Source organism: Phenylobacterium sp. GW823-FHT02A09 (assembly GCF_058797775.1).
On sequence record NZ_JBXAJZ010000004.1, the window covers coordinates 386391 to 501733 of the forward strand.

The following is a 115343-nucleotide window of genomic DNA, read 5'->3' on the forward strand; positions in this document are numbered from 1 at the left end:
ACGCTCGACCGCCTCGGCGCGGACGGCGGCCAGCACCTTGTCGGCGGTTCCCTCGCGGATCCAGGCGGTGACGATGGCCGCGCTGAGCGGAGCCGGCATCAGGGTGGTGGCGCGCAGGGCCTCGGCCAGGCGCTGGGCGGCGCCGGCGCCGGGGGCGGCGACATAGGCGATGCGCAGGCCGGGCGACAGCGCCTTGGCTGTGGTGGCCAGGCGCCAGACCAGGTCCGGGGCGAAGGCGGCGATGGCGGGCAGGGGCGTGGACGGCAGCCGGCCGTAGGCGTCGTCCTCGATGATCGGAACCCTGGCGGCGCCGGCGACGGCGGCGATCTCGCGGCGTCGGCCTTCGCCCATGGTGGCGGCGGTCGGGTTCTGGTGGGTCGGGATGCAGTAGATCGCCCGTGGCGCGTGATCGGCGCAGAGGCGGGCCAGCGACTCCGGATCGAAGCCCTCGTCGTCGACCGGGCAGGCGACCAGGCGCAGGCCGAGCAGCGCGGCGGCCGAACGGACGCCCGGAAAGGTCAGCGGCTCGACGATGACCGCATCGCCGCGGCGGGCGAGCATGGCGAGGATGGCGGTCAGCGCCGCTTGGGCGCCGGGCGTGACCACCACGCGATCCGGCGACACCTCGCCTTGCCCTGGCGCGAGCCAGGCCGCGCCGGCCGCGCGCTGGGCCAGTGAGCCGCCGGGCGGGTGATACGCCATCAGCGCCTGCGGATCGGTGCGGTCGAGCACCGCGCCGGCCGTCTCCTTCAGGAGTTTCCCGAGGTTGAGCCCCTTGGGCGGCGGCGGCAGGTTCATCGACAGATCGACGAGCCCGGCCTCGTCCTCGGCCGCGCGGCCGGCGACGAAGGTGCCGCGCCCGACCGCGCCCTCGACCAGGCCGCGGGCGCGGGCGGCGGCGTAGGCGCGGGTGACGGTGGTGAAGTCGACGCCGAGCGCGGCGGCGACCGTCCGCTGGGGCGGCAGCTGCTCGCCGGCCTGCAGCTCGCCGTCGGCGATCGCCGCCTCGAGCGCGCGCAGGATCGCCAGGTAGATCGGGCCGCCGCCGCGTTCGACGCGCCGCAGCCAAAGGGTCGCAGGACCGGCCATGCTTGCCATCCCTCTTCGAAATCCATACATTGATATTCAATTGTAGGCATCAATGCAACGATTGTATGTAGGACCTGGCCATGGCCGACGCCAACCAAACCTATGACCCGCCGCTGCCGATCATTTCGGGGCTGACCTGCCGTTGCCCGCGCTGCGGCAAGGGCAAGCTGTTCAGCGGCTTCCTGAAGATGGCTCCGAGCTGCGAAGCCTGCGGGCTCGACTTCTCGTTCGCCGACCCGGCCGATGGCCCGGCGTTCTTCGTGATGACCGCCATCGGCATGATCGTCATCGCGGTCTTCACCTGGGTCGAGGTGGTCTATCACCCGCCGATCTGGGTCCACGTCGTGACGGTGTTTCCGGCGTTGATCATCGGCTGCCTGGGCACGTTGCGGCCGGTGAAGGCCTGGCTCGTGGCCTCGCAGTTCTTCCACAAGGCCGAGGAGGCGCGGTTCTCCAGCCTGGGCGGACATGGCGAGGGCGGCTTCGGCCTGCGCGGCAAGGCGCGCGACCGGGCGGCGTAATCGGATCAAATTCGACCAGGGGTAGGGTGCTCTGGGCGCCACGTTCCCGCATTTTGTGGTGGCAGATCCGCCTGCGGAACAACTGCGACAAGAATGTTAATTGGATGGACTCATTGCGTCCGTCATAAAGACGCCATCGTTTCGACGCGGCGCCGATGACGGCGACGAGGTCCGCCTGTGGGGACAGGCTAAGAGGGCGCTTCCGGCTTCGGTCGGGAGCGCCCTTTTCTTTGCCCCGCCTCAGAAGATGACGTGCTCGTGGCCCCACCAGAGCGGCGAGCGCGCAAGGTCGATGAACCGCTTTTCGTCCTCCAGCAGCAGGGCTCCGGCCTTGCGGGCGGCCTGCGGTTCGGCGCCCGCCATGTCCTCGAAACTGTCCCACCAGAGCTGGGCGACGCCGTCGAAGCCTTCCGGCCCGCCGCGCACGTCGCGCAGGGCGGCAGAGGCGTCGAGCGGCAGGCTGTGCAACTGAACGTAGCGCCGGATGCGCAGCGTCTCGCGGACGCTGGCCACCAGCGGGGCGTGGGTGTTCAGCCAGTAGTCCTGAAACTGCTCGCGGGTCAGTTCCGGGCGGCGAACGAGGGCGAAGGTGAGCTTGAGCATGTCAGGCCAGCGCCTCGCCGAGGAAGCCGGCCATGGCGGTCCAGGCCCGGTGCGCGACAGCCTCGTGATACTCGATGCCCATGTCGGGCATGTTCGCGCCGGGGTTCATGAAGGCGTGCTTGGCGCCGCCGAATGCGTGGATCTGCCAGTCGGCCTTGGCGGCGGTCAGTTCCTGGCCGAGGGCGACGACGTCGGCCGGCGGGACCATCGGGTCGTCCCAGCCGTGATAGGCGGCGACCTTGGTCTGGATCGGCGTAACGGTGGGCAGGCCGGGCGGGGTGAACAGGCCATGGAAGCTGGCGACGCCCTTCAGCGGCGCGCCGGCGCGAGCGAGGTCGAGCACGCAGAGGCCGCCGAAACAGAAGCCGATCGCCGCCAGCCGGTCGGCGCGAAGCTCGGGCAGGGCGGCGACCACCTCGACCACGTGCAGCAGCCGCCGGCGCAGCTCGGCCCGGTCCTGGACCAGCGGGGTCATCAGCGCCTCGCACTCGGCCGGGGTCTCGCCACGCTTGCCCTTGCCGTAGAGGTCGACGCAGAAGGCGCCGTAGCCGAGGCCGGCCAGGCGCTGGGCGAACTGCTCCTGACCCTCAGAGCGGCCTTCCCAGCCGTGGAACACCAGCGCGCCCGGCAGCGGCTCGGTCGCGCCGTCGGGCAGCACCAGGGCCCCGTCGTGCAGCGCGTCGTCGCGGTGGTACTCGATCGTGCGGATGTGGCTTTCCATGCCCGGTGTCTCCCTTTGCGGCGACGCTAGGCGCTGGCCGACCGGTTCGGCAAGGCGGCCGCCACGTTACCTGGCGGGTAATCGCGGGGCCTTCGCGCAGCCGGCATGGTCGGGGCGTCAACAAGGAGCTGACCCATGACCACCGCCGCCGACATCGCCGAAATCTACATCGCCGCCTGGAACGAGACTGACGTCGCCGCCCGCCAGGCGATGATCGCCGACACCTGGACCGGAGACGCGATCTATGTCGATCCGCTGGCCGCCGTCGAAGGCCACGCCGGGGTCGACGCCCTGATCGCCGGGGTGCAGGAGCGCTTTCCCGGCTTCCGCTTCGCCCTGATCGGCGAGCCGGACGGCCATGGCGATCATGTCCGCTTCTCCTGGGGCCTCGGGCCGGACGGCGTCGCCGACGCGCCGATCAAGGGCACCGACTATGTGCGGGTCGAGGACGGCCGTCTCAAGACCGTCACCGGCTTTCTGGACCAGATTCCCGGCTGAGCCGGCGGACTTCTTCGAAGCCCTGGGCGCGGCGGGCCGGAGCACGCCGCGCCCTTGCTGCATTGGGCCTGAGGGCGCCATCGGGCATCGACCCGATCTGTGCGGCGACGGGTCGCGGCGCCAAAATGAAGGGGCTGGAGACTGCTCCGGCCACGCCTTCGAGCGCGTTTCATGAGGATGCTCAGCTCGACCCCGGCGCCCATTCGCCGGCGGCGGTCACTCCACCGGGCGCGATCTCACAACCCGAAAAACGAGAGGGGATAGTGATGTCTCTCAAACTTGTTTTGGCGGCCGCCGGCTGCGCCAGCCTGCTCGCGCCCGCTTCGGCGCTCGCCCAGGACTACGATTGGACCGGCTTCTATGTCGGCGGAAACGCCGGCGCGAGCTGGGGCGACACGTCGATCAAGACCAGGATCGAGCCGGGCAACGGGGCCGCGCCGATCGACCCGCGCGACGTCGCCGCGCTCAACGCGCCGATCTCCTCGGACGACAACGATACGGGATTCACCGGAGGGATCCAGGGCGGCTACAACTATCAGAGCGGCAACTGGGTGTTCGGCCTGGAGACCGACGTCGGCTGGATGGACATCGGGCAGAGCCGCTCGAACTCGTTCGTTTTGCCGTCGGTGGTCAATCCGCCGATCGTGGCGACCATCACTCAGGAAGCGAGCACCGACTGGGTCTGGACGTTGCGGCCGCGCATCGGCTGGGCGAGCGGGCCGTACATGCTCTACGGCACCGCGGGGCTGGCGGTGTCGCAGGTCGAGGTGAAAGCCAGTTACACCGACAACCGGGCGCTGGGGAACGTCGGCAGCTACAACAACAAGAACACCAAGACCGGTTGGGCGGCCGGGATCGGCGGCGCCTACGCCTTCAGCGACAACCTGTCGGCGCGCGGCGAGTGGCTCTACACCGACTTCGGCGACGTGCGGGCCTCCTGGGTGACGCCGAACGGCTATGCGGCGTTCACGACCCAGGCCGACGCACGGGCGAACCTGCTGCGGGTCGGGATCGACTACAAGTTCTGACCAGGGGCGGCCGGCGTAGCCGCCGGCCGCAACTTCCCCGCCAATGCGGCCGTTCCTCCCTATAGCGACAAGGGAGGCCCGCCATGGCCGACGACAATGTCTACAAGATCCTCGAACTGGCCGGTTCGTCGACGAAGAGCATCGACGACGCCGTCCAGACGGCGATTTCCAAGGCCAGCGCGACCGTGCGCAACATCCGCTGGTTCGAGGTCGAGCAGGTGCGCGGCCATGTCGAGAACGGCAAGGTCGGGCACTATCAGGTGCTGTTGAAGGTCGGCTTTACGCTCGAGTGACGGCGTCCGGCTCGGTGCCGAGCCATTGGTGCAGCACCTGCAGCACCGGTTCGGCCGGCTGGTAGCCGCGGTTGACGATGCCGTAGTGGCCTTCCTCGTTCGGGCCGCCGACCAGGGTCGGAAAACCCGTCACGCCGGCGCGCTGGGAGGTGGCGTAGTCGTTCCAGGTCTCGTGCTTGAGGTCGTCGGTCTCGAAGTCGGCGAGGAACGCTTTGCGATCGACCCCGTAATCGGCGGCCAGGTCGGCGAGGACCTCGGCCTTGGTCACGTCCAGACCCTCGGCGTAGAAGGCGTGGTGTAGGCGGGCCAGGAATAGCAGGGCCTTTTCGCCGTCTTCGCGACGGACCCGCACGATGGCCCTGGCGGCGGGATCGGTGTCGTAGAGAAAGCCCGGCCGGTCGAGCACGGCGTCGTCGAACGGGAGGCCGGTGGCCTCATGCACATGTTCCCAGTGGATCTTCAGTTCGGTCTTGGCCTGTTCGGTGGTCGGCTTGTCGTTGCCGGGGCGCAGGCCGCCCATGACCAGCTGGATGGGCAGGGCGCGGCCGAAGGTGCGCCGGATCTGGCCGATCACCGGGGAGAAGCCGTAGCACCACGAGCACATCGGGTCGGCGAAGTAGATCAGGCGGGGCGTCTGCATGGCGGCATCCTCTCGTCGCGTCTATGTAATGCGCAGCGGCCGCCTGGGCGAGCCGGATGGAGACCACGATCCTTGAAGGCCTGACGCCGCGCTCTTTGCGAACCAGCCCTCACCCGCGTCAAACCGGCGCGGCGATCCCTCCTGACCAGGCCTCCACATGATCCATATTCGCCCCGCCCGCGCCGACGAGATCGACCGCGTACGCGACATCGAACGCCTTTCAGCGACCCGCTTTCTCGATACCGACCGCGCCTGGCTGGCGCACGACGACCCGACCGACGCTGCAGCCCTGGCCGCGCGGATCGCGGCGGGCGGCCTGCTGGTCGCCGCAGATCAGGGCGAGGCGGTCGCCTTCGTGATGTTCCGGCCCGAGGAAGGCTGCGCCTATGTCGAGCAGATCGACGTGCTGCCCAGCCATGCGCGCCGCGGGATCGGCGCGGCGCTGCTGGACGCGGTGAGCGACCTGGCGCGGGCGCGCGGCTGGCCCGCCCTGACGCTGTCGACCTTCAAGGACGTGCCGTTCAACGCGCCGTACTACGCGCGGCTGGGGTTCGCCGAGGTGGCGGCGCTGACGCCGGGCATGTCCCAAATCAGGGCGGAACACGAAGCGCGCGGCCTCGACGAGACCGCGCGCGTGTTCATGCGTCGGGAAGTGTGACTGAGGGGGACCGCCCATCTGGGCCGATGCGGGCGGTCCCCCTCCGTCTCGGCGCCGAAGCGCCGATTTCGTCAGGCGCTCAGCTTGGCCAGTTCGGCGCGGCTGTCGGCCACCGCCTGGTCGCGGGCGTCGGGGCCGTAGCCGATCTTTTCGGCGCGAATGAAGCTCACGTCGGTCAGGCCCACGAAGCCGAGCAGCTGGCGCAGGTAGGGCTCCTGGAAGTCCAGCGCCTGGGCCGGACCTTCGCTGTAGAGGCCGCCGCGGCTCTCGACGACGATCACCTTCTTGCCGGTCAGCAGGCCCTCAGGACCGGCCTCGGAGTACCGGAACGTCTCGCCGGCGCGCAGCACGTGGTCGAACCACGAACGCAGGGTGGTCGGGACGCTGAAGTTGTACATCGGCGCGCCGATGACGATGACGTCGGCGGCGCGAAGCTCGGCGATCAGCTTGTCGGAGAGGGCGCGGGCTTCATGCTCGGCGGGGCTCGACGGCTGGGCGCGGACGCCGGCCACGGTGGACGGCAGCAGGTGCGGGATCGGGTCGGCGGCCAGGTCGCGGAAGACGATCTGCGCGCCCGGATCGCGGGCGGTCAGTTCGGTGACGGCGTCGGCGACCAGCAGGCGCGAGATCGAGGCCTCGCCGCTGACGCTGCTGTTGAGAACGAGAATATTGGTCAAGGCGCCCTCCAAGGCGTTGAGTGAATTCGACGCCGACAGAGGTGAGGTCTTGAATGGTGCAACAGTAGCCCGATATTCCGCACCAGATTGTTGCATGAATGGGAACGCCAGATGCTCGACCTCGAAGACATCCAGGCTTTTGCGGAAGTGGCCGAGGCGCAGAGCTTCGGGCGCGCGGGCCAGCGGCTCGGGCTGTCGAAGTCGATGATCAGCCGCCGCGTGGCGCGGCTGGAGGCGGAGCTGGGAACCCAGCTGCTGAGCCGCACTACGCGCGGGGTCTCGGTGACCGAGGCCGGCATCGAGTTCAAGGAGCGGGCCGATCGGGTGCTGGCCGAGCTGGAAGCGGCGCGCGACGACCTGGCCCAGCGCGGCGAGGAGATCGTCGGCTCGCTGCGGCTGTCGGCGCCGCTGTCGTTCGGCATGACCCACCTGTCGGCGGTGCTGGCCGAGCTGGCCGTTCGGCATCCGAAGCTGCACCTCGACGTCTCCTACAGCGACCGGTTCGTCGACCTGATCGGCGAGCGCTACGACGCGGCGGTGCGGATCGGGACGCTGGAGGACTCCAGTCTGGTGGCGCGCAAGATCGCGCCGATCCGCGCGGCGCTGGTCGCCAGCCCGGCCTTCCTGGAGGCGCACGGAACCCCGGCGCGGCCCGAGGATCTGGACGGCCTGCCGGCGGTGACCAGCGGCGCCGAGGTCTGGCGGTTCCTGGACGGCAAGCGAACGGTGACGGTGCGCCCCGAGGGCCGTTTCAAGGCCGACAACGGGCCGGCGGTACTGGCCGGGGCGGCGGCGGGGCTGGGCGTGGCGATGCTGCCGACTTTCCTGATGGGACCGTCGATCGACCGTGGCGAGGTTGTCCCGCTGCTGCTCGATTTCCCGACCCCGCCGGCTGGGCTCTATGTCGTGCGCCCGCCGCCGGCCGCGCACATGTCGGGCAAGGTGCGGGCGCTGACTGAATTGATGCTGGAGAAGTTCGGCGGCGAGCCCTTCTGGGACGCCTGCTACGCGCGGCGGGTGGCCGAAGGCCTGCCGGTCTGACGGGAAAAAAATAGGGCGGCTCCCTTAGGAGCCGCCCCAGTCAGAGTTCTCGAGGGGGAAGACCTCTAGAACTTCTTGGTGACGCCCAGCTTGTAGTACCGGCCCAGCGGGTTCGCCGTGAACGGGTCGTAGCTGAGGTCAAGACGGGCGAACGGCGGCTCTTCGTCCAGCACGTTGATGACCGAGGCCGTCAGGGTCGTGTCCCAGGGCAGGAACACGCGATAGGCCAGGTCATGCGTGATGAAAGCGTCGATCTTGCGGCCGTTCTGGTTGGTCGCGAAGGTCGAGGAGCCGCCACGGGTGTCGACCATGTTGTCGACGTACCGGACGGTCCAGCGCAGGTTGTGGTCGCCGCGGTTGTATTCGGCGAAGGCGCTGCCCTTCCACTGCGGCTGCGAGCCGTAGCCGAGGTAGTCCATGGTGCCGACGTAGTCGGTTTCCGGAGCGGTGACGATGCCTTCGATCGTGTTCTGAGCGACCACGTAGTCGATGACGTAGGTGACGTCGGCGCCGAAGTTCATGTCGCCGCCGAGGACGTCGCGAGCCGTGTAGTTGACCGAGACGTCAACACCGCTGGTCTTCACGTCCGGACCGTTCACGAAGTAGTGGCGGACCCGGTTGATGTTCGCGGCCGAGCAGGCGCCGTTGAACGAGATGCGGTTTTGCAGCGCGGCGAAGGCCGGATTGCCGCAGTTGTTCGCGCCGGCGGCGCCGTTCGGGAAGATCGCGTTGACGATCTGCGAACCGCTTTCCGACCGGATCGGGCCTTCGAAGTCGAACGACCAGTAGTCGACCGACGCGCGGAAGTCGCCGAAGTCGAACAGGGCGCCGAGGTTCAGCGTCTTGGCCTTTTCCGGCTCCAGGTTCGGGTTGCCCCACAGGTCGTAGGCGCGATAGCCGCCGGCCGCGGTGGTGTACGACAGGTTGGTGGTCGCGGTCGGAGCGATCTGGGTCTGCGGCGGGGCGCGGAAGGTCGAGCCGGCCGAGACGCGGAACGCCAGCCAGTCGGTGGCCTGCCACTTCAGAGCGACCTTCGGGTTGGTGGTCGCGCCGATGTTGCCGCCGTAGTCCTCGTAGCGGATCGCCAGGGTGCCGGTCAGGCTGTCGGTGAACGGCATCTGGGCTTCGACGAAGGCCGCGCCGACCGAGTAGTCGAGGTCGTAGTCGGCCAGGGCGCCGAAGAAGCTGAACGGGCCGTTCTGGGCGACGCAGGTCGCGCCGGGATTCACCGACGAGTCCGCGCAGGGGCTGACGGCGATGTTGGTGTCGTCGTTGTTCTGACGTTCCACGCCGCTCCAGCGGTACTGAGCGCCGGCGGCCCAGGCCAGCGGGCCGGCGCCGAAGTCGACGCTGCCCACTTCGCCGTTGAACACCAGGTCGGCGGTGAACATGCGCGAGCGTTGCTTGTAGCCGTACTCGCCGAAGATGTAGTCGAGCACTTCACGGCTGTTGGCCGTGGAGGCGACGTAGCCCGGGTTGGTGCGGCCGTCGATGACGTTGGATTCAACGCCGGTCGAGAACGGGTTGAACCACAGGCAGCCGTTGGCCCCAGCGGTCGTGCCCTGGCAGTTGGCGCCGCCGAAGCCCATCATCGCGCGCTGCAGCTTGCCGACCAGGATGTCGGAGGTCGCCACGTCGGAGTTGGAGTCCATGTAGGTGACGGCCGCGTCCCAGCCGATGCCGCCGGCGACGTCGAACTCGCCCTTCAGGCCGGCCGAGATGCGGTAAGTTTCGAAGTAACGACGGTCGTGCTTGGCGCCGCCGCCGAACAGATCGTTGCCGCCGACGCCGATCGGACGCCAGGCGATCGAGGTGAAGAGGCCGTTGGCCGCCGCCGCCGCCTGGGCCGGGGTCATCTGGCCGAGCAGAGCCTGCAGGCCTGGGTTGGCCACCGGGATGAAGAAGCCGTTGGGCTGGACCTTGCCGGTCAGCGCCGAGGTCGGGAAGTTGTTCGGCGGGTACGACGGCGACGAGTGTTCCTGCGGCACGTCGTGGGCCGCATACAGCACTTCGGCGTGGAACTTGGTCTTCTCGGTGAGGTCGAAGTTGATCTCGCCGTACAGCTGCCAGTGTTCTTCTTCTTCAATCAGGTTGTTGAAGCCGATGAACTGGAACTGGCAGCCCGGACCGGTGATGGTCGCGCAGCCCGGATCTTGCAGCGCGCTGGTGTAGGTGACGCCGCCGTTGCCGCTGGTCAGGTAGGTGCCGGGGTTGCCGAAGCTCGACCAGCCGCCTTGCGGGTTGTCGGTGAGCGAACGCATCGCGAAGTCACGCTCGGTGACCGGCAGCGCGGTGCGCTTGCGGTAGCCGGCGGTCAGCAGGATGTCGGCGTTCTCGCCTTGCCAGCCGTAGGCGGCGCTCAGGGTGTAGTCGCCGTCGGCGCCGTCGATGTACGAGTAGTTGCCCGAGACTTCCAGGCCGCTCAGGTTCTTGCGGGTGATGAAGTTCACCACGCCGGCGACGGCGTCGGAGCCGTAGGTCGCGGCCGCGCCGTCCTTCAGCACTTCCACGCGGCCGATGGCGGCCGTCGGGATCATGTTGGTGTCGACGTAGATCGCGCCCGGCGAGATCGCCATGCGGCGGCCGTTCATCAGCACCAGCGTGCGCTCGGCGCCGAGGCCGCGCAGGTTGACGTTGCCGACGCCGGTCGATTGGGCGGCGGCGTACTGGTTGGCTTCGCCAAGGACGCCGGACACGGCCGGGATCGACTTCAGCAGGTCCACAGTGCTCGGCGAGCCCTGCTTCTGCATTTCGTCTTGGCCGATCACGTTGACCGGCAGGGCCGCGTTTTCCGGCGAGCCGGCGATGAACGAGCCGGTGACCACGATCTCTTCGACCGCGACAGAACCGTCTTGCGCGCTGGCGGTGCCAGCAAGCCCGAGGACCGCCAGGAGCGCGAGGGAGGAGGCTCCTGCGAGGTACCTACAATGCAACATTCGTTTCCCCTAATATAACTACGTTATACGTCGAATTGTCGTCTTAACGTGGCGCAGGAAAAAGCGGCGGGGACCCGGAAACGCAAGTCTCTTTTCCGTCACGGAAAGAATAACGCCGCTACATCGACGTAATCGAATGGCGTTATCGCAAAAACGGCGTTCGAATTTTTGACGTAAACGCAAAATCGTACCGAGGATTCGAAATTGCGTCGAATTTCCTCATAAAAATCAGTGAGCAGTTTTGTTGTGCCCGTCGAATTGGCTCGGGCGCCCGAAAATGTCGCTTCTGCGCCACAGATGGCGAGGATTTGTCTTCAACGGTCCGGTATGCGGGGAATTAAGACGTGTAAACGCTGTTCGCCGAGAATCCTGGCAAGCGTTCGGGATTCCGTCAGGCGGATTAGTTTGACGTTTCGGTAGGTTTTGCCAACAAATCGAGCACCGAGACGAGATAGGCCTCGGCGTTGGCGCGGGCGGCGGGGACGCCGCTGACGCCGCTGGCTTCGAGCTGGTCGAAGCCGCCGCCGACCGCAAACAGTGTGCGGAAGGCTTCCTTCTCGATCAGCGGGGTGGGCAGGATCTCGATCTCGCTGGTCCGCAGCTGGGCGACCACTTCCCTCAGCGAGCGCGGGCGCAGGGCGGCCGGCACCCGGGTCAGCAGGCAGCGATGGGGCAGGGGGCGTCCGGCCCGGCGGCCGAACTGGGTGACCATCTCGGCGGCCTTGATCGCCTGGATCGCCTCGAGCTGCGAGGCGGCGAGCGGGGTGACGACAAGGTCCAGGCGCATGGTCGTGAAGGCCATGGCGCCGCGGACCGAACCCTCGGTGTCGAGGATCAGCCAGTCGGGCTGCTTGCGCTGCGCCTCGCGCAAGGCGTCGCGCATGTCTTCCATCATCGGGGCGGGATGGATGCTGATCCTGTCGGGGCGACCGGGCAGCGAGGCCCAGTGCACCAGCGGCTTGTTGGGATCGGAATCGATCATCGCCACCCGCTGGCCGCGCTCGACGAGGCCGAGGGCGAGCAGCAGCGCGGCGGTGGTTTTTCCCGCGCCACCCTTCGGATTGACAAAGGCGACTGTCGGCAAGCCGGTCTCTCTGTTGGAGCGCCCCCCGGCGGGACCTAGGCGTAAACCATAGCGGTCCGCGGCCGGACTATCGAGCGGGTATGCGGCGCTACTTTGTCCTAGGGGCGGCGAACGGATGCTCCCCCGCCGGGGGAGCGTCTGCCGGCCTAGCTGGTCGGCGCTTCGGCCGGGGGCGGGGCCTCCGGCGCGGCGGCCGCGTCCAGCCCTGCGGTCGGGTCGAAGGCGGCGCCGAGCAGCTTGGCGTTCTTCTCCAGGCGTTCGGCGGTCGGACTGCAGCGGACCGGCAGCGACCAGCTCATCCACTCCTGGGCGAGGCGGGCCTTGGTCAGGTTCGGGGCGCCGGCCCAGACGGCCTGGCCCTTCTTGATCGCCGCCGCGCCGATCGGGCCGAGCGGCCGGATGCTGGCCTTCTCGGCGGTCTCGATGGCCCGCTCGAAGGCCTTCAGGTCCTTGCGGCTCTGCTTCTGCATGTCGGCGTAGACCTTGAGGTCCTCGGCCAGCGAACGGCCCGGCGGACGATAGGCGGTCTCGATGCGGGTCACCTCCGGCATCACCTGGTCATGCAGGCTGAGATAGCCTGTCAGCGCGCCGTGGCACCAGGAGACCAGCCCATAGTCGTCGCGTGGCGCGCCGACCGGCCAGGGCAGGTCTTCGATCCCGTCAGGCGTCGCGGGCGCAGCGGCGGCCGGCTCGGCGGCCTGGTCGACGGCCAGAAGGGCGAGAGCGATGAGTAGCGCTGGCATGGAACCTCGTTGAAGACTGGATCAGGCGGCCGCCCCGAATCCCCCGCCCCCGGGGGTTTCGATCTCGATGATATCGTCAGCCGCGACTGTAAGCGAAAAACAGCCGGGCAGTTCCTTTACCGCGCCGTCGGCGGCGATCAAACGCTGGACGCCGGGCAGGGCGGCGCCGCCGCCCGCGATCCCCTGGGGCGCGTGGTCGCGGCGTGTCGAGAGCAGCGCGGCCTCCATCGGGGCCAGGAAGCGGATCCGGCGGAACGCGCCCTCGCCGCCGCGCTTGGCCCCGTCGCCGGCCGAGCCGCGGCGGATGGCGAAGGCCTCGACCCGCACCGGGAAGCGGCGCTCGAGGATCTCGGGGTCGGTCAGGCGCGAGTTGGTCATGTGGGTGTGGACGGCGCTGGTCCCGGCCTGCTGGGCCGTGGCGCCGGCCCCGCCGCAGATGGTCTCGTAATACTGGCGGGTCTCGTCGCCGAAGGTGAAGTTGTTCATCGAGCCCTGGGCGTTGGCCATCACGCCCAGCGCCGCATAGAGCGCGTCGACGACGTGCTGGCTTGTCTCGACGTTGCCGGCGACGACGGCGGCGGGGTAGCGCGGGGCCAGCATCGAGCCTTCCAGCGTCAGGATCTTCAGCGGCTCCAGGCAGCCGGCGTTGAGCGGGATGTCGTCGTCGACCAGACTGCGGAAGACGTAGAGCGCGGCGGCGTCGACGATCGCCGAGGGCGCGTTGAAGTTCGAGCCGAGCTGGGCGGCCGAGTCGCGGAAGTCGAGCACCGCCTCGCCGGCCGCCGCATCGACGGTGGTCCGCACGACGATCTCCCCGCCGCCGTCCATCGGCACGCGGGCCGTTCCGTCCTTGAGCTTGCCGACCGCACGGCGGACCGAGGCGGCGGCGTTGGCCTGGACGAAGCCCATATAGGCGGCGACCGCGTCGCCGCCGAAGGTCTCGATCATGCCGCTGACCGCCGCGGCCCCGGCCTGGCAGGCGGCGATCTGCGCCTTGAGGTCGGCGAGATTGCGGTCCGGGGCGCGGGACGGGTAGCGCCCGGCGGTCAGGGCCTGGCGCACCGCGTCCTCCAGGAAAACGCCGCCGCTCATGATCGGGAGGGCGTCGAGCAGTACGCCTTCCTCCTCCAGCGTATGGGAGAAGGGCGGCATCGAGCCGGGTTGAATGCCGCCGACGTCGGCGTGGTGGCCGCGCGCGGCGACGTAGAAGGCGGGGCGGGCTGAGCCGGCCACGAACACGGGCATGACCACGGTGATGTCGGGCAGGTGGGTGCCGCCGGCATAGGGGTTGTTCAGCGCGAAGGCGTCGCCTGGCTTCAGGGTCGGGTGGCGGTCGCGGACGGCGCGGACGCTGGCGCCCATCGAGCCGAGATGCACGGGCATGTGCGGGGCGTTGGCGACCAGGCCGCCATCCAGGTCGAACAGCGCGCAGGAGAAGTCGAGCCGCTCCTTGATGTTCACCGAATGGGCGGTGCGCTCCAGCGCCGCGCCCATGGCCTCGGCCACGCCCATGAATCGCTTGTTGAAGAGTTCGAGGGTGACGGGGTCGGGTTTGTCGAGCGCCAGCACCGCGGCCTTGCGGCGGCCGGCCTGTTCCAGGCGAACCATGCCGTCAGGGCCAGGCGTGGCGGTCCAGCCGGGGGAGAGCGCGATCTGGGTGTCGGCGCGGACGATCAGGGCCGGGCCTTCGGCGGCGGTGAGCTGGTCGGCGGCGATGATCGGCGCGTCATGCCAGGCGCCATGGAAGAACATGCGGGTGCGCTCAATTGCTCCCCCGCTGCGGGAGCTGTCGGCCGTATGGCCGACTGAGGGGGACTTTGACCCAAGCGAGAGCGAGCGGTCCCCCTCCGTCTCGCTGCTTTCCGACGATCCACCTCCCCCAGCGGGGGAGGAATTGTCGGCGGCGCCTTCGCTCACCGCTTCGGCTTCGACCGAGGCGATGACGATGGGCAGGTTCGACTCGATGAAGCCGAACATCCGCTTGTGGGCGCTTTCGAAGGCGGACGTCACCTCGGCCAGCGGGCCGAGGGGGACCGGCAATTCGGCGTCGGCGCCGTCGTAGCGCAGGCGCAGGACGAGACGGACCTCGCCGGCGTCGGCGCCCTGCTCGGCAAGGGCGGCGCGGGCGGCCGCCTCGGCCTGCGCGGCGGCGGCCTCGGCAAGGACGAGGCCGGCGGCGTCGAGGTGCGCGCCGAGACCGACCTGGCGCAGGCTGGCGAGCTGCGCCTGGCCGATGCCCCAGGCCGAGAGCACGCTGCCGTAGCGTGGACAGATAACCTGCGAAGGTCCCAGCGCCTCGGCGACCTCGCAGGCGACCTGGCCGGCGGCGCCGCCGAAGGCGGTCAGGGCGTGGTCGCGCGGGTCGAAGCCGCGCTCGGTGGAGATGCGGTCGGTGGCGCGGGCCATCTGCTCGACCGCGATGGCGACGAAGCCCTCGGCGGCCGCCTCGACGCTGGTCGCGCCCATGGCGTCGGCGAGCGACTGCAGCGCCGCGCGGGCGGCGGCGACGTCGAGCGGGGCGTCGGCGTTCGGTCCGAAGATCGCCGGGAAGAAGCGCGGATCGAGCCGGCCGAGCACGAGGTTGGCGTCGGTGACCGTCGCCGGGCCGCCGCGGCCGTAGGCGGCGGGGCCGGGATCTGCGCCGGCGCTCTGCGGGCCGACCCGGGCGCGCAAGCCGTCGAAGGCCAGGATCGAGCCGCCGCCGGCCGCGACCGTCTCCACGTCGAGCATCGGGCTGCGCAACTTGACCCCGGCGACCCTGGCGCTGTCGCGGCGCTCCAGCAGGCCGGCGTAGCGGCAGACGTCGGTCGAGGTGCCGCCCATGTCGAAGCCCAGCGCCTGCTCGGCGCCGGCGATCTGCGCCGTGCGGGCGACCCCGACCACGCCGCCGGCCGGGCCGGAGACCACCGCGTCGCGGCCGCGGAACGCCTGGGCGTGCACCAGCCCGCCGGCCGAGGTCATGAAGTAGAGCGGCGCGCCCTCGACGGCGCTCGCCACCCGCTCGACATAGGCCTGCAGGATCGGGGTGAGATAGGCGTCGGCGACGGTGGTCTCGGCCCGCGGCACGAAGCGCGGCAGGGGCGAGACCTCGTGGCTGAGGGCGACGAACGGGAAGCCGGCGTCGCGCGCCAGCTCGCCGGCCCGGCGTTCGTGGGCGGGATTGAGGTCGGCGTGCAGGAAGGCGATCGCCGCCGAGGTGAAACCTTCCGCGCGGGCCTGGCGCAGGGCGGCCATCAGCGCGGCCTCGTCGAGCGTGCGGACCGTCGCGCCGTCGGCGGCCAGCCGCTCGGCGGCCTCGACGACGCCGGAATAGAGCGGGTCGGGCCGCTCGATGTTCAGGGCGAAGAGGTCGGGCCGGGCCTGGTCGCCGATCACCAGGGCGTCGGCGAAGCCTTCGGTGACGACCAGCAGGGTCTTGGCGCCGGCGCGTTCCAGCAAGGCGTTGGTGGCCACGGTGGTGCCCATCTTGATCGCTCGGACTCGGGCGGCGGGGAAACGCTCGCCGGCTTTGGCCCCCAGCACCCGACGCATCGCCTCGACGGCGGCGTCGGCATATGCAGGCGAGGCCGAGAGCAGCTTGAGGGAGACTTCTTCGCCATCGTCGGCGCGGGCGATCACGTCGGTGAAGGTGCCGCCGCGATCGATCCAGAAGCTCCAAAGCCTGTCCAAACTGTAACCTTTCGCGGGGGCGATCTGCATTGTCAGGACCGACATCGGGCCTTACAGCTTGGATACTCCCATGAGCTTCTGGCGCAACATTGCTGGGCTCGCAGTCAAGAAGCCCGATGCGGGCGACTGCGCCGATTGTCCTGCCACCCGGCCGGGCGAGGATCCCGCCTTTTCCACCGCCGTCACCGCGCTGGGCGCGAAGCTGGCCAAGGCCGACGGCCGCGCCAGCATCGGCGAGTTCGACGCCTTTTCGCAGGTGTTCCAGCCGGACGCGGCGTCCGAGCGCAACATCCACCGACTGTACGACCTGGCCCGCCAGACGACGCGCGGCTTCGAGAGTTATGCGCGGCGGTTGGCCAAGCGCTACGCCGGCTGCCCGACCCTGCTCGAGGACGTGCTGGACGGCCTGTTCCACATCGCCGCCGCCGACGGCGTGGTGACCCAGGACGAGCTGGAATATCTGGAGCAGGTCTCGGACCTGTTCGGCTTTTCGCCGCTGGTGTTCCGCCGGCTGAAGGCGGTGCACCTGGGGATCGGCGCTGACGACCCCTATGGCGTGCTCGACGTGGCGCACGACGCGTCCGACGCCGAGGTCCGCGCGGTCTGGAAGGCCGCCCTGTCCGAGGCTCACCCGGACCGCGCCCGCGCCCGCGGCCTGCCCAGCGAATTCATCGAGGTCGCCGAGGCCAAGTCGGCGGCGATCAACGCGGCGTTTGACGAAATCATGCGCGAACGCCGGGCGATGGCGCTCGAAGGCGCGGCATGATGCGGCCACTTTGTCGTGTTCTGTCTGGTTCTCGTTGACGTCGGGGATCGTCCGACCGAATTATCCGTTTAGCCGCAACAAGCGGCGCCCTTGAGGATGCTCATGGTTCGCGAATTCGCCAGGAAGCACGGCACCACCCTTCGCGGTCTCGCCGCGGTCGGAGGGGCCCTGGCCACCGCCGCCGCCATCGCGGTCGGTGCGGTGCTCGCCGTCTTCTTTGCGGCCACGGTGGTGGTGATCGCGGTCATGGCCTCGGCGCTGCTGGCGCTGGCCGGGCTGGCCCTGCGCGCCAAGAAGGCGCGCGCCACGCGCCGCGACGACGGCGTCATCGAAGCGCGCCACCTGGGCGGCCACCACTGGGTGGCCTACGGCTGGAACGAGCGCCAGGGCCGCTAGGGCCCGATCCCATGTACATTCTGAGGCCCTTCCGCCCCGGCGACGAAGCCGGGGTGATCGCCGTGCTGGACGACACCTTCGAGAGCACCTGGGGCCCGCAGCTGCGCCCTGAGATTCTGGCCAAGCGGCGGCGCGAGCAGCCGGCCAGGGCCTATGTCGCCGAGAAGGCGCAGGCCTTCGTCGTGGCGGTCGAGGGCGAGCAGATCCTGGGCATGGTCCACTGGGACGGCGACTTCGTGCATGCGCTGCACGTGATCGGTGCGGCCCAGCGGCGCGGGGTGGGGCGGGCGCTGCTGGCCTATGCCGAACAGGCGATGGCCGCGGCGGGCCAGGCCTCGGCGCGGCTGGAGACCGACACCTTCAACACCCGCTCGCGGGCGTTCTACGCCGCGCTCGGCTATCGCGAGGTCGACAGCTATCCCGACCTCGAGTGGGAAAGCGGCCTGACGACGCTCCTGCTGGAGAAGCCGCTGGGTTGACCCTGCGTCGCCGCTTGCCCGACGGCCACGCCGCATCTAGGCTCCCATTCAAACAATCGTTGGGAGAAACGGCATGATCGGCGTGGTGGCGACCCTCAAGGTCCAGGACGGCAAGCAATCCGAGTTCGAGGCGATCTTCACCGATCTCGCCAAGCAGGTCCGGGCCAACGAGCCGGGCAACATCGCCTACCAGCTGACCAAGAGCCGCACCGACCCGACGGTCTACAAGGTGCTGGAGCTCTACAAGGACGAAGACGCCCTGAAGGCTCACGGCGGCACCGACTACTTCAAGGCCGCCGGCGCCAAGATGGGCCCCTGCATGGGCGGCCGTCCCGAGATCGAATACCTCGACGCTGTGGAGTAGTCGCCATGGACCTCGAATTCTCGAAGGAAGACCTGGCGTTCCGTGACGAGGTTCGGGCCTTTATCGCAGAGGCCTTCGACGACGACATGCGCGCCCGCTCGGCGCAGTCGAAGAACGCCCACATCGACAAGGCGGGCCAGGTCCGCTGGCTGAAGCGGCTGAACGACAAGGGGTGGATCGCCCCCGATTGGCCGAAGGAATACGGCGGCACCGGCTGGAGCCACGCCCAGAAGTACATCTTCGACATGGAGATGGCCCTGGCCGGCGCGCCCTCGACCTCGAACATGGGGCTGAAGATGTGCGCCCCGGTGGTGATGGCGTTCGGGACTCCCGAGCAGAAGGCGCAGCACCTGCCGAGGATCCTCTCCACCGACGCGTGGTGGTGCCAGGGCTACTCGGAGCCGGGCTCGGGGTCGGACCTCGCCTCGCTGTCCATGAAAGCTGAGAGGGACGGTGATTATTACGTCCTAAACGGTTCAAAAATTTGGACAACTTACGCCCAGTGGGCCGACTGGATGTTCTGTTTGGTGCGGACCTCGAACGAGGCGATCCGCCAGAAGGGCATCTCGTTCCTGCTGCTGGAGATGAACACCCCCGGCATCACCATCGTGCCGCTGCCGACCCTGGACGGCCCGCCCGAGGGCGACCAGGAGATCAACCAGGTGTTCTTCGAGAACGTCCGGGTGCCGGTCGCCAACCGCATCGGCGAGGAAGGCCAGGGCTGGACCTACGCCAAGTACCTGCTGCAGTTCGAGCGCGGCAATCCGTACGCGGCGGGCCTGACCAACCAGCTTAACAAGGTGCGCAAGATCGCCAGCCTGGAGCCGTCTGACGGCGGCGGGCGGATGATCGACGACCCCGACTTCCGCAAGAAGCTGAGCGAGATGCAGATCAAGGTGGACGTGCTCAACGCCACCGAACTGCGGATGTTCTCGGCGCGCTCCTCGGGCGAGGCGATGGGGGCGGCGTCCTCGATGCTGAAGCTGGAGGGCAGCCAGGCGCAGCAGGCGGTGACCGAGCTGGCGCTGGAGGCGGCGGGGATCTACGCCCAGCCGTTCGTGCGCGACACCTGGGCCGAGATCCGCGGCGAGCGCAACGAACCGCGGGCCGGTCCGGACTACGCGGCGACCATCGCCCCGACCTACTTCAACTACCGCAAGACCTCGATCTATGCGGGGTCGAACGAGATCCAGCACAACATCATGGCCAAGATGGTGCTGGGGCTGTAGCAGGCGACGTCGGAGGGTTGCGGTTTTGGCTGCAACCTTTTGAATATGAAGTGAAATACAGACTAGGGCCGCGCGCGCAATCCGTTCATGAGCAGATCGGTGAGCGCCGCGGCGAGCTTGGGGGCCTCCTCGGCCTGAGCGAGGTCGCCCCTCGCGACCCAGGCCGAGGCTCCGGTCAGGGCCAGCATGGTCGCGCGGGTGTCGAGCGCCCGCATCGAGCCCTCGGCCAGGCCGCCCTCGAACAGTGAAAGATAGGCGCGCTGCAGGCGCAGCGAGGCCTCGGCCGCGGCCTGCCGCTGCTCCGGGGTCAGGCTCGGCAGCCCGGAGAACACGCGCAGGGGCGCCAGGCCAGGATAGAGGCTGGCCATGATGCTGGCCTGAGTTCCGGCCGCCATCGCCTGGGCGCAGTCGCCGCCGCTCTCGGCGGCCGCAGACAGCGCAAGCTCGGCTATGGCGATGAAGATCCCGTAGCCGCGCAGCTGGGCGGCCGAAATCAACGACTGCTTGTCCTTGAAGTGGTTGAGCACGGTGCGCTTGGAGACGCCCACCGCCTGGGCGATGTCGTCGATCGAGGTGGCGTCGAGGCCCCGCTCGTTGAACAGGCGCGAGGCGGTGGCGAGCAGGGCGTCGCGCCGGGCCGCGGTCAGCGAGCGCCGGTCGAAGGCCTCGGTCATCCGCGGGGCCAGGCGCGAGAGGTCGAGCGGCGGCAGCGGTTGCGGCGGTTCCACCGCCAGACCGTTGAGCAGCATCCGCCCGGCCGCGCCGAGCAGCCGCTCATTGGGCAGATCGGCCTCTTCCGAGAGCCAGCGCGGACCAAGTTTCAGCCAGTAGACGAGGCTGAGCACGGCGCGGGCGGCGATCACATGGTCGATGTCGCGAAGCAGGCCCGCGCGTGCGCCGTCCGCAAGCACCTGGGCGAGTTTGCTTTCGACGACGCCGACCTTGCCCAGCACCGCCCAGGCGTCGTCTTCACGCAGGTAGCCGATCTCGCTGAGCGCCGTGATCGGCGGCAGCGACGGGTCGAGCACGCTGCGAACGAAGCGGTCGAGCACGTCGATGGCGTCCTGGCCGGATGCGGCCGCAGCGTCCAGGCGCTGCTCCATGATCTCGCAAGCGCGCAGGTAGCAGCGGAACACCAGGTCGGGCCGGTCCTCGGCGTAGCCGTAGATCGCCGCGCGGGTGAGGCCGAGATTCGCGGCGATCTGCTCGAGCAGGTCGCCGGTGACGCCGACCTCGTTCAGCAGGCGCGCGGCTTCGTCCAGCACGCGCTCGCGACGGCCGTCGTCGCGGACGGTCCTGGCGACTGACGCGTCGTTCGGCGGCTTCCCCATCGATCCTTTCCTAAGCGGCGCGCCGGCCGTTTGCCATCGCGCATTGACATTCACTAACAGAACGATGAAATGACTTCACCAAAATGTAAGTTTCGGGGTTAGCCCGGAACAGGGGGAAACGATGACGAGGCTCAAAGGGCTGGCGGCGGGGACCGCCGTGGCGACGGTTCTGGCCTATGGCGGAAGCGCCTGGGCGCAGGGCGGAACGATGATCGAGGAACTGATCGTCACCGCGCAGAAGCGTGAGGAATCGATCCAGGACGTGGCCGGCGCGGTGGCGGCGATCGGCGCGGCGGACATCGCCGAGCGCGGGGTGCGCACGGTCCAGGACCTGCAGTTCCAGATGCCGAACTTCCAGGCCGGCACCTCGGCGTCATCGACGATCATCTTCATTCGCGGGGTCGGGCAGAGCGTCGGCCAGCCGGGCGTGGCGACTCACGTAGACGGGATCTACTTGTCGCGGCCGCACCTGGTGGCGCTGCCGCAGTACGACCTGGAGCGGATCGAGGTGCTGCGCGGGCCGCAGGGCACGCTCTACGGCCGCAACGCGACGGCCGGGGCGGTGAACTTCATCACCCACGCGCCGGGGTCGCAGTTCGAGGGCTACGGCCAGGTCGCCTATGGCAACTATGACGAGTTGCGGCTGCAGGGCGCGGTCAACCTGCCGCTGGGCGAGCGGGTGCGCACCCGGGTCTCGATCGACTACCGCGACATGGGCGAGGGCTTTGTCGAGAACGTCGTGCCGGGCAATCCGGACATCGGCGCGGCCAAGACATTGTCGGGCCGCATCCGCACTCAGTTCGACATCGCCGAGAACGGCATGCTGGACCTGGTGATCTGGGGCGCCCAGACCGACGGGTCCGGCGACTACATCGTGTTGAACAACCAGCCGACGCCGCTGGCGGTGGCCAACAACCCGTACCTGGCGCGGGCGATCGTGCCGCTGGAGCCGAACCGCACCAGCGCCAACCGTCCCAGCGAGCGCGACTCGACCGCCTATGGCGCGACCGCGACCTTGAGCTGGGATCTCGGCGAGGCGACGCTGCGCTCGATCACCGGCTACTACTGGTTCGACTACACCAACAGCTTCGACGCCGACGGCACCAACCTCGACGCCACGCCGCTGAGCAACTGGTACAAGTCGCGGACCTTCACCCAGGAGTTCAACCTGTCGGGCGAGACGGGGCCGGTGGACTGGCTGGCCGGCCTCTACCTGATGGACGACAAGCTGAGCAATCAGGCCCGCTACAGCTTCCCGCTGGGCCTGAACGTTCCCTCGCTGCGCTCGCAGTTGCTGCCGGGCGCCTCGCTGATCACTCAGGGCGTGCCCTATCACACCGTCGCCTATGCCGGCTTCGCGGACGGCACCTACAATGTCAGCGACCGGCTGCGGATCATCGCCGGGGCGCGCTATTCGCGCGAGGAACAGGACAACTTCCAGACCAACCAGAACGGTCCGCTGAGCACGCCGATCGGGGTGTTCCCGGTGTTCACCAGCTGCCTGAACCGCTTCGTGCCGCTGGAGTTCGAGGCCTTCACCCCGCGCGGCGGCGTGCAGTACGACCTCGACGCCGACGATCGCAAGTCTGCGTACTTCACGATCTCGAAGGGCTTCAAGTCCGGGGGCCTGAATCAGTCGAGCTGCGGCAACAGCTATCAGCCCGAGAAGCTGCTGGCCTACGAGGGCGGGCTGAAGACCCGGCTGCTGGACGGGCGGCTGATACTCAACGCGACGGCCTTCTACTACGACTACCAGGATTTCCAGATCACCCAGATCACCGGGCTGTCGGCGATGATCGTCAACGCCCCCGAAGCCACCGTCGTCGGCCTGGAGCTGGAGAGCGCCTGGTCGCCGGACGAGCACTGGACCCTGAACGCCAACGCCTCGCTGCTGAAGTCGACCTATGGCGAGTTCCGCAACACCGACTCGCTGGCGCCGGCCCTCGGCATGCAGGACCTGGAAGGCAACTATCTCAACTACTCGCCCAAGGCCTCGGGCAACATCGGGGTGCAGTACCGGAGCTCGCCGCTGAGCATCGGCACGCTGACTGGGCGGGCCGAGCTCTACATGACCTCGCGGTTCTATCTGCGCGAGTTCAACCAGGACGCCGATAGCCAGCAGGGCTACGCGCGGCTGAACCTCAGCCTGATGTGGGACAGCCCCGACGAGCGGCTGAGCGCGCGGGCCTACATCACCAACGTGACCGACGAGGGCTACCTCTCGACCATGGGCGTGTCCGACAATCTCGGCGCCCGGTTCGTCAGCTGGGGCATGCCGCGCCAGTTCGGCCTCGAACTGACGGGGCGGTTCTGATGCGGCGGCGAGCAACGACGGCGCGGGGCGGCGCATGCAGATGACGAGGCGCGGTGCGATCATCGCCGGCGGCGCGAGCCTGCTGGCCGGGGCGGCGGCGGCGGGGGTGTCGAGCCCTCCGCCGGCCGCCGCCAACGACGCCTTCCCGATCTTCTCGGACGCCGAGATGGCCGGGCGGCTGACGCGGGTGCGCGCGGAGATGGGCCGGCGCGGGCTGGAGGCGGTGCTGGTCTATGGCCACACCGGCGTCGGCAACAGCCCCGGGCAGGTGAACCTGCAGTACCTGGCGCGCTATGCGGCGGTGATCGAGACCTATCTGCTGGTCCCGGCCGACGGGGCGATGACCATGTTCCTGGCCGTGCCCTACCACATCCCCAATGCGCGGGAGATCTCGTGCGTCGAGGACATCCGCTGGGGCGACGCCCTCGGCGGGGCGATCGGCGAGATCAAGGCCAAGGGCTTCAAAAGGCTGGGGCTGGTCGGACCGGGGGCGGTCGCGCACAGCGGCCCGACCCTGTTCGCCGAGGGCCGCGATCGGATGGTCGCGGGGCTGGACGGCGTGCGGCTGGAGAACGCCACGCCCTGGTTCGACGACCTGCGGCTGATCAAGAGCGACGAGGAACTGGCGGTGATGCGCTCGGCCGGCGCGCTGACCGACCGCGCCCACGAGGTGGTGTTCGCCGCGACGCGGGCCGGCGCCACGCCGCGGGCGATCCGCCGGGCGATGGACGTGCTGGCGGCGCAGAACGGGGCGACCTATCCGTTCGGCCACATCGGGGCGATCTCGATGGCCGCGCCGCAGGGCTTCTATCCGGACTTCTATCCGACCGACGCGCCCATCGCGCCCGGCTCGCTGATGATGACCGAGCTCTGCCTGGGGCATGGCAACTACTGGGCCAAGCTATGGGGCAGCTACTTCGTCGGCGAGCCGACGACGGAGTACCGGCGGCTGTTCGAGACCGCCGCCAAGGTCCACGACGACCTGGTCGCGGGCTTGAAGCCGGGGATGACCGGGCGGGAGGTCAACGCCTTCCTCGCTCCGATCACCGCGGCCGGGTTCGAGCAGCCGGCCAATGTGCTGGTCGGCGGCTGGAGCGCGATGAACCACGCGCCGCAGATGGGGGCGATGGCCAGCAGCCTGAGCGAGCCGTTCACCCGACCGTTCCTGGATGCCGCCTTGCGGCCGCGCCAGACCCTGACGGTGCAGGCCTGGGTCAGCGTTCCAGGCCAGCCCAAGGGGCTTTGGGTCGGCTCGTCAGGGGTGATCACCGAGGCCGGCTACGAGAGCTTCAATCGATATCCGGTCAGCAAGCTGCGCGTGGTGCAGCCATGAGGAGGAAGAGGATCATGAGCGAGATCGCCGCCGCGGCCGCCGCCCTGGCGATGGCGCAGAGCGCCGCGGCCCAGGCGCCGCCGGAGAATGTCCGCGGCAAGCTCGTGGAGCTGACCCAGACCTCGATCTCGGTGGAGGTCGAGCCCGGCAAGCGGCTGGACATGCGCCTGGCGCCGGAGTGGAGCGTGCAGGTGATGCGGCCGATCCGGCTGGAGGACTTGGAGCCCGGCCGCTTCGTCGGGGTGATCGAGCAGCCGCAGCCCGAGGGCTTCGGCCTAGCCCACGCGGTGCATATGTTCCTGCCGGGCGTGCGGATGGGCGAGGGGCGGCAGCCCTGGGACCGGCCGCCGGGCTCGACCATGACCCAGGGCGACATCGGTCCGCTGACCGACGCGCCGGGGGGCAAGGCTTTCGAACTGACCTATGCCGGCGGAAAACGGAAGATCGTCGCGCCCAAGGACGTTCCGGTGGTGCTGATCAACAACGAGGGCCGCGAGAACATCAAGGTCGGGGTCGAGGTGTTCATCCTCGCCTGGCCGGAGGCCGACGGTCAGCGTCGGGTCGATGCGGTGGCGACGGGAGAGGGCGGGGCGCTGCCGCCGCTCTGAGCGCAGAACTCAGCCGCGGGCGGGGCCGCAGAGGGCCTCGAACCCAGTGCTGGTGTAGGCCACCGCGTCGTCGATGGCCTGCGCCATCCGCTTGCGGTTGAGGCTCGCCTTGCCGAGCCGGATCGGGGCCAGAGCCATGTGGCCGACCGCCATGGCCAGCACCTCGTAGATCTTGCTGAGCGGCGTGTCCGGAAACAGAGGGGCCAGCGCCTCGGCGTAGCGGGTCCGCACTGGGCCGACGGCGGCGTCGAACATGTCGGTCGCCTCGTCGCGCACGGTCACCTGCACCATCGCCAGGATGCGCGCATAGTTGTAGCCGGCCGGGGTGGAGGCGACCTCCAGGTGAGGCGACAGATAGCTGTGCATCAGGGCTTCGAGCCGCGCACGGCCGGTGACCGCGGGGGGAATGTTGGCCAGCCGCTTCAGGCGCTCGGCCTGGATGGCGTCGAGGAACTGGGCGATCACCGCCTGATAGACGTCGGCCTTGCTGCCGAAGTGGTAGTGGATGGTGGCCGGATTGACGCCCAGCTCGCGCTGGATCGCCCGCAGGCTGGCGCCCTGATAGCTGTACTCGGCGAAGTGATGGGCGGCGACTTCCAGCAGCCGGGCGCGGGTGTCCGTACGGCGCAGGTCGCCGTCCGCCTGAGCTGCGCTTGCGCTGCCTTTTCTCACCCCTGATCCTTCATCTGAAGCCGCGACGAATCCGCGCCGGGCTGTCTCCACGACGAACCCCGCCGCCCGGTCGTGTGTCAACCGCTTGATGGAGTTTCGCTCAAACAAATTAATCAATCAGTTGATTGACAACCTGGGCCGCGCGGATTGGTATGCGCACAGAGCGGATGCGGGGGACCAGGTGAGGCGGGATCGAGGGTTGGTGGCCGGATGGGGCAGGGCGGTGGTGCGGCGGGGGCGCGCATGACCCGGTTGGTGGACCTGACCCGTTTTCTCGATCCCGCCGATCTGGAGCGGATCCCGGAAGCGTTCCGCGGCTGGGCCGGCAATCTGGTGCCCGACGTCGAGCCGATCCGGCCGTGGGGCGAAGGCGCCAAGATCATGTGCGCGGCGTTCGGCTGCGAGCAGCATCACCTGCCGAACGGCGAGGGCTGGGGCGACGAGCGGCTGCGGATCACGACGCACCTGGGCACGCACGTCGACGCGCCGCTGCACTATGGCTCGACCTCGGAAGGCAAGCCGGCGCGGACGATCACCGACATCGCGCTTGAGGAGCTCTATGTCGACGGCGTGGTGCTGGACATGCGCGCCAGCAAGTCGGGCGAAGGAATCACCATCGAGGCGCTGCAGCAGGCCATCGACGGCCTGGGCGCGCCGATCCCGCAGGGCGGGGCGGTGTTGATCCGCACCGGTCAGGAGGCGTTCCCGATCTCCGATCCGCGCTTCTTCCACTATCCGGGGATGACCCGCGAGGGGACGCTGTTCCTCGCCGAGCAGGGGGCCAAGCTTCTGGGCACCGACGCGCTGGGCTGGGACCGGCCGTTCCACGTCATGCGCAAGGCGTTCCTGGCGACGGGCAATCCGGGCGAGATCTGGGACGGCCACTTCGCCGGCCAGGAGCGCGAGGTGTTCATCGTGCAGCAGATGGCGAACCTCGCCGACCTGCCGTCACACGGGTTCAAGGTCGGGTTCTTCCCGCTTCGGCTCGGCGGGTGCAGCGCCGCGCCGGCGCGTGTCGTAGGGTTCGTCGAAGACTGACCAACCGCCAGGGGAGGACATGCGGTGCTGTTGGAAGGACTGAACGTCGTCGAGCTGTCGACCTGGGTCGCTGGACCCGGGTGCGCGGCGATCATGGCCGACTGGGGCGCCGCGGTGATCAAGGTCGAGAGCGCCGCCGGCGACCCGACCCGCGGCTTCTTCCCGGACACCGCCGAGAGCCCGGGAAATCCGATCTTCACGCTGGAGAACCGCGGCAAGCGCAGCATCGTCCTCAACCTGACGCAGCCCGACGACCGCGAGGCCATGCTGGACCTGCTGGCGGCGGCGGACATCTTCGTCACCAACTTGCGTCCGGGGGCCCTGGCCCGGGTCGGGCTGGACTATGAGACCGTGAAGGCGCGCGCCCCGCGGCTGATTTATTCCAGCATCACCGGCTATGGCCTGGAAGGATCGGACGCCGACCTGCCGGCCTTCGACCTGACCGCCTTCTGGACCCGCAGCGGGATCGCGGCCTCGACCATTCCGCCGGACCAGGAGCCGTTCGCCTGCCGGCCGGGGTTCGGCGACCATGCGACGGGGCTCGCGACGCTGTCGGCGATCCTGGCGGCGCTGCATGAGCGGACGCAGACGGGCCGGGGGCGGCTGGTGGAGACCAGTCTGCTGCGGACCGCCGCCTACGCGATCGGCTGGGACCTCTCGATCCTGCTGCGCTACGGCGACGTCGTCACCGCCCAACCGCGGCGCGACCGGCCAGGGCCGATCACCGGCTATTTCCGCACCGCCGACGACCAGTGGCTCTGCGTGGTGCCGCGCGGCGAGGGGTGCTTCCCGGCGATGATGCGGCTGATCGGTCGCGCCGAACTGCTGGAGGATCCGGCTTATGCGCAGCCAATCCTTGATCTCGAGCGCGTTCGCGAGGTGCGTGGCTGGGTCGACGCGGCGATCGGGGCGCTGACCCTGGAGGACGCCGGACGAGCGCTCACGGACGCCGACTTGATCTGGGCGCCGATGGCGCGGCTGCACGACCTGGCGACGGATCCGCAGGCGCAGGCCGCCGGCTGCTTCGTCGAGATCGAGGACGGCTGGCAGGGGCGGTTCCGATCGCCGGCGTCTCCGGCCCGTTTCCCGGAGGGCGCGCCGAGCGTGCGCGCGCCGGCGCCGCGTCTGGGTCAGCATACAGACGAGATCCTGCACGAGCTCAAGGGGCGAAGCTGACCTAGCGCCCGAGGGCGCGCGTGCTGGCGTGAGGCGGTCGCGGCGCGAGCTGCAGGCCGCCAAGTCGCATGCAAAAATCGTAACAGTACACTGTTATAATTAAATTTTCTGAGCCTTCGATGCGCGCAATTGACAGCCGCTTTATGTCGAGGAATCAATCAGTCGATTGATTGAGTCCGTGATGCGGACGATCGACCAACCGACCCGCGAACGGGCGGGTGAAAACAAGGACTGGGGGAAACGAATGGCACGGCTTCTGTGGTGTACGACTGCGCTTGTCCCGCTTCTCGGGTGGACGCCGCCGGCGCTGGCGCAGGGCGCGATCGAGGAGGTCGTGGTGACGGCCCAGCGGCGTGAACAGCAGATCAGCGACGTGCCGATCGCCATCTCGGTGGTCTCGGCCGCGACGCTGGAGGAAGTGGGCGCCAAGACCGGCGCCTCGCTGCAGGGCCTGGTTCCGGCGCTGAACATCAACGCCACCGCCAGCTATGGCGGCTCGCCGGTCTCGATCCGCGGCACCTCGGGGCTGGGCGGGGCGGAGGATCCGGTCGCGGTCTATATCGACGACGTCTACACCTCGTCGGGCCAGTTCTCGGTCACGGCGCTGTCGGACGTTTCGTCGGTGGAGGTGGTGCGCGGGCCGCAGGGCACGCTGCAGGGGCGCAACGCTACGGCCGGCGCGCTGATCATCCGCACCGCCGATCCGGAGCGCGAGTTCGGCGGCTATATCCGCGCCACGCTCGAAGACCCGACCGCCCACCGCGTCGAGGCGGCGGCCACCGGGCCGCTGGGCGAGACCCTGGCCGGCCGGATGTCGATGGACTGGCTGGACGAGGAGGGCTGGGCGACCAACCTGTTCGACGGCCGCAAGATGGGCGGCACGCGGATGCACAACGTCCGCACCACCTTGCTGTGGGAGCCGGTCGAGGCGGCCCGCGTGCGCTTGAGCGTCAACTACCAGGACCGCATCGTCAGCCAGCCGGCGGTGCGCTGGGCGCAGACTACGATCTATCCGGCCCCAGGGCCGGTGACGCCGGTCGGGACCCAGACCCCGCAGATCCCGCTGCCGGCCGCGGTGCAGGACCGCTACCTCGACGACAAGGTGGTCAACCTGAACATCGAGCCGCGCAACCAGCTGCGCTCGCCCAGCGTCGCGCTGAACGCGCAGTACGACTTCGGCCCGGTGACCCTGGTCTCGGTCACGGGCGCCAGCAACTACATCAACCAAGGGGTCAACGACTCCGACTCCCTGGCCATGACCGACCGCCAGGGGCGCAACGCCGCCAAGTACACCGGCTCGGCGGTCAGCCAGGAACTCCGGCTGCAGTCGAACGACGGCGAACGGCTGGACTGGATCCTCGGCTACTACTACGCCCGCTACCAGGCGACGATGAACTTCGACATCTTCAACCAGCGCCTGTCGACGCCGATCAACCAGGTGTCGAACTTCCTCTCCAACCAGACCAATCCGAACTGGGCGGTGTTCGCCGACGCCACCTGGCGGGTGACGGACCAGATCTCGCTGACCGGCGGGGTGCGCTACACCGAGGACACCAAGGACTTCGGCAACATCTGGACCTCGACCAACACCGACACCGGCGCGGTGCTGGGCCGCGTGCCGTTCGACGCGCCCAAGCGGACCTGGAACGACACCTCCTATCGCGCCAAGGCGGCCTGGGAGCCGTCCGACGACGTCATGGCCTATCTGAGCTACAGCAAGGGCTTCAAGGCCGGCGGCTACAACGCCTTCGGGGTCGGCGTTCAGCCCGGCTACAACCCCGAGATCATGAAGTCCTGGGAGGTGGGGATCAAAGCCTACCTCTGGGAGCGGCGCGCGTTCGTCGCGGCGGCGGCCTACGACAACCTCTACGACAATCTGCAGGTCACCAGCGGCGTGCCGACCGGCGGGGTGGTGATCACCAACGCCGCCGCGGCCAAGATCAAGGGCTTCGAAGTCGAGGGCGAGCTGCGCCCGACCCCGAATTGGACCTTCCTCGCCAACCTCGCCTACATCGACGGCAAGTTCAGCAGCTTCCCGCGCGCCCCGAACATCCTGGGCGTCCAGACCGACGCGTCGGGCAACCGGCTGACCAACAGCCCCGAGTGGCAGTACTTCCTGCAGGGCCAGTACCGCACCGAGCTCAACGCCGACTGGGACGTGCGGGCCACGGCCAACTGGCGCTGGCGCGACGAGATCTACTTCAACCCGACCGACCAGGAACTGGCGCATCTGCGCGGGCCGGCGAACGGCGAGCTCGGGGCGCGGGTGAGCTTCATCTACCGCCCGATGGACCTGACCTTCGCCATCTACGGCAACAACCTCAACGACAGCCGGGTGGTGGCCAACCAGGGCCTGACCTTCAGCTACCCGCAGGCCTTCTTCAACAAGCCGCGGGTGATCGGCGTGCAGCTCGAGAAGAAGTTCTGATCATGGGCCGCCGTTACCTGGACCTGTCGGTCCCCATCCAGAACGACATCGAGAGCGATCCGCCCGGCGCGCGCCCGAAGATCGAGTACATCCGCCACGAAGACAGCTGGGAGGGGCTGGCGCGCAGCTTCCCCGGCATGCGCCGCGAGGACCTGCCTGAGGGGCAGGGCTGGGCGGTCGAGCGGCTGCAGGTCTCGACCCACAACGGCACGCACATGGACGCGCCCTGGCACTATCACGCCACCCAGGACGCGGCGCTGGCGGGCGGCGCGCGGCGGGCGATCACCATCGACGAGGCGCCGCTGGACTGGTGCTATCGGCCGGGCGTGAAGCTCGACTTCCGCCGCTTCGAGGACGGCTATGTCGTCACCGCGGCCGACGTGGAGGCCGAACTGGCGCGGATCGGTTACGCGCTGGCGCCGCTGGACATCGTGGTGGTCAACACCGCGGCCGGCGGGCGCTACGGCCAGGACGGCTATGTCGCCTCGGGCTGCGGCATGGGGCGCGAGGCGACCCTCTATCTCTGCGAGCGCGGGGTGAAGGTGGTCGGCACCGACGGTTGGTCGTGGGACGCGCCGTTCGTGCACACCGCCAAACGCTGGGCCGAAACCGGCGACGCCTCGCTGATCTGGGAGGGGCACAAGGCCGGGCGGGAGATCGGCTACTTCCAGATGGAGAAGCTGGCCAATCTCGACCAGTTGCCGCCGTTCGGCTTCGAGATCAGCTGCTTCCCGGTCAAGATCAAGGACGCCAGCGCCGGATGGATCCGCGCCGTGGCGATCTTCGACGAATGAGCGCCCAAGGGTTCTCCGCAGGGGCGGAGCTGAAGCGCCATTGGCCGACCCTGGTCGGCGCGACCATTGGTGCGGCGTTCGGTTCGGCGGCGCTGCCGTTCTACACCGCTGGCCTGTTCATCGTGCAGTTGGAGCAGGCGTTCGGCTGGACGCGGACCGAGCTGACCGCCATCGGCCTGGCGACCACCCTGACCGTCGCGGTCGCCGCGCCCTTCGCCGGGGCGCTGTTCGACAAGGTCGGCATCCGCGGGCCGGCGCTGGTCGGCTTCGCCGCCCTGGCCGCCAACTTCGTCTATATGAGCCAACTGCAAGGCTCGCTGGTGCAGTACGCCGTCGTCCATCTGGCGCTGGCGGTGCTGATGATGGGCACCTCGCCGATCGCCTTCACCCGGCCGGTGAACTTCGCCTTCGACCGCATGCGCGGGCTGGCGCTGGGCATCACCATCGGCGGCATCGGGGCGATGGCCGCCGTCGCCCCGCCGATCGTCGCGCAGTTCATCGAGACGCATGGCTGGCGTGCGGCCTATCTGGGACTGGCGGGCGCGGTGGTGCTGGCCGGACCGCTGGCGCTGCTGCTGGTGGGCTGGCGGGCCCCGGACGCGCGCCGCCCGCCGGAGCCGGCCGCCGCGGCGCAGCGGCTGGCCGCGCCGATCCGCAGTTGGCTGTTCTGGCGGCTGATCGTCGCCTTCGTGCTGATCGCCGTCGCCGTGGCCGGCTTCGTCACCCACTTCGTGCCGATGCTGACCGACGGCGGAATGAGCACGCTGGAGGCCGCCCAGGTCGCCGGCCTGTTGGGCGTGGCGGTGCTGGTCGGGCGACTGGGCGTCGGCTGGCTGGTCGACCACTTCTTCGCCCCCTACGTCGCCGCCGCGATCATGGCGTTGACGGCAGGCGGCCTGGCTCTGCTGGCGTTCGGCGGCCCCGAATTCGCGGCGGTCGGCGCCATCGCGGTCGGACTGGCCATGGGCGCGGAGGTCGACCTGATCGCCTACCTGACCGCCCGCTACTACGGCATGAGCCAGTATGGCCGGATGTACGGCCTGCTCTACGGGGCCTTCGTCCTGGGCTCCGGCGCGAGCCCGTACCTGATCTCGCTGATCCAGGCGGCGACCGGCTCCTACGCCCCGGCGCTCTGGATGTCGGTGGCGGTGCTCGCGGTGGTCACGGTGCTGTTCCTGACCGCGCCGCGGTTCGAGGCGGCGGCGCCGCGCGAAGAGGAGCTTGGCGCGGCGATGATCGAATTGAAGGAGCCCTGAGCATGACCTTTCGACGCGTGGTCACCGGCCACGACAGCCAGGGGCGCTCGATCATCGCCCAGGACGCCCCGGCGGCGAACCTGTTCGGGCCGCCTGACGCGCCCTATCTGATCAACTTCTGGACGACGCGCGCGCTATCCGGGAAGGACGATCCGGCCGACGGCGATATCCCGCTGGGTCCGGGACCGGGCGGGGCGACGTTCCGCTTCTTCCGGGTGCCGCCGGAAAGCGCCAGCGCTCACCTGGACGAGGCCGAGCAGCGCCGCCGGATCGGCGCCTACTACGCGCAGGTCGGCGCCCCGCTCGCTCATGTCGAGGGCCGGCACCCAGGCTTCCACCGTACCGCCAGCGTCGACTACATCGTGCTGCTGGAGGGCGAGGTCAGCCTGCTGGTCGACGAGGGCGAGGTGGCGCTGACGCCGTTCGACGTGGTCGTCCAGCGTGGCACCAGCCATGCCTGGGTCAATCGCGGAGAGACCACCGCGCTGATGATGGCGGTGTTGGTCGACGAACCGGAACCGCAAGGCCGCTGAGACCGAAGGCGAGGGGCGTCTGCGGTCTTGATTCAATCAACTGACTGACTGATTTTGTCGCCTGACGAGTTTGACCGGGCCGCGCCGTCAGGCGGCCGGGGATTGGGAGCACCATGACCATCAACGCCACGCACGATCCGAGCCTGAAGAGCTGGGTCGCCTCCGCCAACCTGCCGGGGACCGACTTCCCGATTCAGAACCTGCCCCACGGGGTGTTCAGCCGAGACGGCGAAGCGCCGCGCGGCGGCGTGGCGATCGGCGACCAGATCCTGGACGTACGGGCCGCGGTCGCCGCCGGCCTGCTCGGTGGGGAAGCTGCGCAGGCCGCGGCCGCGTCCGATTTGCGCGGGCTGATGGCGCTGGAGGCAGGGGCGGTGTCGGCCTTGCGCGCGCAGGTCCAGGGGCTGCTGGCCGCCGGCGCCGCGCAGCAGGCCGAGGTCGCGGCGTGCCTGGTCCCGATGGCGCAGGCCCAGCTGCACATGCCGACCAAGCCCGGAGCCTTCACCGACTACATGACCTCGGCCCCGCACATCGCCGCCGCCCGCCCGGCGCGCGCCGAGGGCAAGCTGCCGCCCTGTTTCTGGACCCTGCCGATCGCCTACAATAGCCGCGCCTCGTCGGTGGTGGCGTCGGGCCGCCCGCTGGAGCGTCCGCATGGCCAGTATCGCGGGGCGGAAGGCGCCGAGTTCGGGCCGACGCGGGCGTTGGACTACGAGCTGGAGTTCGCCTGCTTCATCAGCGAGCCGAACCCGCTGGGCGCACCGATCCGGCTGGCCGACGCGCGGCGCCACATCTTCGGCTACTGCATCCTCAACGACTGGTCGGCGCGCGACGTGCAGTACTGGGAGAGCGTGCTCGGGCCGTTCCAGGGCAAGGCGTTCCGCTCGACCATCTCGCCCTGGGTGGTGACCGCCGAGGCGCTGGCGCCGTTCCGCCAGGCCATGCCGGCCAGGCCGGCTGACGCCCCGCAGGCGCCGCCGCATCTTGTCGATGCAGGCGCCGACGCCGACGGCGGCCTTTCCATCCGCTTCTTCGCCCATCTGCAGACCCCGCGGATGCGCAGCGAAGGCGCGCCGGCCGCCGTGCTGACCGACACCTGGTTCTCGGCCGGCTCGTGGAGCTTCGAGCAGATGATCACCCACCATGCGATCGGGGGCTGCAATCTCGAGACCGGGGACCTGATCTCGTCCGGAACCCTCTCGGGCGAGGAGCTGTCGAGCGCCGCCTGCCTGGTCGAGATCACCGGCGGCCGCGCGCCGATCACGCTGCCGAACGGCGAGAGCCGGCTGTGGCTGGAGGACGGTGACGAACTGGTGATGACCGCGCGCGCCGAGCGCGACGGGTACGTGTCGATCGGCTTCGGCGCGTGCGCAGGCCTCGTCGTACCGGCCTTGAGTTTCGTCCCCTAAGCCCCAAGCCCTGGAGAGCCTGTTGAGCAAGTCGATCGAGAGCGGGCCGCTGGAGGGCCTGCGGGTGGTTGAGGTCGGGGCCAGCGTCGCGGTCCGCTACTGCGGCCGGCTGTTCGCGGCCCTGGGCGCGCAGGTGCGCCGGCCGGCGGCCGCAGGGGACCGGGCCATCGGCTATGCGGGCGCGGCCGGCGAGGCGTACGGGCGCTGGCTGGACCTGGGCAAACAGACGTCGTCGGCGACGGGCGGCGCGGACCTGGTGATCGGCGGGCTGGACGACGCCTCGCTGGCGCAGGCCGAAACCTTGGCGCAGGAGGCCGGCGCGCCGCTGTTGGCGATCAGCTGGTTCGACCCGGCCGGGCCCTATGGCGGCTGGAGCGCGACCGACGAGATCATCAGCGCCCTGAACGGGGTCGCCTACGCATTCGGGGAGCGGTTCGGGCCGCCGATGCTAGCGCAGGGCCACGCACCGCAGATCACCGCCGGCGTGGTCGGCTTCAACGCGGCGCTCGGCGCGCTGCTGGGCCGGGCCGAACGCCGGCCGCGGCGGATCGAGGTCAACGTGCACGAGGCGGCGATGTGCTACGCCGAGACCGGCGCGCTGACCGCGGCCCGGACCGGCGCGCCGTCGGTGCGGCTGGGGGTCAACCGTTTCGTGCCGACCTATCCCTGCGCCCCGTATCGCGCCCTGGACGGCTGGGTCGGGATCACCTGCCTGACCCCGGCGCAGTGGCGCGCACTGTGCGGCCTGATCGAGCGGCCCGACCTGACCGCGGACCCGCGGTTCGCGACCGCCTATCAACGGCTGATGATCGGCGACGAGGTCGATGCGGCGCTGGCCCCGGCGATCGCCCAGCGGACCCAGGGGCAGTGGGTGGAGCTGGGCCTGGCGCACCGCATTCCGATCGCGCCGATGGTCCGTCCCGGTCAGTTGCCGGAGGTCGAGCACTGGCGGCGGCGCGAGGCGTTCGGGCCGTCGGGGACGGCGGAGGTGGCCGCGCCGCGGCTGCCATATCGGCTGCAGTTCGAAGGCGAAGGCGGCCACGTCTGGTCGCCGGGCGACGGCGAGGGGCCGCTGAGCGGCCTGCGGGTCGTGGACTTCAGCATGGGCTGGGCCGGACCGCTCTGCGCCCGGACCCTGGGCGACCTGGGCGCCGACGTCGTCAAGATCGAGTCCGAAGGCCATCCCGACTGGTGGCGCGGCTGGGACGCCGGGAGCGTCGATGTCGAGACCCGCGAGAGCCAGCTCAACTTCATCAACGTCAACCGCAACAAGCGGGGAGTCGACATCGATCTGACCCTGGCCGAGGGCAAGGCCGCGGCCGGAGCGCTGATCGCCGGCGCCGACGTCGTGGTCGAGAACTACGCCGCCGGCGTGCTGGCCAAGCTTGGTCTGGGGCAGGACGTGCAGCGGCGGCTTCGGCCCGGCCTGATCAGCCTGTCGATGCCGGCCTTTGGGGTCAGCGGGCCGCTGTCGGGGCTGCGGGCCTATGGGTCGACGGTCGAGCAGGCCTCGGGCCTGCCGTTCATCAACGGCGAAACGCATTGGCCGCCGGCCCAGCAGCACGTGGCGCTGGGGGACCCGATCGCCGGGCTCTATGCGGCCTCGGCGGTGCTGGCCTGCCTCTATGCGCGCGGACGGCTGGGCGGGGCGGACATCGACCTGGCTCAGGTGGCGTGCCTGTTCCAACTGGGCGCCGACGCGATCATCGCCGAACAGCTCGCCGCTGCGCCGGTGGCGCGCACCGGTGCGGTGCGGCCGCGCCTAGCGCTCTGCGAAGTGGTTCCGGCCAGGGGCGAGGACGACTGGATCGCGGTCGCGGTTCCGAAGGCGGAAGGGCTGGCCGCGCTGGCCGGCGTGGTCGGCGCAGCTGGAGACGCCGCCTTGGCGCGGTGGGCGGGGACGCGCACGGCCGCCGAGGCCTGCGCCGAATTGCAGGCGGGCGGCGTGGCCGCCGCGCCGATCCAGCCGCCGCATGCGCTGACGCGCGATCCGCAGCTGTCAGCGGTCGATTACTTCGCGACCATGGAGCGCGGCTATGTCGGCGAACACCAAGTTGGCGCCTCGCCGTTCCGGTTCGACGGGGCGCGGCCGCGGCTGCGGCGGCCCGCGCCGCTGCTCGGCGAGCACACCGACGAGGTGATGGCGGAACTTCGCGCCGCGGCGGCCCAGGCGTGAGACGCCTGCTGATCGCCAATCGCGGCGAGGTCGCGGTCCGCATCGCGCGCTCAGCGCGCGACCTGGGGATCGCCACCGTCGCGGTCTATGCCGAGGACGACGCCGGCGCCCTGCACGTGCGCGCGGCCGACGCCGCCGTCGCGCTCGGCCGGTCGGGGGCGGGGGCCTATCTCGACATCGCGCGGGTCGTCGCCGCGGGGCGTGACCAGGGCTGCGATGCGGTGCATCCCGGCTATGGCTTCCTCAGCGAAAACGCGGAGTTTGCGCGGGCCTGCGAGGCCGGAGGCCTGGCCTTCGTCGGGCCGCGGCCGGAGACGCTGGAGATCCTGGGCGACAAGGCTGCGGCCCGCGGACTGGCCGCACGCCTGGGCGCGCCGTTGCTGGCAGGTTTCGAGCGCGCCGTGACCTTGGTCGAAGCCGAGGCCTTCTTCGACGCGCAAGGCGGCGAGCCGGTGATGCTGAAGGCCCTGGCCGGCGGGGGCGGGCGCGGCATGCGGCCGGTCTGGCGGCGCGAGGAGCTGGCGCCCGCCTTTGAGCGGTGCGCGCTGGAGGCGGCCCAGGCGTTCGGCGCCGGCGAGCTTTATGTCGAGGCGATGCTGCCCCATGCGCGGCACATCGAAGTCCAGGTGATCGGCGACGGACAGGGCGGCGTCGCGCACCTGTGGGACCGCGAGTGCAGCCTGCAACGGCAGCGTCAGAAGCTGATCGAGGTCGCGCCGGCCTTCGGCCTGGATCCGCGGACGCGCGCGGGGATGCTGGAGGCGGCCGTCGCCATGGCGACGGCGCTCGGCTATCGCGGTCTCGGCACCTTCGAGTTTCTCGTCGACGCGGGGCCGGGACGCGAGGGCGACTTCGTGTTCATGGAGGCCAATCCGCGACTGCAGGTCGAGCACACGGTGACCGAGGAGGTGCTGGGGTTGGACCTCGTCGCCGCTCAGTTACGGATCGCCGCCGGCGCAAAGTTGCACGAGCTTGGCCTCGATCAGGACGAGGTTGCGTCGCCGCGGGGCGTTGCCGTGCAGTTGCGGGTCAATGCCGAGACGTTGGACGCCGATGGCGCGCCGCGGGCGGTGTCTGGCGTGATCGGCGCCTATGAGCCGCCGACCGGACCGGGGGTGCGGGTGGACGGGGCCGGGTTCGCCGGGTTGGCGATCAACCCGCGCTATGACCCGCTGCTGGCCAAGGTGATCGTCAGCGCCCCGGACCTGGCCGGCGCCGTGGCGCGCGGCCGCCGGGCGCTGGACGAGTTCAGGATCGAGGGCGCGCCGACCAATAAGACGTTCCTGCTGGCGTTGCTGAACTCGGCCGCCTTGAGCGGCGGCGAACTGCACACACGCTATGTCGAGCAGCATCTCGGCGAGTTGTCGGCGCACTGCGCCGAGCCGGACGAGCGCTCGCCGCCGGATCCTGGCGATCCGCTGGCGGTGCTGCGGGCCAGGGCCGGCGAACGGGCGACGGGCGTGCGGGCCCGTCGCGCGACATCCGCACCGCCGTTCGGAACCGAACCGGTGGGCTCCACCATACAGGGCGTGGTCGCCTCGGTGGCGGTCGCGGTCGGCGACCTTGTTCGGCGCGGCCAGTCGATCGCCGCGGTCGAGGCGCTGAAGATGGAGCACCAGGTGGCCGCGCCGCTCTCAGGCGTCGTTCGGCAAGTGGATGTGGCGGTCGGCGACGAAGTGGCTGAGGGCGAGGCGCTGGTCCATCTCGAGGCCGCCGAGATCGAGGCCGCGGAAGACATCGAGGTCGTCGCAGTCGATCCTGACGCCGTGCGCCCGGACCTGGAGCGCGTGCTGAGACTGCACGATCTGACGGGCGACGCCGCGCGCCATCAGGCGACGGCCAAGCGTCACGCGCAGGGCAAGAGGACCGCGCGGGAGAACGTGGCGGATCTCTGCGACCCGGGCAGCTTCCTGGAATACGGGCCCCTGGTGACGCCCGCCCGCCGTCGCGGCGAGACCGAGGAGCAGCTGGCGGCCCGCCTGCTCAAGGCGCCCGCCGACGGGATCGTGGCCGGCGTCGGGGCGATCAACGGCGAGTTGGTTGGGCCCGAGCGCGCGCGCTGCGTGGTGATGTCCTACGACTACTCGGTGCTGGCCGGGACCCAGGGGAGCAAGAACCACGTCAAGACCGACCGGATGCTCGAGCTGGCCGAGCGCCACCGGCTGCCGCTGGTGTTCTTCACGGAAGGCGGCGGCGGGCGGATGGGCGGCGCGCCCGGCGATCCGCCGCCGCCGCCGACCACGACCGGAGGCCTGAAGGTCGGCACCTGGCGGATGCTGGGCAAGCTGTCGGGCCAGGCGCCGATCATCGGGATCGCCAGCGGCCGCTGCTTCGCCGGCAATGCGGTGGTGCTGGCGCTCTGCGACGTCATCATCGCCACCGAGGACACCACGCTGGGCGTTGGCGGGCCGGCGATGATCGAGGGCGGCGGCCTGGGCGTCTATGCGCCCGAGGAGGTCGGGCCGGTGGCGATCCAGGAGCCCAACGGGGTGATCGACGTGGTCGTCGCCGACGAGGTCGAGGCGGTCGCTGTCGCCAAGCAGTACCTGTCCTACTTTCAGGGGCGGGTCGCGGACTGGAGCGCGCCGGACCAGCGGCCGTTGCGCCACCTGGTCCCGGAGAACCGCCGCGCGACCTATGACGTACGCCAGGTGATCTCCACCCTGGCCGACGCCGGCTCGGTGCTCGAGCTGCGGCCGCGGTTCGGCAAGGCGATGGTGACGGCGCTGGCGCGCATCGAGGGGCGGCCGGTGGGGCTTCTCGCCAACAACAACAGCTCGCCGACCGGCGGGGCGGTGGACGCCGACGCCGCCGACAAGGCCGCGCGGTTCATGCAGCTGTGCGACGGCTTCGGCATCCCGTTGGTCAGCCTGATCGACGTGCCCGGCAATATGGTCGGGCCCGAAGCGGAGAAGACCGCGACCCTGCGCCATTGCGGGCGGCTCTATGTGACCGGCGCGAACCTCAGTTCGCCGCTGTTCTCGGTGGTGCTGCGCAAGGCCTATGGGCTGGGGGCCCTGGCGATGTCCGGCGGCTCGTTCGACGCGCCGTTCTTCACGGTCTCCTGGCCGACCGGCGAGTTCGCGGGCATGGGCATCGAAGGCTCGATCAAGCTTGGCCGGCGGGCGGAGCTGGAGGCGATCGAGGACATTCCGGCCCGCAAGGCGCGCTATGAGGAGCTGGTGGCGTCGGCCTACGATTGGGCCAGCGCGGTCAATGGCGCGACGGTCTTCGAGTTCGACGACGTGATCGATCCGGCCGACACCCGTCGCTGGCTGGCGGCGGGCCTGCAGGCGACCGACACAGCCCACGCCCGCCCGCACAAGCGCCGGCCGTTTGTCGACACCTGGTAGGCGGGGCGCATCGCCGCTTGGGCGTCGCGCGCCAGGCGGTTAACTGTGGAGCCATGAGCACGGTCCCGCGGCGACCCCGCCGCACGCAGCAACAACGATCCGCCGAGACGCGCCAGGCGCTGCTGGAGGGCGCGGTCCGGGTCATCTACGAGCGGGGGTACGCCGGCGCGACGACGGCGGTGATCGCACAGGAAGCGGGCATCACCCGCGGCAGCATCATCTTCCATTTCAGCACCCGCGCGCAGTTCATGGCCGAGGTGCTGCGCGCAATCTTCGAGGAAGAGCGCGAGGAGTATGCGCGGCTCGAGCGCGACCTCAACCTCGGCTTCCAGGCCGAGGATTGGATCGAGATGTGCTGGCGTGTGCTGAGCCGCCCGTCGGGCGTCGCCTTCCTGGAAATCCAGATGGCGGCGCGCAGCGATCCCGAGCTCGCCGAGCAGGTGGCGAGCGTGAGCTCCGGACTCGAGCAGATCGGAGTCGAGTTCCTCAGCGAGAGGTTCAAGGGCGACGTCGAGGGTACGCTCGCGGCGATCCGGCTGGTCGTGTGGGCGATCCGCGGCTTCTCGATCGGCAAGATGATCCTGCCCGACTGGGATGCGCAGGACCGCCCAGTGGAGATGTTCAAGGACATGTTCCGGGCCGGCGTGAAGGCTGGCGCCTTCGGCCCGAAGCCGGCGGTGAAGACCTGACGATCCGGGACGCCGTGATTTTCGCGGCGGCGTCGTTCATTGTTGAACGCTCGGGCGATCTATGACTAAAGTTGATCGTATGTGATGCAAAATGCGCGCGGCCATCGAAGCCAGCGCCGGCGGAGGAAGTGTCGATGGTTCCGGGGCTGATGCAGCCGACGCAGCTGCAGATCGCCAGCATTCTTCGGTATGCGCAGCAGGCGCATGGCGGCCGCGAGATCGTCTCGCGCCAGATCGATGAGCCGGTCTGGCGCTATGACTATGCGCGCTTCGCCAAGCGTGTGGAGCGGGCGGCGAAGGCGTTGCAGCGCCTGGGCGTCAAGCCAGGCGACCGGGTGACGTCGCTGGCCTGGAATACCCATCGGCACCTGGAGCTGTTCTACGCCGTCACCGGCCTTGGAGCGGTGCTGCACACGGCCAACCCGCGATTGTTCGACGAGCAGATCGCCTACACCGTCAATCACGCCGAGAGCGGGGTGCTGCTGTTCGAGCGCAACCTGGCGCCGGTGGTGGAGCGGCTGGCCTCGCAGCTGACGACGATGCGGACGCGGGTCAGCTTGACGGCTGAACCGATGGCCGGCGCGCTTTGCTACGAGGACCTGATCGCGGCCGAGAGCGACGGCTTCGACTGGCCGGTGTTCGACGAGAACTCGGGCGCGTTCCTTTGCTACACCTCGGGGACGACGGGCGATCCGAAGGGCGTGCTCTATTCGCATCGCGCGGTGGTGCTGCACGCCATGGGCGCGGGCTTGAACGCGGCCTTCGGGTTCACGGCGTTCGACGTCGTGCTGCCGTGCTCTTCGCTCTATCACGCCACCGCCTGGGGGCTGCCGTTCGTGGCCCCGATGTGCGGCGCCAAGCTGGTTCTGCCGGCCGACAAGATGGACGGCGTCAGCCTGCAGGAGCTGATCGCCCAGGAAGGCGTGACCTTCACAGGCGGCGTGCCGACCATCTGGACCATGTACCTGGCGCACCTGGAGCAGACCGGCGAGACGCCCGGCGCGCTGAAGCGCGTGATGATCGGCGGTTCGGCCGTGCCGCGGGCCATGGCCGAAGCGCTGAAGAGTCGCTACGGCGTCGACACCCTGCAGATCTGGGGCATGACCGAGACCGCGCCGATGGGCGTCATCTCCTCGCCGACGCCGGCTCTGGCCGAGCTGGGCGAAGAGGAGATGCTGGAGACCATCTGGTCGCGCCAGGGCAGGCTGCAGTACGGCGTCGAACTGCGCATCGTCGACGAGGCCGGACAGGTGCTGGCCTGGGACGGCGAAACGCCCGGGGCGCTGCAGGTGCGCGGTCCCTGGGTGGTGCAGCGCTACTTCCGCCAGGAGCAGGACGCCGCCGGTCCGGAGGGCTGGTTCGACACCGGCGACGTGGCGACCATCGACGCCAACGGCTTCATGCGGATCACCGACCGGACCAAGGACGTCATCAAGTCGGGCGGCGAGTGGATCAGCTCGATCGACCTGGAAAACGTCGCGGTCGGATGTCCGGGCGTGAAGATCGCTGCGGTGGTCGGCGTGCATCATCCCAAGTGGGAGGAGCGGCCGATCCTGGTGGTCGAGCCCCATGACGGCGCCGAGGTCACCGCCGACCAGATGCGCGAGTACCTGGCGCCGCGGATCGCCAAGTGGTGGACGCCGGACGACGTGGTCTTCGCCCGGGTGCCGCTCACCGCGACCGGCAAGATCGACAAGAAGGTGCTTCGCGAAGCCTACCGCGAGCACCTGACCAGCAAGAAATCCTGACAGTTATTCGGGGGCGCTCATGAATAAGATCATCCGCCTGGGCGCCGGCGCGCTCGGGGCCGCGGCGGCGCTTTGGCCGCTCGCCCACGCGCAGGCCGCAGGTTGCGAAGACCTGGTCGGCCAGAAGGTCGGCGGCGGCGTCGTCACCTCGGCTGAACGGCTTGCGGCCGGCGCCAAGCTTTCGCTGAGCGGGGCTTGGGCGGCCGCGCCGATCGCGCCGCTGCCGGCGGCGATCTGCCGGGTGAAGGCGCAGATCTCGCCGGTGGCCGGCTCGCTGATCAATGTCGAGGTGTGGCTGCCGGAGACCTGGAACGGCAAGTTCGTCGGCTTGGGCGGGGGCGGCTACAGCGGCGGTCTCGACACCGCGGCGATCATGTTCCCGCCGCTGACGACCCAGGGCTATGCGACAGCCGCGACCGACGTGGGCCACCCGAGCAGCGACGACGCCAAGTGGTCCGACGGTCAGCCGGAGAAGCTGATCGACTGGGCGCATCGCGGCAACCACGTCACGGCGGTGTTCGCCAAGGCGCTGATCGCATCGCACTACGCCAAGGAGGCCCAGCGCTCCTACTTCCACGGCTGCTCCAACGGCGGGCGTGACGCGCTGATGCTGGCCTGGCGCTATCCGCAGGACTACGACGGCATCGTCGCCGGGGCGCCGGCGGCGCCCTGGACCCGGGCCATGACGGGCTTCGCCTGGAACATGCGGGCGCTGGACGGTCCGCCGAAGGTCAATTTCACGCCGGCCAAGCTGAAGCTGGTCACGAAGGCGGTGATGGCCCGCTGTGACGCCCTGGACGGGGTCAAGGACGGGCTGCTGGAAGATCCGCGCGCCTGCCGCTTCGATCCGGCCGAACTGGAGTGCAAGGCGGGCCAGAGCGCCGACTGCCTGAGCGGCGACGAGGTGAAGGCGCTGGCGGCGATTTACCAGGGGCCGGGCACGCGCGCCGGCAAGCAGATCTCCGCCGGCTTCGCGCCGGGCGGCGAGGCGAGCGACTGGCCGGCGTGGATCACCAACGAAAAGGCCAACCAGCGCAACTTCGCGACCGAGACCTTCCGCTGGTTCGTGCATCGCGATGGCGCCTGGACGCTCGACCGCTTCGACCTGGATCGCGACTTCGCGCTGGGTCTGAAGCGGATGGGGCCGGTCATCGACTCCGACAACCCGGACCTGCGCCCGTTCCTGAAGCAGGGCGGCAAGCTGATCCTGTACCACGGCTGGAACGACGCGGCGCTGCCGCCGGAAAACACCATCGCCTACTACGGGGCGATGACGAAGCTGGCCGGGCCGATGGGCGAGCAGGCCCGCCTGTTCATGGCGCCGGGCATGGGCCACTGCTTCGGCGGCGAGGGGCCGAACCGGTTCGACATGGTCAGCGAGCTCGACCGCTGGTTCGAGAGCGGGGCGGCGCCCGAGCGGGTGATCGCCACCAAGCCCGAGAACATGTTCGCGGCCCTGGCCGGCTGGCCGACCGAGACGCTGCAATCGCGGCCGCTGTGCGCCTGGCCCAAGCGCGCGCGCTGGAACGGGACCGGCTCGACCGACGACGCCGCGAACTTCAGCTGCGTTGCGGCGGAGTAGACCTTTGCACCTGAGAGGAAACGCCATGAAGTCCGTTTCGACCTCGCTCGCCGCGGGTCTTGCCGCTGCGATCCTGCTTTCGAGCGGGCCGGCCCAGGCGGCGACGTCGCGTTCAGGCGCCGACCTGAAGTCGGTCGAGACCATCCGCCTCTATCCGGGCGTGGCCCCGGGCTCGGAGGCCTGGAAGCAGGTCGAGCGAACGACCCCGCACATGGCCGGGCAGGGCAGCCGCCTGACCCGCAACGTCGTCTCGCCGACGCTGGAAGTGTTTCTGCCCGACCCGGCCAAGGCGACCGGCGCCGGCGTGATCATCGCGCCGGGCGGCGGCATGCGGTTCCTGTCCTACGACACAGAAGGCGTCTGGGTCGCCCAATGGCTGGCCGAGCGCGGCGTCGCCGCCTTCGTGCTGAAGTACCGGACCGTCGAGACCCCGGCCGGCGACCTGGCGTTCCTGCAGTCGCTGCAGGCGATGTTCGCCAAGCTGGGGGCCAGCCCGACCGGGGCCGGGCCGCTGGAGGGCGCGGACATCGCCACCGCCGACGGCGTGCGCGCCCTGGAACTGGCCAAGTCGCGGGCCAAGGACTGGAAGGTCGATCCGGCCCGCATCGGGATCATGGGCTTTTCGGCCGGCGCGCGGGTCACCGTCGGAGCGGTGGACGCGGGCGCCAAGCCGGCCTTCGCCGCGCCGATCTATGGCGGCGCGTTCGGCGAGCCCCTGAAGCTGGCCGATGCGCCGCCGATGTTCCTGGCCGTGGCGTCGGACGACAAGCTGGCGGCGCCCACTGTCATCGACCTGTTCACGAAACTGCAGGCGGCCGGCAAGTCGCCGGAACTGCACGTCTTCCACTCCGGCGGCCACGGCTTTGGCCTGGAAGCCAAGAACAACAGCTCGGTCCATTGGATCGACGAGTTCTACTGGTGGCTGGAGTCGGCCGGGTTTCTGAAGCCGCGCTGACGCCGAGGCCGCCTCCTGCCGGGGGCGGCCGCCTCAGTCGGCGATGATCAGCTGGACGCCGGCCTTTTCGACGATGCCGCGCTCGTCGTCGGTGACGCCGGCGTCGGTGACGACGATGTCGATCTCGTCCAGGCCGCAGACCACGTTGCCGGACGGACCGCGGAACTTGGAGCTGTCGACCAGCAGCACGATCTGCTCGGCGCGCTCGATCAGGCGGCGCTCGGCGGCGACCAGCACCACGTCGGCCTGCATGATGCCGTGCGGGCCGACGGCGGCCGCGCCCATGAACAGCTTCGGCGCATGGAAGCGCGGCATGCTCTCTTCGCCCGCCGCCGACAGGATGATGTTCTGCTCGCGGAAGACCGAGCCGGCGGGGACCAGCACCCGGGTCCCCTGCTGTGGCAGCAGGGCGTCGACGATGTGCAGCGAGTTGGTCAGCACCTGCAGGTGCAGGCCCTCGAGGTGCGGACACATCTGCAGGGTCGTCGACCCGCCGTCGAGCATCACCGCCTCGCCCGGCGCGCAGAGCGCGGCGGCGGCCTTGCCGATAGCGGCTTTTTCCTTGCGGTGATGGGCGATGTTCTCATGGAAAGGCACGCCGCTCAGCATCGGCACCGCGCCCGCGCCGCCCGGCTGGCTGGGCAACTTGGCCCCGCCGCGTACGCGCACGAGCTGGCCTTCCTGGGCCATGCGTTCGAGATCGCGCCGAATGGTGGCCGGCGAGGCGTCGAGGTTGGCGATGAACTCCTGGTAGGACGCAAAGCCTCGCGGCTGCATCAGCTCCAGAATCAGCCGCTCGCGCTCCGTGGCGTGCATTCGGTAGAATCTCCCCCTTCAGACGGGCAAGGACACTTCTTTCCGCCGGGTCCCGAACAAGCAAGCAATTTCAATCATCATGCGTCGTAATGCTCATACGATGCCGGCGCCCAGCCCGACGGCGCGCCGTTCCTGCGCCTTGCGCCCGCGCCAGCCGCTGTCGCGATAGGCGGCCAGCACGTCGACGGCGCCGCCGGCCCGGACGCGGGCCATGGCCAGGACCGGCGTGATGTCGGTGCGATAGGCGCCGCGCAGGGCCTGGAAAGCCATCATCACGTCGTCGGCTTCCTGGGCCGCGCTCAGGGCCGGGCGGTCGACCAGCAGGGCCTTGGCGTAGGCGCTGACGATCGCCTCGGCCGAGGACAGCATGCTTTCGATCGGGTCGGTGACGTTGTGCGACTGGTCGATCATGTAGGCCGGATCGAAGCCGTCGCGCGGGTTCAGTTCGGCCTGCACCAGCTCGTTGAACACCAGGAACAGCTGGTGCGGATTGATCGACCCGGAATCGAGGTCGTCGTCGCCGTACTTGCTGTCGTTGAAGTGGAAGCCGCCGAGCTTTCCGAACCGGTGCATCCGCGCGACGATCTGCTCGATGTTGACGTTCGGGGCGTGGTGGCCGAGGTCGACCAGGCACTGGGCCTTTGGGCCGAGCTGCTGGGCGGCCAGGATGCTGGAGCCCCAGTCCTGGATCACGGTCGAGTAGAAGGCCGGCTCGTACATCTTGTGCTCGAGCAGCATGCGCCAGTCGTCAGGCAGGGCCGCGTAGATGGCGGCGGCGCTGTCGAGATAGCGGTCGAGCGAGGCGCCCAGGTCCTGCTGGCCGGGGAAGTTGGTTCCGTCGCCGAGCCAGACGGTCAGGGCGGTGGAGCCGAGCTGGCGGCCGATCTCGATGCATTCGACATTGTGGGCGATGGCCTGGGCGCGGACCGCCGGATCGCGGGCCGTCAGGCTGCCGTTGCGATAGGAGTGCGGCTGGCCGGGCTGGTCCTGGAAGGTGTTGGAGTTGACCGCGTCGAAGCCGAGGCCGAGCGCGGCGGCCTCCTGGCGCAGGCCGGCATAGTCGTCGACGAAGTCCCAGGGGAAGTGCGGCGAGACCCGCGGCGTGGCGCGGCTGAGCTGGTTGACGACGGCGCAGTCCTCGAGCTTCTCGTGGATGTTGGTGGGTTCGCCCGGGATCGGGAACTTGGCGAAGCGCGTGCCGCCACGGCCCGCGCCCCAGGTCGGCAGGGCGACGGAGAACGCCTGCGCGCGGGCGGTGATCGCCTCGATATCGACGCCGCGCCGGGCAAGCGCGCGGCCCAGGCTGTCGTACTCATCCTCGAGCGCAATGCGGCGCGCGTCGTTGTGGCTCTCGATCGCGTCCTGCGAGAGGGGAAGGCCGCTCATGTCGTTTCGTCCCGGTACTGTCGTCTTTTTTGATTAGATCACGGCCGGAGCCCCCAGGGCATCGGCGACCCCGGCCGTGGCAGGCTGACGGAGGGCTCGACCTCCTCCTGGCCTAGCGGGTGAACGCCTGCGCGTTGCCGGCGTCGACGTTGAGAATGTTGCCGGTGGACTTGGCCGATGCCTCGCCGGCGAAGAACGAGACGGCTTCGGCGATGTCCTCGGGCAGGACGCTGCGCTTGAGCATGGAGCGGTTCTTGTAGAACTCCTCGAGTTCCTCGCCCGGATCGACCCCGTAGGCGCCGGCGCGCTCCTGGCGCCAGTCGCCGTCCCAGATCCGCGAGCCGCGGATCACGGCGTCGGGATTGACCACATTGACCCGCAGGCCGTCCGGCGCGCCTTCCAGCGCCAGGCAGCGGGCCAGGTGCAGCGCGGCGGCCTTGGCCGAGGCGTAGGCGGAGGCGTTGGGCGTGGCGGCCAGGGCGTTCTTGGAGCCGATGAAGACGATGCTGCCGGCCTTCTGCCGCTTCATCAACGGGAAGGCGGCGCGGGAGGTCAGGAAGTAGCCTTCCGCCAGCACGTCGTAGTTCTTGCGCCAGAGCGCGACGGTCGTCTCCTCGATCGGCGCCGAGGAGGCGATGCCGGCGTTGGCGACCAGGATGTCGAGGCCGCCGAACTCGCGGGCGCAGGCTTCGAAGGCGGCGGCGACCGCGGTCTCGTCGGTGACGTCGCAGACCGCCGTGCGCACGAGGTCGCGGCCATAGGCCTGGGTCAGGGCCTGCCCGGCGCCGTCCAGCGCCTCGGCGTGGAGATCGAGCAGCATCACGCAGGCGCCGTCGGCCAGCAGGCGCGCGGCGGTGGCGCGGCCGATGCCGCCGGCGCCGCCGGTGACGATGGCGATCTTGCCGACCAGGGGCTTCGGCTTGGGCATGCGCTGCAGCTTGGCCTCCTCCAGCGCCCAGTACTCGATGGCGAAGGCCTCCTGCTCGGGCAGGCCGATATAGTCGCCGATCGCCTCGGCGCCGCGCATCACGTTGATGGCGTTGCCGTAGAACTCTCCGGCCAGGCGGGCGGTAGTCTTGTCGGCGGCGAAGGTGAAGCGGCCGAGGCCCGGGACCAGGATCACAACCGGGTTGGGATCGCGCATCTTCGGATCGGCCGGACCGGCGCAGCGGTCGTAGTAGGCGCCGTAGTCGGCGCGATAGGCGGCGAACCGCTCGGCCAGATAGGCGTCGTCCTCCAGGCGGGCGGGGTCGAGCGTCAGCGGCGCGATCTTGGTGCGCAGGAAGTGGTCGGGGCAGGACGTGCCGATGGCCGCCAGCCGTTCGAAGTGCGCAGAGCCGACGAACTCCAGCGCCTCGGCGTCGTCCGAGAAGTGCCCGACCTTGGAGCGCTCGCCGGGCATGTTGGCGCGCAGGCGCGGCATCAGGCGGGCGGCGGCGGCGGCGCGATCGGCCAGCGGCGGGGCGATCTGGCCGCCGAACGCCGGCCGGCCGGCCATGCGGGCGTTCAGGTGGTTGGCGGCGTCGGCGATCAGGTCGATCGTGTTCTGGTAGCAGGCCTCGGCCGTCTCGCCCCAGCAGATGATCCCATGACCGGCCAGCATCACCCCGCGCAACCCCGGATGGGCCGTCACGTATTCGCGGATCTGCACGCCGAGCTCGAAGCCCGGGCGCTTCCAGGGCAGCCAGCCGATCGCTCCGCCCCAGATCTCGCGCGTCGCCGCCTCGCCGCCCGAGGAGGCGGCCAGGGCGATGATCGCGTCGGGATGGACGTGATCGATGTGCGCGAACGGCAGCAGGCCGTGCAGCGGCGTGTCGATGGAGGCCGCGCGCGGGTTGAGGTTGAAGGTGCAGTGGGGGAGGTAGCCCACCATCTCGTCCTCGAACGCCACGCCGCGGTAGAGCTTCTCGGTGGCGCGGAACTTGTCGAGATAGAGGGTCGAGAAGCCGTCCAGCTTCATGGAGCCGATGTCGCCGCCCGATCCCTTCACCCACAGGACCTCGACCTGCTCGGCGGTGAGCGGATCGGTCTCCGAGAGCTTGGCCGAGGTGTTGCCGCCGCCGAAGTTGGTGACCGTGAGGTCGGACCCCAGCAGATTCGAGCGATAGAGCAGCAGCGCCTCCGGCGACATCGCCGCCGCGGCAGCATTGTCCCACCGGCTTTCGGGAACCGCGAACGGGAGGGCCAGCGCCCGATCGGCCACCGGGCCGGCTTCACTCTTCATATACGGGGTCCTCCCGAGGACGCTGCACGTCGATCTAATTCGCTGGTCTTATATGATCATTTTCGCTAACTATCAATCAAACGAATTCAGGGAGGAGCGTTTGCAGGCGGGGCTGACCGTGGTGCTCGACGTGGGCAAGACGCTGACGAAGCTCAGCCTCTGGGGGCCGTCGGGCGAAGTGCTGGCGCGCGAGTCGCGGCCCAACCAGCGGATCGACGCCGGCCGCTACGCCGCGCTCGACGCCGAGGGGATCGAGGCCTGGGCCGCGCCCGTGCTCACGCAGTTCGCGCGGCAAGGGCGGATCGCCCGGATCGTGCCGGTGGGGCACGGAGCGGGGTTCGCGGTGCTGCGTGGCGGGGAGCTGGCCGTCCTGCCGCCCGACTATGAAGAGACGCCGCCGCATGCGGTCGCGCAGGCCTACGAGCAGGAGCGCGACGGATTTGCGCTGACCGGTTCGCCGCGACTGCCCGACGGCCTCAATCTCGGCGCGCAGCTGGCGTGGATGGAGGCGCTGCATCCGGGCCTGCTGGGCGAGGGCGCGGTCATCGTCACCTGGCCGCAGTACTGGGCCTGGGTGTTCAGCGGCGTGGCGGCGAGCGAGGTCACAAGCTTGGGCTGCCACAGCGACCTCTGGCGGCCGCTCGAGGGTCGGGCGAGCGGTTTGGCGCAGGCGCGCGGCTGGGCCTCGCGGCTGGCGCCGCTGCGCCGGGCGGGCGAGGTGCTGGGAACCTTGCGACCGGCCTGGGCCGAGCGGACCGGTCTGCCGCTGGACACCCAGGTGCACGTCGGCCTGCACGATAGCAACGCCGCGCTGATTGCGGCGCGCGGCTTTTCCGAGATCGCCGAGCACGAGTCGACCGTGCTTTCGACGGGCACCTGGTTCGTCGGCATGCGTTCGCCGGCCCCCGGCGCGGCGGTCGATATCGGCGCGTTGCCCGAAGGCCGCGACTGCCTGGTCAATGTCGACGCTTATGGCGCGCCGATCCCCTCGGCGCGGTTCATGGGCGGGCGCGAGGTCGAGCTGCTGTCGGGCATCGACACCCGGCGGATCGACATCCGGCCCGACCAGCCGCTGCTGCTCGCGGCGACGGCGGAGGTGGTGAGGGCCGGGGCGAAGGTGCTGCCGACCATGACGCCCGGCGTCGGTCCGTTTCCGAACGGCCACGGGCGCTGGATCGCCATGCCGACCGACGCGGCCGAGCGGCGGGCCGCCGTCTGTCTCTATCTGGCGATGAGCGCCCACGCCTCGCTCAGCCTGATCGACGCGCGCGAGCGCATCGTGGTGGAGGGGCGGTTCGCCGAGGCGCAGGTGTTCGTGCGGGCGCTGGCCTCATTGCGGCCGGCCGACGCGATCTATGTCTCCAACGCCGAGCACGACGTGTCCTATGGCGCGTTGCGGCTGCTCGACGCCGGCCGCAAGCCGCTGTCGTCGCTGACCCGGGTGAAGCCGCTGGAGGTCGATCTCGGCGCCTACGCCCGGGAGTGGGAGCGCGAGGCCGCGCGGATCGAGGCGGCGGCGTGAAGGCGGCGTCGGTCTCCGATTACCGTGAGCTCGCCCGGCGGCGGCTGCCGCGGTTCCTGTTCGAGTACATCGACGGCGGCGCCTACGACGAGGTGACGCTGGGCGCCAATCGCGACGATCTGCGGGGCCTGGCGCTGCGCCAGCGGGTGCTGCGCGACGTCTCGGCGATCGACACCTCGACGTCGCTGTTCGGACGCCGGCAGCGCCTGCCGGTGGCGCTGGGCCCGATCGGTCTGGCCGGCATGAACGCACGGCGCGGCGAGGTGCAAGCCGCGCGGGCGGCCGAGGCGGCCGGCGTGCCGTTCACGCTCTCGACGGTGTCGGCCTGCAGCCTCGACGAGGTCGCGGCCGGCGTCAGCGAGCCGTTCTGGTTTCAGCTCTACATGATCCGCGACCGGGGCTTCATGCAGGCGATGCTCGAGAAGGCCGCGTGGCTCGGCTGCAGCGCGCTGGTGTTCACGGTCGACATGCCGGTGCCGGGGACGCGCTACCGGGACTATCGCTCCGGCCTGGCCGGGGCCTCGGGGCTGGCGGGCGCCGCGCGGCGCGCATGGCAGGGCGCGTGCCGGCCGGCCTGGGCGCTCGACGTCGGGCTGCTGGGCGGCCCGCATCAGCTGGGCAATGTCGCGCCGGTGCTCGGGCGCGACACCGGCCTGGAGGACTTCTTCCGCTGGATGCGGGAGAACTTCGATCCGACCATCACCTGGCGCGACCTGGAGGCGGTGCGCGAGGCGTGGAAGGGGCCGCTGATCCTCAAGGGCGTGCTCGATGCGGACGACGCCCGCCACGCCGCGGCCCTGGGCGCGGACGGCGTGATCGTCTCCAATCATGGCGGCCGCCAGCTCGACGGGGCGCTGTCGACGGCGCGGGCGCTGCCGGAGATCGCCGAAGCTGTCGGCGATCAGCTGACAGTGCTGGCCGACGGCGGCGTGCGCTCGGGGCTCGACGTGGTGCGGCTGGTGGCGCTGGGCGCCAAAGGCGTGCTGCTGGGCCGGGCCTGGGCCTATGCGCTGGCGGGCGGAGGCGGCAAGGGCGTCAGCCACGTCCTGCAATTGATCGAGGCGGAAATGCGGGTGGCGATGGCGCTGACCGGCGTCACGCGAGTCGAGGATATCTGTGCCGAGATCCTGGCGGGCGCGCCGGGGGATCGCGTCGCGGCCTAGGTGCGCGGCTTGTTCGAGTTCTGGGCGGTCGCCGGGCCGCCCCACGGGGAGGGGATACAACAATGCATGGCGACAGCTTTCGAATGACGCGCCGCTCTCTGATCGCTTCCGGCGCCGCGCTGGCTCTGGCGCCCGCCGCAGCCGCGGCAGCGCCGGGCTCGAGCGACCTGCTCGCCGGCTTTCGCGTCCCGCCGCAGGCCGCGCGGCCGCGGACCTGGTGGCATTGGCTGGCCGGCAATGTCACGGCTGAGGGCGCACGCCTCGACCTGGAGTGGATGCAGCGCGTGGGCCTGGGCGGCGTGCACACCTTCTCCGGCCAGCTGATCGGTGAGCCCGCCCTGGCCGACCCGCGCGCTCCGTTCATGAGTCCGGTGTGGCGCAAGGTGTTCCGCGATTCCGCCGAGTTCGCGCATGCGGCCGGCATGGAGGTCGGCATCGCCGGTTCGCCGGGCTGGAGCCAGACCGGGGGGACCTTCGTCGCCCCGCAGGACGGCATGAAGAAATACGTCTGGAGCGTCACCGAGTTGGAGGGCGGGCGCGCCGGGACGCTGCGCGCGCCGCCGCGCGCGACAGGCCCGTTCCAGGGCATGGCCAAGGCCAGCCGGGCGCGGCAGTTGAAGGGCGACGTCTACGGCGAAGCCTTCGTCGTGGCGTTCCCGACGCCGGCCTCGGAGGCGAGCGCGGGCGACGTCGCGTATGCCGCCAGTTCCGGGGCGATCGACCTCTCGCCGCTGGCGGCCGGGGACCTGTCGGCGGCGATCAAGCTGCCGATCCAGGCGCCGGCGAAATCGGCCTGGATCGAGGCGCGCTACGCCGCGCCGACCCAGGTGATGGCGTTGACCGTCGGCTTGAAGGACGGCGCGGGCGTCGAGGTCCTGGCCAGCGACGACGGGACGACGTTCCGCAAGGTGGCTGAGGAGGTGGTCATCGCGACGTCCGGCGTGGACCATCCCGCCCCGCAGCAGACTCTGTCCTTCGAGGCGGTCGCGGCCCGCGTGTTCCGCATCGTCCTGACCGAGATCGATCCGCCCCCGCCGCTGCCCGGGCTGCCGCCGGGCTTTGGCCGACCGCGTCCGCCGCTGAAGGCGTTCGACATCGCAGCCTTCAGTCTGGAGCGGTCGGGGCGCGTTCACCGCTTCGAGGCCAAGGCCGGCTTCGACACCACCATCGGTGCGGCCGGGCCGACGCCGGCGGTGGGCGCGGACGCGTTGGTCCGGCGCGCCGACGTCGTCGACCTGACCGGCAAGCTGTCGCCCGACGGGAAGCTCGACTGGACCCCGCCGCCCGGCCGCTGGACGGTTCTGCGCTTCGGCTGGTCGCTGACCGGCGCCAGCAACGGGCCGGCCGAGCCGGAGGCGACAGGGCTGGAGGTGGACAAGCTCGATGCGGCGGCGGTGCGCCGCTACGCCGACGCCTATCTCGGGCTCTATGACGAGGCGACGGGATCGAAGGTCGGTTCGAACGCCGTCTCGACCCTGCTCACCGACAGCTGGGAGGCCGGCTTCCAGAACTGGACGCCGTCCCTGTTCGAAGAGTTTCGCCGCCGCCGCGGCTACGATCCGCTGCCCTATGCGCCGGTGCTCGCCGGCCGCGTGGTCGACAGCGCCGAGACCAGCGACCGGTTCCTGTGGGATCTGCGGCTGACGCTGAAGGAACTGCTGGCCGACGCCCACTACGGGACCCTGGCCAAGGCGCTGCACCAGCGCGGGATGACCTATTATACCGAGGCGTCGGGCGACAATCCGCGCATCCTCGGCGACGGCATGGCGATCAAAGGCCGGTCCGACATCCCGACCGCCGAATACTGGTATCGCGACTTCGCCTCCGGGCCAGGACAGCTGTCGCTGAAGGCCGACCTGGAAGAGGCCGCGTCGGCCGCCCACGTCTATGGCAAGCGCCTGGTCGCGGCCGAATCCCTGACGGTGGCGGCCGGGACGGATCCCTGGTCGTTCTCGCCGCGCATGCTCAAGCCGGTGGCCGACGAGATCTTCGCGCGCGGGATCAACCGCATCATCATCCATGACTCGCGCCAGCAGCCGCTGGTCGACGCCAAGCCCGGCATGACGTTGGCGATCTTCGGCCAGTACTTCAATCGCAACGAGACCTGGGCCGAGGACGCCGGTCCGTGGGTGGACTATCTGGCGCGGACCTCGCACCTCCTGCAGCAGGGGGACTATGTCGCCGACGTCGCCTACTTCTACGGCGAGGATCGCAATCTTTCGGAGCTGTTCCGGCGGCGGCTGAACACCGACGTGCCGGCCGGTCACCGCTACGACTACGTCAACCGCGAAGCGCTGCTGGAACTGCTGTCGGTGCGGGGCGGCCGCATCGTGACGCCGAGCGGCATGAGCTACCGCGTGCTCTACCTGCCCGATCACGTGACCCGTCACACCGAGCCGGTGCTGCGCAAGATCGGCGAGCTGCTGATGGCGGGCGCGGTGGTGGTCGGGCCCAGGCCGCTCGGCGGGCTGGGGCTGACGGCGTCGGACGAAGCGATCGAGACGCTGGCGGGCGAGATCTGGGGCCCGGCGCCTTTGGCGCCGACCGGGCGCAAGGTCGGGCGGGGCAAGCTCTATCCGAGCTTGGCCGACGCATTGGCGGGGGAGGGCGTCGCTGCGGACTTCCGCTTCGAGGGCGCGGCCGACGCTGAACTGCTGGCGCTGCATCGGCGCACGCGCGAGGCCGACATCTATTTCGTCTCCAACCAGAAGGACCGCGCTGAGCAGGTTTCGGCAGCGTTCCGGGTCGCCGGCCGCGCCCCCGAGATTTGGCGGGCCGTCGACGGCTCCACCGAGCCGCTTGGCTATGCGGCCGAAGGCGGGCTGACCAAGGTCGCGCTGCGGCTCGAACCCTACGAGGCGCTGTTCGTGGTGTTCCGCAAATCGACGCGTCAGCAGGCCTGGCAGGCGCCGGATCGGCGGACCTCGGTGGCGGCGAGCGTCGAAGGGCCCTGGAGCGTAAGCTTCGGGCCGGGGCTGGCCGCGCCGGCGCCGGCGACCTTCGAGGCGCTGACCTCGTGGGCGGAATCGAGCGATCCGCTAGTCCGCTACTACTCCGGCTCGGCCACCTATCGCGCCAGCGTGACGGTCGAGGGACCGGCGCGCGGCGAGCGCTGGCTGCTCGACCTGGGCCAAGTGCACGAGTTGGCCGCTGTCGAGGTCAACGGCAAGCCGGTCGGTACGGCCTGGCACGCGCCTTACCGGCTCGACGTCACCGACGCCCTGAGGGCCGGCCGTAACGAGATCGCCGTGCGGGTCGTGAACCTGTGGCCGAACCGGCTGATCGGCGACAAGCAGCCGGGCGCCAAGCCGGTGACCTTTGCGCCGATGTCGACCTATGGCGCGCAATCGCCGCTGCTGCCTTCGGGCTTGCTGGGGCCGGTGAAGCTGCTGGTTTCGCGGGAAACCGCGAAGTGATCACAAGCAAGCGGGGCGGCGGACTGCCCGGTCGGGCGTCCAGCCGCTGCGCGAGGGGCGGCACGATCCCTTACGTATAAGGGAATGTAGCGAGGTCGACGCGGGCGGCTCGCAGGCGGCGGTCCGACAGCGACGGCACGAAACGAAATGATCGAAAATGATCGCAATAGTTATAACTTGCCCAAAGCTGCGCGCTGACATAAAGATTCACGAAAGAACGTAAGAACAAATTCCTGGGGGGATTCCATGGGCCATCGTTCCAATCGCGCTGTTCAATTGCTTGGCGGCGCTGCGCTGAGCGCGATCCTCGCCGCGCTGGCGTCACCCGTGCTGGCGCAGGGCGCTGACGCCGAGACGGTCGAGGAAGTCGTCGTTACCGGGACGATGATCCGGGGCGTCGCACCGGTCGGCACCAACGTCATCGGCGTCAACGAAGAGCAGATCCAGAAGCTGGGCGCGGTCAGCACCCAGCAGGTGCTGGCGCAGATCCCGGCCATCAGCAGCCAGTTCAACCGTACGCCGGCGACCGTCGCCAGCATCGGGGCGACGACCCAGCGTCCGAACATCCGCAACCTCGGCGGGGCCGGCGGCAACACCACCCTCGTTCTGATCGACGGGCGCAACGTGGTCGGCGCCGGCATCCTGATGACCACGCCCGACTCCAGCATCCTGCCCCCGAGCGTGCTGCAGCGGGTCGAGGTGATGGCCGACGGCGGCTCGTCGCTCTACGGCGCGGACGCGGTGGGCGGCATCATCAACTTCATCACCAAGCGCAAGGCCGACGGCATCGAGGTTTCCGGCCACTACGGCGTGGCCGATCCGGGCTACTGGGCCGGCGACCTGAACCTGACGGCGGGCACGAGTTGGACCGGCGGCTCGGCCTACGTCGCAGCGTCGTATCGCGAGAACAGCAACCTCACCGCCTCAAAGCGCAACTATCCGCGCCAGGACCTTCGCCCGCAGGGGGGCGACGACTTCCGCGTGACCAACTGCGCTGCGCCGAACGTGACGGTCGGCGCGGCGACCTTCGCCGCGCCAGGCTTCGCGGCCGGCTCGCTGAACCGCTGCGACACGTCGCTGTTCGACGACATCGTGCCGGAAGAGCGCCAGTGGGGGCTGTTCGGCTCGTTCAGCCAGGAGCTCTCCGACAGCCTGAGCTTCCACGGCACGGCCTATTGGAGCGAGCGCAAGACCACCCAGGCCAACGCCCAGCTGACGGCGTCGGGCGTGGTGGTGCCGCAGACCAATCCGTTCTTCGTGCGCCTGGCGCCCGGGACCAGCGAGACGCTGGCCTTCAGCTTCTCGCCGGTGCTCGGCGATTATGCCTATTCGAACGCTTCCCTGAAGCAGTGGGGCGTGACGCCCGAGGTCACCGCCAAGTTGGGCGGCGACTGGCAGCTGAAGGCCATGTTCAACTACGGTCACAGCGAGACCCAGGCCTTCTCGCCGCTGGTGAACCCGGTGGCGCTGGCCTTGGCCGCGGCCGGGACGACGACCACGACGGCGCTCAACCCGTTCAATCTCTCGCAGACCAATCCGGCGGTGATCAGCGCGATCACGAACTACGGCAAGGACGCGCGGGCGGTGCAGACGCTGACCGACGTGCGGGCCATCGCCGACGGCCCGCTGTTCGCCCTGCCGGGCGGCGACGTCCGCATGGCCGTGGGAGCCGAGCACCAGATCCAGACCTCGCGCGCCAGCAGCGTCGACGGGCCGCGCGGCGCGTTCGGCGACCTGACCATCAAGGACGCCGAACGCAACGTGACCTCGGTGTTCGCCCAGGTGGTGGTGCCGGTGATCGGCGCGGATAACGCCCTGCCGCTGGTTCAGGCGTTCACGCTCGACGCCTCGATCCGTTACGACGACTACAGCGACTTCGGCGACACCACGAACCCGAAGGTCGGCTTCACCTGGGAGGTCGGCGCGGGCTTCAGCGTCCGCGGCAACTACGGCACCGCCTTCAACGCCCCGAGCCTGGCCGACACCACGGGCGCCGTCGACAGCCGCGCCCAGGTTCTGGCGGTCAGCCCGATCCGCGCGCCGACCTCGCCGATCACCGACCTGTTCCGGCCGACCATCGTGCTGGCCGGCGGCAATCCGGACCTGAAGCCGCAGACCGCCGACACCTGGTCGGTCGGCGTCGACTGGAAGCCGGAGTTCTTCCCGCTGCTCCAGGCCGGCCTGACCTACTGGAACGTGGAGCTTGAGGACGCCATCACGGTGGTGCCGCCGGGCTTCCCGGGCTCGCTGTTCACCGTGCCGGCGTTCCAGAAGTTCATCACCATCAACCCGACCCTGGCCCAGGCCCAGGCGGCGACGGCGGGCCTGTTCATCGACGGCGCGCCGAGCGTCGCGGCCCTCTACTCGCCGTTCTCCAGCCCGTACGCGATCATCGACGCGCGACGGAAGAACGTCGGCTCGCTCTACGTCTCGGGCCTGGATTTCTACGTCAACTACGCCCAGCCGGTCTCGTTCGGCACGGTGTTCGCCAGCGTCAGCGGGACCTACACCCTGAACCGCGAGAGCGAGGCCTACGACGGCGCGCCGAAGACCGACCTGCTGGACGCCAATGTCAGCCGGCTGCAGCTCGGCGCCACCCTCGGCGCGACCTGGGACAAGCTGACGGCTTCGGCGACGGTCAATCACAGCGAGGGTTACGACGTCACGGGCGCTGGGACCCAGACCCGCACCGACTCCTTCTCGCCCGTGAACCTGGCCTTCGTCTACGACTTCGGCGGCGAGACCTGGGATCGGGACCTGACCCTGACGCTGAACATCGACAACGTGTTCGACGAAGAGGTCCCGTTCCTGAACATCAGCCCGGGCATCGGCGCGCCGGTGAACGGCTCGACCCTGGGCCGGTTCGTGAACCTGGGCGTGCGCAAGCGCTTCTAGGCCGCCCGCCGCCTGAGGAGAGACTGCGAGCGCCCTTCCTGCCGACCCGCGGGGAGGGCGCGACGTTCGACAGAGCAGGGAAGACACATGGGCTCCGACCACACGTCCGCCGCGTCTGGCGCGTTCGCCGCGACCGAGACGCGCGAGGACTGGAAGAACACCATCCTGGCGGGGCTGGCGAACTACATCGACGCCGGTTCGATCGTGGCCGGCTCGGCGGCGCTGGCGCTCTGGGCGAGCGCCTACGGGCTCAGCACCACCTTCATCGGCCTGCTCGGCGCGTTCAGCGCCAATGCGATCTCGGCCGGCGTCGGGGCGCTGATCGGCGGGCGGCTCTGCGACCGGTTCGGCCGCAAGCGCATCTACCAGTACGACATGCTGTTCTACGCCTTCGGCATGCTGTGGCTGGTGTTCGCCACCGCGCCCTGGATGATCGTGGTCGGCTTCGTGTTGGTCGGGCTGGCGGTCGGCGCCGACATTCCCGCCTCGTGGTCGCTGATCGCCGAGCAGGCGCCCAAGGGCAAGCGCGGCAAGCATAGCGGCGTGGCCCAGGTGCTCTGGTACCTCGGACCGGTCGTGGTGATGGTGATGTTCTTCGTGCTCGCACCGCTCGGCCTGCTGGGCGCGCGGATCGTGTTCGCCCATCTGGCGATCCTGGCGCTGGTGCTGACCTTGTTGCGTTCGCGGATGAAGGAGTCCGAACGCTGGACCCAGGCCCAGGAGGAAGCCAAGCGCGCCAAGCTGGCCGGCGAGGCGTCGGCCGACGTCTCGCCGTGGCGCGAACTCATTCAGCCCAAGAACCTCAAGGCCATGGCGTTCCTGATCGGCATGTACGGCATGTGGAACCTGTGGGCCGGCACCAACGGCTTCTTCTTCCCCTACATCCTGAGCACGGTCGGCAATCAGACCCAGGCGGTCAGCGTGGCGGTGCAGGCCCTGAACTTCGGGCTCGGCATCGTCTCGATCATCTTCATCTTCATGAAGTTCGCCGACCGGGTGAACCAGCGGTTGTTGTTTGCGATCTCGGCGCTGATGCAGGTCGTCGCCATGGCGCTGCTGGCGATCTTCCCACTGACCTTGCCGGTGGCGCTGCTGCACGTGGTGCTGGGCGGGATCGCGGTGGGGTTCGGCGCGCAGTCGTTCTTCCAACTCTGGAGTTCGGAGCTCTTCCCGACGAGGATCCGCAGCACCGCGCAGGGGGTGACCTTCGCCGTCGTGCGGTTCGGGCTGGGGATCTGGAGCTTCTTCGTCCCGGCGCTGACGGCGACCGGCTTCCACACCCTGGCCTGGATCCTGACCGGCTTCCTGGCGGCCAGCGGCCTGATCGGGACCATCTGGGCGCCGCGCAACGAGGGCAAGTCGCTGGAGGAGATCGAGGCCGAACGCGCCGCCTGATCGGCGACCTTCACGCTTGCCGCCTTGGCCCGGGGCCCAGCTTCCTCTAGGGCTTGAGGTCAAAGAACAGGCGAAACAGGGAGGAGCGCCATGATCAAGACCCGCATTACCGAGATGTTCGGCGTCGAGACGCCGCTAATCATGGGCGGCATGACCGGCGTGGGCTATGCGCCGCTGGTGGCCGCCGTGGCCAACGCCGGGGCGCTGGGCTTCATCACCGCGCACCACTCGCCGACCGCCGAGGCGCTGTGGGAAGAGATCAAGCGCTGCAAGGAACTGACCGACAAGCCGTTCGGGATCAACCTGACCCTGCTGCCGTCGCTCAACCCGATCCCCTATGACGAGTATCGGCACGCGATCATCGAGTCGGGCATCAAGATCGTCGAGACCGCCGGCCGCAATCCGACCGATCACCTGCCGGCCTTCAAGGAAGCGGGCGTGAAGGTGATCCACAAGTGCACCTCGGTTCGTCACGCCGTCACCGCCGCCAAGCATGGCGTCGACGTGATCTCGATCGACGGCTTCGAGTGCGCCGGCCACCCGGGCGAGGACGACGTCGGTCTGGTGGTGCTGCTGCCGGCGACGGTCGATGCGGTCGACATTCCGGTTATCGCCTCGGGCGGCATGGCCGACGGCCGCAGCCTGGTGGCGGCGCTGGCGCTGGGCGCCGAGGGCGTCAACATGGGCACGCGCTTCATGGCCACCCAAGAGTGCGCGATCCATGAGAACGTGAAGAAGAAGATTGTCGAGAACACCGAGCGCGACACGCTGCTGACCAACCGCACGCTGCGCAACACCAGCCGGGTGGCGCGCAACGCGGTGTCTGAGGAGGTCGTGCGCATTCAGCAGGACCCGACCAAGACCATCGAGGACGTGCGCCACCTGGTGGCCGGGGTTCGCGGCCGGACCAACGTCATGGGCAAGGGCGACACCGACGACGGCATCTGGACCGTCGGTCAGAGCCAGGGCCTGATCCACGACATCCCGACCGTCGCCGAAATGGTGCGAAACATCATGGGCCAAGCCGAACAGGTGCTCGAGCGCAGCGCCCGCCGGCTGCAGACCGCCTAGGAGAGCCCGGGGCCCGCGTGCGCGGGCCCCGGCGTCCCGGCCGACGCCGCTTAATTCCCACTATTTTTATATACTTTAATTCGAAGACCTCATAGATGGGCGCTCACGGGCGGCTCGAGCCGCGCCAACCCACCGTGGTGCTGAAGCTATGAGCGAACACGACGTCCTCTCCGATCCCGCGCTCGACCAGCTGTTCCGCAGCGCCAGGTCGGCCAACGCCTGGACGCCGCAGCCGGTGTCGGAGGCGCTGCTCCGCGGGCTCTACGACGTAGCCAAGCTTGGTCCGACCTCGGCCAACGTCTCGCCGGCCCGGTTTGTGTTCCTGACCAGCGCCGCAGCGAAGGCGCGGCTGGCGCCGCATCTGTCCAGCGCCAACCGGACCAAGTCGCTGGCCGCGCCGGTCACCGCGATCATCGGTTACGACCTGAACTTCGCCGAGAAGATCCCTGAGCTGTTTCCGCACAATCCCGGCGCCAAGGCGTGGTTCGCCGATCCCGAGCTCGCGGCGATCACGGCGCTGCGTAACGGCACGCTGCAGGGCGCCTATCTGATGCTCGCCGCCCGCGCGCTCGGACTGGACTGCGGGCCGATGTCGGGCTTCGACCATGCCGGCGTCGACGCCGAGTTCTTCGCCGGGACCACGGTGGTCAGCAACTTCGTCTGCAACCTCGGCTATGCGGACAAGAGCGGCGCCTTCGAACGGCTGCCGAGGCTGTCGTTCGAGGACGCCTGCCGGGTCGAATAGCTCAGGCGGTCACCGTCACCTTGAGGAAGGTGGCCGGGATCTCCGTACGTCCCGCGTCGCCGCGGTTCTGGCTTTCGAACAGGGCCGAGAGCTCGGACTGCAGCTGCGCCTCGCGGCCGTCGTCCTTGGCGGCGGCGAAGGCGTTCATGGTCGGTCCGTAATAGTCGCGGAACACGGCCAGGAAGCTGTCGGGCGAACCCGCATGGCGGAAGGTGTAGGTCGCTCGCTCGCACTGGATGCGGTCGGCGGGGACGCCGGCCTGGCCGAAGCGTTCGCGGACGTTGTCCTCCAGTCCCCAGGTGACGGGGCTGATGAAGCCCTCCGGCGGCGGCGGGGTGTAGGCCGCGCTGGTCTGCAGGATCTTGGCGATCAGGGTCGGGTCGCCGGGGATCCAGTTGCCCATGACGATGCGGCCGCCCGGACGGGCGACGCGCACCATCTCGCGGGCGACGTCGAAGGGGCGCGGCGCGAACATCGCCCCGAACATACTGACCACCAGGTCGAAGCTGTCGTCGGCGATCGCTTCGAGATTGGAGGCGTCGCCCTCCTCGAAGCGAAGGTTGGACAGGCCGGCGGCCTTGGCCCGCTCGCGGCCGGCCGCCACTAGGTTGGAGGCGATGTCGACGCCGAGCACGTTGGCGCCGCGCTGGGCCGAGGGCAGGGCGGTGGTGCCGTCGCCGCAGCCGAGGTCGAGGACGTCCATCCCCGCCTTGACGTCCAGGCCGGCGATCACCTCATCGCCGCTCTCGCGCATGGTGGAGGCCAGGCGCGTGAAGTCGCCCTTTTCCCACAGAGCCTTGTTTGCGTTCATCTTGCGATGCTCCGAGATAACATCGTTCTCGATACTATCTTCGAAGGGCGGGCGCCATCAGGCGTCCACCGCAGGGCTGCTCAGCGCAGGACCGTGCCGATGAAGTTGTCGATGAAGCGCGCGACGGCGGCGTCCACCTGCGGTCGGGGCGGCATTTCGGTCGAGGTCGTGAAGTGCTCGCGGCGGATCAGGGTGAGGCCGGCGGCGAACATCCGCGCGGTCTCGCGCGGATCCGGGGCGATCAGGCCGTGCGCCTGCGCGAAGTGGGCGCAGTAGTCGGCGAGCAGTTGGATCTCCTCGCGATAGAGGGCGTCGTTGAACCGCTGCTGGCCGGGACCGCCGGGGCCCTCCTTGCTGATCATCGCCATGTAGCGATGCTCGCGCGGGTCGATCCAGCGATCGACCAGATGCTTGCCGCAGAGCCGGAAGAACGCGGCCGGGTTGTCGGCCAGGGCGCGATATTCGGGGCTCTTCAGGCGCTGGACGAATTCGGCAGGGCCCCACTGGGCGACCAGGGCGTTGTAGAGGTCGTCCTTGCCGGCGAAGTGGTTGTAGAGGCTGCTCTCACGCAGGCCGGCGGCGCGGGCCAGCATCCGCATCGAGGTCCCGGCGAAGCCATGCTGAGCAAACAGCTCCAGCGCGGCGTCCATGATCCGCCGCCGGGTCGTGCCTTCCTCGGCTCTGTCCATCACCTGCATGGCCCGGTCGTACGCTGAAACCGCCCCGCTCAACAATCGCCCTTGTGACACGAACGAACGTTCGTTACGAGTGGCGAACGATTGTTCGCAGACCGGCGCGCGAGCCGCCGGCGCAAGCTTCAGGGAGGAACCATGAGCCGGGTATTCGGGAAGGTCTGTCAGAACGGCTATGTCGTGCGCGACATCGAGGCGGCGATGAAGCACTGGATCGACGTCATGGGCGTCGGTCCCTGGTTCTACATCGAGGACGTCAAGACCGACTGGTTCAAGCACCGCGGCGTCGACTCCGACGTGAAGATGTCGATCGCGCTGGCGAACTCCGGCGACCTGCAGATCGAGCTGATCCAGCAGCGCAACGATGCGCCGTCGATGTACAAGGAGTTCCTGGACGCCGGGCTCGAGGGCCTGCAGCACATGTCCTATTGGACACACGACTATCAGGGCCTCTACGACAAGGCGCTGGCGCTGGGTTATGTCGTCGGCCACGAGGGCGCGATCGGCGGCGAGAAGGGCCGGTTCGCCTATTTCGACACCCAGGCGCACCCGGGCACGATCGTCGAGATTTCCGACATCAGCGGCGCCAAGGGGCGGACCTTCGAGCATATCCGTAAGGTCGCCGAGGGCTGGGACGCCTCCGACCCGATCAGGACGTTCAAGTGACGGGCATGATGCGCGCGTTGCTGCCGAGCCCTGAGGGGCCGCAGCTCGCGACAGTGAGCCGGCCGAGGCCGGGGCCGGGCCAGGTGCTGGTGCGGGTCCGCGCCGCGCCGCTGAACCGGGCCGACCTGGCGATGCTGCGCGGCGCCTCGCACGGCAGCGTCGGCGGCAAGGGAACGCCGCTCGGCCTGGAGTGGGCTGGAGAGATCGCTGAACTGGGCGAGGGCGTCGCCGGTTGGAACATCGGCGACCGCGTCATGGGCGCGGGCGGCGGCGCATTCGCCGACTACACGCTGGGCCACTCGGCGTTGATCCATGCGATCCCCGACGGGCTGAACTACGCGCAGGCGGCGACCATGCCGGTGGCGATCCAGACCATGCACGACGCCATCGCCACCCACGGCGCGCTTCAGGCCGGGCAATCGGTGCTGATCTTGGGCGCGACGTCCGGGGTCGGGCTGATGGGCCTGCAGATCGCGCGCGAGCTTGGTGCGGGGCTGGTGATCGGCACGTCGAGCTCGCCGGACAAGGCCGCGCGTCTGCCGGAGTTCGGGGCCGGGCTGGTGGTCTCAACCAATAGTGAGAGCTGGTTCGAGGAGGTGCTGGCGGCGACCGACGGCAAGGGCGTCGACTTGGTCGTCGACATGCTGGCCGGACCGCTGATCAACGCCACGATGCGGGCGACGAAGATCGGCGGCCGGATCGTCAATGTCGGGCGCATGGCCGGCGAGCGTGGCGAGGTCGACTTCGACCTCCATTCGATGCGACGCATCACCTATGTCGGCGTCACCTTCCGCACGCGCAGCGGACGCGAGGTGATCGAGCTGGTCGCCCGAGCGCGGGCCGATCTGGCCGGCGCCATGGCCGCGGGGCGGCTGACCATCGCGGTCGATGCGAGCTTCGACCTGGCCGACGCGTCGGCCGCCTTCGCGAAGATGTCGGCCAACCGGCACTTCGGAAAAATCGTCCTGACAACCGCGCCAGAGGGGCTGCGATGAACTATCCCGATCTCGAAAACCTGTCGCCCGAGCTCAAGGAGATCCTGGCCGGCAAGCGCGAGGCCAACGTCTACAAGATGCTGATGCACACGCCGAACATGGCCCCGGGCTTCACCGCCCTGGCCGACGCGGCGATGTGGAGCAAGAAGTGGCCGGCGACGTGGCGCGAACTGGCGATCGTGCGGGTCGGGCGGCTCTACAGCTCGGCGTATGAGGTCCACCAGCACGAGCAGATCGGCCGGCTGATGGGTCTGAGCGATCCGCAGCTGGCGGCCTGCGCCCTTGGGGCTGATCAGGCGGTGCTGTCCGGCGACGAGCAGACCATCCTGCGGCTGACCGACGCCCTGGTCGAGCGCCACACCCTGAGCGCGGACGAGCGCGAGGAGGGGCTGAAGCTTCTGGGCGCCAATGGGTTCGCCGACTTCGTGATGACCGTCGGCTTCTACCAGCTGGTCAGCAACTTCCTGAATGTGTTCGAGGTCGAGATCGAGCCGCACGACCTGTTCCCCAAGCCCGATGGTAGCAAGAAGCAGGGGGCGGGCGCGTGAGCGGCTTGACCGGAAAGGTCGCCGTCGTCACGGGCGGCGGCACAGGCATCGGCCGAGCGATCAGCCTGCGGTTGGCGGGCGACGGCGCCGATGTGGTCGTGGTCTCCAACGTCGCCGAGCAGGCTCAGGCGGTGGCCGCCGAGGTCGGCGCCCTCGGCCGCAGGGGCGTGGCGCGCGTGGTGGACGTCACCAACGTCGCCGCCGTCGCCGCGCTGGCGGCCGGCGTCGAGGCCGAGTTCGGCAAGGCTGACATCCTGGTCACCAGTGCCGGCGTGATGGGTGCGCGGACATTGCTGGTCGACACCCCGGCCGAGGAATGGCGCAAGACCATGGAGGTCAACCTCAACGCGGGCTTTTACTGCATCAAGGCGTTCCTGCCGGGGATGCTGGCCCGCGACAGCGGCCGGATCATCACCATCTCGTCGATCTCGGGGAAGCTGCCGGCGGCGATGAACAGCGACTACGCCGCCTCCAAGCATGGGGTGATCGGCCTGACCAAGGCGCTGGCGCTGGAACTCGGCATCCTGGGCAAGAACGGCGTCACCGCCAACGCCCTGTGCCCCGGAACGACCGACACCCCGATGATGGACCAGATCGCCGATCACATGGTCCCTAAGGGCCGGCTGACGCGCGAGGAGTTCATGCAGAAGGCGGTGACCTCCAAGAGCATCCAGCGGCGGTTGCTGGATCCTGAGGAGATCGCCGCGATGGCCGGGTTCCTGGCCTCGGACCAAGCGCGCGGGATCACCGGGCAGGCGATCAATGTCTGCGGCGGCGCGGTGCTGTTCTGAATGCAGAAGGGCCGGCTCATCCCTGAACCGGCCCACCCGCCTAGTCGGCGTAGAGGTTGTCGAAGCGTCCGACCTTGCAGCTGTAGCCCTCGGGCGGGGCGGTCAGCTTGAACTTGGCGGGGTCGGCCCCCTTGGGGTGCGAGGCCAGGGTCTTCAGGGCCCAGAGGTTAAAGGCCTGAGTGTTCACCTGCGGCCACATGTGACCGTGGTCGGCGGTGCAGGCGACGTGCACCACGTTTGCCTTGGAGGCGAAGTAGTTCGAACCCGCCTGGGTGCTGGGCCGGTAGTCGGCGCAGAGCACCGAGCCGCAGTGCCAGATGTCCTTTTCGCCGCCCCAGACCGTGATCACGATCAGCGGCGAGAGGTCGTCCTTCAACGGGAACGGCCCCACGCGGCCCTGGTGGATCTTGGAAGGCGCGTCGATCACCGACTGGCGGGCGGCGTCGAACGACAGCGGCGAGCCGTCGTCCTGGCTGACGTACCACTCGCCCGAGATCGGCATGCCGCCGGCCCAGAAGTCCGAGCGGAAGGTGAGGGCGCGGTTGGTCATGGTGCCGCCCGACGAGATGCCGCCGATGTAGAAGCGGCTGGCGTCGAGCGGGAACTTGGTCCCGACGCACTTGATCATCGCCTCGAAGAAGCTCGAGTCCGGGCCCTCGTCGTTCTTCCAGACGTCGCCGGCGGCGGTCGGAGCGCGGCCCTCGCGCCAGGGCATCCAGTTCCAGCCGTTCTTGCCGGGGCCGTTGCAGGCGCCGCCGCCGACGTTCGGGTCCTGGCCTGCGCACTCGCGGACCGGGCCGATGACGGTGAAGCCCTGGTCGGCCATCAGCGCGTTGGCGCCGCTGCGCGGGACGTTGAGGTTGGCGTAGGTCGACTCCACCGTGCCGGTCAGCGGCACCCAGACGGGTGCGGCCCCGCTGACGCCCTTGGCCGGGTGAACGTAGAAGGCGCGCTTCTCGCCCTTGTGCGGGAAGTCGACGTTGAGGCCTTCCTTGACCTGGTAGCCGTCGGGGCACTCCCAGGTGATCTTCGGCGCCGCCGCCTGCTGCTCGGGCGGCTTGGGTGCGGCGGCGCAGCTCGCGAGCGTGGCGGTGAGGGCCGCGGCGCCGAGCAGCTTGAGTTGGACATTCATCGGTGTTCCCCCGTCACTTTCCGTCGATCGAGAAGGCCATCAGCACGTTGCCGTCGGCCCCGGTCAGGTCGCGTCCGGCGCTGGCGCCCGAGCGGCCCGCATAGCCCGAGTGCACGTAGACCATGCCGCCGGCGATGGTCGGACCGGCGCCGTCCATGACGCCGCCATAGGCCTGGCGTCCGCCCAGCACCGCGATGGGCTGGGTACCGGTGTCATAGGACCAGACCACCTTGCCGCTCTTGGCGTCATAGGCGCGGAAGATCCCGTCATAGGCGCCGGCGAACACCAGGCCCGGCATCGCGGTCACGGCCTGGGAGACCGCGCCGTGGCACCAGCGGCCCTCCCAGCGGCACTTCGGGGCGGCGGGCGAGGGCGCGCTCCACAGCAGTTCGCCGTCGGTGATGCGCAGGGCGTAGACGCCTGGCTTGCCTTCGGGGCCGGCCAGCACGTCGGAGACTCCGACGAAGAGCCGCTGGCCGTCGCTGGCCATGCCGAACTCGATGCCGCCGAGCGCGCTGCCGGGGCCGATGCGGCGCTTCCAGACCACCTTGCCCTCGGCGGTCGGATCGAGGGCGTAGACGTGGCCGGACTTCTGGCCGACCAGCAGCAGTTGCTTGCCGCCGGACAGGTCCTGCAGGATCGGCGAGTTGCCGATCGAGAAGTCGGGACCGAGGTTCTTGGGGCAGTTGGCCGCCAGCTCCTTGCGGCCGTAGCCTTCCCAGCAGCCGTTGATGAAGTTGTCGTTGGCGAGCAGCTGGTGCATCCAGCGGACCTGGCCGGTGGCGATGTCCATCGCCATCACCGCGTCCGATCCGTCGTAGGGTACATCGGTGTAGGAGTTGGAGGTGCCGACGTAGACGAGGCCGCGCTTGGCGTCGATGGTCGGAGCCGACCAGATGGCGCCGCCGGACGGGCCCCACATGGGGCGTCCCAGGCGGTTGGTCGCGAAGACCTTGGGCTCGACCGGGGTGGTGTAGGTTTTCCAGAGCACCTTGCCGCTGACGACGTCGAGCGCGACCAGCGAGCCGCGGAACTTGCAGCACTCCCAGCCGTCGTACTCGGCGAAGGCCTCGACGCCCGAGGAGATCGGCACGAACAGCTTGCCGTCGTGGACGGTCGGCGCGCCGGTCATCTGCAGGCCGGCGGAGTCGTCGATCTTGGTTTTCCAGAGCTGCTTGCCGGTCCGCGCGTCGAGCGCGACCGCCGCCTTCGTCCAGTCGGAGAAGAACAGCGCGTGGCTGGCCGGCGATCCGGCCGGCAGCGGGATGACGGTGACGCTGGACCGCGTGGCGGCCTCGGCCTCGTGGCGCCAGCGCACGCAGCCGGTCTTGGCGTCGAGCGCGTAGACCGCACCGGACATGCTGGTGGTGAACAGCCAGTCGCCGACGATGGTCGCCTGGCCGTTCTTGGCCCCCGGATAGTTGAAGGCCCACTTGAGCTTCAGGCGCGAGACGTCAGCGGCCTTCAGCCCGGGCTTCTCCTGATATCGGGCGTTGCGAGTGGTCGGGCTCCAGCCGTTCCAGCCGGCGGCGTTGAGCTTGATCGGCGGGGCGAGCGTCTCGCACTTCGGCGCGTCGAGCGGCATGCTGGCCGCGGACGGCCCCCAGATGGCGTTGGGATCGATGTCGCCGGCGACCGGGGGCAGTTTGGTCCCCGTGATGTAGGCGGCGATGGCGGCCTTCTCGGCGCCGGTCAGGCCCTCGGCCATCGGGGCCATGGCGCCGTTGGTCAGCGAAGCGATGATGAAGGAGGGCGGGTTCTTCGCCAGCACGTCGCGGGCCGGCGTGCGGTCGACGGCGTTGTCGTGGCAGGCGGCGCAGCGCTCCTGGTAGAGCGCTTCCCCGTCGGGCGGCGGGGCGATGTTGTCGGAGGCCTGGGCGGCGAGCGAGGCGCCGAGGACCAGGGCAAGCGCGGTCAGGGTCGCCGGAGCGATCGCCGCGCGGGCGCGCGACGGCAGACGCTGGATCATACGGAACTCATCAGCTTGAACGGCGAAGCGCCCGAACCGAACGGCCCGGGCGCCCGCAGGGCGATCAGAAGCGGTAGCGGAGTTGCAGGTTGTAGAAGCGGCCGCCGCCCAGGTTGTGGGTGATGGCGTAGTTCACGTTCGCCCCGCCGACGGCGATCGAGGTGTCGTAGATCTCGTCGGTCAGGTTGGTGACGCCCAGGACGACGTCGTACTGGTTGGTCGCCGCGCGCCAGGTCAGGTTGGTGTTGACCAGAGTGTAGCCCTTCACCTCGAACAGCGGGTTGTCGAAGACGCTCTGGTTGTACGAGCTCTGGTAGGCGACCGAGCCGCCCCAGATCAGCGAGCCGGGCTCGAATTCCCAGGTGTAGGTCCCCGACGCGCTGACCTTGTGGGTCGGCGAGCGCGGCATGGTGTTGCCGGCCAGGTCCTGCGGCGTGTTCAGCGGCAACGACGTGTTGGTGTTGTCGATCGCACAGCAGAATTCCTTGATCTCGCCATGCAGGTAGCTGTAGCCGCCCTGCAGCCAGAGCGAAGGGGTCGGGCGCCAGTCGCCCTCGATCTCCAGGCCGTAGAGCTCGGACTTGTCGATGTTGGTGTACTGGGCGAACGAGCCGCCGGTCAGCGAGTTGAAGGCCGTGATCGGCGCCTGGAAGTCGCGGTAGTCGTAGTAGAAGATCGCGCCGGAGACGCGCAGGTCCGGCGTGACGTCGTGCTTCACGCCCAGCTCGTAGCTGTAGAGCTTTTCCGGGTCGGTGGCGTTGTTGGCGGTGGCGTCGCCAAGGGTGAAGCCGCCCGCCTTATAGCCTTGCGCGAAGTTCGCGTAGACGAGCAGGTCGTCGCTCGGCTCGTACTCGACGCCGAGGCGGATCGTGTAGCCGTCCTGCTTCAGCTTCAGCAGCTTGCCCGCGTATTCAGGCGCGGCCCAGATGTCGCCAGCGACGGTCTGGGGCGTGGACTCGAAGGCCGCGCCGAAGGCCGGGTTCCAGTAGACGTAGCGGAACTGGGTGGTCGCTCGCTTGGAGTCGACCGTGTAGCGCAGGCCGCCGGTCAGCCGCCAGCTGTCGTCCAGATGCCAGGTCGCCTCACCGAAGGCGGCCGCCGACTGCTGACGCAGGATGTTGTGCTGCTGGTAGTAGGCGCGGTCGGGGTTGGCCAGGGCGGCCGGGTAGGGCGCGGTCCCGAACACCGGCGTCGCCAGCTGCGGCACGTCCGGCATCGCTTCCCAGTAGCGCTCGTTGTAGTCCGACTTGAGGAAGTAGGCGCCGACCGTCCATTCGAGCTTCTCGTGGTCGTTGCCGACCAGGCGCAGCTCGTGGGTGAAGTACTGGTTCCGGTTCAGATAGTTGGCGGTCATCAGCGTGCTGACCACCGTGCCGTCGGCGAGACCGGTGCCGGTCACCTGGCCCGGCTGCGAGCCGGCGACGTAAGACCCGCGCGAAGTGTTGTCGAAGTCGCTGTAGCCCTTTGATTTATATTGGGCGATGCCGCCGACGTAGTAGAGCGTCGCCGGGCCGAGGTTCCAGTCGGCGTTGAGGATGTGGACCTGGTTGCCGGTCAGCTTGTCGACGCCGCGGGTGTCGATGTTGATGTGGCGGGGCCGGTCGGACGGCGAGGCGATTTCGTACTGGTACGTCGGGTTTGGAGCCAGGGCTCCCATGAACCCGACGGTGTTGTAGCGGCCGGGTGCGGTCTCGGCGGGGGTGTTGTTGTAGCTGAAGGTCGTCGAGCGCAGCAGGAAGTGCAGGTCCTCGGTGACGTCTCCCTCGAGCTGGAACTCGGCGTAGAAGTTGTCGACGTCGTAGCCGGCCTTGTAGGGCGCGATGTTCTTCGAGGCGGAGTCGCCCTGGTTGATCGCCTGCACGCCGATCCGGGCGCGGTACCGGTCGTTGATCGGCCCGGCGATCGTCACGCCGACCGTGCTCCAGTTGTAGCGGCCGTAGCCGACCAGGGCCTCGCCCATGAAGCTCTCGGTCGGGCGGCGGCTCAGCAGGTTGGCGGCGCCGCCGATGGCGTCGCGGCCCCAGGCGGTGCCCTGCGGCCCGCGCAGGAACTGCACGTTGCCGCCGAACAGGGTGCTCTCGCCGACGGTGTTGAAGTCGACGTTGTAGAAGCCGTTCACGTAGTAGGCGATGGCGTTCTCTGACCCCAGCGCGGTGGTCAGGTTCTGGCGGCCGATGCCGCGCATGTTGACGCCGGTGTCGGAGATGTAGACGCCGGGCGTCAGGTTCACCATGTCGCGCACGGAGTTGGCGCCGATCAGGTTGCGCTCTTCGGCGCCGAAGGTGGTGACGGAGACTGGCGCGCTCTCGATCTCGGCCTCATGGCGCTGGGCGGTGACGACCAGCTCTTCGATCACATAGCCGCCGTCGCGGGCTTCCGACTGCGCGCTCGCCGCGTGCGGAATGAACGCCACGCCGATGGCGGTGGTGGCGAGCAAAAGCCGTTGCAGGTTCATGTTTCCCCCCGTCGCGGGCCGCGCGCGGCGGTCCCGTTGTCAATAGTGGCTGGGCGACTCGATGAACGCCGGTCGCCTTGAAAGTATGCATACTACAGACTCAAAAAAATGAGCATGACAATCCATCAAAGGAAAAATGATCCTACTTGCTGCTGAGTTTGTGTGGTCGTGATGCGTCCGCGCCGCACCCGTGCGGCGCGGCGCGGGGCAGGCTTACTCGTAGTTGGTCCGGCCGCCGGCGGTCATGCCGCCGTCCACCACCAGGTCGTGGCAGTTGATGTAGGCGCCCTCGTCGCTGGCCAGGAACAGCGCGGCCGTGGCGATGTCGTGCGGCAGGCCGGCGCGGCGCAGCGGCGTGGCCTTGGAGAGGTTGCGGGTCAGCTTGGCGAGCTTGGCGTCGCCGGCGCCGGCTTCCATCTTCGAGGCGACGGCCGAGCCGCCGAAGAAGATCGGCGTGGCGATCGCGCCCGGGGCGATGGAGTTGACGCTGATTCCGTACTGGCCGAGTTCCATGCCCGCCAGCTTGGTCGCCTGGACGACCGCAGCCTTGGCCATCGAGTAAAGGTAGCCGCCCATGTGGGTGCGGGCTGCGGCTACGCTGGAGTTGTTGATGATCGCGCCGCGCCCTTGCGCGCGCATAATCGGCGCGGCGTGCTTGATGCCGAACACCACGCTGCCGACCAGCAGGTCCATCGCGTAGCTGAAGTGTTCCGGCGTCACGGTTTCGACGTCGCCGTCGGTCGGGCCGCCGGCGTTGTTGAACAGGCAGTCGAGCCGCCCGTAGGTGTCGGCCGCGGTCTGGATCGCGCGGGCGATGTCGGCCTCGCGGCGGACGTCGGCCTGGACGAAGGTCGCGCCGAGGCGGGCGGCCATCTCCGCGCCCTTGTCAGCGTTGCGCGCAGCGATGACGACCTTCGCGCCCTCGGAGACGAACAACTCGACGCTGGCCTCGCCGATGCCGCTGGTGCCGCCGGTGATCACCGCGACCTTGCCGTGAAGTCTTCCTGTCATGCCGTTTCTCCTTGGGTGTGATGAGCGGCTTTTGTCGCGGCGCTTTGTCCAATCCAAGCAGTTTTGAAGAATTGCCACTTTTCAGTTGGCATATATCGTGGCTATCAATCGGCAAATTTGAACGCGCAGTAGGATTTGCATGTCGACCGCTGAGATTCTCGATCGTGACTTTGGCGCCCTGGCCGACGTGATCCGCGCCCAGGCGGCGGAGCTGGGCGGCAAGGCCGCGCTGGTGGACGCGAAACGGACGATCTCCTACGCCGAGCTGGACGCGCTGATGGACCGCATCGCCGTGGCGCTGCAGCGCGACGGGGTCGGCAAGGCCGACGTGGCGGCGATCTGCGCGACGACCAGCGCCGAGTACGGGGCGAGCTTCTTCGGGATCCTGCGGGCCGGGGCGATCGTGGCGCCGCTGGCGCCGTCCTCGACGCCCGAGAGCCTGGTGATGATGCTCAATGACTCAGGCGCGAAGGTGTTCTTCCTCGACGCCGGGGTTTCGAAGCAACTCGAGGGCGTCGCCGACCAGATCAGCGCCAAGCGCGTGGCGCTGGACGGTTCGGACGTCGGCGTGGCGTTCGAGGCCTGGCTGGCGCCGGCGGGCGCCAAGCCCGAACCCGTCGAGGTCGATCCCGACCAAGGCTTCAACATCATCTACTCGTCGGGCACGACCGGCGCGCCGAAGGGCATCGTCCAGCCGCACCGCATGCGCTGGGGCCAGATCCGCCGCGGGGTCTATCCGGCGCAGTCGGTGACGATGATCTCGACGCCGCTCTACTCGAACACGACGCTGGTCTCGTACCTGCCGACGATCTCCAATGGCGGCACGGCGGTGCTGATGCCGAAGTTCGACGCCGAGCAGTTCCTGAAGCTGTCGCAGCAGCACCGCGCCACCCACGCCATGCTGGTGCCGGTGCAGTACCGCCGGCTGATGGAGCGGCCGGACTTCGACAGCTACGACCTGTCGTCCTACGTGATGAAGTTCTCGACCTCCGCGCCGTTCTCGCCGGAGATCAAGGCCGACGTGCTCAAGCGCTGGCCGGGCGGGCTGATCGAGTACTACGGCATGACCGAGGGCGGCGGCTCCTGCGGCCTGCTGGCCCACGAGCATCCGGACAAGCTGCACACGGTCGGCCGGCCGCTGCCGGGCCACGACATCCGGCTGATCGGCGAGGACGGGGTGGAGGTGCCGCAAGGCGAGATCGGCGAGGTCGTCGGCCGCTCGGGCGCGATGATGGTCGGCTACCACAACCAGCCGGGCAAGACGTCCGAGGCCGAGTGGTACAGCCCCGAGGGCCTGCGCTACATCCGCACCGGCGACGTCGGCCGGTTCGACGAGGACGGCTTCCTGACGCTCATGGACCGCAAGAAGGACATGATCATCTCGGGCGGCTTCAACATCTATCCCAGCGACCTCGAGGCCGAGATCGTGCTGCACGAGGCGGTGCTGGAAGCCGCCGTGGTCGGGGTGCTCTCCGACAAGTGGGGCGAGACGCCCGTCGCCTTCGTGGCGCTGAAGCCCGGCCAGACCGTCGAGGCCGAGACCTTGCGCGAGTGGGTCAACGCCAAGCTCGGCAAGACCCAGCGGCTCGCCGACCTGGTCTTCCTCGACAACCTGCCGCGCAGCCACATCGGCAAGGTGCTCAAGCGCGAACTGCGCGACGACTACAAGGGAAAGGCGCTTGGTTGAGCCGGCGTCCGACTGCATCTAATACGGAGCACGGCCGCACCGAGACCCCGACCCGAATGACCCGACGCACGAGCGAGCGTTTCGAGCGCCGCAAGAAAGACATCGTGGCCTCCGCGGTGCAGGCGCTGAACCGCAAGGGCGTGCGGGGGATGACGCTGGCCGACGTGGCGGCCCAGCTCGGCATCGTCCCGACCGGGGTCATCTACTACTTCAAGAACAAGGAAGAGCTGGCCGAGGCCTGCTTCCTGCTGGCGGTCGCGCGCTACGAAGGCTTCGTCGAGCAGGCGGTGGCGGCAGAGACGGCGCGCGAGCGGATCGCGGCGTTCAACCGCGCCTATTTCGACTTCCGCCATGCCGAGGCGTTGGGCGAGGCCGAGCATGTCGCGGTGTTCAACGACGTACGGGCGCTGAACCGCGAGGCGGTCAACGTCGCCTATGTCGACATGTTCCGGCAGATCCGCTCGCTGTTCGACGGGGCGGGGGCCGAGGGGCTGACGCGGCTTGAGCGCAATGCGCGCACCCACCTGCTGCTCTCCGAGGCCTTCTGGGAGGTGGTCTGGCTGAGCAAGCTGGAGCCGGAGGACTACGAGCGGGCGGCCGATCGGACGCAGTCGCTGCTGCTGGACGGTCTGATGCCGGGCGGCGCGCGCTGGGATCCGCTGCCGCTGCCGGATCTGATCTCGGACGACGAGGCGGACGCCGGCGAGCAGTTCCTGCGCGCGGCGACGCAGCTGATCAACGAGGAGGGCTATCTGGGCGCCTCGGTCGACAAGATCTCGGCGCGGCTGAACTTGACCAAGGGCGCCTTCTACTATCACCACGAGACCAAGGACGAGCTGGTGGTGGCGTGTTTCGAGCGCACCTTCCAGATCATGCGCCGGGCGATCCGTCAGGCCGAGCGGGTCTCGGCCAACGGGCTGCAGGCGCTGATGACCGCCGCGGCGGCCCTGGTCGAGTGTCAGTTGTCGGGGACCTCGCCGCTGCTGCGCACCTCGGCGCTGACCACCGCGCCGGTGTCGATCCAGCCGCAGCTGCACGCCAAGTTCGACGGGGTGTCGGACCGCTTCGCGGCCCTGCTGTCGGACGGCATCGCCGACGGTTCGGTGCGCCCGGTGGATGTGAACATCACGGCCCAGATGCTGACGGCGATGATCAACGCCGCTGCCGAACTGCACTTCTGGACGCCGGGCCTGCAGCGCGGCCAGGAAGTCGATCTCTATGTGCGCCCGTTCTTCGAGGGGCTGCTGACCCCCGGCGCGGCCTGACAAAGAAAAGGGGCCGCGCATGGCGACCCCTTTCAAGGTGCGGACGGCCGGTGCGGGGATCAGGATGCGACCCGCCGCCGACCGTCCGGGGAGGCCCTAGAAGATTTCAAACAGGCCTGCGGCGCCCATGCCCCCGCCGACGCACATGGTCACGACGCCGTACTTGGCGCCGCGGCGCTTGCCTTCGATCAGCACGTGGCCGGTCGAGCGGGCGCCGGTCATGCCGTAGGGGTGGCCGATCGAGATCGCGCCGCCGGAGACGTTCAGGCGATCGTTCGGGATGCCGAGGGTGTCGCGGCAGTAGAGGACCTGGCTGGCGAAGGCCTCGTTCAGCTCCCAGATGCCGACGTCGTCGACGGTCAGGCCGGCCTGCTTCAGCAGCTTGGGCACCGCGAACACCGGGCCGATGCCCATCTCCTCGGGCGCGCAGCCGGCGACCGCCATGCCGCGGTAGGCGCCGAGCGCCTTCAGTCCGCGGCGTTCGGCCTCCTTGGCTTCCATCAGCACGACGGCCGCGGCGCCGTCCGACAGCTGGCTGGCGTTGCCGGCGGTGACGTACTTGCCTTCCTTGACGAAGGGGCCGCCCTTGAAGACCGGCTGCAGCTTCTGCAGGTCCTCGAGCGTGGTCTGCGGGCGGTTGCCCTCGTCGGCGGAGAGGGTGATCTCGCGCTTGGACTGCTCGCCGGTGGCCTTGTCGACCACGATCATGGTGGTGGTGATGGCCGCGATCTCGGCGTCCATGCGGCCTTCGGCCTGGGCCTGGGCGGTGCGCTGCTGCGATTGCAGGCCGTACTCGTCCTGGGCCTGGCGGCTGACGCCGTAGCGCTCGGCGACCAGCTCGGCGGTCTCCAGCATCGGCACGTAGAGGCCGGGCGTGGAGCGCACCAGCTCGGGGTCGCCTGAGCGGTAGTTGTTCATGTGCTGGTTCTGGACCAGCGAGATCGACTCGACGCCGCCGCCGACCGTCACCGTCATGCCGTCGACGATGATCTGCTTGGCCGCCGTGGCGATGGCCATCAGGCCCGACGAGCATTGGCGGTCGATGGTCTGGCCGGCGACCGACTGCGGCAGGCCGGCGCGCAGGGCGGCCTGGCGTGCGGTGTTGAACCCGGTCGAGCCCTGGGGCAGGGCGCAGCCCATCACGACATCGTCGATCTCGGCCGGATCGACGCCGGCGCGCTGTACGGCCTGGGCGATGGCGTGGCCGCCGAGCGCTTGGGCCTGGGTGTCGTTGAAGGCGCCGCGGAAGGCGCGGCCGATGGGCGTGCGGGCGGTGGAGACGATGACGGCTTCGCGCAAGATCTGCTTCTCCGTGGGGCGATGGCGCCCATGGTTGAGGTCGTAGTATTTTATCCGATGTGGCGGATTGCCTTGGAATTAGCGATGAAAGCTGGGTGTCGCAAATTATTTGAGTGATCAGTTTGCAAATCGTCGGGGCTTGGATAACGTGCCGCCTAATCGAGGGAGGGGCCGCGTGGCGTACGAGGTCGAGCGCAAATCCGTGATCGTATGGAGCGAGGGTTCGCGGCTGGCGGCGCAGGTGCTGCGGCCGCGCGGCCTGGCCGGTCCGCTGCCGGCGATCCTGCTGGCGCACGGCTGGGGCGGGCTGAAGGAACACCTGATTGAGCTCTATGCCGAGCGTTTCGCAGAGGCCGGCTTCGTCGTCCTGGCCTTCGACTATCGCGGTTGGGGCGGGTCGGACGGGCGGATCATCGCCGCCCCCGAGGCGCCGCCGCTGACCCAGGGCGGCGCGCAGACCGTGGCGGTCCGGGTGCTGCGCGAGGTGGTCGATCCGGTCGACCAGATCGCCGACGTACGCAACGCCTTCGCCTGGCTGATCGGCGAGGACGGCGTCGATCCGGCGCGGGTCGGCCTCTGGGGATCAAGCTATGGCGGCGGCCACGTGGTCAGCGTCGCCGGCATGGAGGAGCGTGTGAAGGCCGTCGTCGCCCAGATCGGCGGCTACGGCCACCCGCGCGAGGACTGGTATCGCGACCTGGCCTATCGGCGGATGTCGGACAAGGCGCGCGGGGTGCTGGATCCGCCGGTGCCGCAGGGCGTCGACGGCTCGCCTGGGCTGGCCGGGACGCCCGACGTCGCGCGCCAGTATGGGCATGCGCCGCTGGACCATGCGCGGCGGGTGACGGCTCCAACCCTGTTCATCGACGCTGAGTTCGAAGAGTACAACGACCCGTCGCTGCAGGGCGGCGCGGCCTTCGAGATCCTGCGCGCCAACGGCGTGGCGACCGAACGCGCGACGTTCCCGTGCACGCATTACCGCGTCTACGACGACCATCTGGTCGAGGCCCGCGCCATGGCCCTCGACTGGTTCCAGCGACATCTCTGAGGGATTTAGATCGTGCAGGATCTGAAGGGAAAGGTCGCCGTCATCACCGGCGGCGCCAGCGGCATCGGCCTGGCCATGGCCCATGCGTTCGGCGCGCGGGGCATGAAGCTGGTGATCGCAGACATCCAGCAGGACGCCTTGGATCGCGCGGTCGGCGAACTGACGCAGGCCGGCCTTGAGGCCGTAGGCGTGCAGGCCGACGTGACCGATTTCGCGTCGGTCGAGGCGCTGCGCGAGGCGGCGCTGGCGGCGTTCGGCAAGGTGCATGTGCTGGTCAACAACGCCGGGGTGTCGATCACCGGTCCGATCTGGCAGCTGACCCTGGACGACTGGCGCTGGGTGCACGACGTCAACGTCTGGGGCGTGATCCACGGGATCAAGGCGTTCGTCCCGCTGCTGATCGCGCAGGGCGAACCGGCGCACGTGATCAACACCGCCTCGCTGGCCTCGTTCAACGGCGGCGGCGAGCACTCGCCCTACTGCTCGTCGAAGGCTGCGGCCCTGTCGATCAGCCAGTCGCTGCATTCCGAGCTGGCGGCCTGGAACACCCAGGTCGGCGTCTCGGTGGTCTGTCCAGGGATGGTGGACACCCAGATCCACAAGTCGAACCGCAACCGCCCGGCCGGTGACCGGCCCTGGAGCGACCGCGAGTGGAACGATCCGGCCCATGTGAAGGGCTCGGAAGTCTTCCAGGGGCGCGGCGTGCAACCTGGCGACATCGCGCGGGCGACGCTGGAGGCCCTGACCGAGGGCCGCTTCTACGTCTTCAACGGCGACAACTGGCGCGACTACGTGCGCGGCCAGACCGACGTCGCTCTGGCCGGCGACAATCCGCCGGTCGTCACCTGGGGCCCGGACCTGCGTCCCAAGCCCTCCGCCCAGTGATCTATCGCGTGAGACCAAACTGATGACTGCAACGACGGCCCTGGACGCCGAAACCTATCTCGCCAAAGCCGAGCAGGACTGCTGGGTGATTCCGGACATTCCGGCCGATACCCCGACGCGGCCGGTGGCCAAGGTCGGGATCATCGGCGCCGGCACCATGGGCGGCGGCATCGCCATGAACTTCGCCAATGTCGGCATGGCGGTGACCATCGTCGAGACCAGGGCCGAGGCGCTGGACCGCGGCCTGGCGGTTGTGCGCCGCAATTACGAGAACTCGGCCAAGCGCGGCCGCTTTTCGATGGAGGAGGCCGAGGCGCGCATCGGGCGGCTGACCGGCGCGCTGACGCTGGAGGCGCTGGCCGACTGTGATCTGGTGATCGAGGCGGTCTACGAGGACATGGGGCTGAAGAAGCAGATCTTCGCCGAGCTCGACCGGATCACCAAGCCGGGCGCGATCCTGGCCAGCAACACGTCGTACCTCGACGTCGACGAGATCGCTTCGGCGACCAGCCGGCCGCAGGACGTGGTCGGGATGCACTTCTTCTCGCCGGCCAACGTGATGCTGCTGTGCGAGGTCGTGCGCGGCGAGAAGACCGCCAAGGACGTGGTCGCGACCGCCATGGAAGTCGCCCGCAAGATCGGCAAGATCGGTGCGGTGGTGGGCGTCGGCCCGGGCTTCGTCGGCAACCGCATGCTGTTCCCGCGCCAGGACCAGGCCAACCTGCTGATCCTCGAAGGCGCCATGCCCTGGGACGTGGACCGCGTGCTGCGCGAGTTCGGCTTCCGCATGGGACCGTTCGCGATGAGCGACCTGTCGGGCCTGGACATCGGCTGGAACGCCGCCAAGTCGAAGGGCGAGACCCTGCGCGACGTGCTCTGCGAGATGGACCGCCGCGGGCAGAAGACCGGCGCCGGCTATTATGACTACGACGCCGAGCGCAATCCGCTGCCATCGCCGACGGTCGAGAAGATCATCGCCGAATTCGCGGCCCGCAAGGGGCTGCCGCAGCGCAAGATCGACGACGCCGAAATCCTGGCGCGGCTGGTCTATCCGATGATCAACGAGGGCGCGCGCATCCTGGAAGAAGGCAAGGCGATCCGGGCCTCGGACATCGACGTGGTCTGGGTGCACGGATTCCGCTGGCCGACCGACAAGGGCGGTCCGATGTTCTACGCCGACCAGGTCGGCCTGCCGGCCGTGGTCGAGGCGCTCAAGCGCTTCGAGGCCCAGGTCGGCCCGGCGATGAAGCCGGCGCCGCTGCTCGAGCGGCTGGCCGCGCAGGGCAAGGGCTTCGGCGACCTCTAGCGACTGACAACGAGAACAAGCGCGCCGCAGTCCTCTGCGGCGCGCGATCGACCTGGCGCGCCGGGCGGGGAGGGGATCATGGACGGGCCAGCGGCGCGAAAGAGCGTCCTCGACAAGATCGGCTACGGGGCCGGCTCCATCGCCTTCGGGGTGAAGGACAACGGCTTCGGCACGCTGCTGATCCTGTTCTACAATCAGGCGTTGGGGCTGCCGGCCAGCACGGTCGGCCTGGCGGTGATGATCTCGCTGGTGGTCGATGCGGTGATGGACCCGCTGATCGGCCACGTGTCGGATAACTGGCGTTCGCGCTGGGGCCGGCGGCACCCGTTCATGTACGCCTCGATCATCCCGACGGCGCTGGGCTTCTACCTGCTGTGGAATCCGCCGCAGTCGCTGAGCCAGGCGCAGCTGTTCATCTACCTCGTCTGCCTGTCGATCGCGGTGCGGTTCTCGATCTCGCTGTTCGAAATCCCCAGCCACTCGCTGGTGGTCGAACTGGCCGAGGACTACGACGAGCGCACCAGCCTGCTGAGCTATCGGCAGTTCTTCGGCTGGATCGCTGGCCTGCTGCTGTCGATCGCCTCGTTCAGCGTCTTTCTGCGTCCGACCGAGGCGTATCCGGTCGGCACCCTCAATCCGCAGGGCTATGCGACCTACGGCCTAGTCGGCGCGCTGATCATGATCGTCGCGATGCTCGGCTCGTCGCTGGCGACCCACAAGCACATCAAGACCTTCGCGCCGACGCCGGCTTCGCGCGGGCTCAACCTCTTCCAGACCCTGCGCGAGATCTTCAACGCGGTCTCGCACCGCCCCTATCTGATCATGGTCGGCGCGACGGTGTTCGGGGCGATGGCCGGCGGGGTGGCCAGCTCGATGCTGGTCTATTTCCGGCTGTTCTTCTGGGGTCTGACCAATGACCAGATCTCGATCATCATCGCCGGCAACTTCGCGTCGGTGGCGGTGGGCGTCTTCCTGGCCGGGCGGCTGTCGAAGTGGATCGGCAAGAAGTGGGGCGCGGCGGCGATGCTGCTCCTGTCGATGACCGTCAACCCGTCGCTCTACATGCTGCGGGTCATCGACGTGCTGCCGGCGAACGGCTCGACCCCGCTGCTGACCATCCTGATCCTGGCCAGCTTCCTGAACACCGTCTTCACGATCGTCGGTTCGATCCTGTCGGCGGCGATGATGGCCGACGTGGTCGAGGACGCCCAGGCCCGGACCGGCCGCAAGACCCCGGGGCTCTACTTCGCGGCCAACAGCTTCGCCCTGCAATGCGTGTCGGGGGCCGGGGTGATCATCGCCACGACGATCATCGACCTGGCCGGTTTCCCGATCGGCGCCAAGCCCGGCCAGGTGCCGCAGGAGACGCTGAACCGGCTGGCGATCTACGAGGTGCCGATCCTGGTGGGGCTATACATCTGCGCGCTGGTTTGCGTGTTGTTCTACCCGATCACCCGCCAGCGTCACGCCGAGAACCTGCAGGCCATCGCGAGGAGCGCGACATGAGGACGATGCTGGCGCTCGCCGCCGCCGGAGTGTTGGCGGCCGCTCCCGCGGCGGCCCAGACGCCCAGCGGCGAGACCCTATTCAAGCAGCGCTGCGGGACCTGTCATACGATCGACGCCGGCGGGCCCGCGAAACTGGGACCGCCGTTGCGCGGCGTGGTCGGGCGCGGAGCCGGCGCGGTGGCGGGCTACGCCTATTCGCCGGCGATGAAGCGCTCGGGCCTGACCTGGGACAGGGCGAACCTCGACGCCTATCTCGCCCGGCCGGCGGGAAAGGTGCCGGGGACAAAGATGCTGATCGGTCTGCCCAACGCCGAGCAACGCGCGGCCGTCATCGGCTATCTGGCGGCGCAGAAGTAGCGTCAGTCGGTCTGGCCGCCGCCGAGGGCGATGTAGAGCGAGACCTGGTTGCGCAGATTGGCGCCGCGCAGTTGCAGCAACGACTGCTGGGCCGAGAACAGGTTGCGCTCGGCGTCGAGCACTTCGAGATAGATGGCGATGCCGTTGGCGTAGCGCAGGCGGGCGGTTTCGGCGAGCCGCTCCTGGGCCTCGACGGCGCGCTCCTGGGCGACGATCTGGTCGGCGATGAAGCGGCGGCCGGCCAGGGCGTCGGCGACGTCCTGGAAGGCGCCCTGCACCGTGCGCTGGTAGGTGGCGACGGCGATGTCGCGCTGGGCGCGGGCGGCGTCGAGCTGGCCGCGGCGGGCCCCCCAGTCGAGCAGCGGCAGCACGATCCCGGCGCCGTAGCTCCAGGCCTGGCGGTCGGCGCCGACCAGGTCGTTCAGTTCGCGCGAGGCGTAGCCGGTGGCGCCGGTCAGCGAGATGCGCGGGAAGTAGGCGGCGCGCGCCGCGCCGATGTCGGCGTTGGCGGCGCGTAGCTGGGCCTCGGCCTGCATGATGTCGGGCCGGTTGACCAGCAGCTCGGACGGCAGGCCGACGTCGAGCCGCTCGAACATCTTCTGCTGGGCCAGCGGCAGCGGCCGCGGCAGGGCGGCGGTGTCGACCGGGCCGCCGACGAGCACGGTCAGCAGGTTGACGGCGACCGCCTCGGTGCGCCGCAGTTCGGCCAGCTGGGTCTGGGCGTCGGTCAGCAGCGACACCGACTGGTCGTAGTCGGCCGACGAGGTGACGCCAGCTTCGAGGCGCAGGCGGGCGATCTCGAGCCCTTCGCGGCGGGAGGCGAGGGTGCGCTCAGCCAGGGCGATGCGTTCCTCGTTCTCGCGCAGGGTCATGTAGGCGATGGCGACCTGCCGGATCAGCGACAGCCGGAAGGCGCGCTGGCCTTCGACGCTGGCCAGGTAACGGTAGCGGGCGGCGTCGGAGAGGTTGCGGACGCGGCCCCAGAAGTCGAGCTCGAAGGCCGACATGCCGAGGTCGAGATCGTAGGATTCCGCCGTGATCGGCAATCCGGTGGCGGTGATGTCGCCCGGCTGGCGGGCGCGGGCCCCGGACGCTTCGAGATTGACGTTCGGCAACTGGGCGGAGCGGGCGATGCGGTACTGGGCGCGGGCCTGTTCGACCTGGGCGACGGAGACGGCGAGGTCGCGGTTGTTGGCCAGGGCCGTGGCGATGACGATCTCCAGGCGCGGATCGTCGAAGAAGTCGCGCCAGCCGACCTGGGTCGCCTTGATAGCGCCGGCCGCAGGGGCGTTGTAGGTCGGGAAGGTCGCGGCGACCGGCGGGACCGGCTGCTCGTAGCGCGGAGCGAAGGAGCAGCCGCCGACGGCGAGGAGCAGCAGGAGCGGCCAGCTACGCATGGGGCGGCTCCTGCGGGGCCTGATCGGCGTGCAGCCGTCCTCGGGTCAGCCAGCGGCGGGCCGAGAGGTAGAAGACCGGCGTCAGGAACACCCCGAGCAGGGTGACCGCGACCATGCCGCCAATGACCCCGGTGCCGACCGCCTGACGACTGGCGGCGCCGGCGCCTGTGGCCGTGAACAACGGCACCATCCCAAGGATGAAGGCCAGCGAGGTCATGACGATCGGGCGTAGCCTCAGGCGGGCGGCCTGCAGGATCGCCTCCCGGGTGCTCAGGCCTGCCTCTTCCTGCTCGATGGCGAACTCGACGATGAGGATGGCGTTCTTCGCCGACAGGCCGATGATCGTGATCAGACCGACGTTGAAATAGATGTCGGCCGACAGCCCCCGCAGCAGGGTGAGCAGCACCGCGCCCATCACCCCAATCGGCACGCCCAGCAGCACCGCCAACGGGATCGGCCAGCTTTCATAGAGGGCGGCCAGCACCAGGAAGACGATCAGCATCGACAGCGCCAGCAGCGCGGCGACCTGTGAGCCGGCCTGTCTTTCCTCGAAGGCGATGCCGGTCCATTCGTAGCCGAAGCCGGCGGGCAGGACGCGGTCGGCGATCTTCTCCATCTCGTCCAGGGCCGCGCCGCTGGACTGGCCGGGAGCCGCCGCGCCCGAGATGGTGAGCGAGGGATAGCCGTTGTAGCGCTGCTGCTGGGGCGGGCCGGAGGTCCACTTGGTGCGGCTGAAGGCCGAGAACGGCACCATCTGGCCGCCGGCGTTGCGGACCTGGAGGTTGAGCAGGTTCTCGGGCGTCATCCGCTGCTCGGCAGAGGACTGGATCAGCACCCGCGCGATGGCGCCGCTATAGGTGAAGTCGTTGGCGTAGGACGAGGCGAGCGCGATCGACAGGGTGTTGTTGATGTCGCCGATCGCCACGCCAAGGGCGCGGGCCTGAACCCGGTCGATGTCCAGATAGAGCTGCGGCGCGTCGGGCTGGCCCTCTGGCCGCACGCCGACCAGCAGCGGGCTGCGCGAGGCCTCGGCCAGGATCTGGTCGCGGGCGGCGGTCAGGGCGGCGGAGTCGGCGCCGCCGCGGTTCTGGATCTTCATGCTGAAGCCGCTGGAGGTGCCGAGCGCGGGGATCGGCGGCGGGTTCAGGGCGAAGATGTTGGCGCTCTTCACGCCGGCCAGAGCCGCCATGGCGCGGCCGCTGAGCGCCTCGACGCCGTGGGCGGCGCCGGGCCGTTCCTCCCAAGGGTGCAGGGCGATGAAGCCCATGGCCGCGTTCTGACCCTGGCCGAAGAAGTTGAAGCCATGGATCATCACGATGTTGCTCACCTCAGGCTGCTGCTTGAAGAAGGCGCTGGCCTGGTCGATGGCGGCCTGGGTGCGCTGGGCGGTGGCGCCGGGCGGAGCGTCGATGGTGACCAGCATGACGCCCTGGTCCTCGGACGGCAGGAAGCCGCCGGGCAGCCGCGTGTAGAGCAGGCCGGTCAGCAGCACCGCCATCACGAACACCGCGAGCCAGCGCAGCGGCGCGCTGAGCATTCGCGACACTCCGCTCTCGTAGCGGTGGGTGACGTTGGTGAAGCCGCGGTTGAAGCCGCCGAGCAGGCGATCGACGAAGGCCAGCGCCGGATTCCTGGGCGCATCGTGGGCGCGGTGCGGCTTGATCAGGGTCGCGCAGAGGGCGGGCGTCAGGGTCAGGGCCAGCAGGGCCGAGAAGCCGATCGACACCGCCAGGGTCACCGAGAACTGCCGGTAGATGCCGCCGGAGGTGCCGGGAAAGAACGCCATCGGCAGGAAGACGGTCATCAGCACCAGGGTGATGCCGATAATCGCCGAGGTGATCTGGCCCATCGCCTTCACCGTCGCCTCGCGCGGGGGCAGGCCCTCCTCGGCCATGATCCGCTCGACGTTCTCGACCACGACGATGGCGTCGTCGACCAGGATGCCGATCGCCACCACCATGCCGAACAACGAGAGGATGTTGATCGAGTAGCCGAAGATCAGCAGGCCGAAACAGGCCCCGGCCAGGGCCACCGGAACGACGATGGTCGGGATCAGGGTCGCGCGCCAGTTCTGGAGGAACAGGAACATGACCACGAAGACGAGAACCATCGCCTCGACCAGGGTCTTCACCACCTCCTCGACCGAGGCGCGGATGAAGGGGGTGGTGTCGTAGGGCGTCGACCAGGCGATGTCCGCGGGGAAGGTGCGCGACAGCTCGTCGAGCCGCGCGCGGACCCCTTCGGCGGTGGCCAGGGCGTTGGCGCCGGTCGCCAGCTGGATGCCGACGCCGGCCATGGTCGCCCCGTTCAGGGTCGAGCCGGTCAGGTAGTTGTCGGCCCCGAGCTCGACGCGGGCGACGTCCCCAAGGTGAATGGTCGAGCCGTCGGGATTGGCGCGCAGGATGATCTGGCGGAACTGCTCGGGATTGGTGAAGCGGTTCTGAGTGACGACGGTGGCGTTGAGCTGGGTCTTGCCGGCGATCGGCTGGTCGCCGAGGCTGCCGCCGGCGGTCTGGCTGTTCTGCTCCTGAACCGCCGCCAGCACCTCCGATGCGGAAAGGCTGTAGCCGGCGAGCTTTTGCGGATCGAGCCAAATCCGCATGGCGTACTGGGTGCCGAACAGCCGCACGTCGCCGACGCCCGGCACGCGGCGCAGTTCGTCGACCACGCTGTTGGCCGCGAAGTTGCCCAGGCCGAGGCTGTCGGTGCGGCCGCTCTTGGAGGTCAGGGCGACCAGCATGAGGAAGCCGGTGTTAGCCGCGTTGACCTGGACGCCCTGGCGGCGAACCTCTTCGGGAAGACGCGGTTCGACCCGGCTGAGGCGGTTCTGGACCTCCATCTGGGCGACGTTGATGTCGGTCCCGGACTTGAAGGTCACGGTCAGCGAGGCGGTGCCGTTCGAGCGGCTGGTGGCCTCCATGTAGAGGAAGCCCGGAACGCCGTTCATCTCCTTCTCGATCACCGAGGTGACGTTCTGGTCGAGGGTGGCGGCGTCGGCGCCGGGATAGGTGACCGACAAGGTCAGCGAGGGCGGTGCGACGGTCGGATACTGCTCGATCGGCAGCGAGCGCAGGGCGATCAGCCCGGCCAGCAGGATCCCCAGGGCGATGACCCAGGCGAAGACCGGGCGATGGGCGAAGAAGCTGCTGTTCATGGCCCGCCCTCCCTGACCCTAAGGTTTTCCGGCCGGAGGCGGGGCGGCGGGGGGCTTGGGTTTGGCGATGGTCACCTTCTGGCCCGGCTTGACCTTCTGCAGGCCGTCGATGATCACCCGTTCTCCCGACTTGAGACCGGAGGCGACGACGAAATGGTCGCCGGTCATGGCCCCCAGCGTCACCGGACGGGCCGCCACCGTCCCGTCGGCCCCGACGACCATGACGCTGGCGTTCTCCCCCGACATCTGGACCGCCTGCTGCGGCACCGTCAGGGAGTTGGGGATGGGCGCGCCCGCCAGACGGGCGCGCACGAACTGACCGGGCAGCAGGACCCGTTCGGGGTTGGGGAACTCCGCGCGCAGCAGCAGCCCGCCCGTCGAGGGATCGACCGCCTGGTCGAGGAAGTTCAAATGTCCGACCGGGCCGTAGGTGCTGCCGTCCTCGAGGACGAGCTGCACCTCGACCCTGTCCAATCGGGGGAGGCTGACCTTGGCGCTGGCGGCGCGGCGGCGCAGTTCGAGGATTTCGGCGTTGGGCAGCGAGAAGCGGACATAGATCGGGCTGAGCTGCTCGACCCGGGTCAGCAGGGTCGCCTGGGAGGCGGAGACCAGCGCGCCCTCGGTCACTTCGGCTCGGCCTACGCGGCCGCCGATCGGCGCGGTGACGGTAGTGTAGCTCAGGTCGAGTTTGGCCTTCTCAAGCGCCGCCTCGGCAGACGCGACGTCGGCCTCGCCCTGGCGAACGGCGGCCTGCGCGGCGTCGAACTCCTGGGCGCTGATCGCCTTGCGCTCGACCAGCGGCGTGTAGCGAGCCAGATCCTTGCGCGCGTTGCCGAGCGTGGCCTGGGCGCGCTGCAGGGCCGCGCGGGCGCTGGCCTCGCTGGCGCGCTTCTCGCGCGGGTCGATGGCGAAAAGGGGCGCGCCTTCGCGGACGTCGGTGCCTTCGGCGTAGAGCCGCCGCTCGACAATGCCGTCGACGCGGGCGCGGACCTCGGCGGTGCGGACGGCCTCGACGCGGCCGGGAAGCTCGACGATCTCGTCGACCGTGCGCGGGACGAGGGTGACGGCGTCGACCTCCATCGGCGGCGGGGTCCCGGCCTGCTGGCCGCCGCGGCCGCAGCCGGCCACGGCCAAGGCGACACCGGCGAGGAGGCCAGTCCATGCGACGCGGCGTGGATGACTACCGACCATGGTCGCGCGCCCCCATTCGTCCTGTTCAGCTTGGTCTGAACGCGGAGACGGCGGATCGGGTTTCGCGGACCGGTGTTCGGCCGGTCAGTCGGCGGACGTCGCCGCGGTCCGCCAGTCGGCGCCGGTCGCCGCGAACAGGCGCACGGCGTCGGCGAGGCGCTGTCCTTCGGCGCGGGCCAGGGACGCGCGGTTCTCGTTGACCCGTCGCTGGGCGTCGAGCACGTCGAGGAAGGCGCCGCCGCCGCGTTCGTAGGCGACCTTGGTCAGGCGCAGATTCTCGTCGGCCTGGGCCAGGGTGCGCTGGTGCGCAGCGCGGGAGTCCTCGTCGGCCGAGAGCGCGGTGAGCGCGTCGGCGACCTGGGCGAAGGCGGTGAGCACGGTTTGCTGATAGCGGGCAGAGGCGCCGGCGGCGGCCTCGCGCGCCTGCTGGCGGCGGGCCTTCAGCGCGCCGCCGTTGAACAGCGGGGCGGTGAGGCCCGCGCCGATGTCCCAGCCGCTGGCCCCGTAGCCGAACAGGTCGCCGACCTTCAGCGAGCCCTGGGTGATCGAGGAGGTGAGCTGGAGCTTGGGATAGAGATCGGCGGTCGCCACCCCGATGTCGGCGGTGGCCGCATGGAGGTCGGCCTCCGCCGCGAGGATGTCGGGGCGGCGGCGGACCAGCTCGGACGGCAGGGCGACCGGGACGGGCGCGGCGAGCGCCAGGTGCGCCAGCTGGAAGTCCGGCGCGGTCCAGTCGGCCGGCGCCTTGCCGACCAGCACGGCCAGGGCGTGGCGGGCGGCGGCGAGCTGGGCGCGCAGCGGCGGCAGCAGGGTGCGGTCCTGCTCCAATTGGCTTTGGGCGGCGACGCGCGCGGTGCTGGTCGATCCGCCCAGTTCGTTGGCCTTGCGGACCAGTTCGACGTTGGCCTGGTCGGCGGCGATCATCTGCTCGGTGGCGTCGATCTGCGCCTGGAGCGTGGCGATGGTCACCGCCTGCAGCGCGACGTTGGCGGTGAGGGTGAGATAGGCGGCCTCGGCACGTCGGGCCTCCGCCTCGGCGCGGGCGGCCGCGCCCTCGATGCGGCGGCGCTCGCCGCCGAACAGGTCGAGGTCGTAGCCGACGCCGCCGCCGACCGAATAGAGCGTGAAGGTCGGGTTCTCCAACTGCACGTCGCCGAAGCCGGTGAAGCCGAAGGCCTGGAGGTTGGCGCGCTCGCGGTGGAGGCCGGCGTTGAGGTCGGCCTTGGGGCCGGCCTCGCCGCGGGCCTGGGCCAGAGCCGAGCGGGCCTGGCGCAGGGTGGCGTCGGCCTCGGCCAGGGTCGGGCTGCCGGCGAGGGCCTGGCGGATGGTCGCGTCGAGCTCGGGCGACCCGAGGGCGCTCCACCAGGGACCGCTGACGGCGGTCGCCGGATCGAGCCGGGCGGCCTGCGGCGCGGCGTCGCCCGCCATGGCGTAGCCGCTCGCGGTCGGCGCGTCGGGCGACTTGAAGTCGGGACCGACGGTCGCGCAGGCGGTCAGCAGGATGGAGAGGCTCGCGCCGAGCAGCGCGCGCCGACGGGAGTTAGTCGACAGCGACATGGTGGTCCGTCTCAGTCCTGGTCTTGGGGGAGCGCATCAGCAGGATCAGCGGTGCGCAGAGGATGGTGATGCCCAGCATCAGCCGGAAGTCGTCGATATAGGACAGCATCGAGGCCTGGCGGGTGATCATGCCGTTGAGGCCGGCGATGGCGCTCTGGGTGTGGAAGGCGAGCGGGGCGTAGGCATGGTAGAGCGGATTGTCCGGCCGGGCGTGCTCGACCAGGGTCGCATGGTGGACCTCGATGCCGCTGACGAAGCGGGCCTGCATGATCGAGATGCCGGCCGCCGAGCCGATGTTGCGGATCAGGGTGAAGATGCCCGCGCCCTCTGCCCGGTGCTCGGGCCGCACGGTGGCGAAGGCGATGGTCGACAGCGGCACGAAGATCAGGCCGGTGCCGACGCCCGACAGGAAGCCCGACACGATGATCAGGTGGGTGTCCATGCCCAGGCTGAAGTGGGTCATCTGCCAGAGCGAGATCGCGCTGATCGAGAGGCCGGCCATAAGGATCAGCTTGATGTTCACCCGGCCGATCAACTGGCCGACCGCGAACATGGCGATGAACGAGCCGATGCCGCGCGGCATGCTGACCAGGCCCGTGAAGGCGACCGGATAGCCGAGCAGGGTCTGCATCATCGGCGGCAGCAGAGCCAAGGTCGAATAGAGCAGGATCCCGATGAAGAAGCCGAACACGCAGCAGGTGACGAAGTTGGCGTCGGCGATCAGCGCGCGGGCGACGAACGGCTTGGGCGCGGTGGCCATCTGCACCACGAACATCCAGACCGCGATGATCGCCACGACCAGATAGGTCCAGATCTCGGCTGAGCCGAACCAGTCCTGGCCCGGACCGCGGTCGAGCATCATCTGGAAGGCGCCGATCGCCAGGGCGAGGGTGGCGAAGCCGATGGCGTCGAACGGCCGCTTCTCGGCGCTTTTCTTCTCGGAGAGGAACAGGAAGACGCCGCCGAAGGCCAGGATGCCGATCGGCAGGTTGATGAAGAACACCCACCGCCAGTCGAGATTGTCGGTCAGCCAGCCGCCGAGCGCCGGACCGAGGATCGGGCCGAGCACCGCGCCGGCGCCCCAGACGGCCATGGCCTGGCCGTGCTTCTCAGGCGGGTTGATGTCGAGCAGCACCGCCTGGGAGAGCGGGATCAGGGCCGCGCCGAACAGGCCCTGGAGCAGGCGGAAGAGCACGATCTCCACCAGGTTTCCGGCGATGCCGCAGAGCATCGAGGCGACCGTGAAGCCGGCGATCGAGACCAGGAACACGGTCTTGCGGCCGAGGCGATCGGACAGGAAGCCGGTCAACGGCGTCATGATCGTCGCCGCGACGATGTAGGAGGTCAGGACCCAGGTGATCTGGTCGGCCGAGGCCGAGACGCTGCCCTGGATGTGCGGCAGGGCGACGTTTGCGATCGTCGTGTCCAGCGAGTTCATCACCGTCGCCAGCATGACGGAGATGGTGATCGCCGCCACGTTGGCGCCATCGCCCTTGTTGGCGGCGGGACGGGTCATTTGCCGAGGGCCGAGCGGACGTCGACCTTGGCGGTGGCGCTGAGTCCGCCGCTGAGGTTCGGAGCGGCCTCGTCGAGCGCGAGGCGCACGGGCAGGCGCTGCACGACCTTGACCCAGTTGCCGGTGGCGTTCTCGGCCGGCAGCAGCGCGAAGCTGGAGCCGGTGCCGGGGCTGAAGCTGACCACGTGGGCCTTCAGTTCATGGTCGTAGGCGTCGACCTTGACGGTGGCCGGCTGGCCGACCCGCATGTGGGCGAGTTGGTCTTCCTTGAAGTTGGCCTCGATCCAGGGCGTGCCGGAGATCAGCCAGAACAGGGTCTGGGCGGTCGCGACGCGATTGCCGGCCTGGAGCTGCTCGACCTTGGCGACGACGCCGTCGGCCGGCGCGACGACCGTCGTGTAGGAAAGATTCAGGCGCGCCCGCTCCAACTCGGCCTTGGCCTGCAGGACCTTGGGGTGCTGGTCGGGAGAGGCGCCGGCGCGGCCGCCGATGTCGGCCAGGGCCGAGGCCATCTGCTGGCGGACGACAGCCACCTGGCGGCGGGCCTGCTCGGCCTCGTGCGCAGCCTGGTCGGCCTGGGCCTGGGTCGACACCCCGGCGGCGGCCAGGCCTTTCTGGCGGATGGCTTCGCGCTCGGTGTAGCTGACCCGCTCCTGGGCGGCGGCCAGGTCGGCGCCGCGCTGGGCGTAGACGCCCTGGGTGCTCTCGACGTTGAACCGGGCGGCGGCCAGGGCGGCCTCGGCTTGGGCGACGGCGACCTGATAGTCGGCCGGGTCGAGCTTGAAGAGCACCTCGCCCTTGCGGACCTTCTGGTTCTCCTTGACGTCGACCTCGATGACCCGCCCGTCGATGCTTGGGCTGATCGCCGTACGGGCGGTCTGGACATAGGCGTTGTCGGTGGTCTCGAACTTCCCGCCGGTCAGCACGAAGTATCCGACCGCGGCCAGCACCATGACCGGTCCGCCGATCATCAGCGGCAACCGCAGTTTCTGGCCAAGGGTGCGTTCCGGCGGCCGGTGGCTGGCTGCTTCCTGTTCGGCCTCGGCGATCGCCTGATAGCCTTCCGCGTCGCTCACGCGCTGCTCCAACGTCTGTGCGCGGCCGGTTGATCGCCGTCCGCGCAGGGTTCTGACTTGTCATGAGAGGAGGGCGGGGAGGCCCAACCTGGAGCGCGGCAGATATGCCTCCACATGCCATGAGCCAAATGATAGTTTGTCACCACTGATATGAATGACGCGCATTTCAATACGCTCGATCTGAACCTGCTGCGGGTGTTCCAGGCCCTGCTCGAGGAGCAGAGCGCCACCCGGGCCGGGGAGCGGCTGGGTCTGACGCAATCGGCGGTCAGCCATGCGCTCGGGCGGCTACGCGCTTCGCTGGGCGACGAGCTGTTCGAGCGCGGCGCCGCGGGCCTGCAGGCGACGCCGCGCGCGCTGGAGATGGCGCCGGCGATCGGCGCCGCCTTGAAAATGCTGGAGGACGCGGTCTCGCCGAGCCGGTTCGATCCGGCGACGACCGATCGACTGTTTCATGTCGCCGCCAGCCCCTACGCCAGCTCGGTGATCATGCCGGCGGTGGTGCGCCGGGTGCTGGCCGAGGCGCCCGGCGCCAAGCTGCACTTGGTGTCGCCGACTTCGAACGTGGTCGACGACCTCGACCGCGGGCGACTGGACGTGGTGATCGGCGCCTTCGACCATGTCGACGACCGGTTCGAGCATGTTCCGCTGTTCGACGAGACCGGTGTCTGGGTGATCCGCACCGGGCATCCGGCGCTGTCGCCGGGGATATCCGACGAGGTGCTCGCCAAGCTGCCGCGGCTGCTGATCTCGGGCGCCGAGCCGCGCGAGCCAGCCCGTGGCCGCGGCCTTGGCCTACAGCGGCTGTCCAACTGGCACGACTCCTACGCCCTGGGCGGGGTCGCCTTGCGCGAGGTCGACAGCCCGATCAGCGTGCCCGACGCCTATTCCGCCCTGGTCATGGTGGGGGAGACCGACGTCGCGGCGCTGATGCCGCGGCGGCTGGCGATGCTGGCCGAGCAGGCCGGGCGGGTGGTGGTGATCGAGTCGTCCGGCGCCTCGCCGCCGTTCACCCTCGGGGCGGTCGTGCGGCGCGGCGAGCGCGGTGCGGTCGCCTGGCTGCTGGACCTGATCAGCGAGGTCGGGCGGAAGATCTAGGCGCCGCGACAATTAGATCGACCGGTCCGGTGCTGAGAGCTTGATCGGCTGCGTCTTATGGATGAGCAGGTACGCCGGCTGCGGCGAGCTCAGAGTCGGGCAGGCCGCTGGGGGGCGTCGTCATTTTCAAGTTGTCAGCCATGGCCTGCGCCGCGGGGCTCGCGGCCTGCGCGGCGCCGGCGGCCGCGTCGGACGTGGATTTCCATTGGGACGGCCGCCAGTTCGTGACCGCCGACGGCGGCTTCAGCCTGCGGCCCAAGGGCCGGCTGCTGCTGGACACTTCGACCACGGGCGGATCTGCCTTCAGCGATCGCAACCTGGTCGGCGACGAAGTTAGGGCCCTGCGGTTCGGTGTCGAGGGCATGGTCGGAGACCACCTGTTCTATACCGCCGAGGGCGACTTCGCGGGCGACAAGGCGATCCTGCGCGGGACCTACCTGGCTTGGCGCGACCGCTGGGCGGGCAAGGATGTCGAGCTGGTGCTGGGCAACCGGCTCAGCGAACGCGGGCTGGACGGATCGAGCAGTTCGGACGGCACGCCGTTCCTGGAGCGCAATGCGGTGGCCCAGGCGGTGATCCCGCTGAAGGGCTATTACGGCTGGGGTGGGATCGCCAAGGTCTATGGCGGCGACTGGCACGTGACGACCCAGGTGGCGGGCGACGATCCGGGCAACCTGGGCGTGGCCAAGGACGTGACCACCTACATGGTCCGCACGCACTGGAACCCTGTGAAGTCGCCGGTTGGCGTCGTGCACCTGGGGGCCTGGGGCTTCTATGAGGACTTCCCGCCCGAGTTGGACGGCCATTCGCGCAACACCGCCTGGGCCGGGCACATCAACAAGGAGGTCCAGGTCCCGCTGGGCCTGCTGAGCGACCCCGTCTACGGCGCCGGATACGGCGTGGAGTTCGGCGGTGCGCGCGGGCCGGTCTGGGGCTTTTTCGAAGCCGGCCGACGGGTGATCGACACCCGCACCGACCATGTCACCGCAGACGCCACGGCCTGGACCGCAGGCTGGATGATCACCGGCGAGAACTCGGCCTATTCCAGCCGCGGCGGGACCTTTGTGAAGATCGGGCCGCGCGCGCCGGTGTCGAAGGGCGGGCCGGGCGCCTGGGAGGTGGCGGTCCGCTACCAGACCCTGGACAACACCGACGCGCCGCTGGGCGGCAAGGGCCAGGAGGCCGAAGTCGGCGTCAATTGGCGGCTGGAGGACTGGCTGCGGCTGATGGTCAATCTCAGCCACTGGGAGGTCACGCACCGGGCCGGCAAGTACGCGGGCGTCGACGACGGCGACAGCCTGGCGGGCCGTTTGCAGATCGCGTTCTAGGTAAGTCAGGGGGCCGTCGCCGGCCCCCTGGTCGTTAGTAGCGCGAGGGGATGACCACCTTCATCGACTCGTAGCCCTTCACGAAGGACGAGAGGACGCGCTTGGGCTCTTCCACGACCTCGATCGCGGGGAAGCGCTGGAGGATCTCTTCCCAAAGGATCTTCAGTTGCAGCTCGGCCAGGCGGTTGCCCACGCAGCGGTGAATGCCGAAGCCGAACGACATGTGGTTGCGGGGCCGTTCGCGGTCGATGATGTAGTCGTTCGGCCGGTCGATGACCTCTTCGTCGCGGTTGCCCGAGACGTACCACATGATGACCTTCTCACCCTTCTTCATCTGCTTGCCCTGGAACTCGAAGTCCCGGGTCAGGGTGCGGCGCATGTGGGCCAGCGGCGTCTGCCAGCGGATGGTCTCAGAGACCATCGACGGGATCAGCGCCGGGTTGTCGTAGAGCTTCTTCTTCTGATCCGGGTTCTGGTGCAGGGCCAGGATCGAGCCGCTCATGGTGTTGCGGGTGGTGTCGTTGCCGCCGACGATCAGCAGGATCAGGTTCCCGAGGTACTCCATGCGGTCCATGTTCCGCGTGGCTTCGCCGTGGGCGAGCATGGAGATCAGGTCGCCCTTCGGCGGCTCGTTGACGCGTTCGTTCCAGAGCCGCGTGAAGTAGTCCACGCACTCGAACAGCTCCATCTTGCGTTCCTGGTCGGCGACCTCGGGATCGGTGGAGCTGAACAGGCCCGACTCCGGGCCGGCGGTGGCGATGTCCGACCAACGAGTCAGCTTGCGGCGATCCTCCCAAGGGAAGTCGAACAGGGTGGCCAGCATCTGGGTGGTCAGCTCGATAGAGACCTTGTCGACCCAGTCGAACTCCTCGCCGATCGGCAGGCTGTCGAGCGTGCGCTGGATGCGCTCGCGGATCAGCGGCTCGAGTTCGTGCAGGTTGGCCGGCGAGACGATCGGGCTGACGGTCTTGCGCTGGACGTCGTGCTTGGGCGGGTCCATCGCGATGAACATCGGGAGCGTGAAGTCCTCCTTCTGGTCGAAGATGGTGATCGACGGCTCGGACGAGAACACCTCGTGATTGGTGTCGACCGCCATGATGTCGTTGTACTTGGTCACCGACCAGTAGGGGCCGTCCTCGTGGAGGCCGTCCTTGTGATAGTGGACCGGGTCCTCCTTCCGGAGGCGTTCGAAATAGGGCCACATCGTCTCGGAGCGGAACAGCTCCGGATCGGCCATGTTGAACTCGTCAAGCGGCAGGGCATAGGCCTTGGCGCGAGCTTCAGACTTAAGATCGACGGCGCCGTCGCTCATCACATTTCCTCCGAGTCCGGCCTTGAGTGACCGCTGTTCACCTGACAATGGCGCCGGAATGGCTTCAGGGGAAGTTGCTGGCGTGCAACAGAAAATCTGAACTGACAAAACGACCGGTCGTGCGTAAATCCGCAATCTGCGAACACCTGTTTGAAACTGGAGCGACCATGTCGGCCGACGTCCTCTTCAAGCCCTTTGAATTCAAGGGCCTGCGTATCCCAAACCGTGTCGTCATGGCTCCCATGACCCGTTCATTCTCGCCGGGCGGCGTGGCGACCGACGAGGTAGCGCAATACTACAAGCGGCGCGCTGCGGCGCAGGTCGGCCTGATCGTCACCGAGGGCACCGGGGTCGACCGGCCCGCCTCGCTCAACGACAAGAATGTTCCGCGCTTCCACGGCGAGAAGGAACTCGCGGCCTGGAAGCACGTGGTCGAAGAGACGCACGCGGTCGGCGGCTTGATCGCGCCGCAGCTCTGGCACGTCGGCAACGTGCGCACCCGCGACCCGGAATGGAACCCGCCTGGCCCCTATGACAGCCCGTCGGGCCTGTCGCGTCCCGGGAAGGAGTTCGGCGCGCCGATGACCGACGAGGAGGTCGCCGACGCCGTCCGTGCGTTCGCCGAGGCCGCCGCCAACGCCAAGGCCCTGGGCTTCGACGCCATCGAACTGCACGGCGCCCATGGCTACCTGATCGACCAGTTCTTCTGGGAAGGCACCAACCTGCGCGAAGACGCCTATGGCGCCAAGGATCTGCCGGGGCGGGCGCGGTTCGCCGCCGACATCCTGAAGGCGGTGCGCAAGGCGGTCGGCCCGGACTATCCGGTGATCATCCGCATCAGCCAGTGGAAGCAGCAGGACTACGAGGTGAAGCTGGCCCAGGACCCGAAGGCGCTGGAAGCCTGGCTGGGCGCGCTGGTCGACGCCGGCGCCGACATCCTGCACTGCTCGCAACGCCGGTTCTGGGAGCCGGAGTTCGAAGGCTCGGATCTGAACTTCGCCGGCTGGGCCAAGAAGCTGACGGGCGTGCCGACCATCACCGTGGGCTCGGTCGGCCTGTCGGGCGAGTTCATCGCCGCCTTCGCGGGCGAGGGCTCGAAGCCGGCTTCGCTGGAGGAACTGGAGCGCCGTCTGGACCGTGGCGACTTCGACCTGGTCGGGGTCGGCCGCGCGCTGCTGCAGGATCCGGAGTGGGTCGTGAAGATCCGCGAAGGCCGCACCGGCGAGCTGAAGAACTTCGAGCGCGACGCGCTGGCGAAGCTGTACTGATGGTCGCTTAGATCCTCCCCTCTTGGGGGAGGTGGATCGGCGCATCGCGCCGAGACGGAGGGGGACTGCTCTACTCGCTGGGAAGAGTCCAAGTCCCCCTCAGTCAGCCTTTCGGCTGACAGCTCCCCCAGAGGGGGAGCATCTTCGTTATCACGCGTTGAAGTTCAGCTTCAGACCCGGCCGGGGCCAGGTGGTCTTGTAGAGCTTGCCGGTCGAGGAGGCGGTGATCCACGCGGTCTTCATGTCCGGCCCGCCGAAGCAGATGTTGGTCGTGATGAAGTCGGGCACCGGATAGTGCTCGACCGTGCCGTTCGGGTCGAAAGCTGTGATGCCGCCATTGAGGATGGTGGCGACGCAGACCTTGCCCGAGGCCTCGACCGCCAGGCTGTCGAGGAACTGCACGCCCGGCAGGTTGCAGACCGAGCGGCCGGGCGCGAAGCCGGCCGGCGGAGCGAGCACGCCCGGTTCGACCACGTCGAACGCCCAGAGGCGGCCGAGTTGGGTGTCGGCCAGATAGACGGTCTTTTCGTCGGGCGACAGGCCGACGCCGTTCGGGGCGATCAGGTGGTCGCGCTGGCGGCTGACGTGGCTGCCGTCGATCCTGGCGTAGTAGAGGGCCCCGAAGCGGCGGCCGTCCGGCGTGCTGGCGCCGTGGTCGGAGAACCAGAAGCCGCCCTGCTTGTCGAACACCAGGTCGTTGGGACCGACGAAGGGACGTCCGTCGCAGCTGTCGTAGAGCGTCTTCAGCTCGCCGGTGGCGAGATCGTAGCGCTGGATGTAGCCGCCCTTGTGGGTGTCCGGGGTCGGGCCGGGGATGGTCAGGCCGTCCTGGGTCGGCCAGGTGAACGAGGCGCCGTTGTTGGTGATGTAGATCGCGCCGTCCGGGCCGATGGCCGCGCCGTTCGGGCCGCCGCCGGTTTCGACCACCGTCTCCTTGCGCCCGTCAGGATGAACGCGGGTCAGGCGCTGGCCCTTGATCTCGGTGAGGATCACCGAGCCGTCGTTCATGGCGATCGGGCCTTCGGGAAATTCGAAGCCTTCGGCGACAAGCTGCATGTCCATGGTCGCGGTCCCTCCTTGGCTCGCCACTCGCATCGGTGGCGTTGAGGACGCGACTATGACCGATCAGCGGCGTTCCAACACCCGAATTTTAAACGCGTGTTCGTCGCCTTCGCCGGCAGGGTGCGAGGTGCTGGCGACCTCGGTCCAGCGGCTCTCGTCGATCGGCGAAAGGGTGACGTCGCCGGGGACGTCAGCGTCGACCTCGGTCAGGTAGATGCGCTGTGCACGGGTCAGGGCCAGCTCGAACAGCGAGGCGCCGCCGATGACGCAGAACTCGCCGACGCCGTCCTCGGCCGCCTGTTCGCGGGCGATGGAGACCGCCTCGCTGAAGTTGTCGCAGACCACCGCGCCCTTGGCCTCGAACGACCCGTCGCGGGTCAGCACGATGTTGGTGCGGCCGGGCAGGGGCTTCTTGGGCAGGCTCTCCCAGGTCTTGCGGCCCATGATCACCGGCTTACCCATGGTCACGGCCCGGAAGTTGGCGAGGTCGGTCTTGAGCCGCCACGGCAGGGCGCCGTCCTTGCCGATGACGCCGTTGCGGTCGCGGGCGATGGGCCCGGCGGTGAGGATCGGGGTGCTCATACCCCGGTCATAGCAGAGTCCACGGATGGGCGACCCAGGCGATTGTCGGCCAGGCCGATCACGGCGCGCAGGCCAGGATGGGCGTCCTCGAGCTCCAGGGCCCCGCCATGCAGCTTGGCGCAGGCCGCGGCGATGGCGAGGCCCAGCCCGCCGCCGGGCTTGGAGCGGGCCTCGTCGAGCCGCACGAACCGCTCGCGCACGCGGCCGCGATGCTCCGGCGCGATGCCGGGGCCGCTGTCGCTGACCACGATGCGGATCAGGCCAGGCGCCTCCTCGAGCGTCAGACGGACGACCGCGCCGTCGCCGGCGTGGTGGGCGGCGTTGTGCAGCAGGTTGCCGACCGCCTGGCGCAGGATCAGTTCGTGGCCCTGGACGATCAGGGGCGGCGCCAAGTCGGGCGCGACGAAGGTCTGGCCGGCGTCCTCGATCACCGGGGCGAACAGTTCGCCGACCTCGGCGACCAGGGCCGCAAGGTCGAGCGGGGCCATCATGTCGCGCGAGAGGCCCGCCTCGGCGCGGGCGATGTCCATCAGCGCCGACAGGGTCGAGAGCGCGCGGTCGGCCTCGCCGTGCGCCTGCTCGATGGCGTCGAGCCGCTTCTCCTCGCCGATCTGCGGCTCCAGGGCGCGGGCGAGGTCGGCCCGCATGCGGGTGAGGGGCGAGCGCAGGTCGTGGGCGAGGCTGTCGGTGACCGTGCGCATGCCGGTCATCAATTCCTCGATGCGGTCGAGCATGGCGTTCATGGACTCGCCCAGCCGGTCGAAGACGTCGCCCTTGGGGTGGGTCTCGGTGCGGGCCGACAGGTCGCCGTCGGCGATGCGGCCGGCGGTGGCGGCCAGCGTCTCCATGCGCCGCAGCAGCAGGCTGTTGAACCAGATGGCCGCCAGCAGCACCGAGCCGACGGCGGCGAGCAGCGCGATCGCGGCGCTGGCCAGCAGAGCGCGTCGGAAGGCGATGCGCTCGCCGATGTCTTCGTAGACGACCAGCGCGCCGCCCATCGACAGCGGCTGTACCAGCACCCGCCAAGGCGAGCCGCGGCCCTCCTCGACGATGTTGAGCTTGGCCGCGCCCGAGGCCGGCAGCTGCTGCGCCGCCTCCAGCCGCGCCCCGCCGAGCAGCCGCCCGTCGGCGTCGTAGAGCGCGTAGCGGAAGGCTCCGCCAGGGTCGGTCTTCTCGCGCAGGTCCAGGGCGCGGGCGAGGGGCGCGAGGCCTTCTTCGTGGGCGAAGGCGACGAAGTAGTCGCGCGCGGCCTCGGCCACTTCGCGCTGGCGCTTGCCGATGATCGCCTCGCCGACCCGGTCGATGGTCAGCAGCCCGACCGCCAGGGCCGACAGCGCCACCGCCAGGAGGACGAAGAACACCGCGCCTGGCCGCAGGCGCGAGCCCAGCGGCCTCACGGCTCCTGCGACAGGCGGTAGCCCGTTCCGCGCAGGGTGTGCAGCAGCGGCTGGGCGAACCCTTCGTCGATCTTCTTGCGCAGGCGGCTGATGTGGGTGTCGACGACGCTGGTGTGCGGATCGAAGCGGTAGTCCCAGACCTGTTCGAGCAGCATGGTGCGGGTGACGACGCGGTCCTTGTGCCGCATCAGGTACTCCAGCAGTTTGAATTCGCGCGGCAGCAGGTCGAGCGTGCGCCCCTCGCGGCTGACCCGGCGCGAGAGCAGGTCGATGGAGAGGTCGCCGCAGACCAGCTTGGTCTCGACCTCCGGCCCCGAACGCCGGCGCATCAGGTTCTCCAGCCGCGCCGAGAGCTCGGAATAGCCGAAGGGCTTGGTCAGGTAGTCGTCGCCGCCGGCCCGCAGGCCCTTCACCCGTTCGTCGAGGTGACTGAGCGCCGAGAGGATGATGATCGGCGTGGAGATGGAGGCCGCGCGCAGCGCCTTGATGACGCTGAGGCCGTCCATGCCCGGAACCATGCGGTCCATGATGACGGCGTCGAAGCCTTCGCCGCTGGCGGCGTAGAAGCCGTCACGGCCATCGGCCACGTGTTCGGCCGTATAGCCTTCCTCGCGCAGGCCCTTGAGGATGTAGTCGGCCGTTTCGGCGTCGTCCTCGACCAGCAGGATGCGGCGGCTCATGGGCGGCGCTCCGTCTTGCTCGGCGACGAGGATGGCGCGGTTTTCGAAAGGCTCCAAGACGGTCGGGCGGCCGCGGGAGACCGGCCGCCCGACCAACGCACAAGGGGGCTGGGTATCACCCCTTGGCGACGCACGCCTTGACGAAGGCGGTCTTGTCGCCGGTGTGCGTCTTTTGGCTGTTCCAGGCCTTTTCGCATTCGGCCTTCTTGGCGGCCGGGGTCGGCTTGGCGGCGGCCATGGTGGTCTTGGCGGGCGCGGCGGGCGCCGGGGTCGCGGCGAAGGCCGCCGAGCCGGCGATCAGGCTGAGGGCGATGGCCGCGGGGGCGATGAGGTTGCGCATGAGGCTCTCCTAGAGATGTCGGCCGGATCGTTCCGGACGAGGAGAGCAAACCGCGCCGGGCCCTCAGGCCGCGGTCCGCGAACTCGCAAATCTGTAAGTTTGGCCGGGGTCGGCTAGACCGCGATCGGGGCTTCGATCTTGTCGTGCGCCTTGTAGCCGCGGAGCTTGAAGTCCTCGAACTCGAAGGCGAACAGGTCGCGCTTGTCGGCGATCTCCATCACCGGCAGCGGCAGCGGCTGGCGGGCGAGTTGCTCGCGGGCCTGGTCAAGGTGGTTCAGGTAGAGGTGCGCGTCGCCCAGCGTATGGACGAACTCGCCGGGCTCCAGGCCGGTCACCTTGGCGACCATAATGGTCAGCAGGGCGTAGGAGGCGATGTTGAACGGCACGCCCAGGAACACGTCGGCCGAGCGCTGGTAGAGCTGGCAGCTCAGCTTGCCGTCAGCGACGAAGAACTGGAACAGGCAGTGGCAGGGCGGCAGCGCCATGTCGTCGACGTCGGCCGGGTTCCAGGCCGAGACGATGTGGCGGCGCGAGTAGGGCATGGTCTTCAGCCCCTCGACGACGTTGGCGATCTGGTCGATCACCCGGCCGTCGGGCGCGGTCCACGAACGCCACTGCTTGCCGTAGACCGGGCCCAGCTCGCCGTCGGCGTCGGCCCATTCGTCCCAGATGCTGACGCCGCGGTCCTGCAGCCACTTCACGTTGGTGTCGCCGCGCAGGAACCAGAGCAGTTCGAGGATGATCGACTTGCGATGCAGCTTCTTGGTGGTGAGGAGCGGGAAGCCCTTGGCCAGGTCGAAGCGCATCTGACGGCCGAAGACCCCCATGGTGCCGGTGCCGGTGCGGTCGCCCCGCTGCACGCCGTTATCGAGGATGTCCTGGAGCAGGTCGAGGTACTGCCGCTCCGGGTGATCGGCGTCGGCGATGGCGACGTGAGCGTTCATCAGGCGGGACCGCTTGTTGTTCAGGCTGTGATTCGGTGGTGATTCGGCTTCGGGGTGAACGCCCCAACGGGGTGTTCGTCCACAGCTAGACGGCAAATCCTAGATAGCGCAAATTGGGGTAACGATCTCCATGGTTGCGCTAGTGCCCGGTGCAACGCCTTCAGGACTAATTCAATGCTCGTTTCGCTCGCCTTCGCCGCCATTCTCGCGGCGTCCAGCGCTTCCGCTGAAACTCCGCCGCCGCCGGTCGCGACGACCGCTGCGCCCGCGGCGGCGCCCGCCGCTGCTCCGGCCGCCGCCAAGGAAGAAAAACTCGTCTGCAAATACGAAGCGGAAACCGGCAGCCGGTTCTCCAAGAAGGTCTGCATGACCCCGTCGCAGGCGAAGGCCCGACGTGACGAGGCCCGCAAGGCGGTGTCCGACATTCAGACCAACGCCGCGATCGCGCCCGGCGTCGGTCCCTAACCCGCGAAGCCTCCGTCGCTCAGGAACGCCAGCTCCTCGGCGGTGCTGATCCGTCCGAGGCAGGCGTTGCGATGGGGGAAGCGGCCGAAGCGGACGACGATGTCGCGATGCAGGTCGGCCCAGCGCAATGACTCCGCATCGCCCGACTCGTCCTTCAGGCGGGTGAACAGACGCACCGCCTCGTCCTGGTCGGCGAGGTCCTCCGAGTGTTCGAAGGGCAGATAGAAGAACTGGCGCAGGCCAGCCTCCGTCGCGCGGTCGTGGCCTGAGGCGATGGCGTTGCGCGCGACGTGGCGCGCTTTCGGATCGGTGGCGAAGGCGTGGCCGGAGCCGCGGTAGAGGTTGCGCGGAAACTGGTCGAGCAGGATCAGCAGCGCCAGCGATCCTTCGGCCGAGGCCGTCCAACCGTCGTACTCGCCGCGGGCGGCGGCGTGATGCACGGGCTCGAACCTGAGCGCGATCGCCTCGTCGAACTTGGCGCTTTTGGCGAACCACTTTTCGGGTCCCGCCGCCGTCCAGAAGCCGACCACGTCCTTGGGTGTCGCCGCCATGCACTGACCTCCTGCTTGGATAGCCTATGTCCAACGGAGGCGGATTTGGTTCAAGGGCGACCGCAGGCATTCAGTTTTTCCGGCGAAACGCCGCATCGCGGAGAGCTTCCCTTGACCTCCGCGCAAAATTCCCCTCCATAGCCCGGCCTTTGCTGCGGCGCCGTTGCGCGGAACCGTGGCTACCTTCGACTTCAGGAGAATGATCATGCGCGTCTACTATGACCGCGACGCCGACCTCGCCCGCATCCTGGACAAGAAGATTGCGATCGTAGGCTATGGTAGCCAAGGTCGCGCTCACGCGCTGAACCTTAAGGACTCCGGCGTCAAAGACGTAGTGGTAGCGCTTCGCCCGGGTTCGGCCACCGCCAAGAAGGTGGAAGCCGACGGCCTGAAGGTGATGACCGTGGCCGACGCCTCGGCCTGGGCCGACGCCATCATGGTGCTGGCGCCCGACGAACTGCAGCGCGGCATCTACGCCAACGAAATCGCCCCGAACATCAAGGACGGCGCGGCGCTTCTCTTCGCGCACGGCCTGAACGTGCACTTCAACCTGATCGAGCCCAAGGACACCATCGACGTGCTGATGGTCGCGCCGAAGGGCCCGGGCCACACCGTGCGCGGCGAGTACCAGAAGGGCGGCGGCGTGCCGTGCCTGATCGCCATCCACCACAACGCCACCGGCAACGCGCTGGACTTCGGTCTGGCCTACGCCTCGGCGATCGGCGGCGGCCGTTCGGGCGTCATCGAGACGACCTTCCGTGAAGAGTGCGAGACCGACCTGTTCGGCGAACAGGCCGTGCTCTGCGGCGGCCTGGTGGAACTGATCCGCGCCGGCTTCGAAACCCTGGTCGAGGCGGGCTACGCGCCCGAAATGGCCTACTTCGAGTGCCTGCACGAGGTGAAGCTGATCGTGGACCTGATCTACGAAGGCGGCATCTCGAACATGAACTACTCGATCTCGAACACGGCCGAGTACGGCGAGTACGTCACCGGCCCGCGCATGGTCACCCCGGACACCAAGGCCGAGATGAAGCGCGTGCTGGAAGACATCCAGTCGGGCCGCTTCGTGCGCGACTTCATGCTGGAGAACGAGGCCGGTCAGCCGAGCCTGAAGGCGACCCGTCGCCGCGCCTCCGAGCATCAGATCGAGGAAGTTGGTCAGCGCCTGCGCGCCATGATGCCCTGGATCACCAAGAACAAGCTGGTCGACACCGCCCGCAACTAAGGGCGGCCGTCACGGCTGAATACGACGACGAGGCCCGGACGCAAGTCCGGGCCTCGTTTGCGTTTGGAGGCGCGCTAGGCGCCGAAGCGGGTGACGTAGCGCTCGCTGAGCACGGCGGTGGCGTCCATGCGCTTCTGGTCGGGGCCCATCAGTTCCAGGTGCACGTGATCGGTCATGCCGCCCGGGTAACGGGCCTGCAGCCCGTGGGCGACGCCGATGTCCTGGCCCAGCCGCACGATGTCGCCTTCGGAGACGCTGGGGTCGATGTAGAATACCCGCGCCACGTACTTGATGGCCGGATTGGTGATCTCGACGAACTTCAGATGCTTGTCGTCGGCATAGGCCATGCCGACCTTGGTGACGTAGCCGGAGATCGGCGCAGCGACCGCCTGGCCCGCATCGGCCATGAAGTCGACGCCCTCGTGCTTGCGCGAGCCGCCGTCGCGCGAGGCGCCGAACGCGCCAAAGCCGTAGGCGTCATGCGTGCGCGGGGCGTTGCCGGTCGGGTTGACGAAATCGGCCGCGCCGTCGCCGTCGACGTCCTTGCCATGCCAAGCCAGCACCTTCTCGCCGGTCGCAGGCGGCGCGACGGGTTCCAGCGCCAAGGCCAGGGGCTTGTCCCCATGGGCGCTGGTGAAGCTGGCGCGGGCGGCGGCGTGCGCGCCGGCCTGCAGGAAGCCCGCGGCGAGAACGGCGGCGCCTAGAGTCAGCCAGGTCTGGGTTATCCAGATGTGGAACTTGTCGGGAGCAGGCGTCGTCGTGGCGCGGAGCATGCGTCTGTCGTTTCCTCTTCGAATGGCGGCTGATCGACGTTGGACGCCGGGCCTCACTTCGCCCCTGGCGGTCCATATGGAGACTCGCGCCGTCTCGCAGCATGTGACCGGGTGTCGCTGGTCTAAATGTGCAAGGTCACGGTTGCGTGAGACTGGGCGACGCGCCTCTGAGATGTGTTACAAGGTCGGTGCGAGTTGTTCGCAGTATCGCCCATATTTTTTCGCGGGCGAGCGGTCGGACCGCGACGTTCGATCTGACCTATTCGAGCCGAACGTGTCAGGTGTTCTGAACTCGGCTAAGGAAAGCCTCAAATACTGTTTGTAAGAGCGAAATCTATACGCGTGCCCGTTCGTCATCGGTCGAGGTGCGCACGATGAGTCGTCTGATCGTGGTGTCCAATCGCGTCCAGCCGCCCGGCGACGGCGGCGAGGGCGCGGTCGGCGGCCTGGCCATGGCGCTCGCCGCGGCGCTGCGCGAGCACAGCGGCGTCTGGTTCGGCTGGAGCGGCCAGACGGTCGACGAGTACACCGGGCAGATCTCGATCCAGAAGGTCGGCGGCGTGACCGTGGCGACCGTCGATCTCGAGGAACAGGACCGTCAGGAGTACTACAACGGCTACGCCAACCGCACGCTTTGGCCGCTGTTCCATTACCGGGTCGATCTTTCCGCCTACGAGCGCTCGTTCAGCGAGGGCTACGGACGGGTCAATGCGCGGTTCGCCGACGCCCTGACGCCGCTGATCGGGCCCGACGACCTGATCTGGATCCACGACTATCACCTGATCCCGCTGGCCCAGGAACTGCGGCAACGCGGGGTGCGCAACAAGATCGGCTTCTTCCTGCACATCCCCTGGCCGGCGCGGCGGCTGCTGCTGACCCTTCCTGACCATGAAGCGCTGGTCGAAGCGCTGTTCGACTATGACCTGCTGGGCTTTCAGACCGAGGACTCGGCCAGCGCCTTCCGCGACTACGTGACCGCCGAGGTGGGCGGGACGGTCGACGACGACGGCGTCGGCCACGCGTTCGGCCGTTCGACCAGGATCGGGGCGTTCCCGATCGGATTGGACGTCGAAGGCTTCGAGGCCGCCGCCGGCGGCGAGGTCGCCAAGGCCGAGTTGGAGCGGATGCGGGCCAGCCAGAACGGCCGGGCGATGATCGTCGGCGTCGACCGCCTCGACTACTCCAAGGGGCTCGAGGAGCGGTTTCTCGCCTACGAGCAGGTGCTGCTCGACCACGAAGAACTGCGCGAACAGGTCTTCCTGCTTCAGATCGCGACGCCGAGCCGCGAGGAGGTCGGGGCCTATCAGGAGATCCGCGCCCGCCTGGATGCGGTGACCGGGCGGATCAACGGGGCGTTCGCCACCGTCGACTGGGTGCCGATCCGCTACGTGAACCGGGGCTATCGGCGCGATGAACTGGCCGGCGTCTACCGCGCCGCCCGCATCGGGCTGGTGACGCCGCTCCGGGACGGCATGAACCTGGTGGCCAAGGAGTACGTCGCCGCCCAGGACCCGGAGGACCCCGGGGTGCTGGTGCTGTCGCAGTTCGCCGGCGCGAGCGAGCAGATGGCCGAGGCGCTGATCGTCAATCCGTTCAATCGCGAGGAAGTGGCCGAAGCGATCGTGCGCGGCCTGCGCATGGACAAGGCCGAGCGGATCGCGCGCTGGAACGCGCTGATGGATGGCCTGCGGCGCACGGACGTGGCGGCGTGGCGCGACGACTTCGTGGCGGCGCTGAAGGCCCGTTGAGGGTCAGACGGGCCAGATCCCCTGGTGAAGGACCACGCGATAGCCGTCCGGGTCCTCGTAGGTGACGCCCTCGCGGTCCCAGTAAGGATTGAATGACTCCACCGGACGGTGGCCGCGCCGCTGCATGACGCCGATCATTCGGCTCCAGGCGCGCGGGTCAGGCATGTAGACCACCAGCAAGTTGTCCGGCGTCGGCGCGCGGCCGGCGGCGTGACCGTGGGCGCTGGTGAATTCCAGATGATAGGGCGCGCCCGGGAAGCCGAGGATCACGCCGTCGAACCCGTCGTGGTCGGAAAACCGCGTCAGTTCAGGGAAGCCCAGGCCGTCGCGGTAGAAGGCGACGACCGCTTCCATCTGATCGGTCGGCCGCGCCACCCGCAGGATGCAACCGGCCAGGGGCGGTCGTTCGAGGGTGATGGGCGACATCGCGACCTCCTGATTTGGAAAGGATGCACTTTCCTAAAATGCCTAGCCATTTTTGTAAACTACTGGCTTTGCAAAAGGCGATGACTTGCGAGGTCATCGACGCTCGCGGCGGGGGCGTCCATGCTGACCCGATGACCGACTCTCTGACTGCTCTGCATCCGCTCGACGACGCCGTTCACCTGGAGGCGACGGGGGCTGGCGCTTATCGCGGCGCGACGTCCGCCGCCTATTGGAATATGGCCGGGCCGTTCGGCGGGACGACCGCGGCGGTCCTGATGAAGGCTGTGCTCGATCATCCGCAGCGCCGCGGCCGGCCGGTGGCCCAGACGGTGAATTTCTGCGCCGCCGTCGCAGAGGGAACCTTCGATGTGGTGGTGCGCCTGGTTCGCGACGGCCGCTCGACCCAGCACTGGCAGGTCGAGATGCTGCAGGCGGGCGTGGTGGTGACCACGGCCAGCACGGTCACCGGCCCGGATCGCGAGACCTGGAGCCACGCGCCGGCTGCGCCGCCGAGCGTCCCCGCGGCCAGCGAGACGCCGGTGCTGGACACGTCTGCGCGCACCGGCTGGCGCGGCCGCTACGAGTTCCGCTTCGAGCGCGGGGAGCCGATCCCCGGAGCGGCGAGCCCCGAGGCGCCGGGCGCGGCGCTGTCGCATAGCTGGGTCCGGGACGAACCGCCGCGGCCGCTGGACTTCGTCGCGCTGGCGGCGATCTGCGACACCTTCGTCGTCAAGATCCTGCAGGTCCGCGGCGATATCCCGCCGGTCGCCACGGTCTCGCTATCGACCTACTTCACGGCCGACGAGGCGGCGCTGGCCCGCCAGGGCGCGCGGCCGGTGCTGGGCGTCGCCGATGCCCGTGTCTTCCGCCACGGGTTCAACGATCAGAGCGCCGAAATCTGGTCCGACGACGGCGTGCTGCTGGCGGTCTCCCACCAGGTGGTGTGGTTCAAGAGCTAGGACCAGCCGAGCGCGGCTTGCCCGCGCAGGATCGCCTCGGCCTCGGCGGTGTGCTTGGCGCCCTCGCGGGGATGCAGGACCAGGGCGGGCAGCAGCAGCAGCGGCGCCTTGCCAGTCTTGATCGCCCGGACCAGCACCCGTTTGGCCGGCGCCTCGGCGCGCGGGTGGATGGGGCGGATCTGGAACGAGCCTGCCTTCGGGGCGAGCAGCGCCAGGATGTCGGCCAGCCGATCTGCGCGGTGGATCAGGGTGATCGAGCCGCCTTCGCGCACGGCCTTGAGCAGGAAACCGGTCCAGGCCGCCAGGCCGCCGTCGGCCATCCAGGCGCCAGTCTTTTCCGGCGCGGGCGCGCGCAAGGTCGCGGGATCGTCGAAGTACGGCGGGTTGGCCATGACCGCATCGAACGTGCGCGTTCCGAGCTGTTTGAAGGGCAGGGCGACGTCGCCCTCAATGATCTCGACGCGGGCCTGAAGTTCGTTCGCCTGGACATTCAGGCGGGCGAGGGCGGCGGCGGCCGGGTCACGCTCCAGGCCGACGAAGCTTGCCCCCGGGCGGCGGGCGGCCGCAGCGAGCAGAGCGCCGCCCGGGCCACAGCCGGCCTCCAGCACCCGCGCGCCGTCTTCGGCGTCGCATGCGGCCGCGAGCAGCGCCGCATCCAGGCCTGCACGATAGCCTCGCACACCCTGGCGTAGCAGAACTCGCCCGCCGAGCAGCCGGTCCTCGGAAAATGCGGCGTCTGTCAGGTCTGACACTGGTTCCATTTGCGCTCGGAGACGGCTAAGCCCGCCTTGACCCTGGTCTATCCCGTGACCATTGTCGCCCGCAAACGCCGGCCCCCTTGCGAGGGGCGTCGAACGCCTTGGAGTTACGGTATTTTGGACGCCGCCAGCGCCGCGATCGCCCGCGAAAAACCCGTCTCGATCGACGGGCTCCTGGAACTCGCGAAGCCCGACATGGCCAAGGTCGACGCCCTGATCCGTGATCGCATGCAGAGCCCCGTCTCGGTGATCCCGGCCCTGGCCGAGCACCTGATCGGCGGATCGGCCAAGCGCCTGCGTCCGCTGCTGACCATCGCCGCCGCGCGCGTGGCTGGGGCCCAGGACGACGCCTGCCTGAAGCTGGCTGCGGCGGTCGAGTTCATCCACACCGCGACGCTGCTGCACGACGACGTGGTGGATTCCTCGCAGCTGCGCCGCGGCAAGGTCGCCGCGCACCTGATCTGGGGGGCCCCGGCGAGCGTGCTGGTCGGCGACTTCCTGTTCGCCCGCGCCTTCGAGCTGATGGTCGAGGCCGGTTCGATGCAGGCGCTGGAGATCCTGGCCCGCGCCAGCCGCGTCATCGCCGAGGGCGAGGTGCTGCAGCTGACCCGGGCGCATGACCTGAACCTGTCGCAGGATCTCTACCTGGAGATCATCAAGGCCAAGACCGCCGAACTGTTCGCCGCCGCGGCCGAGGCCGGCGCGGTGTCGGCGGGGGCCAGCCCCGAGCGCCGCGAGGCGCTGAGGAAGTTCGGCCAGGACCTGGGCCTGGCGTTCCAGCTGGTCGACGACGCGCTGGACTACAGCGGGGACGCGGCCACCCTGGGCAAGAACGCCGGCGACGACTTCCGCGAAGGCAAGGCGACGCTGCCGCTGTTGCTTGCCATCGCCAAGACCGGCGCGGCCGAGAAGCCGTTCTGGGACCGGACGGTCGGCCGCCGCGAGCAAAGCGACGAAGACTTCGAACGCGCCCGCGGCCTGGTCGCCTCGACGGGCGCGGACGCGGCGACCCTGGCTCTGGCCGGCGACTACGCCGCGACCGCCAAGGCCCAACTGACCGATTTTGCGACCAGCAACAGCTGGCGTCCGGCGCTGGAGGACCTCGCCGACTTCGCAGTCCAGCGGAAGGCGTAACGGCTTCGAACTTCAGGCACAAAAAAGGCCGCCCTCTCGGGCGGCCTTTTCCGTTCAGGGCGTCGATGATCAGCCCGGGCTGATCATCTTTTCCGGACGCACCAGGGCGTCGAACTCTTCGTTGGTGACGTAGCCGCCGCCGACGGCTTCGTCGCGCAGGGTGGTGCCGTTCTTGTGGGCGGTCTTGGCGATCTTGGCGGCGTTGTCGTAGCCGATCTTGCTGTTCAGGGCCGTGACCAGCATCAGCGAGCGTTCCAGCGCGGCCTTGATGTTGTCCTCACGGGCCTCGATGCCGACCACGCAGTTGTCGGTGAACGAGATCGAGGCGTCGGCCAGCAGGCGGCACGACTGCAGGAAGTTGTAGGCCATCACCGGGTTGAAGACGTTGAGCTCGAAGTGGCCCGAGGCGCCGGCAAAGGTCAGCGTGGCGTTGTTGCCGAACACCTGGGTGCAGACCATGGTCAGGGCCTCGCACTGGGTCGGGTTGACCTTGCCCGGCATGATCGAGGAGCCCGGCTCGTTTTCCGGCAGGGCCAGTTCGCCAAGACCCGAGCGGGGGCCGGAGCCCAGGAAGCGGATGTCGTTGGCGATCTTGAACAGCGAGCCGGCCATGGTGTTGATCGCGCCGTGGCTGAAGACCATGGCGTCGTGGGCCGCCAGGGCCTCGAACTTGTTCGGCGCGGTCACGAACGGCAGGTGGGTGATCTCGGCGATCTTCTTGGCGACCAGCTCGGCGAAGCCGACCGGGGCGTTGAGGCCGGTGCCGACGGCGGTGCCGCCCTGGGCCAGTTCATAGAGACCGTAGAGGCTGTCCTTGATCCGCCGCACGCCATTGGCGACCTGCTGCGAGTAACCCGAGAATTCCTGGCCCAGGGTCAGCGGGGTGGCGTCCTGGGTGTGGGTGCGGCCGATCTTGATGATGTGGTCGAAGGCCTTGACCTTGACCTTCAGGGCGGCGTGCAGGTGTTCCAGCGCCGGCATCAGCTCCTTGGCGACCTGCTCGGCGCAGGCGACGTGCATGGCTGTCGGATAGGTGTCGTTGGACGACTGGCTCATGTTGACGTGGTCGTTCGGGTGCACCGGGCTCTTGGAGCCCATCACCCCGCCCAGCATCTCGATGGCGCGGTTCGAGATCACTTCGTTGGCGTTCATGTTCGACTGGGTGCCCGAGCCGGTCTGCCAGACCACCAGCGGGAAGTGGTCGTCGAGCTTGCCGTCGATGACCTCCTGGGCGGCGGCGACGATGGCCGCGCCGATCTTCGGGTCGAGCTTGCCGAGCTCCATGTTGGCTTCGGCGGCGGCGCGCTTGACGATGCCCAGGGCGCGGATCACCGACTTCGGCTGGCGTTCCCAGCCGATCTTGAAGTTGCCGATCGAGCGCTGCGACTGCGCGCCCCAATAGACGTTGGTCGCGACCTCGATGGGTCCGAAGGTGTCGGTCTCGGTGCGGGTCGCGGTCATGATGTCTTCAGCTCCGGTGAGTTCGCAGCGCCGGTTTAGCGAACACGGACGAGACTGCAAGGCGCGCAGGCCCTAAGGAGGGGCATGGAAGGCGATTGGATAACCCACGGGAAGGTGCGGGCGCGCGAGGCCGAGGGCGTCGTCGAGGTGGTGGTCGACGGCCTGACCACCCAGGCGAAGTACTACAAGCCGCTGGTCTACGAGTTCTTCCGAAAGGCGTGGCGCGGCTCGCGGCCGAGCTGGGGCGAGTTCGGCGTCGACATCGTCATGGAGTATGTCGGCGACCCGCCGTGGATTGACCTCGACAACCTGGCCAAGGCGATCCTGGACGCCATCAAGGGCTACGCCTTCCACGACGACGCCCAGGTGGCCCGGCTGCTGGTCGAGCGGCGGGCCGGCGAGCGTGAGCAGATCACGGTGACCGTGCGCAAGCTGTCGGACGTGAACCTGCTGGGAGCCGCCTACCAGCGCTGAAAACGAAAGCGGCCGCGCCCTGGTGGGCGCGGCCGCGGTTCGCAAATCCCGGAGGGGTCTACGGGATCAGCGGTACTGCTGCAGACGGGTCGTGCGCAGGCCGGCGAGGCCGTGGCGATCGATCGACTTTTGCCAGGCGAGGAATTCCTCGTTGGTCAGCGAGTAGCGTTCGCACGCTTCGTCGAGCGTCAGCAGCCCGCCGCGCACGGCGGCGACCACTTCGGCCTTGCGACGGATCACCCATCGGCCGGTGTCGGCCGGCGGCAGATCCTTGAGCGTCAGGGGCGCACCCGTCGGACCGATGACGTACGCCTCGCCGCGGCTGTTCGTGCGCGTCTGCTGTTGTTGCAACATGGCTTTACGCCTTTCCGACCATCACTGTTCGGGAAGAATGTAACGGGTGGGACATAACGGCCGGTGAATCACGATAGTAAACAATTCCTTGCTCATGATTCGCCGTTGTCCGTTTTTGGTACAGTCTAAGTTATCGAGTGATGTTGTGAGTTGTTAACGACCAATATTACCTCTTAATATTGATCAACTCCTCAAGCATCTGGTCGGCAGTGGTGATGATCTTCGAAGATGCTGAATAGGCTTTCTGCGTCGTGATCAGGCCGGTGAACTCAGCCGACAGGTCGACCGTCGAGGCTTCCAGTGTACCGGCGGCGATTTCGCCCGCCCCGCCGATGCCCGGCTGCTTGATCACGAACTCGCCCGAAGGGATCGTGGCCCGATAGGCGTTACCGCTGACCGCCGCCAGGCCGTCAGGATTGGCGAAGCTGGCGAGGCCGATCTTCGCAATCTGGCGAACTTCAGAGTTGTCGAAGATCGCCGAAACAACGCCGTCCTCGCTGACTTCAACGCCGACCACGTTGCCGACGTTCGCGCCGTCGGAGTTCGCGGAGTTCAGGGTCGAGGGCGAGGCGTACTGGGTGACCTTGCTCCAATCGAGGGCGATGTCGGAGGCCTCGATGCCGAGGTTGTCGGCCCAGCGCGGGGTCGCCGCCGATCCCGAGGCGCCCAGGTTGAGCTTGGCGGTCGGACCGAACAGGGTAGTGCCGGCCGCGGCGAGGTCGAGCTGGCCGTCGGCCGTGAAGGCGAGGTTGCCTGAGGCGATCAGGCCGTTGGTGGCGCCGCTGACGTCCGTGGCCGGCACGGCGTACATTTCGGCCTTCCAGAGGTTCGGGTTCGCGTCGTCCTTGATGACGGCGACGGCGACCTTGTGGGTGGCGCCCACCGAGTCGATGACGTTCATTTCGAAGGTGAAGTCGGGCTGGGTGCCGGTTTGCGCCGCCGGCGCCGGCGGGGGATTGGCCCACTCGGCCATTTCACCGACCGTGTAGCCCGCGTTCTTGGCGACGTCGGCGGCCTGGCTCTTGTTGAGGTTGGCGTTGACCACGACGTTGCTGGTCGCCCGCACGGCCGCGCCCAGGTTCTTCACGTTGATCGACTGCATCATGTTCAGGTCGGACGGGTTCGTGTTGAACGTCCCGTCGTCCTGCACCGGCCAGCCCTGCAGATAGAGCTTGGCGTCGTTGACGAGGTAGCCGTCGGCGTCGACGCTGAACGAGCCCGAGCGGGTGAAGACGCGCTCGTCATTGGCGGTGAGCGTGCCGCCCTTGGTGGCCACGACGAAGAATCCGTCACCCGAGATGCCGAGGTCGGTCGGCGAGGTCGCCGACTGGATCAGGCCCTGCTGGCTGATGAACTGGCGGGTGACCGCCTGCACGCCGCCGGCCGAGTAGCGGCCCTTGACCGCCTGGGCGGTCACGACGTTGGCGAAGTTCACCTGGTTGCGCTTGTAGGCGGTGGTGTTGACGTTGGCGATGTTGTCCGAAATCGCCGCCAGGGCCGACGAGTTGGTGATCAGCCCGGAAACGCCGGAGAGCATGGCGCTGTTGATGCTCATGGGTGTCTACCTTTCTATACGAATGCTGTGAGGGCGCGCCCTTAGGCGGCCTGCTGCTCGGACGGCGGGGTTTCCTCGTCGTCCTGGTTGTCGGTGGCCGGCGTGTCGGTGGAGGCCGTCTTCGCCACATCGGCGATCGAGGTGACCTTTTCCCAACCGATCTGCACGCCGTTGACGGTGAGAAGGGTCTTGCCGTCGGTCTGTTCGACGCCGGTGACGACGCCCTTGATGAAGTTGGTGACGCCCACGGTCGCACCGGCCGAGTCCTTGGCGGTGATGCGCAGGGTATAGGTCTCGCCGTTGGGCAGTTGGGCGCCGGTGCGGTCCTTGCCGTTCCACGAGTAGGTGTGATCGCCGGCCTTCAGGTCGTCGCCGGTGGCTTTCTCGACCTGGACGACCTTGCCGAGGCTGTTGACCACCTCGATGGTCACGTCGGTCGCTTCGCGGTCGAGCTTGTAGGACCAGTCAGCCTTGCCGGCGGTGAGCTTGGCCTCGTTGTGAATGGCGCGGACCTCGCGGCCGAGTAGGCTGACCGAGGTCTGGATGCCCGAGCCGGTGTTGGTGACCAGCTTTTCCAGCAGGTCGTTGGTCAGCAGTTGCTGCTCGACGCCGGTCATCTGAACCAGCTGCTGGGTGAACTGCGTAGAGTCCATCGGCGACAGCGGATCCTGGTTTTTGATCTGCGCCGTCAGGAGGTTCATGAACGTCTCGTAGCTGTCGGCCAGGCGCGTGCGCCCGGTGCTCGAGGCGCCGGTGCTGCCGGCCGCTGCGGTCGCGTCGATGGCCATGGCGGTCTCCCTAGATCCGGATGTCCACGCCGGTCTCGGACCGGCGGGCGTATTGAAGGGCGGCGATCGCCGCGGTCTCGGCCGCCTCGCCGGCGGTGCCGAGCACCGCCTGGAAGGCCCGGCCGCGCCAGGCGCCGTCGTTCTGCTGTTGCTGCTGGGCCAGACCGCGGCCGTCGCCGCCGCGATCGTTGACGTCGAAGGAGAGCCCGCCGGTCAGGTCGAAGCCGGCCTGTTCCAGAGCGCGCTGTAGCTCGTGCGAGCGGGCGCGGACCTCGGCGGCGGCTTGCGGCGAGTCGAACGACATGGCCGCGGTCATCTTGCCGCTGGCGGCGATCTCGACCGAGACGCTGACGTGGCCGAGGCCGGCCGGGGTCAGTTCAACGTCAAATTTCGTGGCCCGGCCTTCCAGTTTCTTGCTGATCTGAGCGGTCAGGTTGGCGATGGTCTCGGAAGTTGCGCGCACCGGCGCGGCCTGGGCCGGCGCGTGGGCGTGGGCCGCCGGAGCCGCGGGGGCGGGCGCCTGAACGTCTGGTGTGTCGGTCGCCGCGGCGGGCTCGGTTTTGACTTCCTTGGGCGCGAGCGGCGCGACGTCGGCTTCGAGCGCGGAGGCGGTCTTTCCAGCCTCGCCGGCGCTGGCCGCGCCGGTCACCGCGTTCGGAGCGACGACGCCGTCGTCGGCGGGGACGGTCTGCTGGCCCGCGTCGGTGCGACGGCGGCCGGCGTCGGCATGGCGCGTCGGGCGGGCAGGTTGCGACGTCTCCTGCGGCTTGGCCTCGTCGGCGAGCGCCGGCGCGGCGGCCTCGGCTTGGGCGAGTTCGGTCTGCGGCGCGTCAGCGGCGGCCTGAGGCGCCGGAGCGGAAGACGGCTGCGGGGGCGGGGCGG

The 115343-nt window shown here is 69.1% G+C and carries 97 protein-coding genes (2 of these 97 cut by a window edge); 54 read left to right on the forward strand and 43 right to left on the reverse strand.

From position 1 onward, the window contains the following. Positions 1-1089, reverse strand: the 5' portion of a protein-coding gene (locus AC1Q87_RS18465) for an aminotransferase-like domain-containing protein (RefSeq protein ID WP_492610295.1). 285 nt of this gene lie to the left of the window's left edge; only the first 1089 of its 1374 coding nucleotides appear in the window; it begins with the start codon at positions 1087-1089; the stop codon falls past the left edge of the window. 80 nt (positions 1090-1169) lie between these two features. On the opposite strand from AC1Q87_RS18465, the gene AC1Q87_RS18470 reads away from it, so the two are divergent. Continuing rightward, a complete protein-coding gene (locus AC1Q87_RS18470) occupies positions 1170-1610 on the forward strand; it encodes a DUF983 domain-containing protein (RefSeq protein WP_436062374.1) in 441 nt (146 codons plus the stop codon). A 240-nt stretch (positions 1611-1850) separates the two neighbouring features. On the opposite strand, the gene AC1Q87_RS18475 is transcribed toward AC1Q87_RS18470, so the two are convergent. Together AC1Q87_RS18475 and AC1Q87_RS18480 are read right to left on the reverse strand one after the other, a co-directional pair. Then, the gene (locus AC1Q87_RS18475; RefSeq protein ID WP_492610296.1) at positions 1851-2213 is read right to left on the reverse strand and encodes an EthD domain-containing protein; all 363 of its coding nucleotides are present in this window, start codon (positions 2211-2213) and stop codon (positions 1851-1853) included. A 1-nt stretch (position 2214) separates the two neighbouring features. Then, a complete protein-coding gene (locus AC1Q87_RS18480) occupies positions 2215-2934 on the reverse strand; it encodes a dienelactone hydrolase family protein (protein ID WP_492610297.1) in 720 nt (239 codons plus the stop codon). A 135-nt stretch (positions 2935-3069) separates the two neighbouring features. Between AC1Q87_RS18480 and AC1Q87_RS18485 the strand changes: the two genes are divergently transcribed. The 3 genes from AC1Q87_RS18485 (at position 3070) to AC1Q87_RS18495 (ending at position 4753) form a co-directional block, all read left to right on the forward strand. Beyond that, positions 3070-3432 (forward strand): nuclear transport factor 2 family protein, encoded by a 363-nt coding sequence (locus AC1Q87_RS18485; protein WP_492610298.1) that lies wholly within the window; start codon positions 3070-3072, stop codon positions 3430-3432. 266 nt (positions 3433-3698) lie between these two features. Beyond that, positions 3699-4460, forward strand: coding sequence for an outer membrane protein (locus AC1Q87_RS18490; RefSeq protein ID WP_492610299.1), 762 nt, complete (start codon positions 3699-3701; stop codon positions 4458-4460). Positions 4461-4543: 83 nt separating this feature from the next. Next, a complete protein-coding gene (locus AC1Q87_RS18495) occupies positions 4544-4753 on the forward strand; it encodes a dodecin (RefSeq protein ID WP_492610300.1) in 210 nt (69 codons plus the stop codon). On the opposite strand, the gene AC1Q87_RS18500 is transcribed toward AC1Q87_RS18495, so the two are convergent. After that, positions 4740-5393, reverse strand: a complete 654-nt coding sequence (locus AC1Q87_RS18500) for a DsbA family protein (RefSeq protein ID WP_492610301.1) — start codon at positions 5391-5393, stop codon at positions 4740-4742. The genes AC1Q87_RS18495 and AC1Q87_RS18500 overlap by 14 nt on opposite strands. A 157-nt stretch (positions 5394-5550) precedes the next feature. Here AC1Q87_RS18500 and AC1Q87_RS18505 point away from each other — a divergent pair, with 157 nt between their 5' ends. Then, positions 5551-6051 (forward strand): GNAT family N-acetyltransferase, encoded by a 501-nt coding sequence (locus AC1Q87_RS18505; RefSeq protein ID WP_492610302.1) that lies wholly within the window; start codon positions 5551-5553, stop codon positions 6049-6051. A gap of 71 nt (positions 6052-6122) precedes the next feature. Here AC1Q87_RS18505 and AC1Q87_RS18510 read toward each other — a convergent pair whose 3' ends face one another. Beyond that, complete coding sequence (locus tag AC1Q87_RS18510; RefSeq protein ID WP_492610303.1) at positions 6123-6728, reverse strand: FMN-dependent NADH-azoreductase; 606 nt, start codon at positions 6726-6728, stop codon at positions 6123-6125. Between the two features lie 111 nt (positions 6729-6839). On the opposite strand from AC1Q87_RS18510, the gene AC1Q87_RS18515 reads away from it, so the two are divergent. Beyond that, positions 6840-7769 carry a LysR family transcriptional regulator gene (locus AC1Q87_RS18515; protein WP_492610304.1) on the forward strand — a complete coding sequence of 310 codons (930 nt, stop codon included), beginning with the start codon at positions 6840-6842 and terminating at the stop codon, positions 7767-7769. A gap of 65 nt (positions 7770-7834) precedes the next feature. Here AC1Q87_RS18515 and AC1Q87_RS18520 read toward each other — a convergent pair whose 3' ends face one another. The 4 genes from AC1Q87_RS18520 to AC1Q87_RS18535 form a co-directional block, all read right to left on the reverse strand. Further along, entirely contained in the window at positions 7835-10594 is a 2760-nt protein-coding gene (locus AC1Q87_RS18520; protein WP_492610305.1) for a TonB-dependent receptor, read from the reverse strand. A 511-nt stretch (positions 10595-11105) separates the two neighbouring features. Then, positions 11106-11789 (reverse strand): nucleotide-binding protein, encoded by a 684-nt coding sequence (locus tag AC1Q87_RS18525; protein ID WP_492610306.1) that lies wholly within the window; start codon positions 11787-11789, stop codon positions 11106-11108. A 146-nt stretch (positions 11790-11935) separates the two neighbouring features. Beyond that, positions 11936-12532 carry a hypothetical protein gene (locus AC1Q87_RS18530; protein ID WP_492610307.1) on the reverse strand — a complete coding sequence of 199 codons (597 nt, stop codon included), beginning with the start codon at positions 12530-12532 and terminating at the stop codon, positions 11936-11938. A gap of 21 nt (positions 12533-12553) precedes the next feature. Beyond that, complete coding sequence (locus AC1Q87_RS18535; protein WP_492610308.1) at positions 12554-16201, reverse strand: hydantoinase B/oxoprolinase family protein; 3648 nt, start codon at positions 16199-16201, stop codon at positions 12554-12556. A gap of 70 nt (positions 16202-16271) precedes the next feature. Here AC1Q87_RS18535 and AC1Q87_RS18540 point away from each other — a divergent pair, with 70 nt between their 5' ends. From AC1Q87_RS18540 to AC1Q87_RS18560, 5 genes are all read left to right on the forward strand, one after another. Beyond that, positions 16272-16967 (forward strand): TerB family tellurite resistance protein, encoded by a 696-nt coding sequence (locus tag AC1Q87_RS18540; RefSeq protein WP_492610309.1) that lies wholly within the window; start codon positions 16272-16274, stop codon positions 16965-16967. Positions 16968-17069: 102 nt separating this feature from the next. Further along, the gene (locus tag AC1Q87_RS18545; protein WP_492610310.1) at positions 17070-17363 is read left to right on the forward strand and encodes a hypothetical protein; all 294 of its coding nucleotides are present in this window, start codon (positions 17070-17072) and stop codon (positions 17361-17363) included. 11 nt (positions 17364-17374) lie between these two features. Further along, positions 17375-17842, forward strand: a complete 468-nt coding sequence (locus AC1Q87_RS18550; RefSeq protein ID WP_492610311.1) for a GNAT family N-acetyltransferase — start codon at positions 17375-17377, stop codon at positions 17840-17842. Between the two features lie 73 nt (positions 17843-17915). Beyond that, entirely contained in the window at positions 17916-18206 is a 291-nt protein-coding gene (locus tag AC1Q87_RS18555) for a putative quinol monooxygenase (RefSeq protein WP_293399283.1), read from the forward strand. Between the two features lie 5 nt (positions 18207-18211). Further along, entirely contained in the window at positions 18212-19435 is a 1224-nt protein-coding gene (locus AC1Q87_RS18560; protein WP_492610312.1) for an acyl-CoA dehydrogenase family protein, read from the forward strand. Positions 19436-19497: 62 nt separating this feature from the next. Here AC1Q87_RS18560 and AC1Q87_RS18565 read toward each other — a convergent pair whose 3' ends face one another. Beyond that, positions 19498-20766 (reverse strand): TetR/AcrR family transcriptional regulator, encoded by a 1269-nt coding sequence (locus AC1Q87_RS18565; protein WP_492610313.1) that lies wholly within the window; start codon positions 20764-20766, stop codon positions 19498-19500. Positions 20767-20887: 121 nt separating this feature from the next. Here AC1Q87_RS18565 and AC1Q87_RS18570 point away from each other — a divergent pair, with 121 nt between their 5' ends. The 3 genes from AC1Q87_RS18570 to AC1Q87_RS18580 are packed head-to-tail and all read left to right on the forward strand — an operon-like array spanning position 20888 to position 25021. Beyond that, positions 20888-23080, forward strand: a complete 2193-nt coding sequence (locus AC1Q87_RS18570) for a TonB-dependent receptor (protein WP_492610314.1) — start codon at positions 20888-20890, stop codon at positions 23078-23080. A 34-nt stretch (positions 23081-23114) separates the two neighbouring features. After that, on the forward strand, positions 23115-24413 hold the full coding sequence (locus AC1Q87_RS18575; RefSeq protein ID WP_492610315.1) for a M24 family metallopeptidase: 1299 nt from the start codon (positions 23115-23117) through the stop codon (positions 24411-24413). Positions 24414-24427: 14 nt separating this feature from the next. Beyond that, a complete protein-coding gene (locus tag AC1Q87_RS18580; RefSeq protein ID WP_492610316.1) occupies positions 24428-25021 on the forward strand; it encodes a hypothetical protein in 594 nt (197 codons plus the stop codon). 9 nt (positions 25022-25030) lie between these two features. On the opposite strand, the gene AC1Q87_RS18585 is transcribed toward AC1Q87_RS18580, so the two are convergent. Further along, on the reverse strand, positions 25031-25693 hold the full coding sequence (locus AC1Q87_RS18585; RefSeq protein WP_492610317.1) for a TetR/AcrR family transcriptional regulator: 663 nt from the start codon (positions 25691-25693) through the stop codon (positions 25031-25033). 243 nt (positions 25694-25936) lie between these two features. Here AC1Q87_RS18585 and AC1Q87_RS18590 point away from each other — a divergent pair, with 243 nt between their 5' ends. The 13 genes from AC1Q87_RS18590 (at position 25937) to AC1Q87_RS18650 (ending at position 44830) form a co-directional block, all read left to right on the forward strand. Continuing rightward, a complete protein-coding gene (locus AC1Q87_RS18590; protein WP_492610318.1) occupies positions 25937-26731 on the forward strand; it encodes a cyclase family protein in 795 nt (264 codons plus the stop codon). Between the two features lie 24 nt (positions 26732-26755). Then, positions 26756-27907 carry a CaiB/BaiF CoA transferase family protein gene (locus AC1Q87_RS18595; RefSeq protein ID WP_492610319.1) on the forward strand — a complete coding sequence of 384 codons (1152 nt, stop codon included), beginning with the start codon at positions 26756-26758 and terminating at the stop codon, positions 27905-27907. Positions 27908-28151: 244 nt separating this feature from the next. Beyond that, complete coding sequence (locus tag AC1Q87_RS18600) at positions 28152-30335, forward strand: TonB-dependent receptor (RefSeq protein WP_492610320.1); 2184 nt, start codon at positions 28152-28154, stop codon at positions 30333-30335. Between the two features lie 2 nt (positions 30336-30337). Further along, the gene (locus tag AC1Q87_RS18605) at positions 30338-31129 is read left to right on the forward strand and encodes a cyclase family protein (RefSeq protein ID WP_492610321.1); all 792 of its coding nucleotides are present in this window, start codon (positions 30338-30340) and stop codon (positions 31127-31129) included. Beyond that, complete coding sequence (locus AC1Q87_RS18610; protein ID WP_492610322.1) at positions 31126-32385, forward strand: MFS transporter; 1260 nt, start codon at positions 31126-31128, stop codon at positions 32383-32385. The genes AC1Q87_RS18605 and AC1Q87_RS18610 overlap by 4 nt, the downstream gene beginning before the upstream one ends. Before the next feature lie 2 nt (positions 32386-32387). Beyond that, a complete protein-coding gene (locus AC1Q87_RS18615; RefSeq protein WP_492610323.1) occupies positions 32388-32918 on the forward strand; it encodes a cupin domain-containing protein in 531 nt (176 codons plus the stop codon). Positions 32919-33031: 113 nt separating this feature from the next. Beyond that, positions 33032-34327, forward strand: coding sequence for a fumarylacetoacetase (gene fahA / locus AC1Q87_RS18620; RefSeq protein ID WP_492610324.1), 1296 nt, complete (start codon positions 33032-33034; stop codon positions 34325-34327). 22 nt (positions 34328-34349) lie between these two features. Next, the gene (locus tag AC1Q87_RS18625) at positions 34350-36503 is read left to right on the forward strand and encodes a CaiB/BaiF CoA-transferase family protein (protein WP_492610325.1); all 2154 of its coding nucleotides are present in this window, start codon (positions 34350-34352) and stop codon (positions 36501-36503) included. Further along, positions 36500-39856, forward strand: a complete 3357-nt coding sequence (locus tag AC1Q87_RS18630) for a carboxyl transferase domain-containing protein (protein ID WP_492610326.1) — start codon at positions 36500-36502, stop codon at positions 39854-39856. The genes AC1Q87_RS18625 and AC1Q87_RS18630 overlap by 4 nt, the downstream gene beginning before the upstream one ends. Before the next feature lie 17 nt (positions 39857-39873). Then, a complete protein-coding gene (locus AC1Q87_RS18635; RefSeq protein WP_492610327.1) occupies positions 39874-40545 on the forward strand; it encodes a TetR/AcrR family transcriptional regulator in 672 nt (223 codons plus the stop codon). Positions 40546-40679: 134 nt separating this feature from the next. Next, the gene (locus AC1Q87_RS18640; RefSeq protein ID WP_492610328.1) at positions 40680-42293 is read left to right on the forward strand and encodes a long-chain fatty acid--CoA ligase; all 1614 of its coding nucleotides are present in this window, start codon (positions 40680-40682) and stop codon (positions 42291-42293) included. Positions 42294-42312: 19 nt separating this feature from the next. Further along, a complete protein-coding gene (locus AC1Q87_RS18645) occupies positions 42313-43875 on the forward strand; it encodes a tannase/feruloyl esterase family alpha/beta hydrolase (protein WP_492610329.1) in 1563 nt (520 codons plus the stop codon). 25 nt (positions 43876-43900) lie between these two features. Continuing rightward, complete coding sequence (locus AC1Q87_RS18650) at positions 43901-44830, forward strand: alpha/beta hydrolase (protein ID WP_492610330.1); 930 nt, start codon at positions 43901-43903, stop codon at positions 44828-44830. 33 nt (positions 44831-44863) lie between these two features. Here the strand turns inward: AC1Q87_RS18650 and AC1Q87_RS18655 are convergent, their stop codons facing one another. The 3 genes from AC1Q87_RS18655 to AC1Q87_RS18665 all read right to left on the reverse strand — a co-directional run bounded on the left by AC1Q87_RS18655 (position 44864) and on the right by AC1Q87_RS18665 (position 49256). Next, on the reverse strand, positions 44864-45646 hold the full coding sequence (locus tag AC1Q87_RS18655; RefSeq protein WP_492610331.1) for a DeoR/GlpR family DNA-binding transcription regulator: 783 nt from the start codon (positions 45644-45646) through the stop codon (positions 44864-44866). A 93-nt stretch (positions 45647-45739) separates the two neighbouring features. After that, positions 45740-47032, reverse strand: a complete 1293-nt coding sequence (gene rhaI, locus AC1Q87_RS18660) for an L-rhamnose catabolism isomerase (RefSeq protein ID WP_492610332.1) — start codon at positions 47030-47032, stop codon at positions 45740-45742. Positions 47033-47144: 112 nt separating this feature from the next. After that, the gene (locus AC1Q87_RS18665; RefSeq protein WP_492610333.1) at positions 47145-49256 is read right to left on the reverse strand and encodes a bifunctional rhamnulose-1-phosphate aldolase/short-chain dehydrogenase; all 2112 of its coding nucleotides are present in this window, start codon (positions 49254-49256) and stop codon (positions 47145-47147) included. A gap of 100 nt (positions 49257-49356) precedes the next feature. On the opposite strand from AC1Q87_RS18665, the gene AC1Q87_RS18670 reads away from it, so the two are divergent. The 7 genes from AC1Q87_RS18670 (at position 49357) to AC1Q87_RS18700 (ending at position 61463) form a co-directional block, all read left to right on the forward strand. Further along, positions 49357-50778: an FGGY-family carbohydrate kinase gene (locus AC1Q87_RS18670; RefSeq protein ID WP_492610334.1), complete on the forward strand. Its 1422-nt coding sequence runs from the start codon at positions 49357-49359 to the stop codon at positions 50776-50778. Beyond that, positions 50775-51941 carry an L-lactate dehydrogenase gene (locus AC1Q87_RS18675; protein WP_492610335.1) on the forward strand — a complete coding sequence of 389 codons (1167 nt, stop codon included), beginning with the start codon at positions 50775-50777 and terminating at the stop codon, positions 51939-51941. The genes AC1Q87_RS18670 and AC1Q87_RS18675 overlap by 4 nt, the downstream gene beginning before the upstream one ends. A gap of 83 nt (positions 51942-52024) precedes the next feature. Further along, complete coding sequence (locus AC1Q87_RS18680) at positions 52025-55357, forward strand: glycosyl hydrolase (RefSeq protein WP_492610336.1); 3333 nt, start codon at positions 52025-52027, stop codon at positions 55355-55357. Positions 55358-55603: 246 nt separating this feature from the next. Beyond that, the gene (locus tag AC1Q87_RS18685) at positions 55604-58252 is read left to right on the forward strand and encodes a TonB-dependent receptor plug domain-containing protein (protein ID WP_492610337.1); all 2649 of its coding nucleotides are present in this window, start codon (positions 55604-55606) and stop codon (positions 58250-58252) included. Between the two features lie 87 nt (positions 58253-58339). After that, positions 58340-59647, forward strand: coding sequence for an MFS transporter (locus AC1Q87_RS18690; RefSeq protein WP_492610338.1), 1308 nt, complete (start codon positions 58340-58342; stop codon positions 59645-59647). Between the two features lie 90 nt (positions 59648-59737). Then, positions 59738-60718 carry an NAD(P)H-dependent flavin oxidoreductase gene (locus tag AC1Q87_RS18695; protein WP_492610339.1) on the forward strand — a complete coding sequence of 327 codons (981 nt, stop codon included), beginning with the start codon at positions 59738-59740 and terminating at the stop codon, positions 60716-60718. Between the two features lie 148 nt (positions 60719-60866). Further along, positions 60867-61463 carry a malonic semialdehyde reductase gene (locus AC1Q87_RS18700; RefSeq protein ID WP_492610340.1) on the forward strand — a complete coding sequence of 199 codons (597 nt, stop codon included), beginning with the start codon at positions 60867-60869 and terminating at the stop codon, positions 61461-61463. A 1-nt stretch (position 61464) separates the two neighbouring features. On the opposite strand, the gene AC1Q87_RS18705 is transcribed toward AC1Q87_RS18700, so the two are convergent. Continuing rightward, complete coding sequence (locus tag AC1Q87_RS18705; RefSeq protein WP_492610341.1) at positions 61465-62274, reverse strand: class I SAM-dependent methyltransferase; 810 nt, start codon at positions 62272-62274, stop codon at positions 61465-61467. An 80-nt stretch (positions 62275-62354) separates the two neighbouring features. Further along, complete coding sequence (locus AC1Q87_RS18710; protein ID WP_492610342.1) at positions 62355-62963, reverse strand: TetR/AcrR family transcriptional regulator; 609 nt, start codon at positions 62961-62963, stop codon at positions 62355-62357. A 141-nt stretch (positions 62964-63104) separates the two neighbouring features. Here AC1Q87_RS18710 and AC1Q87_RS18715 point away from each other — a divergent pair, with 141 nt between their 5' ends. From AC1Q87_RS18715 to AC1Q87_RS18730, 4 genes are read left to right on the forward strand one after another with little or no spacing between them, the layout of a single operon-like run. Then, a complete protein-coding gene (locus AC1Q87_RS18715; protein WP_492610343.1) occupies positions 63105-63632 on the forward strand; it encodes a VOC family protein in 528 nt (175 codons plus the stop codon). Between the two features lie 53 nt (positions 63633-63685). Continuing rightward, positions 63686-64627, forward strand: a complete 942-nt coding sequence (locus AC1Q87_RS18720) for a zinc-binding dehydrogenase (protein ID WP_492610344.1) — start codon at positions 63686-63688, stop codon at positions 64625-64627. Continuing rightward, entirely contained in the window at positions 64624-65175 is a 552-nt protein-coding gene (locus AC1Q87_RS18725) for a carboxymuconolactone decarboxylase family protein (RefSeq protein ID WP_492610345.1), read from the forward strand. The genes AC1Q87_RS18720 and AC1Q87_RS18725 overlap by 4 nt, the downstream gene beginning before the upstream one ends. Next, positions 65172-65966 (forward strand): SDR family NAD(P)-dependent oxidoreductase, encoded by a 795-nt coding sequence (locus AC1Q87_RS18730; protein WP_492610346.1) that lies wholly within the window; start codon positions 65172-65174, stop codon positions 65964-65966. Before AC1Q87_RS18725 ends, AC1Q87_RS18730 begins: the two co-directional genes overlap by 4 nt. Positions 65967-66006: 40 nt before the next feature. Here the strand turns inward: AC1Q87_RS18730 and AC1Q87_RS18735 are convergent, their stop codons facing one another. The 4 genes from AC1Q87_RS18735 to AC1Q87_RS18750 all read right to left on the reverse strand — a co-directional run bounded on the left by AC1Q87_RS18735 (position 66007) and on the right by AC1Q87_RS18750 (position 72533). Further along, positions 66007-67098, reverse strand: a complete 1092-nt coding sequence (locus AC1Q87_RS18735) for an alpha/beta hydrolase family protein (protein ID WP_492610347.1) — start codon at positions 67096-67098, stop codon at positions 66007-66009. Positions 67099-67111: 13 nt separating this feature from the next. After that, positions 67112-69067 (reverse strand): outer membrane protein assembly factor BamB family protein, encoded by a 1956-nt coding sequence (locus tag AC1Q87_RS18740; RefSeq protein ID WP_492610348.1) that lies wholly within the window; start codon positions 69065-69067, stop codon positions 67112-67114. 64 nt (positions 69068-69131) lie between these two features. Beyond that, the gene (locus tag AC1Q87_RS18745; protein WP_492610349.1) at positions 69132-71522 is read right to left on the reverse strand and encodes a TonB-dependent receptor; all 2391 of its coding nucleotides are present in this window, start codon (positions 71520-71522) and stop codon (positions 69132-69134) included. 213 nt (positions 71523-71735) lie between these two features. Continuing rightward, positions 71736-72533 carry an SDR family NAD(P)-dependent oxidoreductase gene (locus tag AC1Q87_RS18750; RefSeq protein ID WP_492610350.1) on the reverse strand — a complete coding sequence of 266 codons (798 nt, stop codon included), beginning with the start codon at positions 72531-72533 and terminating at the stop codon, positions 71736-71738. Between the two features lie 139 nt (positions 72534-72672). Between AC1Q87_RS18750 and AC1Q87_RS18755 the strand changes: the two genes are divergently transcribed. Continuing rightward, positions 72673-74220 carry a class I adenylate-forming enzyme family protein gene (locus AC1Q87_RS18755; protein ID WP_492610351.1) on the forward strand — a complete coding sequence of 516 codons (1548 nt, stop codon included), beginning with the start codon at positions 72673-72675 and terminating at the stop codon, positions 74218-74220. Between the two features lie 56 nt (positions 74221-74276). Then, positions 74277-75485, forward strand: coding sequence for a TetR family transcriptional regulator (locus AC1Q87_RS18760; RefSeq protein ID WP_492610352.1), 1209 nt, complete (start codon positions 74277-74279; stop codon positions 75483-75485). Between the two features lie 96 nt (positions 75486-75581). Here AC1Q87_RS18760 and AC1Q87_RS18765 read toward each other — a convergent pair whose 3' ends face one another. Beyond that, positions 75582-76784, reverse strand: a complete 1203-nt coding sequence (locus tag AC1Q87_RS18765; RefSeq protein ID WP_492610353.1) for an acetyl-CoA C-acyltransferase — start codon at positions 76782-76784, stop codon at positions 75582-75584. A gap of 175 nt (positions 76785-76959) precedes the next feature. Between AC1Q87_RS18765 and AC1Q87_RS18770 the strand changes: the two genes are divergently transcribed. The 5 genes from AC1Q87_RS18770 to AC1Q87_RS18790 all read left to right on the forward strand — a co-directional run bounded on the left by AC1Q87_RS18770 (position 76960) and on the right by AC1Q87_RS18790 (position 81888). Further along, a complete protein-coding gene (locus AC1Q87_RS18770; protein WP_492610354.1) occupies positions 76960-77832 on the forward strand; it encodes an alpha/beta hydrolase in 873 nt (290 codons plus the stop codon). 12 nt (positions 77833-77844) lie between these two features. After that, positions 77845-78717 (forward strand): SDR family NAD(P)-dependent oxidoreductase, encoded by an 873-nt coding sequence (locus AC1Q87_RS18775; RefSeq protein ID WP_492610355.1) that lies wholly within the window; start codon positions 77845-77847, stop codon positions 78715-78717. 22 nt (positions 78718-78739) lie between these two features. Next, positions 78740-80023, forward strand: a complete 1284-nt coding sequence (locus tag AC1Q87_RS18780; protein ID WP_492610356.1) for a 3-hydroxyacyl-CoA dehydrogenase — start codon at positions 78740-78742, stop codon at positions 80021-80023. A 78-nt stretch (positions 80024-80101) separates the two neighbouring features. Beyond that, positions 80102-81529, forward strand: a complete 1428-nt coding sequence (locus AC1Q87_RS18785) for an MFS transporter (RefSeq protein WP_492610357.1) — start codon at positions 80102-80104, stop codon at positions 81527-81529. After that, positions 81526-81888, forward strand: coding sequence for a c-type cytochrome (locus tag AC1Q87_RS18790; protein ID WP_492610358.1), 363 nt, complete (start codon positions 81526-81528; stop codon positions 81886-81888). The genes AC1Q87_RS18785 and AC1Q87_RS18790 overlap by 4 nt, the downstream gene beginning before the upstream one ends. Before the next feature lie 2 nt (positions 81889-81890). Here the strand turns inward: AC1Q87_RS18790 and AC1Q87_RS18795 are convergent, their stop codons facing one another. From AC1Q87_RS18795 to AC1Q87_RS18820, 6 genes are all read right to left on the reverse strand, one after another. Beyond that, entirely contained in the window at positions 81891-83285 is a 1395-nt protein-coding gene (locus AC1Q87_RS18795; protein WP_492610359.1) for an efflux transporter outer membrane subunit, read from the reverse strand. After that, on the reverse strand, positions 83278-86439 hold the full coding sequence (locus AC1Q87_RS18800) for a multidrug efflux RND transporter permease subunit (RefSeq protein ID WP_492610360.1): 3162 nt from the start codon (positions 86437-86439) through the stop codon (positions 83278-83280). Before AC1Q87_RS18800 ends, AC1Q87_RS18795 begins: the two co-directional genes overlap by 8 nt. Before the next feature lie 18 nt (positions 86440-86457). Further along, positions 86458-87567, reverse strand: coding sequence for an efflux RND transporter periplasmic adaptor subunit (locus tag AC1Q87_RS18805; protein ID WP_492610617.1), 1110 nt, complete (start codon positions 87565-87567; stop codon positions 86458-86460). A gap of 147 nt (positions 87568-87714) precedes the next feature. Then, the gene (locus AC1Q87_RS18810) at positions 87715-89187 is read right to left on the reverse strand and encodes an efflux transporter outer membrane subunit (RefSeq protein WP_492610361.1); all 1473 of its coding nucleotides are present in this window, start codon (positions 89185-89187) and stop codon (positions 87715-87717) included. After that, the gene (locus tag AC1Q87_RS18815; RefSeq protein WP_492610362.1) at positions 89171-90703 is read right to left on the reverse strand and encodes a DHA2 family efflux MFS transporter permease subunit; all 1533 of its coding nucleotides are present in this window, start codon (positions 90701-90703) and stop codon (positions 89171-89173) included. Before AC1Q87_RS18815 ends, AC1Q87_RS18810 begins: the two co-directional genes overlap by 17 nt. After that, positions 90700-91779 (reverse strand): HlyD family secretion protein, encoded by a 1080-nt coding sequence (locus AC1Q87_RS18820; RefSeq protein WP_492610363.1) that lies wholly within the window; start codon positions 91777-91779, stop codon positions 90700-90702. Before AC1Q87_RS18820 ends, AC1Q87_RS18815 begins: the two co-directional genes overlap by 4 nt. Before the next feature lie 150 nt (positions 91780-91929). Between AC1Q87_RS18820 and AC1Q87_RS18825 the strand changes: the two genes are divergently transcribed. Next, entirely contained in the window at positions 91930-92877 is a 948-nt protein-coding gene (locus tag AC1Q87_RS18825; protein ID WP_492610364.1) for a LysR family transcriptional regulator, read from the forward strand. Positions 92878-93017: 140 nt separating this feature from the next. Next, positions 93018-94205 carry an OprO/OprP family phosphate-selective porin gene (locus AC1Q87_RS18830; protein WP_492610365.1) on the forward strand — a complete coding sequence of 396 codons (1188 nt, stop codon included), beginning with the start codon at positions 93018-93020 and terminating at the stop codon, positions 94203-94205. A 34-nt stretch (positions 94206-94239) separates the two neighbouring features. On the opposite strand, the gene AC1Q87_RS18835 is transcribed toward AC1Q87_RS18830, so the two are convergent. Then, positions 94240-95517: a cytochrome P450 gene (locus AC1Q87_RS18835; RefSeq protein WP_492610366.1), complete on the reverse strand. Its 1278-nt coding sequence runs from the start codon at positions 95515-95517 to the stop codon at positions 94240-94242. 167 nt (positions 95518-95684) lie between these two features. Between AC1Q87_RS18835 and AC1Q87_RS18840 the strand changes: the two genes are divergently transcribed. After that, positions 95685-96785 carry an NADH:flavin oxidoreductase gene (locus AC1Q87_RS18840; protein ID WP_492610367.1) on the forward strand — a complete coding sequence of 367 codons (1101 nt, stop codon included), beginning with the start codon at positions 95685-95687 and terminating at the stop codon, positions 96783-96785. A gap of 150 nt (positions 96786-96935) precedes the next feature. On the opposite strand, the gene AC1Q87_RS18845 is transcribed toward AC1Q87_RS18840, so the two are convergent. The 6 genes from AC1Q87_RS18845 to AC1Q87_RS18870 form a co-directional block, all read right to left on the reverse strand. After that, positions 96936-97847 (reverse strand): SMP-30/gluconolactonase/LRE family protein, encoded by a 912-nt coding sequence (locus AC1Q87_RS18845; protein WP_492610368.1) that lies wholly within the window; start codon positions 97845-97847, stop codon positions 96936-96938. Between the two features lie 63 nt (positions 97848-97910). Continuing rightward, on the reverse strand, positions 97911-98429 hold the full coding sequence (locus AC1Q87_RS18850) for a dihydrofolate reductase (RefSeq protein WP_492610369.1): 519 nt from the start codon (positions 98427-98429) through the stop codon (positions 97911-97913). After that, on the reverse strand, positions 98426-99826 hold the full coding sequence (locus AC1Q87_RS18855; RefSeq protein ID WP_492610370.1) for a sensor histidine kinase: 1401 nt from the start codon (positions 99824-99826) through the stop codon (positions 98426-98428). The genes AC1Q87_RS18850 and AC1Q87_RS18855 overlap by 4 nt, the downstream gene beginning before the upstream one ends. Continuing rightward, entirely contained in the window at positions 99823-100506 is a 684-nt protein-coding gene (locus AC1Q87_RS18860) for a response regulator transcription factor (RefSeq protein WP_436062311.1), read from the reverse strand. The genes AC1Q87_RS18855 and AC1Q87_RS18860 overlap by 4 nt, the downstream gene beginning before the upstream one ends. A gap of 115 nt (positions 100507-100621) precedes the next feature. Beyond that, positions 100622-100846, reverse strand: a complete 225-nt coding sequence (locus AC1Q87_RS18865; RefSeq protein ID WP_492610371.1) for a hypothetical protein — start codon at positions 100844-100846, stop codon at positions 100622-100624. Positions 100847-100959: 113 nt separating this feature from the next. Continuing rightward, positions 100960-101790: a thymidylate synthase gene (locus AC1Q87_RS18870; protein ID WP_492610372.1), complete on the reverse strand. Its 831-nt coding sequence runs from the start codon at positions 101788-101790 to the stop codon at positions 100960-100962. A gap of 174 nt (positions 101791-101964) precedes the next feature. On the opposite strand from AC1Q87_RS18870, the gene AC1Q87_RS18875 reads away from it, so the two are divergent. Further along, positions 101965-102255, forward strand: coding sequence for a hypothetical protein (locus tag AC1Q87_RS18875; protein ID WP_492610373.1), 291 nt, complete (start codon positions 101965-101967; stop codon positions 102253-102255). Here AC1Q87_RS18875 and AC1Q87_RS18880 read toward each other — a convergent pair. Further along, on the reverse strand, positions 102252-102806 hold the full coding sequence (locus AC1Q87_RS18880) for a DUF924 family protein (protein WP_492610374.1): 555 nt from the start codon (positions 102804-102806) through the stop codon (positions 102252-102254). The two genes, AC1Q87_RS18875 and AC1Q87_RS18880, sit on opposite strands and share 4 nt — an antisense overlap. 205 nt (positions 102807-103011) lie before the next feature. Between AC1Q87_RS18880 and ilvC the strand changes: the two genes are divergently transcribed. Further along, a complete protein-coding gene (gene ilvC / locus AC1Q87_RS18885; protein ID WP_492610375.1) occupies positions 103012-104031 on the forward strand; it encodes a ketol-acid reductoisomerase in 1020 nt (339 codons plus the stop codon). Between the two features lie 74 nt (positions 104032-104105). On the opposite strand, the gene AC1Q87_RS18890 is transcribed toward ilvC, so the two are convergent. Next, complete coding sequence (locus AC1Q87_RS18890) at positions 104106-104804, reverse strand: DUF8155 domain-containing protein (RefSeq protein WP_492610376.1); 699 nt, start codon at positions 104802-104804, stop codon at positions 104106-104108. Between the two features lie 374 nt (positions 104805-105178). Between AC1Q87_RS18890 and otsA the strand changes: the two genes are divergently transcribed. Continuing rightward, entirely contained in the window at positions 105179-106552 is a 1374-nt protein-coding gene (otsA, locus tag AC1Q87_RS18895) for an alpha,alpha-trehalose-phosphate synthase (UDP-forming) (RefSeq protein ID WP_492610377.1), read from the forward strand. A gap of 3 nt (positions 106553-106555) precedes the next feature. Here the strand turns inward: otsA and AC1Q87_RS18900 are convergent, their stop codons facing one another. After that, positions 106556-106978 carry a VOC family protein gene (locus AC1Q87_RS18900; RefSeq protein ID WP_492610378.1) on the reverse strand — a complete coding sequence of 141 codons (423 nt, stop codon included), beginning with the start codon at positions 106976-106978 and terminating at the stop codon, positions 106556-106558. A gap of 131 nt (positions 106979-107109) precedes the next feature. Here AC1Q87_RS18900 and AC1Q87_RS18905 point away from each other — a divergent pair, with 131 nt between their 5' ends. Beyond that, complete coding sequence (locus AC1Q87_RS18905; RefSeq protein ID WP_492610379.1) at positions 107110-107937, forward strand: acyl-CoA thioesterase; 828 nt, start codon at positions 107110-107112, stop codon at positions 107935-107937. Here the strand turns inward: AC1Q87_RS18905 and AC1Q87_RS18910 are convergent. Next, positions 107934-108689, reverse strand: a complete 756-nt coding sequence (locus tag AC1Q87_RS18910; protein ID WP_492610380.1) for a tRNA1(Val) (adenine(37)-N6)-methyltransferase — start codon at positions 108687-108689, stop codon at positions 107934-107936. The two genes, AC1Q87_RS18905 and AC1Q87_RS18910, sit on opposite strands and share 4 nt — an antisense overlap. Positions 108690-108812: 123 nt before the next feature. On the opposite strand from AC1Q87_RS18910, the gene AC1Q87_RS18915 reads away from it, so the two are divergent. Continuing rightward, positions 108813-109829, forward strand: coding sequence for a polyprenyl synthetase family protein (locus tag AC1Q87_RS18915; protein ID WP_492610381.1), 1017 nt, complete (start codon positions 108813-108815; stop codon positions 109827-109829). A 69-nt stretch (positions 109830-109898) separates the two neighbouring features. Here AC1Q87_RS18915 and fumC read toward each other — a convergent pair whose 3' ends face one another. Beyond that, the gene (gene fumC, locus AC1Q87_RS18920; RefSeq protein ID WP_492610382.1) at positions 109899-111290 is read right to left on the reverse strand and encodes a class II fumarate hydratase; all 1392 of its coding nucleotides are present in this window, start codon (positions 111288-111290) and stop codon (positions 109899-109901) included. A gap of 84 nt (positions 111291-111374) precedes the next feature. On the opposite strand from fumC, the gene AC1Q87_RS18925 reads away from it, so the two are divergent. Continuing rightward, the gene (locus tag AC1Q87_RS18925) at positions 111375-111764 is read left to right on the forward strand and encodes a RusA family crossover junction endodeoxyribonuclease (RefSeq protein WP_492610383.1); all 390 of its coding nucleotides are present in this window, start codon (positions 111375-111377) and stop codon (positions 111762-111764) included. 66 nt (positions 111765-111830) lie between these two features. On the opposite strand, the gene sciP is transcribed toward AC1Q87_RS18925, so the two are convergent. The 4 genes from sciP to AC1Q87_RS18945 form a co-directional block, all read right to left on the reverse strand. After that, positions 111831-112118, reverse strand: coding sequence for a CtrA inhibitor SciP (gene sciP / locus AC1Q87_RS18930; protein ID WP_436062296.1), 288 nt, complete (start codon positions 112116-112118; stop codon positions 111831-111833). Positions 112119-112284: 166 nt separating this feature from the next. After that, positions 112285-113673 (reverse strand): flagellar hook protein FlgE, encoded by a 1389-nt coding sequence (locus AC1Q87_RS18935; protein WP_492610384.1) that lies wholly within the window; start codon positions 113671-113673, stop codon positions 112285-112287. Positions 113674-113714: 41 nt separating this feature from the next. Continuing rightward, positions 113715-114461, reverse strand: a complete 747-nt coding sequence (locus tag AC1Q87_RS18940) for a flagellar hook assembly protein FlgD (protein ID WP_492610385.1) — start codon at positions 114459-114461, stop codon at positions 113715-113717. A 10-nt stretch (positions 114462-114471) separates the two neighbouring features. Beyond that, positions 114472-115343: the 3' portion of a flagellar hook-length control protein FliK gene (locus AC1Q87_RS18945; protein WP_492610386.1), read on the reverse strand. It continues 601 nt past the right edge of the window; 872 of the gene's 1473 nt are visible here — the last part of the coding sequence; its start codon lies beyond the right edge, outside the window; it ends in the stop codon at positions 114472-114474.

Coding starts and splice junctions, on each gene's coding strand:
- AC1Q87_RS18890 (WP_492610376.1), bottom strand. CDS start 104,804: ATGCTCCGCGCCACGACGACGCCTGCTCCCGACAAGTTCCACATCTGG.
- AC1Q87_RS18755 (WP_492610351.1), top strand. CDS start 72,673: ATGTCGACCGCTGAGATTCTCGATCGTGACTTTGGCGCCCTGGCCGAC.
- AC1Q87_RS18545 (WP_492610310.1), top strand. CDS start 17,070: ATGGTTCGCGAATTCGCCAGGAAGCACGGCACCACCCTTCGCGGTCTC.
- AC1Q87_RS18795 (WP_492610359.1), bottom strand. CDS start 83,285: ATGCGTAGCTGGCCGCTCCTGCTGCTCCTCGCCGTCGGCGGCTGCTCC.
- AC1Q87_RS18800 (WP_492610360.1), bottom strand. CDS start 86,439: ATGAACAGCAGCTTCTTCGCCCATCGCCCGGTCTTCGCCTGGGTCATC.
- AC1Q87_RS18925 (WP_492610383.1), top strand. CDS start 111,375: ATGGAAGGCGATTGGATAACCCACGGGAAGGTGCGGGCGCGCGAGGCC.
- AC1Q87_RS18745 (WP_492610349.1), bottom strand. CDS start 71,522: ATGAACCTGCAACGGCTTTTGCTCGCCACCACCGCCATCGGCGTGGCG.
- AC1Q87_RS18565 (WP_492610313.1), bottom strand. CDS start 20,766: ATGGGGAAGCCGCCGAACGACGCGTCAGTCGCCAGGACCGTCCGCGAC.
- AC1Q87_RS18880 (WP_492610374.1), bottom strand. CDS start 102,806: ATGGCGGCGACACCCAAGGACGTGGTCGGCTTCTGGACGGCGGCGGGA.
- AC1Q87_RS18860 (WP_436062311.1), bottom strand. CDS start 100,506: ATGAGCCGCCGCATCCTGCTGGTCGAGGACGACGCCGAAACGGCCGAC.
- otsA (WP_492610377.1), top strand. CDS start 105,179: ATGAGTCGTCTGATCGTGGTGTCCAATCGCGTCCAGCCGCCCGGCGAC.
- AC1Q87_RS18505 (WP_492610302.1), top strand. CDS start 5,551: ATGATCCATATTCGCCCCGCCCGCGCCGACGAGATCGACCGCGTACGC.
- AC1Q87_RS18940 (WP_492610385.1), bottom strand. CDS start 114,461: ATGGCCATCGACGCGACCGCAGCGGCCGGCAGCACCGGCGCCTCGAGC.
- AC1Q87_RS18640 (WP_492610328.1), top strand. CDS start 40,680: ATGGTTCCGGGGCTGATGCAGCCGACGCAGCTGCAGATCGCCAGCATT.
- AC1Q87_RS18905 (WP_492610379.1), top strand. CDS start 107,110: ATGACCGACTCTCTGACTGCTCTGCATCCGCTCGACGACGCCGTTCAC.
- AC1Q87_RS18740 (WP_492610348.1), bottom strand. CDS start 69,067: ATGATCCAGCGTCTGCCGTCGCGCGCCCGCGCGGCGATCGCTCCGGCG.
- AC1Q87_RS18700 (WP_492610340.1), top strand. CDS start 60,867: ATGAGCGAACACGACGTCCTCTCCGATCCCGCGCTCGACCAGCTGTTC.
- AC1Q87_RS18600 (WP_492610320.1), top strand. CDS start 28,152: ATGGCACGGCTTCTGTGGTGTACGACTGCGCTTGTCCCGCTTCTCGGG.
- AC1Q87_RS18560 (WP_492610312.1), top strand. CDS start 18,212: ATGGACCTCGAATTCTCGAAGGAAGACCTGGCGTTCCGTGACGAGGTT.
- AC1Q87_RS18840 (WP_492610367.1), top strand. CDS start 95,685: ATGTCGGCCGACGTCCTCTTCAAGCCCTTTGAATTCAAGGGCCTGCGT.
- AC1Q87_RS18710 (WP_492610342.1), bottom strand. CDS start 62,963: ATGGACAGAGCCGAGGAAGGCACGACCCGGCGGCGGATCATGGACGCC.
- AC1Q87_RS18845 (WP_492610368.1), bottom strand. CDS start 97,847: ATGGACATGCAGCTTGTCGCCGAAGGCTTCGAATTTCCCGAAGGCCCG.
- AC1Q87_RS18610 (WP_492610322.1), top strand. CDS start 31,126: ATGAGCGCCCAAGGGTTCTCCGCAGGGGCGGAGCTGAAGCGCCATTGG.
- AC1Q87_RS18690 (WP_492610338.1), top strand. CDS start 58,340: ATGGGCTCCGACCACACGTCCGCCGCGTCTGGCGCGTTCGCCGCGACC.
- fumC (WP_492610382.1), bottom strand. CDS start 111,290: ATGACCGCGACCCGCACCGAGACCGACACCTTCGGACCCATCGAGGTC.
- AC1Q87_RS18785 (WP_492610357.1), top strand. CDS start 80,102: ATGGACGGGCCAGCGGCGCGAAAGAGCGTCCTCGACAAGATCGGCTAC.
- AC1Q87_RS18495 (WP_492610300.1), top strand. CDS start 4,544: ATGGCCGACGACAATGTCTACAAGATCCTCGAACTGGCCGGTTCGTCG.
- AC1Q87_RS18615 (WP_492610323.1), top strand. CDS start 32,388: ATGACCTTTCGACGCGTGGTCACCGGCCACGACAGCCAGGGGCGCTCG.
- AC1Q87_RS18835 (WP_492610366.1), bottom strand. CDS start 95,517: ATGAGCGACGGCGCCGTCGATCTTAAGTCTGAAGCTCGCGCCAAGGCC.
- AC1Q87_RS18790 (WP_492610358.1), top strand. CDS start 81,526: ATGAGGACGATGCTGGCGCTCGCCGCCGCCGGAGTGTTGGCGGCCGCT.
- AC1Q87_RS18715 (WP_492610343.1), top strand. CDS start 63,105: ATGAGCCGGGTATTCGGGAAGGTCTGTCAGAACGGCTATGTCGTGCGC.
- AC1Q87_RS18605 (WP_492610321.1), top strand. CDS start 30,338: ATGGGCCGCCGTTACCTGGACCTGTCGGTCCCCATCCAGAACGACATC.
- fahA (WP_492610324.1), top strand. CDS start 33,032: ATGACCATCAACGCCACGCACGATCCGAGCCTGAAGAGCTGGGTCGCC.
- AC1Q87_RS18815 (WP_492610362.1), bottom strand. CDS start 90,703: ATGACCCGTCCCGCCGCCAACAAGGGCGATGGCGCCAACGTGGCGGCG.
- AC1Q87_RS18575 (WP_492610315.1), top strand. CDS start 23,115: ATGCAGATGACGAGGCGCGGTGCGATCATCGCCGGCGGCGCGAGCCTG.
- AC1Q87_RS18580 (WP_492610316.1), top strand. CDS start 24,428: ATGAGCGAGATCGCCGCCGCGGCCGCCGCCCTGGCGATGGCGCAGAGC.
- AC1Q87_RS18650 (WP_492610330.1), top strand. CDS start 43,901: ATGAAGTCCGTTTCGACCTCGCTCGCCGCGGGTCTTGCCGCTGCGATC.
- AC1Q87_RS18500 (WP_492610301.1), bottom strand. CDS start 5,393: ATGCAGACGCCCCGCCTGATCTACTTCGCCGACCCGATGTGCTCGTGG.
- AC1Q87_RS18810 (WP_492610361.1), bottom strand. CDS start 89,187: ATGTCGCTGTCGACTAACTCCCGTCGGCGCGCGCTGCTCGGCGCGAGC.
- AC1Q87_RS18750 (WP_492610350.1), bottom strand. CDS start 72,533: ATGACAGGAAGACTTCACGGCAAGGTCGCGGTGATCACCGGCGGCACC.
- AC1Q87_RS18685 (WP_492610337.1), top strand. CDS start 55,604: ATGGGCCATCGTTCCAATCGCGCTGTTCAATTGCTTGGCGGCGCTGCG.
- AC1Q87_RS18540 (WP_492610309.1), top strand. CDS start 16,272: ATGAGCTTCTGGCGCAACATTGCTGGGCTCGCAGTCAAGAAGCCCGAT.
- AC1Q87_RS18655 (WP_492610331.1), bottom strand. CDS start 45,646: ATGCACGCCACGGAGCGCGAGCGGCTGATTCTGGAGCTGATGCAGCCG.
- AC1Q87_RS18515 (WP_492610304.1), top strand. CDS start 6,840: ATGCTCGACCTCGAAGACATCCAGGCTTTTGCGGAAGTGGCCGAGGCG.
- AC1Q87_RS18475 (WP_492610296.1), bottom strand. CDS start 2,213: ATGCTCAAGCTCACCTTCGCCCTCGTTCGCCGCCCGGAACTGACCCGC.
- AC1Q87_RS18470 (WP_436062374.1), top strand. CDS start 1,170: ATGGCCGACGCCAACCAAACCTATGACCCGCCGCTGCCGATCATTTCG.
- AC1Q87_RS18900 (WP_492610378.1), bottom strand. CDS start 106,978: ATGTCGCCCATCACCCTCGAACGACCGCCCCTGGCCGGTTGCATCCTG.
- AC1Q87_RS18725 (WP_492610345.1), top strand. CDS start 64,624: ATGAACTATCCCGATCTCGAAAACCTGTCGCCCGAGCTCAAGGAGATC.
- AC1Q87_RS18850 (WP_492610369.1), bottom strand. CDS start 98,429: ATGAGCACCCCGATCCTCACCGCCGGGCCCATCGCCCGCGACCGCAAC.
- AC1Q87_RS18865 (WP_492610371.1), bottom strand. CDS start 100,846: ATGCGCAACCTCATCGCCCCCGCGGCCATCGCCCTCAGCCTGATCGCC.
- AC1Q87_RS18875 (WP_492610373.1), top strand. CDS start 101,965: ATGCTCGTTTCGCTCGCCTTCGCCGCCATTCTCGCGGCGTCCAGCGCT.
- AC1Q87_RS18680 (WP_492610336.1), top strand. CDS start 52,025: ATGACGCGCCGCTCTCTGATCGCTTCCGGCGCCGCGCTGGCTCTGGCG.
- AC1Q87_RS18490 (WP_492610299.1), top strand. CDS start 3,699: ATGTCTCTCAAACTTGTTTTGGCGGCCGCCGGCTGCGCCAGCCTGCTC.
- AC1Q87_RS18695 (WP_492610339.1), top strand. CDS start 59,738: ATGATCAAGACCCGCATTACCGAGATGTTCGGCGTCGAGACGCCGCTA.
- AC1Q87_RS18570 (WP_492610314.1), top strand. CDS start 20,888: ATGACGAGGCTCAAAGGGCTGGCGGCGGGGACCGCCGTGGCGACGGTT.
- AC1Q87_RS18555 (WP_293399283.1), top strand. CDS start 17,916: ATGATCGGCGTGGTGGCGACCCTCAAGGTCCAGGACGGCAAGCAATCC.
- AC1Q87_RS18780 (WP_492610356.1), top strand. CDS start 78,740: ATGACTGCAACGACGGCCCTGGACGCCGAAACCTATCTCGCCAAAGCC.
- AC1Q87_RS18480 (WP_492610297.1), bottom strand. CDS start 2,934: ATGGAAAGCCACATCCGCACGATCGAGTACCACCGCGACGACGCGCTG.
- AC1Q87_RS18825 (WP_492610364.1), top strand. CDS start 91,930: ATGAATGACGCGCATTTCAATACGCTCGATCTGAACCTGCTGCGGGTG.
- AC1Q87_RS18735 (WP_492610347.1), bottom strand. CDS start 67,098: ATGAATGTCCAACTCAAGCTGCTCGGCGCCGCGGCCCTCACCGCCACG.
- AC1Q87_RS18705 (WP_492610341.1), bottom strand. CDS start 62,274: ATGAACGCAAACAAGGCTCTGTGGGAAAAGGGCGACTTCACGCGCCTG.
- AC1Q87_RS18830 (WP_492610365.1), top strand. CDS start 93,018: ATGGCCTGCGCCGCGGGGCTCGCGGCCTGCGCGGCGCCGGCGGCCGCG.
- AC1Q87_RS18935 (WP_492610384.1), bottom strand. CDS start 113,673: ATGAGCATCAACAGCGCCATGCTCTCCGGCGTTTCCGGGCTGATCACC.
- AC1Q87_RS18550 (WP_492610311.1), top strand. CDS start 17,375: ATGTACATTCTGAGGCCCTTCCGCCCCGGCGACGAAGCCGGGGTGATC.
- rhaI (WP_492610332.1), bottom strand. CDS start 47,032: ATGAGCGGCCTTCCCCTCTCGCAGGACGCGATCGAGAGCCACAACGAC.
- AC1Q87_RS18485 (WP_492610298.1), top strand. CDS start 3,070: ATGACCACCGCCGCCGACATCGCCGAAATCTACATCGCCGCCTGGAAC.
- AC1Q87_RS18645 (WP_492610329.1), top strand. CDS start 42,313: ATGAATAAGATCATCCGCCTGGGCGCCGGCGCGCTCGGGGCCGCGGCG.
- AC1Q87_RS18870 (WP_492610372.1), bottom strand. CDS start 101,790: ATGAACGCTCACGTCGCCATCGCCGACGCCGATCACCCGGAGCGGCAG.
- ilvC (WP_492610375.1), top strand. CDS start 103,012: ATGCGCGTCTACTATGACCGCGACGCCGACCTCGCCCGCATCCTGGAC.
- AC1Q87_RS18760 (WP_492610352.1), top strand. CDS start 74,277: ATGACCCGACGCACGAGCGAGCGTTTCGAGCGCCGCAAGAAAGACATC.
- AC1Q87_RS18530 (WP_492610307.1), bottom strand. CDS start 12,532: ATGCCAGCGCTACTCATCGCTCTCGCCCTTCTGGCCGTCGACCAGGCC.
- AC1Q87_RS18665 (WP_492610333.1), bottom strand. CDS start 49,256: ATGAAGAGTGAAGCCGGCCCGGTGGCCGATCGGGCGCTGGCCCTCCCG.
- sciP (WP_436062296.1), bottom strand. CDS start 112,118: ATGTTGCAACAACAGCAGACGCGCACGAACAGCCGCGGCGAGGCGTAC.
- AC1Q87_RS18590 (WP_492610318.1), top strand. CDS start 25,937: ATGACCCGGTTGGTGGACCTGACCCGTTTTCTCGATCCCGCCGATCTG.